The following is a 115,343-nucleotide window of genomic DNA, read 5'->3' on the forward strand; positions in this document are numbered from 1 at the left end:
ACAAAAACTGTCTGGTTCATCACTTTCAGTTAATCTATGAAATAGGAACTCCCAGATAATTTAAATAGGAATCCAACATTTTTTTATCAAAAACAGGCTCTTTAATATCAGAATTTTTAAGAAAATTAACAATATTAGAATTGTCCCACACGTACGTATTCTGGTAAAGCTCCACCGTGGATAAACCCTCATGCATATTATCTTTAAAAAGGCTGGTTAATGGATAAAGTCTGTTTTTACTGTCGTTTTCCCAATATTTTCGCCAATCTTTATAAGATTGAGGATTGAGAGTATGTGGATAGTATTTTTTGAGCAGACCAAAGAAATCTTCCAAAGTAAGATTTGTTTCAGGACTTGCGATGAGGTTAAATTTCTTCCCAACAGCTTGTTTGTTTTTTGTGATATGTCCCATAGCCTGAGTCATATAGTCAACGGTTATGAGCCCTTCTCTTAATTCCTTCAATGCGGGATAAGCTTTAAATTCAATACAGTTTTTAACTAATCCTGACCACCACTGATATGGTGCACTGGCTCCTGTTTTACTGTGACACATGGCATACCCCAAACGGTAAGTAATTAATGGCAATCCTTCTTTTGCTGCAAGGTCCGCAATGGCTTCCATTACGTATTTACTTCTTACATAGCCTATATCCTTGCTTACAGACATCACATTTTGTTCAATATCATCAGATTCCATCATAACAGTTTTTCCGGTGAACACATGCCCCCAGCTATATACAGAAATAGTAGATAATAACGCCAGGCATTTTGTTCTTTCTGCCCCCGCCAACCGTATGATTTCTCTTAAACCTTCTACATTAGGAGCTTTCATATAAGAATAAGGCTCGATAAAGTTAACAGAACTTCCTGAATGATAAATAAGATCAATACTATGGGCCAGCTGAGTAAAAACTTCATCAGACAACCCCAATGAAGGCACGGCCAAATCACCAATTACAGGAATAATTCTTGATATCTGCTGTTGATTTTTAGGGATATTAAATTGTTTAAAAGATGTATCTATTTTTTCCAGCGCATGAAAATTATCCTGAGCCCTTACCAGACAATAAATATCTGCATCCGTTGTATCCAGAAGCTCCTGAAGCAAGTGAATTCCAACAAATCCTGTTACTCCCGTTAAAAATATTTGTTTCGGATTTTCAATTTGTTTCGGATCAAAACCTCCGGCAAATACAGTCCCCGGATTAAGATAAACATCATTCTGCAGTTCTACATAAGGCTCCATATCTTCCACAGGAATCGCTTCTCTTTCATCTTTTGCTCTCGAAATCAGAACATTTGAAAGATCTTTCAGAACCGGAAACTGATAAATATCCCTCATATAAACCTTTACACTGAGTTTTTCCTGTAATGCAGTGGTTACAATAGCTACAAAAAGGGAATTTCCTCCAATATCAAAGAAATTGTCTGTCATGTTAATCACTGGGCGTTCCAGTTCTTCTGCCCAGATATCCGCAATTATTTTTTCTGTTTCGTTGGCGGGTGGTTCATGAGACACCAGATCTCTGGCTTCTTTATCAGCAAGCTCTTTTAATACTGTAACATCGGTTTTCCCATTTGACGTCAAGGGAATTTTGTCAATGAAAATAATCTGAGCCGGAATCATATATCCTGGCAATTCTTCTTTTAACTGATTCCTGATTGATGAAATATTTTTATCGACTCCATCTTCAAGAATAAGATAGGCAACAAGGTATTTATTTTTTCCGGCATGGTCATTTGTGATAACTACAGCCTCACAAACACTATCCAATTGTATAAGGGTTCGCTCGATTTCTCCAAGCTCAACACGGAATCCGCGGATCTTGACCTGGTTGTCTATTCTTCCTAAAAATTCAATCTCACCATCTGAAGACCATTTTGCAAGATCTCCGGTACGGTATATTTTTTCACTTTCTTTAAATGGATTGGCTACAAATTTTGCGGAAGAAAGCTCTTGATTATTTAAGTATCCTTCCGCCAAGAGAATACCTCCGATGTATAATTCTCCTGTAGCTCCTATTGGCAATAATTCCATATGATCTCCCAGAATATAAGCCTGAGCATTAGCAATCGGTTTTCCAATAGAAGAAACATATTGCCCTGCCACATCTTTTACTTTTTTAAATGTAGCATATACCGTACATTCTGTAGGTCCGTAATAATCCACCAATTCATAACTTAAACCTTCTGTAGAAACAGGCTTAAGTTTTTCACCAGCAGTAAAAAGATATTTAAGTTCCAGGTCATTCCTGTTTTTTGTATCTGCAATAAACGCAGGAACCAACACTGTAGGAACAAAACCATGGGTAATTTTATGTTTTCTATAAAAATTAACTAAAGCTGAAGCATCAGTTCGTTCTTCATTATCCGCAATAAAAAGAGTGGCACCGGAAATAAGCGCCGACCAGATTTCCCATACCGATATATCAAAGGCCAAGCCTGCCACCAATGTTAATTTTGACTTTTGATTAACCTCAAAATATTGATTATGCCAACTTACCAGATGCTGAATGCTTTGATGTTTTACCATAACTCCTTTTGGCTTCCCGGTAGATCCTGAGGTATAAATAGTATATGCCACTGAATCTTTGTGAGGAGGTATAACTTCAGGTCCCAGCAACGAAAAATCTTTCGTATGAGCAATATAAAGTACATCTGTTTTTTCATTTTTGCTCAGAGCGTTCCCAAGTGCACGATTTGTAATAATTACAGAAGCGGAAATATCGGACAGGATATATTCAACACGTTTTGAAGGATATGAAGAATCTATTGGGACATAAGTAGCCCCAGTTTTCAGGACTCCAATCATGGCTATAACAAAATCTAGAGAACGGTCGAGCCATATTGGAACATACGTCCCTCCTCTCGTCCCTTTTGAAAGTAAAGCATGAGCAATCTGATTGCTTTTTTGGTCTAATTCTCTGTATGTAAGCTGTTGGTTTCCAAATACAGCAGCCGGATGGTCTGCATGTAATACAACTTGTTTTTTGAACAGGGAAATCAGAGTTTCCTCTTTATCATAATCCCAATTTGTTTTATTGAACTCAATCAGAATTTTCTCTCTATCTTCTGCTGATAAAGATACTGACGCAATTGTTGGCTGCAAATTTGGCGTTGTGTTTGGCATTTTAAATGATATTTGGATTTGGTTAAATATAAAACAGCAACGTTTATACTGTAAAGCAGTAAAACATTGACGTTGTGATGTTAAGGTTTGTGATATTTTATGTTTGATGAATTAACTCAAAACATAAAGTGACAGCTTAGCAAAGAAAAGCCAGGCAGGTTTGTTACATGTGTTTTCATATCAGTTTTTAGTTTTTTTGAGATAATTATATACTTGAAAAATTGAATCCTTAACTAGATTGATCTAGTAAAAAACGTTCAAACAATCGGCTCAATTACTTTATTTTTTTTAATTTGTAGAGTAAGAACCATAGGATATCGGGTCTTTTTTCTTCCATGAGTTAATGTTTTAATGATTGTGGTAATCAAATTTAACATAATAAAATCAAGGATTCAAAACATTTCCTTTAATTTTTCGAAATTAAAGCATAACAAATTGTATATCAAATAATAAAATACATTAATATATCCCATAAAAGAGATTAAATAGATTTAAAATTCGAAATTTTAAAAATAATAAGCTTAAACATTCCAGAATTCCCTGTCTAAACTTCTGTATTGTATTGCCTCAGAGACATGCTGTGATAAGATATTTTCAGACTGTTCTAGATCAGCAATGGTACGGGAAACTTTTAATATTCTGTCGTAGGCTCTTGCGGAAAGATTGAGTTTTTCCATCGCTAATTTGATAAGATTAAATGAAGCACTATCCAGTTCACAGAATTTTTCTAATTCTCTCGACCCTATTTGAGCATTATAACTGATTTTCAAATCTTTATATCGTTCATTCTGTATTTCACGGGCTATTAAAACACGCTTTCTGATATCTTCACTCTTTTCACCTTTTCTTTTTTCAGCAAGCTGTTCAAACTCAACTTTCTGAACTTCTATATGAATATCAATCCGATCCAAAAGAGGTCCTGAAAGTTTATTCATATAGCGCTGCATCTCAAAAACCGATGACGTGTTATTAGGATCATCCGGAAAATATCCGCTTGGACTAGGGTTCATGGATGCGACCAACATGAAGCTTGAAGGATAGTTTACCGTAAATTTGGCTCTGGAAATCGTTACTTCGCGATCTTCAAGAGGCTGTCTCATCACTTCGAGAACGGTTCTTTTAAATTCCGGCATTTCATCTAAAAATAAAACACCGTTATGAGCTAATGAAATTTCTCCCGGTTGAGGGTAACTTCCGCCTCCAACCAATGCCACATCTGATATGGTATGATGTGGAGCCCTGTAGGGACGAGTTGTCATGAGTGATGTCTCCAGACCCATTTTTCCGGCTACAGAATGTATCTTCGTTGTTTCCAATGCTTCCTTCAAGGTCAATGGAGGCAGAATACTGGGAACTCTTTTAGCAAGCATTGTTTTTCCACTACCTGGCGGGCCTATTAAAATAATATTATGACCACCTGCAGCAGCGACTTCCATTGCTCTTTTAGCAGCCTCCTGTCCTTTCACTTCTGAAAAATCAAACGGAAAATCATTTATTCTCTCCTGAAATTCTTTCCGTGTATCAATTATAAATTTCTCAAGAGGCTTCCCTTCATTAAAAAAATCTATAACTTCTTTGATGTTCTCAACTCCATATACATCAATATTATTGACAATAGCCGCTTCCCGTGTATTTTGTTTTGGTAAGATAATTCCTTTAAATCCTTCTTCCCGGGCCTGAATAGCAATGGGCAAAACACCTTTTATAGGCTGCAGCGTTCCGTCCAAAGAAAGCTCACCCATAATAATATAATCGTGAATGTTTTCAGCTGAGATCTGATCTGAAGCAGCCAAAATTCCGATAGCAATACTCAGATCATAGGCTGCACCTTCTTTCCGCAGGTCAGCAGGAGCCATATTAATGGTAATCTTTTTTCCAGGAATTTTATATCCCACATTTTTAAGAGCTGCAGAAATTCTGTAGCTGCTTTCTTTAATAGCATTATCTGCAAGACCTACAAGATGATAGCCTACTCCTCCGGTATCTATATTAACTTCAATAGTAATCGTCTGGGCCGACACTCCGAATATGGCACTTCCGTAAATTTTAATCAGCATGATTGATTGTGTTTTGCCGTAAAAATAATTAATATTTCTTTCTACAAAATTCAACTTCAGGATGGATAAAATTCAATAAAAAACTATTTTAAAAACATGAATTATAAGTATTTTTGAAAATATAAATCTGCGCAAACAAGGTCTGCGCAGATCAGATAAACATTGAAAAAACCAAAATAACTTAGGATCGACTTAATTGTTATTTTTTAATGAATTTATTTTTATAAATTTTACCTTCAGAGCTTTTAGAAACGATCATATAATTTCCGGGAACCAGTTCACTTACATCAATCGCTTCATTATATCTATGATTTGATTTCTGCTTGATCAGTTTTCCGGACATATCGATAATTGAAATATGATAGTTTTTGTCAGATTCTTTGCCTACATACAAAAGCTGAGTGGTTGGATTTGGATAAACTTTCAAATTATTTTCTTTAGTTTTTGTTTCACCGGTCCCTAAAGTACAGAACGAAAAGTTTCCAAAATTAAGCTGAACAAAACCTGCCATTCCTAAGAACTCGCACTGATCAGGACAATATTCGGTACAGGCATAAAAACCATAATACCCTGAGGTTGTTGCATCGTAAGAATCTCCCGTGGCACCTCCTATGATACACGGATCTCCCGGAACCGGAGGAATATTGCTGGGAGTGCATTTATACCAGGTATGAACTCCATACACTGCAGGATAAATATTTTCAAACCTTACTGTAGCTCCTTCACACACATTGTATGTATCAGCATCGGTCTGTTCATAAGTACCGGGAGTAAGCGTGGTCATCATAGCCGGAAGACCGTATGCATAACCGTCTGCAAGAATTTCCGGACTTTCAGCATTACAGTCATTCTGAGTGACCGCTACTTTAAAATAATACAGCATATCATTAGTTCCGTCAATCGTCAAAGTCTGAGATGTTGCTCCGGAAATCGCCACCCACGGATTGTTATTCGGAGTCTGCCAGTCCCATTCCTGTTTATACCACTGATAAGAATCATATATTTGAGTCGTCGATAATGTCTCAGACTCACTGTTACAAAAAACAACTTTATCAGGAAACATTGCGCCCAACCGTGGGCTTGTAATCGTTGGATTACACTGTGCTTTCAAAATAAAAAAGCTAAACAGCAGAGCTGTCAAAAAAATTAGTTTTGTTTTCATATTCTAATATTTAAATAGTTGATTTCGTGGTTGTTTTTTTCATGATATCGTCTAAAAATAAAAAACACTTTCCTAAGACCTATACAATATAAGTCTTAACATATTTGCTATTTCTGCTGATAATTTTTATTAATCGATCAGGATTCTGATCCCGAATTTTACATTAAAGTTTAAAGGTTTTTCTTTATAAATCGTATTTAGCGAACTGTTATCTTTAAAATGATATCCAGCTCCCGGTTCTGCATACAGCCCTACTTTACTGATGATCTTATACTGGACACCCACCGCAGAGTTTACAGAAAACTGAAAAGGTTTTTCCTCTATTTTTTCGGTAGTATTCTCTTTTACCACATCATTTACAACATATTTTGTCCTAAGGTCAGCAGCAACTGCTTTTTCAATCATTGCCCCGCCTGTAACATACCCTGTAAACTTTCCTTTTTGGATAACATTATAATTTACCTGTACCGGAATTCCGATATAATGGATTGTCTGTTCGCTTTTAATAAAATTGGACTGACTTCCCGAGCGAACTTCCGAAGACAGTTTTGTATAATTAACACCGGTTCCGATTCCCCATTTTCCTTTTTTTCCTAAGCTGTGGTATACAGAAGCACCTAAAGTAAAGGGCATTTTATGCACAAATTTAGCATCCACGTTTTTATCCTGATTGGCAACCAAAACTGCCACCAGAGGATTTTCTTCAGTTCCGGAACTTTGATAAATCTCATCCACTTTCATCGGAGCACCACTTATTGTAGCATATCCCGGGATTTGTTGGGCAGAAGAAGCTGCATTACCGGCAAGCATACTCACCATCCAAAATTTTCTTGATGTCCGCTTTTTTACTTTCTTAGTTTCAGCCGTTTTATTCTTTATTTCATTATTGGAAAGAAGTTCTGTAAAACCTTTTTTATCATTAAGATTTTCGTTGTCAATAACGGTATTCTGTTTTTGCTCAGTATCTTCATTTTTATGAGGTAAACTCGCAATACCCTCACTACTATCATCTCTAACAATATGACTATCAAAATTTTTTAAATCTTCAGAACCTTTTTTACTTACTTTTTTTGAAAAAACATCTGTGTACCCAGTTTCTTGTGATCCAATATGTTGCACTGTCTTTTTTTGATATAAATCCCTTGTCCCTTGCGCATCATCTGACTTCAAATCAATCTGCTTTTCAAAAGATTGAACCGTATTTTTCTCACCAGTTCTTACAATATGTTCTGAAGATTTATTTCCTGTAAAATGATCAAAAATCTGATTTCCCACCACAAAAAATAAAGCAATGGCTGCTGCCACTCCTGCAGTACGGTACAAAGATTTAAGTTTAAAAGCAGAAGCTTCTTTCTTTACATTTGCTTTCGCCGCATCACTTCCTACAGCTAAACCAACCGCTCTATTTTCCTCCTCTTTATGGAATAGCTCATCATTGATATCATCCCACAGTCCGTCCGGAACATCCTCTGTGTGATCTTCCATTTTTATGCGCAGATCATCTAACCAGTCATTATTCATAGTGCGCTGTTTTTGACATTTTATATTCTTTAATTTTCTGAGCTAACATTGCTTTTGCTCTGTGAAATTGTGATGCCGAAGAATTCTCTGCAATTCCCAAAAGCACCGCGATCTCTTTATGACTTTTATTTTCAAATACATACAGGTTAAAAACCGTCCTGTAACCATCCGGAAGAGATCTGATCATTTTCATAATTGTTGCCTGAGAAACTTCATTCAGGTCTGGTTCTTCTTCATGAGGAACATCAGGAATTTCAACATCGGCAACCATTTTAAAATCAGGATTCTGTTTAATATGTTTCAATGATTCATTGACAACAATACGGGTTATCCAGGCTTTCAAAGAACCATTTCCTCTATACTCAAATGAATCTATCGAACGGAACATCTTAATAAAGCTGTTTTGTAAGACATCATGCACATCGTCCTTACTGATGATATATCGTGAGCAGACATAGGTAAGCATTCCGGAATAAGCACCAAAAAGCTCTTTCCAGGCAGACTCTTCTTTTGACAGAAGGCGTTTCACTAAAATCTGTTCTTTAGTTTCTTCCATACATTCTACAATACCATCCCGATGATCAATCCTTAAAAATTTATGCAAAAATAGATTGCATCTTATAAAAGCACAACCTATTTTGCATAATAAAACTAACTATTCTACTTCTTCAGACAATATGGAAAATCATATTTAATCACTTCATACGGCGTCAACTGAACGCCATCTACTTCTATTTTTTCTGCAATCAAACCAAATCTCAATGACCAATCCTGCCCTACATAAAATCCTCTCTGATTATCCTTAAATGTTACTTTCGTATTTTTATTTGTTCCGTCTACAGGGATGTTTAGTTCCAGCACCTTTGGAGCAAAGGTTAATTCCACAACATTATTTTGGGTATCAATTTTTGAAGTATAATTAAGGTTATATTTCACTTTTCCTATTGCAACAATTGCTGCTTCTGCTTTTACAGGATCCGCAATTACTGTTTTTACAATCCTTTCAACTTGAAAATCATCAAACTTAATCGTATCCTTTTTTGCTTCAAAATCCGTAATTTTCTCTGTTTTTTTATTTCCCTGAGTCGTAATCAGCTTGGCTTTATAATTTCCGGGAACATCTTCCAGTTTAACCGGAATAGGTTCATAATCATCATTACAAGACACCAAAGAAAGTCCTACCAATGCTACCAAAACAGCCATACAGGCTTTAAGTATTAATTTTCTCTTCATTACTTTAAAATTTTCATTAAACATTAACTATTTTGAGCACTCATTTATATAAACCCTGTTTTTTCAGAATCTTGCACCATTTTTAATAAAAAGTTTAAAAAAAATTCATAACTAATTGATTTTAAAAAGGAAAAAAATCTGTTAATTAAATCCTTTTTCTATTTTTCATTATTTTAATACATTTGTTAAAACCTATTTCGGGATGAATTTCGAGAATATCAACTTCCATCTTAACGCTTACAAAGAGCACGATCAAATTATTGATGCTGCCAGATACCTAATCAGTTCATTTAATCTTGAACATGAGAATTTTGCCGGATTTGGCTTCCGGGAAGAGCTTTCTCCCACTTCTATGTTGCTTACTGCAGAAGGAGAACTGGGAAAGCCTCAGAAAGTAATGATTCCTAGGAACTTATTTGATTTTGATCTGAATCTTGTTTTAAATATGATCGCCCATGAAATGCTTCATGTAAGACAAAAAGCTCCCGAAAATGTAGTTGAAGATAAAAATGAGCGCGAATTTCAGGCTTATTACGAAATGCTTTTTCATAAAGTTTTTCCACAGATTCCTGACGTTTCAGATTTTCATAAAAAGTTTTTTGGAAATAAAGCCCTGGAATATTATAAAAGAATGGATGAAAACTCCGATCTTCAACAAAAGTATGCAGACCAGAAAAAAGAAGTAGAACAATTAATTAATACATTATCATGACCATAAAACCCGAGATCACCTGGGCAGATTTTGAAAAACTGGATATAAGAACCGGAACAATAATTTCAGTAAACGATTTTGAAAAAGCCAGAAACCCATCTTATCAACTGGAAATAGATTTCGGAGATCTTGGTATAAAAAAATCTTCGGCACAAATCACGTCTTTATACACAAAAGAAGAATTAACAGGTAAACAAATCTTAGCAGTCGTTAATTTTCCTAAGAAACAGATTGCTAATTTCTTTAGTGAATGTCTGGTTTTGGGAGTATATGGTGAAAATTCCAAAGATGTTACGCTTTTATCAACTTCCCTTCCTACAAAAAACGGAATGCAGGTGGGGTAAACTTTACAACCAATTTAATTTTATGAGCATTAAATCTTATAGACATTGAAAACCTATGAGGCCAAATCCCATTACATAAAGAAGTAAAAAACAAATGATACAACACATTCCACTAGAAAGAGTCTTATTCATTGATATTGAAACAGTTCCCGGCACAGGAAACTGGGATAATCTTCCCGAAACAGAGCAAAAACTTTGGGATAAAAAAACAAGATTTCAGCGAAAAGAAGAAGTTTCTGCTGAAGAATTTTATCCGGAAAGAGCTGGAATTATGGCCGAATTCGGAAAAATAATCTGCATCACCATAGGTATGATCGAGAAAAATGATACCCTGAAGATCAAAAGTTTTGCAGATGATGACGAGAAAAAAATGTTGATTGAATTTGGTGAAATTTTTAACAGTCCAAGACTTAGGGACGTTATTCTCTGTGCTCATAACGGGAAAGAATTTGACTTCCCGTGGATTGCCAGAAGATTCTTAATCAACGGCATGCAACCTCCTGTTCCGTTTCAGATGTTTGGGAAAAAACCTTGGGAAATCCCTCATATCGATACGATGGAACTCTGGAAATTCGGAGACTATAAAAGCTTTGTGTCTCTGGAATTATTAGCTCATGTTTTCGGAATTCCTACGCCAAAAGATGATATCGACGGCTCAATGGTTTCATCAATCTACTACATAGAAAAAGACTTGCAAAGAATAGTTGACTATTGTGAAAAAGATGTCTTAACTTTGGCGAATATTTTCCGACGAATGCGTCAGGAAGATTTGTTGAAAAGGTACATCAATTTAGATTAAAAAATGAAATTTACAGACGATCAGATTGCTGACATTGGTGAAGAAATCATCAGTGTCTTAAAAACCGTTTATGACCCTGAAATTCCGGTAGATATCTACGAATTGGGGTTGGTTTATGATGTTCAGATTTCCGACGATGCGGATGTTAAAATCATAATGACACTTACAACTCCCAACTGCCCTGTTGCTGAAACTCTTCCTCAAGAAGTGAAAGATAAGGTGGCAGAAGTGGAAAGTGTAAAAAGCGTTGATTTGGAGCTTACTTTCGAGCCGAGCTGGAACAAGGATATGATGAGTGAAGAAGCGAAATTTGAGCTGGGAATGCTTTAAATTCGGATTAAATAAAATAGGCTGTCAGTTTTGGCAGCCTTTTATTTTTTATTTTATGGATTTTCTAACCTTCTCTCGCAATCTCTTTCCCTTCTCTTCTACTCCATTCGCTCCAAGATCCTACATATAAATTCGGAATTGGAAAACCTGCATAATCCAAAGCCAAAATCGTGTGACAAGCCGTCACTCCGGAACCACAATGAATGATTAAATTCTGAGATTTATCCTTTAAAAGCTCTGCATATTTTTCTTTTAAAATTTCCGGCTTCAGAAAATTTCCATTTTCATCCAGATTTTCAGAAAAAGGGATATTGATAGCTCCGGGAATATGTCCTGCCACCAAATCAATGGGTTCTGATTCTCCACGATAACGGTAAGCATCTCTTACGTCGATTACTGTTGCAGAATTGTTTAACAATTCATTTTCAATATCTTCCAGCCTAGAAATTGGAAGAAGCCAATCATTTTTTTTGATAATTTCTGCTTTCTCAAAGGTTTCTTCACCTGATGAAAATTCCAGATTTTCTTTTTCAGCATTTTGGAATCCGCCATCCAGAATCTGAACATTATTTAATCCAAAAGATTTTAACATCCACCAGGCTCTTGCTCCCGCATTTGCTCCGTTTTTATCATCGTAAATTACAACTTGAGAGTTTTCTGAAATTCCAAGATTGGCAAGTGTCACTGCAAATTTTTCAACGCTTGGTAAGGGATGTCTTCCTCCAAAAGCAGCATCTTCTCCTATTTCTGCCAAATCTTTATCTAAATCGACAAATCTTGCCCCATTAATATGCTTATTCAGATAATTTTGATGAACTTCTTTACCTACTCTGGCATCGAGAATGATAAGATTTTCGGTTGATATTTTTTTTAATTCGGATGGACTGATTATTGGTGACATTTTTTTGATTTTTTGGATTGGTTTAAATCTATTTTGGCTAATGCTGAATTGAGTTCTGAATAGTAAAGCGGGCTAAAGCCCGCTCTCCTGATATTTTTTGAAGCCTTTTTGTAGATAACCCTTCGACAAGCTCAGGGTGACAATGCTAATACTAACCATTAATTAATATTATGCTTAATGATTAAAAATGAAAAATATCTTTCGCTTTATTATAAGAACTTTCGAAATTTAAAAGATTCAATTTGTGATCGGCTTTTTCGACACTCATAAAGTTGATGACCTGCTCCGTCGGCATATTTCCTACCAGATCATCTTTTGCCATTGGGCAACCTCCTATTCCTTTAATGGCGCTGTCAAATCTTCGGCACCCCTGATCGTAAGCCGCCTTTAATTTAACATAAGAATCTTCATATCGGTTATGAAAATGACCTCCGAAATTAATTCCGGGATATTTTGACGGTATTTTATCAAATAAAAGAGCAATCGTTTCCGGTGTCGCAACTCCCGTCGTATCAGAAAGTAAGATATCTGTAACTCCAATTTCCGAAAATCTTTGTGCCCAGAAATCTACATCTTCCCATTTCCACATCTCACCGTAAGGATTTCCAAAAGCCATTGAGAAATAAATATTCAATTGCTTACCTTCGGTTTTCACCAGCTCAAGCATTTTAACAACTTCCTGAAAGGCTTCATCCTGACTTTTGTTGGTATTTCTGTGCTGGAACGTTTCGGAGATAGAAAATGGAAATCCAAGAATATCCACAGACTGATGTTTTAATGCCTTTTCGGCACCTCTATAGTTTCCGATAATCGCAGAAACTTTCGTATTGGATCTGGATTTATCTATATTTTCGGCTACCTCATCAGAGTCTGCCATTTGGGGGATTGCTTTTGGGGACACAAAACTCAGACAGTCTAATACATCAAACCCAACATCCATCAAGGAGTTGATATAATCTATTTTTTGATCTGTGGGAATAAATTCTCCCCAACCCTGCATTGCATCACGCGGACATTCAGTAAGAAACATTTTACTTTTAGATTTTCTCAAATATAATAAAACTAAACAAGTTTATATAAGATTTACACAAAGCTAACATTATTTTGATTTTCAATCTTTTATATCTGATTAATAATTTCAATAACTTATATTCAAGTACAAATAACGTATTCTGAGCATCAAATTTGTTAACTTTGTTAAAATTTAATACTAATAATGAGTGCTATAGAATTCAACCAATTGTGGAAAGAAAAGTTACTGAACCGTTTTCTTAATTATGTAAAAATATATTCAACAAGTGATGCTGAAAGCGAAACAACACCATCTACCGAAAGACAGTGGGACATTGCGAATTATATTGTTGAGGAACTGAAAACGATAGGTCTTGAAAATGTATCGATAGATGACAACGGTTATATCATGGGGTATGTGCCTTCTAACCTTGAAAATGATGACAAACCTACCATTGGATTTATTTCCCATTATGATACTTCACCCGACTTCAGTGGTGAAAACGTGAAACCTCAGGTTTGGGAAAATTATGACGGAAGTGATCTGGTACTGAATCAGACGACGGGCTTCACTCTATCACCTTCAAAATTTGAAAGTTTAAAAAAATACATCGGGCAGACTTTAATTACGACTGATGGAAATACCCTTCTTGGGGCTGATGACAAAGCGGGTTGTGCGGAAATCGTAACAGCCGCGGAATATTTAGTTGCTCATCCTGAAATCAAGCACGGAAGAATTGCCATTGGCTTTACCCCTGATGAAGAAATCGGAAGAGGCGCACATAAATTTGATGTTGCTAAATTCGGAGCTGAATTTGCCTACACAATGGACGGTGGAGAGGTTGGAGAATTGGAATATGAAAACTTCAATGCGGCCGGAGCTGTCGTGAAAATTCACGGACTGAGCGTTCACCCTGGTTATGCATACGGAAAAATGGTTAATGCCGCTTTACTGGCCTCTGAATTTGCCCAGATGCTTCCTGCCAATGAAACTCCGGCTACGACAAAAGGATTTGATGGATTTTATCATTTAATGGATTTAAATGCTGATATTTCTGAGGCTAAATTACAATATATCATCCGTGATCATGATGCTGATAAATTTGAAATCAGAAAAAAGTTTATGGAGGAAAAAGTAGCCGAATTTAATCAAAAACACGGTGAAAGAACCGCTGAAATTGAGATTAAGGAGCAATACAGAAACATGAAGCAGCAGTTTGAAGGAAAAATGCACATCATTGATATTGCTGCGGCGGCAATGAAAGAAGCAGGAATTGAGCCTAAAATCAAAGCGATCAGAGGCGGAACAGACGGTGCACAACTATCTTATATGGGATTACCATGTCCGAATATTTTTGCCGGAGGAATCAATTTTCATGGACCTTACGAATATGTTGCATTGGAAAGTATGGAGAAAGCAACTGAAGTGATTATTAATATTGTAAAAGCTTAAGCTCATGAAAAAAATTTCGGTTTTATTTTTTCTGTTATGTTTTTTATTCAGTTATTCTCAAACGGATGAATTTCAGAAAGCGGATGAACAGTATAATAAAAGAATGAGTTCTTTTCTGAAAAAGAATCCAGAAAAAACAACCGCAAGACTCCAGCAAGAAAGAATAATTCTTGAAGAAAAACTCGTTTCCTATAGAAGCACACTGGAAAAAATTCGTGTAGAAGAACAGAAACTTGTGACTGAGGTTCCTGCTCCTTCGGTACCTCCTGTTTCAAAAAAACCGGAATTTGAACTGGGTGAAAGCAAATTTAAAGAACTTTTAACCTCAGCTTATAAGGATAATATAGCATCTTTACATTATACCCAAAATGTTGTATACTCGGCAAAACTGAGCTGTGCTGTAGACTCAAAAGGGTATGTATATGATGTGAAAGTAAAGGGTAAAAATGCAGATATTAATACATTTATACTAGCAGCCTTTTATCAAATAAAGGATAAAGGAAAATGGAAACCTGCAGAAGTGAATGGTCATCCTATATTATATGTATTTTCTTATCCCGTTACAATAATATTTGATCAAAAAGAATCAGATTCCAACGAATAATTTTAAACCCATTGCAACTGCGATGGGTTTTTATTTTTCCTGAAGATTAATTTTAATTTTTTATCTTTAAGTGATGTAAATATTTACATTTAAACCCAATACAAAACTTTTAATTATGAAAAACATTAAAAAACTAATGAGACAGGATTTATCAATAATTCTTGGTGGTGCCGGATCAGGCTGCCATATGAACGGAGATTCGGCTTATTGCTGGACCGATTGCGAATGCACATTTGGAAAAGCATGCGAAATGAATGATGACGGAAATCCGGGACAATGCATCGCTGTTGGAGGTGGCGGCGGAGGTGGCGGAACACCTTGCTTCCCTGGGGATGACCGCTGTACTGAACAACCCTTTTAAAAACTATAGAATCTCTGCAAAACTGCAGAGATTTTTTTTCGATTATAAAGTAATTATGCTTATCCAAATTTTTTATAGAAAATTAATTTCCAACCAGCAGAGTCTTTACTTAAGCATCAAACGCTCCTCTTCGAAACTTATTTTCAGGATTTTTTTCAACATCTATTGTAAATCTTTCTTCACAAGCTCCAAATTTTGCAAAGTTTTTTCTTCCCTCTTCTAAAGTCATATAATTTGGTCCGCTTTCTTCATCTAAGATATTACTTCCATCATCTTCCCAAAAACAAACATCACAGATTTCATAATGTCCTCTTTCTTCGATTGTGAAATATCCACAACAATAACACTGAAATTCATATTTTTCTATCACTTTTTTCATTTGTCTAAATTAAAAAACCACCGCAAAAGCGATGGCTACAATATTTCAAAATTAATAAATAATTTATCCTTGCTGATTTCCTAAAAAAGCATCCCAGCCCTGTGCCGTTAAAGCGACTAGTTGATTGGAACCTCTTGCTACCATGAAATTTCCGTCTTCTTTCTCCACGGCATGTCCAATAATTGTAAAATCCGGATGATTTTTAATCTTATCAAAATCATTCGGAGAAATGGTGAACAACAATTCATAATCTTCACCACCGCTCAAGGCCGTCATTACAGGATTCAAATTGAACTCATCTGCCGTAGTGATCGTTAAATTATCCATTGGTACCTTCTCTTCATATAATCTGAAACCAACTTTCGACTGATCTGAAAGATGCAGAATTTCAGAAGCTAAACCGTCTGAAATATCAATCATTGAAGTAGGTTTGATATCCAACTGTTCCAGGATCCCTTTCACATCCGTTCTTGCTTCAGGCTTCAACTGTCTTTCCAAAATATAGTCGTATCCTTCCATTTCAGGTTGCATATTAGGATCAGCCAGGAAAACAGCATGCTCTCTTTCCAAAATCTGAAGTCCCATATATGCGCCTCCTAAATCTCCGGTTACCACAAGAAGATCATTAGCCTTTGCTGTACTTCTCTTAACGATATTCTCATCATTTTCAAGACCGATTGCTGTAATACTCATAACAAGCCCGGCGTTCGAGCTCGTAGTATCTCCACCCACCAAATCTACTTTATAACGACTGCAAGCCGCCTGAATTCCGGAATAAATTTCTTCTAAAGCCTCTACCGGAAAACGGTTTGAAACAGCCAAAGAAACCAAAATCTGTGTAGGTGTCGCATTCATCGCGGCAATATCACTTAGGTTAACAACCACAGCTTTATATCCTAAATGCTTCAATGGAACATAGCCCAAATTGAAATGCACTCCTTCAGCCAGAACATCAGTTGTAAGAACAACTTTTTTATTTTCAGGGTTAATAACTGCGGCATCATCTCCTACTCCAAGCTCCGAAGATTCATTGGCTAGAGGAAAAAATTCCGTAAGGTGTTTAATTAACCCAAATTCTCCTAATTTGGAAATCGGGGTCAATTCAGGTTCTTTATCTTCAAACATATCTTTTAATTATAAATAATGAGTAATTGATCATAGCCATCTTTGAACTTTAAATTCAAATCATTAAACATAGACCTATTTTAAGCAAATACCGATGGATCAATGTTTTCCGGACGGAAAGGAAGCTTTTTAAAGTCTTCTCTCGTCAAAACAATCGTATCCGGAGTTTTATATTTATTAATTGCCTCTACCACGTCATCCGGCGGCGTTGTCATTTTTCTCAGCATAGTATCAATCCATACACCTGTAGCTTCTGAAGTGGCACAATGTTCTCCTTGCGGAGTATAAAACTTATGTACAAAACGGTAAATAGAACAGTCTTCTGCACAAGCATCAACTTCCAGACTTACAATCACGGTCTGATCCGCAAATATTTCCTTAAAAAAAGAAAATCTTTCATGCATAATGACAGGACCGATTCCCCATCGGCTCATCTGTGTAACACCCATCTTTTCCTGCTTCATAAAAGCCATCCTGGTCTGAGCGCAATATTGAACGTAAGATGAATTGGCTAAATGTTTGTTGGCATCAAGATCACTCCAACGTACTTCGAATTTATGGTAAAAAATCATTTAAGTATCGGTTTTAGAATAATTAAATTATATTCTTCAAAATTACTCAAATAAGATGGTTTATAAAAATTGTACTTTTGGAAAAATAATCTTGAGCATAAGATTAAAATAGTTATGAAGCGAATTATCATTATCGGAGGAGGTGCGGCAGGATTTTTCTGCGCATCCAATCTTGACGAAACAAAATATAAAATTACCATTCTCGAGCAGAATTCGGATGTCCTTCAGAAAGTTAAAATTTCGGGAGGCGGACGATGCAATGTAACCCATGCCTGTTTTGACCCAAGAGAGCTGGTTCAGTTCTACCCTCGTGGAAACAAGGAATTATTGAGTGTCTTTACAAAATTTCAGCCTGGTGATACGATGGATTGGTTTGATCAGCGAAAAGTGCCGTTGAAAATAGAAAATGACAACAGAGTTTTCCCGGAAAGCAATTCATCACAAACGATTATCAATACTTTCCTGAACGAAATTCAACAGAAAAAAGTCGAAGTAAAAACTAAATGCTCCGTCAAAGAAATTCAAAAACAGGATGAAAAGTACCTTGTAAAAACAAGTTTAGGAGATTTTGAAGCTGATTTTGTGATTTATACGACCGGAAGTTCTCCGAAATCATTAAAAATGATTGAAAGCCTAGGTCATAAAATCATTGACCTTGTACCATCCCTTTTTACATTTAATATCAAAGATGATTTATTGAAAGACATTGCCGGAACCAGTTTTGAAATGGCTGAAACATCCATTCCGAAGCTGAAAACCGAGGAAAGCGGACCAATGATCATTACGCACTGGGGGCTTTCGGGGCCTGCTATTTTGAAAATTTCGGCTTGGGAAGCTATTAATTTGGCTAAAGTGAAATATAACTTTGATATTCAGGTTAATTTCATTTCAAAAGATATTGATGATGCTGAAGAATTATTTCAAAACTTCAAACAGTCGAATCCGAAGAAAACCATCGGACAATCGAAAATTTTTGACATAACGAATCGTTTTTGGCAGAGAATTCTTGAAGTTTCAAAAGTTGATCTCAATAAACAGGTCGCCCAGATTTCAGGAAAGGAAATGCAGACGATTCTTGAGAATTTATGCAAAAAGAAATTTCAGGTTACCGGAAAGTCTACTTTTAAAGACGAATTTGTAACTGCCGGAGGTGTTGATTTAAAGGAAATTAACTTTAAAAATATGTCTTCAAAAATTTTGTCTAACTTTTATATAGCCGGAGAAGTTTTGAATATCGATGCAGTAACAGGCGGATTTAATTTTCAGGCATGCTGGAGTGAAGCATGGCTGATAGCACAGGATTTAAATCAATTATAAAATAACTAACCATGAAAAAAATTATTCTTTTTATTTTCCTTTTAGGATCTACTTTAGCTTTTTCTCAAATACAGGAAGGCGTAAAAGCCTCTCCAACAGATCAGTCTTCCAGAGATCAGTATGTCCCTGGGGCAGACATAGCTCCTGTTTTTCCAGGTGGAATCACAGAATTTAGAAATATTGTTGCCAAAAAAATAAATGCAAGCAAAATAAAAGGAGTAAAAGGTAAGTTAACTTCTTCCGCTAAATTTGCTGTTAGCGCAAAAGGAGAAATAGAGCAAGTTTCCGTTACAGGAGACAATTCAGTTTTGAATCACGAAGTAGAAAAAGCAATAAAATCAACAAAAACAAAATGGGCCCCTGCCACTTATAAAAATAACCCCGTAAAATACTGGTTTACAATTCCTTTTTCCATCGTTTTTGAATAAAACTAAGATGCTTTCAGTCAAAAAAAATAGCTCTATCTTATTTAAAACCCTTTTAATCATAGGGTTTGGATATTTTTTTTGGCTGATGCTTAAAATTACTTTGGAATACATTCCATTAAAGCCAAATGTAAGCTTTTTAATGATCAAGCAGTCTGAGGTTACTGCCAGAAAAGAATATCTATGGTTTTTCTATACCCACGTTTACACAAGTATTTTCGTTTTACTTTCGGGCTTTTTGGCCATTCTCAGAAAAGATTTCGGATTAAAAAATTTCCATAGAAATATGGGGAAAGTTTATATCTTTTTAATTCTGATTTTTGCCGCCTCTTCAGGAATTTACATGGGATTTTTTGCCAATGGCGATTTTTATTCTAAAATTTCATTTATCATTTTAGGAGGGCTCTGGTGGATTTCCACTTTTAAAGCTTATCAGTTTGCCCGGCAGAAGAAATTTAAAGAACATAAGCAATGGATGTGGCGCAGTTTTGCTCTTACGGTTTCTGCCATTACATTGAGAATGTGGAAAGTAATTATTGTATATTTATTTCACCCGAATCCGATGGATGTATATCAGATCATTGCCTGGATGGGATGGATTCCCAATATTATTTTAATTGAATATTTAATCACCAAAAAAGCAATATAAATTACAGGAAGTCAGACATTAAGTAAGTTTATCATCCTTCGATAATCATTAAAATCAACAAAAACTACATATGAAAATTTTAAAATTAACACTTATCTCCTTATTTACCATCGGTTTAGTTGCCTGTAAAAAAGATGCAAAAACCACTGATTCTTCAAAAGACAGTCTTACCGCCAAGAAGGATTCGGTAGTGGTTCCTGAAATTTATAAGGAATATTACGGAATTTATACCGGTGAATTTGCAGGTAAAGGTAAGATTTACGACAACGAAACAGATGAGTATTACGACGGAACGGATTATAAAAAAATATCGTTAAAAATCAATAAAATCACGAAAGACAGTGTTTACGGACAAAGTATTGTGAACGGAAACCAAAGACCCTTCCGGGGTATTTTCAATGAAAGCACAAAATCTTTTGTTCTGGATGAGCCCGGAAATGATAAAACCGACGGAAGATTTGAGGTGAAATTAACTCAGGACAGCTTAACGGGAAACTGGAATGCATTCAATAAATCTGCAGTAAAGGCACCGTCTAAAAGCCTGAAACTGATCAAAAAAACTTTTGCTTACAATCCCAACTTTATGTTGGATGAGAATTCTGATCTGATCGATTGGGAAAACCCGAAGAAATTTGTCGAAAAATATATTGATGAAGAAACCGGGAAATCTGAAAGCTATACCGCTTCGAAAAACAGAATTGCCTCTGATGCCGTTTTTAAACTCAATGCTTCAAAACAGAAACTTACAGAAAAAGATCTGAAAAACCTCAGAAAACTGGATATGGAAATCATTAAGAATTCAGTTTTTGCAAGACACGGATATTCCTTTAAAAAAGCAACTTACAGAAACTTCTTTGAACAGACAGACTGGTATATTCCTGTTTCCAACAATGTAGATAATGATCTCTCGCCAATGGAAAAGGAAAATGTAGCACTGCTGAACCGTTTTATAAAATACGCGGAAGATAAATATGACAGTTTTGGAAGGTAATTAGTTAGCACCAGCTTCTCCTTTTGAATGATTCAATTTCACAAAAAAAGAAAGCAGTAAACATCCTACCAAATAGCACAAAATATCGATCCAGGAAAAAGAATTCCCCACAATTATATACATCAGGCTTCCTTCCGGGAAGCCTAATTGGTCTGCAATTTTAAAATACTGGGCAAGCTCTACAAGACAGGAGAACATAAAAATCCCGAAAATGACTTTCTGATCATTTTTGGTCTTAACAAAACTTTTAATAAAGGTGTAGATCAGCATTACAACAATTACATCACCCAAATAAGCCCGCACAAAGAAAATATCTTTTAAGCTGGTTGCAATCAAGACCTCAACCAAGAAAATAAACAGGGTTAGCAGGAAATATTTCAGATTAAATTTTAAGTTTATCATTTGAATTTATATTTTAGCCGGAATTCTAAAAAACAATAATCAATTCCGATTTTTATGGCAGATTTTATATTTCTTATTTTCATTCCTCCGGTTTTATTATTCGTTTACTACGTAGGTTTTGTGACGATGACAAAAGTAAAGATAAAACAGGTAGACAATGATATGAAAACTCATGTATTGAGAATTCTTTTTGGGCTGATTACCTTTTCCGTTATTGCCCTTTTTATTCTGCTGATTAAATGGATTATAACTTCTTCAGCGGCATTAAACCCATAATATATAAAGGCTCCGGCGTCCTTCGGACGCCGGAGCCCAATATTCTTCTTATCTTTATTTTTTAACTTTAACCGTACATCCGATGGCAACGGTCTTAGTCATTTTTATCGGTTCATTTTTAATCAACGCATTTACAGCATCCTGAACATAATATTCTGAAACATCGTTTGGGTTTTCGTAATTATTGTCTATAGCTCCGATGTATTTGACGATATTTTTCCCGTTTTCTTTTTGCAGCAGGAAAACATGCGGTGTTTTGGTAGCACCGTAGAGAGGGAAAATTTTTTGGCCTTCATCTACCATATAAGGAAATGAAAAGCTTTTCTGTTTTGCCCGGTCAATCATCTGCTTATAGCCATCTTCAGGCTGCACAGCCGGATCATTTGGATTGATTGCGATCACAGGATATCCTTGAGATTTGTACTTTTTATCAAGCTCAATAATTCTGTCTTCATATTTTTTGGCATAGGGACAGTGATTACAGGTAAAAACAACAATAAAGCCTTTCGCTGATTTAAAGTCGCTCAATGAAACCATCTTTCCGTCGACATTTTTTAATTTAAAATCTGTAGCTTCATCACCGATCTCATAGCCTTTTGCAGATGAGGTTCTGTGTTTGGAATCCCCATTCTCATCTTTACTTACCGATGTAAAACTTAAAAGTCCCAGACCGACCAGTAAGCTCATCATTAAAATTTTCAGATTTTTCATACTATTTTGTTTAATTAAAATTCTTTGTAATTGTATTTTCCAGTTCTTCTTTACTCATTTCGCCGTCATTGAAATGTATTTTCTCGCCGTTTTTATAGAAAATCGTTACCGGAATATTTCCATCCCAATCTTTTTCGAAGCGAGGAATCCAGGTATTCATTCGCTTGATATCGTCTAATAAAATTACTTCGGCAGTCAGATTTTTATTTTTGATAAATTTAATGACTCTTTCCTTATCTACCAGCCTGTCCAGCGAAACCAAAATCATTTTAAAATTCGGATTATCAGCATATTTTTTATTGATTTCCATAAAATGCGGAAGCTCTTTCACACAAGGGGCACAGGTAGTTGCCCAAAAATTGACAACAAGAAATTTATCTTTTTCTTCCTGAATTCTTTTTTCAAGTTCTTCATATTTTATAGCAGACACGTTTGTTTGCTGAGCATTGAAAAGAGTCATACCCAGGAACATAAATAAAATATTAATCAGATTCTTCATGCTCAAAATTAACAATAAATGTAATTCAAATTGCTGTTAATGGAATTTTATATTTTATACTTAAAACAGTAAACTTATCATTAAAATTAAATATTTGCCTTATTTTTGACTCTTAAAACCTTTTTTAAGAAAAAATACATGAAAAAACTTTACTTACTATTACCTTTTTTTGCGCTGATGTCTTGTGAAAAAACAATAGATCAGGATACTTCAGAATTCGACAACCCTATTTTGGTGACAAAAATGGTTCAGAATGGAGACGATTTTACGTTCAGCTATAGTGGAGCAAAAATTACTGAGATGAAAAACACCACAGATGGATGGAAAAGAGCTTTTTCTTATACAGGAGATCTGATTACAAAGTATATAGATACTCACGCGGATAATTCTACTGAAATAACGACGATTACTTATAACAGCAATCACAAAATCACTAAAAAAACAACTATTTTCAGTGCTTTTCCCGGCTCTACAAATACAACTACGTATTCTTATATCGGAGGTGATAAAATCAAAATCACCGCAACGCTGGCTTCCCCGGGCTCTACAAAAACATACACTAAAGATGCTTTTATCAATACTAACGGATCTCTGAAAAACTGGACAGAGACCGTATCTGAAGTTGTAGGAGCAGGAACCACAAACGGGACAGGGATATTAAAAGACGTAAAGTATGATGGCGGAAGCTTTCCTTTCAAAAATATCACAGGATATACCAAAATGCTTGAAAGTGAAGACATGAACGGCTCTGAAAGAAATGTCGTAGACTATTATAACCTTATCACCTATCCTGGCGGAGAAGAATCTACAATTTTCAAATCGACCTATGAATATCATACAAACGGATACCCGAAAAAAGATGTCCGCGATTATTATCATGGAAACGGACTTGGTTATAAAACTGAAATGACGACTTACGAATACAATCACTTATAATGGAAAGAGAGCTTCGGCTCTCTTTTTGCTGTTCTGAAAAATAAAGGTTTTTAATATTAATGATTAAAAATCACTTTGTGTATAAACATATTTACGTAATAACACTTAAAAATTAACCTAAATAAGGTTTATTAAATAAATTATGCAAAAAAGAATTACTCTGTTCATAGGCATACTTATCAATTTCATAGTTTTCGCACAGACCCCTTCAGGAGTCTGGAGATCATCAGTAATCATCCCTGAAGAAATTTTTCAAAAATTCGGCTTTACTGAAGCTCAGCTTAAAACAGATACAGAACCTCAGTTTCCGGGAGGAATTCACATTTTAAGAATGACTGTTGCAGATAAAATAGACTTAGGAAACGTCAAATCATCCAAAGACAGACTTAAAACAACCCTATATTTTGTCATAGAAAGTGACGGTAAAATCTCAGACGTTATCTCTATTGGCGATAATGACGATTTTAATAAAGAAGGGGAAAGAATTATTAAGAGCATTAAAAATATATGGACTCCCGCAAAATTAAATGGTGAACCTGTACGTTTTATATATGCACTTCCTCTGACAATGGCATTTGAATAATTTTAAAATATTAACTAAAACCCGTTGGTAATGAAAAGGATAACTCTATTTATAGGAATATTTCTGAATATTCTTCTTTTTGCACAGGAAGCATCAACCTATACAAGCGTAACCAATGTTCCTGATTATGCTGTTTTAAAAACAAAAATGAAGCTGGATGACGCAGTAACCAAAGCCGATGTTCCTCCGGAATATCCGGGTGGAAAGGAAGTTTTTAAAAGAACATTCGCCGAAAAAATGGATGTCATTGATGTCAAAACCAATAAAATCAATACGACAGTATATTTTATCGTTGAAAAAACGGGATATGTCCGGTATGTAACAGCCATAAGTGACAATAAACAACACGCTCAAGCTGCTGAAGTAGCCATCAGAAGAATGTTTATAAAATGGAAACCCGCAACGATCAACGGTGAACCTGTACGGTATTTATATAGTTTTCCTTTAACCCTGAAGAAATATTAAATATTGTTTTTGTAAAAATTTTATTCAGGTGAGAAAATTCTTTGAAGATTAAGCTTATCAAATCCGTAAGCTTTAGTGCAATTCATTTTGTAAATCCATTTTTTATTGTAATTTTCAGTAAAATAGAAATGATGACCCATCCTGTTTTAGAAACCGAAAGACTCCTTTTAAGACAATTGACTATTCTGGACACTGAAGATCTGTTTGAATACTTTTCTTTAGATGAAGTCATGGAATATTATGATCTCAATACCTTTGAAGATAAAAAAGAGGCTAAAAATATTATCCTTCATTTTAATAACGAGTTTGAATCAAGAAAAGGGTTTCGATGGGCCATAGAACTGAAATCTGAAAAAAAAGTTATTGGAACCTGTGGCTATCACAACTGGTTTCATGATCATTTTAAAGCCGAAATCGGCTATGAGCTCAATCCCAAATACTGGAGAAAAGGTTATATGAAAGAAGCCATTCTACCCATTGTAACATTCGGTTTTGAAACGATGAATCTTCATCGAGTGGAAGCTTTCATCGATCCTGCGAATATCTCCTCAGAAAAATTACTTATTTCATGCGGTTTTAAAGAAGAAGGTACAATGCACGATTTTTTCTTTGAAAAAGGGAGGTTTGTAGATGCTAAAATCTTTGGAATTATTAATGAATAAAATTTCTTTTTTTCAGCGTTTCCGAACTTTTTACATAAGCTCATTTTTGCTTATTCTTTAACTTTTTTAATATCACATTCGAATAATAAAAAAGCCTCAGAGTTTCTGAGACTTTTATTTTTTTATCCTCCAATCATTTTCTTGATCGCATTCAGCTTCATTAAAGCTTCAATCGGAGTCAATGTATTGATATCTATTTTTGTGAGCTCTTCACGGATATTCTCCAGAACAGGATCATCGAGCTGGAAGAATGAAAGCTGCATATTTTCTTCGGTTACCCTCTTAATACTTTCTGAGGAACTTCCTCCCTGCGTACGGCTTGCTTCCAGTGTTTTCAATATTTCATTGGCTCTGTTGACCACTTTTGAAGGCATTCCCGCCAGTTTTGCCACATGAATACCAAAGCTATGCTCACTTCCCCCCGGAATTAATTTTCTTAAAAAGATGATATTTCCTTTATTTTCCTGAATAGAAACGTGGAAATTTTTCACCCTTTCAAAATTCACGGTCATTTCATTCAACTCATGGTAGTGTGTAGCAAATAAGGTTTTAGCCTGAGTCGGATGCTGGTGAAGATATTCTGCAATAGCCCATGCAATGGAAACTCCATCATAGGTAGAAGTTCCACGTCCTATTTCATCTAATAAAATCAAACTTCGATCGGAAATATTATTTAGAATATTGGCGGCTTCATTCATTTCAACCATAAAAGTAGATTCACCTGCGGAAATATTATCGCTGGCGCCTACTCTTGTGAATATTTTATCCAAAACTCCGATTTCAGCATGTTTTGCGGGTACAAAACTTCCAATTTGAGCTAAAAGACAAACAATAGCCGTCTGGCGCAGAATCGCCGATTTACCCGCCATGTTCGGTCCTGTCACCATGATAATTTGTTGAGAATCTTTATCTAAAAAGATATCATTCGGAATATATTTTTCTCCTAAAGGGAGTGCATTTTCAATAATAGGATGTCTTGCTTCTTTTAAATCAATCGAAAAGGTTTCTGTTAATACAGGTTTTGTATAACTTTCTGAAACCGCCAGTTCCGATAATCCTACGGCCACATCCAGCTGGGCAATGATATTGGAATTTTCCTGAATCTGATCTATATAAATCATCGTTTCAGCACAAACTTTTCTGTATAATTCATATTCCAAAACAGAGATCTTTTCCTCCGCTCCCAGAATCTGACTTTCATATTCTTTAAGCTCTTCGGTGATATATCGTTCTGCATTTACCAAAGTTTGCTTTCTCAGCCAATCACCCGGAACTTTATCTTTATGGGTATTCCGAACTTCAATATAATACCCGAAAACATTGTTGAAATCAATTTTAAGGCTTGTAATTCCTGTCCTTTCAATTTCTCTCTGACACATTTCGTCCAGAAAACCACGTCCTTTAGACTGAAGACCTCTTAATCTGTCAAGCTCTTCAGAAATATTTTCTTTAATAACATTTCCCTTTGCAAGGCTCACCGGAAGCTCTTCGTTCAAATGATTTTGAAGGGTGTCAATCAGTCCTTTCTGGTCATATAACGGGTCAAGCCAGGCTAAAACATCAGCAAACGGATGCAATAAGGCTTTGATTTTATGAATATTAATTAAACTCTGACGTAAATATCCCAGTTCTTTTGGCGAAATTTTCTCAGCCGCCAGTTTTCCCATTAACCGGTCTAAATCTGAAATAGATTTTAGAAGTTGGGAAATCTCGTATTTTAAATGGTCATTCTCGTTTAAGAAATCAATTAATGACAGTCTTCTTCCAATTTCACTCACAGACTTTAAAGGAAGAATAATCCTTCTTCTCAGCAGTCTTCCTCCCATCGGTGTGGAAGTTTTATCAATGATATCCAGTAAAGACTTCCCTTTTGGATGGCTTGGATACACTATTTCCAGATTTCTCAATGTGAAATGATCCATCATCAGAAAGTCTTCCTGAGGAATAATCTGAATTTTGGTAATATGAGCCAGTAAATTATGGTGGGTATCTTCAACAAGATACGCGAAAATAGCACCTGCAGCCGTAATGGCCAATGGTAAGCTTTCAACACCAAAACCTTTCAGTGAATTGGTTTTAAACTGGTTTGTCAGCTTTTCGTAAGCAAAATTATACTGATAAGCCCAGTCTTCAAGTTTGAAAGCGTTTTTATTTTTAAGCTGCTCCGGCATCTGCACACTTCTCTGATAAATAATTTCGCTCGGATCAAACGTATTGACAATATGAAGAAGTTTTTCAAGATTTCCCTCACTTACCAGAAACTCACCGGTAGAGACATCTACCAGAGCAATTCCGTATTTTTCTTTTTCTTTATGCAGAGAAAGTAAAAAATTGTTCTTTTTTGAGGTTAAAACCTGATCATTGAATGTAACGCCCGGCGTAACAAGCTCTGTTACTCCACGCTTCACAATTCCTTTGACCATTTTGGGATCTTCCAGCTGATCACAAATTGCAACACGAAGCCCGGCTCTCACCAGCTTTGGCAAATACGAATCTACCGAATGGTGAGGAAATCCAGCCAGCTCAATATGGCCGTCACCATTAGCTCGCTTGGTCAAGACAATACCTAAAATCTGGGAAGTTCTAACGGCATCCTGCCCGAAAGTCTCATAAAAGTCCCCTACCCTGAATAATAAAAGCGCATCCGGATATTTTGCTTTTATCGTATTGTACTGCGTCATTAACGGGGTTTCTTTCTTCGCTTTTGCCATTAAAATATATCTTTAAAAAATTAGGGATGGTAAAAATATGAAATAAATATAAAGATTAAAAAATACACACAGTTTAAAAAAACTATTTTTAAAAAGCCGTGTAAAGCGTAAATACTATAATTATTTCAACTTCTCAGATTGAGAAAACACCTTAAGATATATTTAAATAGAAACCACTTTTTATACTTAAATTTTTAACAAAATTTAAAATTTACTATCAATCCTAATATTTATTTTTGCAGTCTTAACACAAACAAATGAAAAAAAAAATCTGGATACTGGCCTCTGCAGTATTTCTTACATCATGCTCACAGGAAAGCATCGATGAAACAAAGCTTTTGATACAAAATGGAAAAAGCTCTCCCACTTTATACCTAACTCTTGAACTAGAAGACAGAAAAACGTATGATAAAACATTGTGGCTGAATAAGGACCGTGATAATGGTATCGAACTCCTTTACAAGCCCGACATAAGAAAATACACGTATCTGGGATCACCTATAAAAAAAATACATCTTGGAAAAAAGAATTATATCCTGTTCAAAGAAGATAACATTGTATACGCCGCCGGCACCGGACAGATAGAGTCTGTTTTAATACGAAATTACAACACTTCTACATGGGGACTTTCTAACACTACAGATTTTAATGGAATTGATGGAGGTGGACCAATATTTATTGAAACCTTCAGAGATATGAACCAAAAAAAGATTATCAAAATACGTCCCTATAACTAATTTATAAAAGCAAAGAAACTTAAAATTTTCTTTGCTTTTATTTAAATATGAAATAGTTAAAGTTTATTAAGCACTTTTGAACTTCTTTTATAAGCCCATTTTTGTTTATAGTCTACCCATTTTGCCTTAAAAATTTTTCGCATCAGCTTATCTGTATAACGCATGATAAAAACATGATACAGCATATTGGCAAAAACATTCGGTTTATTCGGAAGTGCACGAAGTGACATTGAAAAACCCGGCTCTAAATAACGGTTGAAATGCCAGAAAGCTCCCGGAATAAAAAGCGCATCACCATGTTCCATAAAGATTTCAAAACCTTTGGCATGTTTCAAAGCCGGAAATTTTTCATAATCCGGATTTTCATAATCCACCTCATACATCGTATGAACAGAAAGCGGTACCTTATATAAAAAGGGAGACTGCTTTTGATCAAACAATAAAATCCTCTTTTTTCCTTCAAAATGGATGTGAAGAAAATCGCCCAGATCTACATCATAATGCATCAGAACATGAGCTTCATTTCCACCAAAGAATAAGGTAGGAAGCCTTTTAAAAAACTTCATTCCCAAATCCGGATATGTAAAATTCTTTAGCAGTTCAGGAAGCTTATCTGTGATTATATAAAAGAAAATACGAAGGTCTGAAGGCTTATTTTTGATTGTATCGATATAATCTTTCATTTTCATGTGGGTCACCGGAGCATCTGTACTCTTGGATGCATCCGCTGGTTTATTATCATACAGCGGAACGTTCTGCTCTCCTGCCTTTTCACGGATAAAATCAAAATTCCATTTGTCGAAAGCTTCCCAACGGCTCGCAAAATTTTTGATTAAAAGAGGTTTATGTTTCTTGAAATAATTTTTCTGAAAATCTTCTTTACTAATATCTGTTACAACATCTACGTTTTCGAGGATCATTTTGGTGTGGTATTTAATGCGAAATAAAAATAGTGTTTTTTTGAAATTCAGGAAAATATTGGGATTAATTTTAAAGATTCTATCCCGTCAGGGTAAAACGAAAATTTTATCTTTGTAAGACTAACTTCATTTATGAGAGCCTACAATACCAAACATTTCCTTAAAATCCTTTTCAGTTTACATAAAAGTGATACCCTGAAGATCCTCTTTCCGAGCATGGTTCTCATCGGACTGTATTCCTGGGGAATTCAATATCTGGAAGTGGAATATCTGCATCTTACTTCAAAATCCGGAATCAGTAATGTGGGAATGATTCATTCTTTACTTGGGTTTGTTTTATCTTTATTACTGGTTTTCAGAACTAATACTGCGTACGACAGATGGTGGGAAGGTCGAAAGCTATGGGGAAAATTGGTCAATGACACCCGAAATTTTGCCATAAAAATCAATAATATTCTGATTGATGACCGACAGGATGCCGAACAGATTGCACGATATTTAAAGTTTTTTCCTCACTTTCTGGCCAAGCATCTTTCAAAAGAATCCACACGTCTGGCTTTGGATGAAGACTATTCTGAAATTGAAAAATCTTTGAAAAATCACGGTCCCAGTGAAATTATTATCCTGCTCACCCATAAACTGAACCAACTTAAAAAAGAAGGGAAAATTTCAGAAGTTGAAATCCTTTATCTGGACACCCAGATTTCCGGTTTTCTGGAAGTTTGCGGAGGCTGTGAACGAATTAAAAACACACCGATTCCCTATTCTTATTCTTCATTTATTAAGAAATTCATTATTCTTTATGTTTTTGCCTTACCCATCGCTTATGTCATTACGATCGGGCTTTTTATGATTCCGCTGACCGTTTTTGTATATTACGTACTCATGAGTCTGGAATTGATTGCTGAAGAAATTGAAGATCCTTTTAACAACGATGAGAATGACATCCCAATGGAGGCTTTGGCTCAGAATATTGAGAAAAATGTTCATCAGATTATGCTGAAAAAATAAAATCAACCTTTTACAGATTGATTTCTTTAAGTTCGCCGTCTTGTTTTATTTCTACAAATTTGCTTTCCCGGTTTCCCGCGGAATAGCCGTAGAAAAACGTCTGGTATATTGGAGTAGAGTATAAATACCCTCCGTAAGCGTTATAAGCATCAGACTGCCCTGTTTTCTGCTGATAACTTGCTGTTGCTGTAAAATTAACGATTGTTTCCAGATAGTATTTTCCGGGTTTCAGCTTTTCAAATTTGAATCTTCCGCGGTCATCTGTCAATGCCTCAATTCTGTATTTAAAAGCTTCTTCAGACATATAAACGGTCGTTTTTTTATTCTCATACTTCTTCCTCATACTGTAAAACTCTTCAAAATAAGGCGTTACAGGAAAAAGCATCACCACCGTTCCTTTTTTAGCATAATGCTTTTCAGCCAGTAAAGGCTTGATTCCCCAATTGTTTTTCTGTTTTGTGGAAGCAACTCCCTCAATGGTAGAATTTCCGAAACCAATCATTTGCTGGGCCTGTTTTTTATCAAAGAAAGCTTGTGGATAGTAAGTATTCTGCGCTTTTGCAAAAGTAAAAGCCGACGCCATAGTGATCAGAACGAGTGCATTTTTCATAGCTTATATTTTAACCAAATATAGGTATTTTGTAAAACAGAATAAATACCCATATTTGGGGATTAAAATGTTAAAAAATTATTTGTATAAATCGATATCAGATTACATTTTACATCATTAAATCTAATTTTAAACAAAATAACAACTATGAAATTTCCACTTTTAATCGCCGTTTTTTCTTTTTCGATAATCACGGCACAAAAGCCGTGCGGCTTTAAAGACGGCTTACAGGAAGGAAGCTGCAAACAGTTTTTTGACAACGGACAGGTAAAAGAAATTGCCGAATGGAAAAAAGGAAAACTGGAAGGTGATGCTACTTTTTATTTTGAAAACGGAAAAATACAGGCCAAAGGCGAGTACAAAAAAGATTATAAAGTAAAAGAATGGCAATATTTTGATAAAAACGGAGTTTTAACTTCAAAAGAAGTTTTCAGAAACGGAGAAAAAAACATTTACGACAATAGCCTTACAGCAACTTTTTATAATTCTTCGGGTGTAATTACTGAGATTTCAAATTTTAAATTTGGTAAATTGCATGGCGAAAGTAAACTTTTCTATGAAAACGGAAAATCTGTAAAACAAATCGGAAATTACGACAACGGATTGGCTACAGGAAAATGGAAAATGCTTTACCCGTCAGGAAAAATCCAAAGGGAAACAGAATTCGTAAATGATAAATGGAACGGAACCAGAGTTCATTACCGCGAAGACGGAAGCATTGAGAAAACAGAAGTTTACAAAGACGGAAAATTAATCTCAACAAAATAAAACATTGGTACACAAATTAAAACTGGAAGAACTCAACAGAATAGACGTAGAAACTTTTAAAGCTGTTGAAAAAATCCCTTTAATCGTAGTTTTAGACAATATAAGAAGCATGCACAACGTGGGTGCCACATTCAGGACGGCCGATGCTTTTCTGGTTCAGAAGATCATTCTTTGCGGAATTACACCCCAGCCTCCTCACCGTGAAATTCATAAAGCGGCTTTAGGAGCTACAGAAAGCGTAGACTGGAGTCATGAAAGTGATATTAATATGACCATTACTGATTTAAAGAGTCAGGGATTTGAAATTATCGGAATCGAACAGACTTCAAACAGTCAGATGATTACAGATTTTACGGTTGACAAATCTAAAAAATATGCTGTAATTTTAGGGAATGAAGTAGAAGGAATCAGCGATGAAGCATTACCAAACATTGATTCTTTTTTAGAAATTCCACAACTGGGAACAAAACATTCTTTAAATGTAAGTGTATGCGGAGGAATCGTAATGTGGGAGTTTGCAAAAGCCCTAAAATAAAAAAACTGCATATGTCTAATAGACAGTGCAGTTTGAAATAAATCTAATAAAAAGTAAAAATGAAAGGCGACAAAGATACTTTTTTTTTAAACACAAACAAATTTTGGAGCCCATTTTTTCTTTTTTAAGAAAAAAAACTTTAATATTACAAATCGGATTCGTTTAATTTTTTATAAATTAGCACAATGTTTATCAAGGACTATATCTCAAAAGATTTCCCGTGTTTTAGCTTGACTGACTCGATAGAATCAGCAAGAAACATGTTAGAGGACTTTGGATATTCCCATGTTTTCATCAAAAAATCCCATCATTTTTACGGAGCACTTGCACAGGATTTCCTTTATGAAGAAGAAGGAACCCTGAAAGATCTGGAACGCCAGATTGAGCGGTTCGCCATTGCCGAAGACAGCAATATCATGGATAGCATTCGCTTGTTTCATACATTCAATGCCAACGTGATTCCTGTTATCAATAAGGCTGAAAAATACCTGGGATACATAAGCTGTGAAGATATTTTCCAGGACCTTTCAAAATATCCCCTATTTTCGGAATCAGGAGCCATTCTCACGGTGGAAGTTCCTTCCAGAAAATACTCAATGACGGAGATTGCGAATATTGTGGAAAGCAATAATTCTAAATTTTACGGTGCATTTATCAGTTTCATGTCCGATGAGGTGATTCATGTGACGATAAAGATCAGCAACGAAAACCTGAGTTCTATTGATGAAACATTTGACCGATACGATTATAGAATTGTACAGAAGTATTACTCTGATGAGAAATCAGATCTGTTTCAGGACAGGTTCGGTTTTTTTCAAAAATTCATAGAAATATAAAAACTAATGAAGGCAGCCATATATTCTCAGAAAAAAGATCTAGACACTTTTTTATATTTAAGCAAATTTGTTTCAGAGCTTGAAAACAGAGGCGTAAAATCTGTTTTATATGATGAAATGGCTGAAGCACTTCAGTTTTCAAAAATTTTCGAAACCTTTAATAACAAACAGGATCTTCTGGATAAAGAAGTTGATCTTTTCTTCACCTTCGGAGGAGACGGAACGATTGTCAACTCTTTAACCTTTATTGAAGATCTGGAGATCCCTATCGTTGGTGTCAATACCGGAAGATTAGGATTTTTGGCAAGTTTCACCAAAGAAGAAGCCTTCAAAGAGTTGGATTCTATCTTAAAAGGAGATGTAAAAACGAGCCGCCGTTCTGTCATTCAGGTAGTATCGCCACCGCTGGAAGATTTTTTCCCATACGCTTTAAACGATGTTACCGTTTCGAGAAAAGAAACAACATCAATGGTAACGGTAGATTCTTATATCAATGACGAATTTTTAAATGTGTTCTGGGGAGACGGTGTTATCGTTTCTACCCCGACAGGTTCCACTGCTTACTCGTTAAGCTGTGGCGGACCGATCATTTCTCCGAATAACGAAAACTTTGTCATCACTCCTATCGCTCCTCACAATCTGAATGTAAGACCTCTGGTTGTGAATGACCGCGTTGAAATTAAATTTAAAGTGGAGAGCAGGGTTTCACAATACTCTCTTTCTCTGGACTCACGATTGATACACATAGAAACAGATAAAGAAATTATCATCAGAAAAGCCAGTTTCCAGATTCTTCTGGTACAGCCCAATAATCTGAGCTTCTATGAGACCATCCGCCAGAAGCTACTTTGGGGAAGGGACAAAAGAAATTAACAATATCCTAAAAATTATTACCTTTACAGGAATTTTAAAAACACCCTAATAATTTATATTAAAAAGTAAAACATGAGCAGAATTTTCCCGGCAGGAGTTGCCACAGGTCAATTAGTTACTGATATTTTTCAGCACGCTAAAGAAAATAAGTTTGCATTACCAGCAGTAAACGTAATTGGTTCAAGCAACATCAATGCGGTTATGGAAACTGCAGCAAAACTAAACTCACCTGTTATTATTCAGTTCTCTAATGGTGGAGCTGCTTACAACGCAGGAAAAGGATTAAGCAATGACGGACAAAAAGCTGCTATCTTAGGAGCAATTGCCGGAGCAAAACATATTCACACCCTTGCAGAAGCTTACGGAGCTACTGTAATTCTTCACACAGATCACGCTGCAAAAAAATTATTGCCTTGGATCGACGGATTACTGGATGCCAGCGAAGAGCACTTCAAGCAGACAGGAAAAACTCTTTATTCTTCTCACATGCTGGATCTTTCTGAAGAATCTTTAGAAGAAAACTTAGAGATTTCAGCTCAATACTTCGAGAGAATGGCTAAAATGCAGATGACATTAGAGGTTGAGATCGGAGTTACAGGAGGTGAAGAAGATGGTGTTGACAATTCAGATGTTGATAATTCTAAATTATATACTCAACCGGAAGACATCGCTTATACTTACGAAAAACTGAAAGCTATTTCTGACAACTTTACCGTTGCTGCAGCTTTTGGAAACGTACACGGTGTATACAAGCCAGGAAACGTAGTTCTTACTCCAAAAATTCTTGACAATTCTCAGAAATATGTTCAGGAGAAATTCGGAACTGGTGAAAAACCTGTTAACTTCGTATTCCACGGAGGTTCTGGATCTACTGTAGAAGAAATCAGAGAAGCGATCGACTATGGTGTGATTAAAATGAACATTGATACTGACCTTCAGTTTGCTTACACAGAAGGAATCAGAGATTATATGGTTAACAATATCGATTATTTAAGAACTCAAATCGGAAACCCTGAAGGAGAAGAGAAACCAAACAAGAAATTCTACGACCCAAGAGGTTGGATGAGAAAAGGTGAGGAAACTTTCTCTGCAAGACTGGTAAAAGCGTTTGAAGATTTAAATAACGTAAATACACTTAAATAAATTATAAATTTTAGATTATAGATTTTTAAATCACTACAAACTAATGATTTAAATAAAAACAGGCTTGCTTGCTTTTGAAATTTATAATCTAAAATTCAAAATCTAAAATTTTATACATGGCATTCGAGTGGTTTAAAAGACAGGCAAAAAACATAACAACCTCTACTGATGAAAAAAAGGATGTTCCCAAAGGTCTTTGGCATCAGACTCCGTCAGGAAAAGTAGTTGAGCATGAAGAACTTAAAAGAAACAACTATGTTTCTCCTGAAGACGGATTTCATGTGAGAATAGGAAGTGCAGAATTTTTTGATATCCTTTTTGATGAAGGTAAATTTACTGAACTGGATGCTAATGTTGAAAGTATAGATATCCTTACTTTCAAAGACACAAAGGCTTACGCTGACCGTTTGAAAGAAGTAAAGGCAAAAACAAAATTAACTGATTCTATCAGAAACGCTGTAGGAACTGTAAACGGAACTAAAATGGTTGTTTCTTGTATGGATTTCGCTTTTATCGGAGGATCTTTAGGTTCTGTAATGGGTGAAAAAATCAGAAGAGCAATTGATTACTGTATCGAAAACAAGCTTCCTTATATGATTATTTGTCAGTCCGGAGGTGCAAGAATGCAGGAAGCTACTTATTCTTTGATGCAGCTGGCAAAAGTACAGGCAAAATTGGCTCAGCTTTCAGAAGCGGGACTTTTATACATCGCTTATCTTTGTGATCCTACATTTGGAGGAATTACAGCTTCTTTTGCAATGACAGCAGATATCATCATGGCTGAACCAAAAGCATTGATCGGTTTTGCGGGACCAAGAGTTATCCGCGAGACAATCGGTAGAGATTTACCGGAAGGTTTCCAGACCTCAGAATTCTTACAGGAAAAAGGATTCGTAGATTTCATCGTGAAAAGAACTGAAATTAAGGAAACTGTATCTAAAACAGTAAATTTATTGGCAGTACATGCTTAATATTTGTAACAAATACAATACAATCTCTCTCTAATTGGGGAGAGATTTTTATTTATGAGGACTTTCAAAATATTTTTCAATACCATCAGAAGTATGAACTTTAAAAAGATAATGCGTCTTTTATCTCTTGTACTTCCCCATCCTATATTTTCTTTATTAAGTTTTCATGCGACAGTTCAGGCTTTCACCATCGCACAGAAAAAATTTCCGAAAACAGCGTCCAACAACGGTATCGGGAATGCTTTCAGACATGCATTATGGTGCTGTTTCATTTCGATGTATTGTTCTAAGGTTTCCTCCCCTGAAAAAGCGCTGGATTTCTGTAAAAAAATCACCGATATGCACGAGGAACTGTTTCCCAACAAGCCTTTAGAGACTAAAATGGATCTTCATAACAATAAATTCGGAATGGATTATTTTAAAGAATTATTACCTGGAATCCACCGCCAGTTTTTTGAAAAAAGTTTCTTCATTGATGGTTTAGAGAAAAAAATGAAAGACGCCAAAGTGCTGAAAAACCTGGACGATGATTTTGACGGATTTTTAGTTTACCTAAATGAATAAAATTATGAGTGCTTCGACTATGCTCAGCATGACACCGCTTAAAAATTACCGCTTAAAAGCGTTTGGTATTAGACATGTCATGCTAAGCTCGTCGAAGCATCTCCATATATATTTCTAAAAAATCAATTGGCCTTACAAAGAATATTTCTCACTTTTCCTTTTAATTTATTATCTTTTCTAAAATTTTTAATTTAATCAGATGGTTCTCAGCAGAATTTGGTCGGCTTTTATTATCATAGCTATTGCCATTGCAAGTATAAAATACGTTTCATCAAGCCATTACAAAACCATTTTCAATGATATGGTAGTAGGAAAAGGCGGTGATACTGTGCAGATTGCAACCCAGAATATCAACATGCTCTCCCCTGTTGTCCGAGACAGCTTGATGAAAAAACCTGATTTTGCAGACAGCAGAATTCACTATAAAACCGATTCTTTACGACAGGATGTAAAAGTTTACCGTGTTCAGGAAGCTGACGGCGTCATCGGAACTTCGGAAACAGCCGTAAAAATATGCCTTGGCCTAATAGGAATCATGACCTTGTTCATGGGGTTCATGAGTATTGCTGAAAAAGCAGGTGGAATCAACCTTTTAAGTCGATTAATTCAACCTTTTTTCTCAAAATTATTTCCCGATATTCCTAAAAACCATCCCGCTTTTGGACATATGCTGATGAATTTCAGTGCCAATCTTTTAGGCTTGGACAATGCTGCAACACCTTTTGGACTAAAAGCTATGGAAAGCCTTCAGACTTTAAATCCGAATAAAGACACCGCCAGTAATTCGCAGATTATGTTTCTGTGCCTTCATGCCGGAGGGATGACATTAATTCCGGTTTCAATTATTGCAATTCGGGCTTCAATGGGATCAAAAACACCGACAGATATTTTTCTCCCGTGTATGATCGCCACTTTTGCAGCGACTTTAGCAGCGATGATTATCGTCTCTTTATATCAGAAAATCAATTTATTAAGACCTGTTGTCATTGCTTATGTGGGAGGGATTTCTGCCGTGATCGCTTTACTGGTTTTATATTTAACTAAATTAAGCAAAGATGAGCTCGATGATTTCAGCAAAGTTTTAAGCAATGGGTTGATTCTTTTTATATTCTTAGCGATCGTTCTTGGCGCCGTTTACAAAAAGATCAATGTTTTTGACGCTTTTATTGAAGGAGCCAAAGAAGGTTTTACGACTTGTGTGAAGATTATTCCTTATTTAGTAGGAATGTTGATTGCAATCTCTTTGTTGAGAACTTCAGGCGTTTTTGATGTTATTATTGACGGAATGAAATGGGTAGCAAACGTTGCTCAATTTGATCCAAGATTCGTTGATGGACTTCCAACGGCTTTAATTAAGCCATTATCCGGTTCCGGAGCTCGTGGAATGATGGTTGATACAATGTCAACTTTTGGAGCAGATAGTTTTCAGGGGAAATTGGCAGCTGTTCTTCAGGGAAGCTCAGACACTACGTTTTATGTGATTGCAGTATATTTTGGAGCTGTAGCTGTGAAGAATACAAGATATACGGTAATCGCCATGCTTTTGGCAGATTTGGTAGGTGTTATTACTTCGATTGCGCTGGCTTATTTGTTTTTTGCATAAAAGTTACTAGTTGTTGGTTGCTTGTTAATTGTTCTAACAGCAAAACACATATGAGCTATACAAAACTTGACATTTACAACACTTCGTTTTCTAATTTATTCACAAGGAAGTTGTGATGAAACCGTCTGTCATTTATCAAAATTATCAAGACTTTATCCTGAACTAAATTCAGATTTTGAAAATAAAGCACAACAATACAAACTTTTAGGAGGAAAAATAAATAACTTTATAAAATATGTTCAACTCAACTGGCGCACATAAACAAGCAACCAGAAACGAACAACAAGCAAAAAATTATGATCACAGATAAAGAATTCACATTAAGATTAATACGTCAGTTAACTCAAGCATTAGAAAAACTGATTTTAGACAAACCCGAAGAAAGTTTAATGCAGAAAGAATTGGATTTCGATACATTGATGAAGGATATTTTTAAATTTGATTTTACCACACTTTCATCGAAATCAAAAGAAGAGATCATCGAAATCGTTAACGAAAGACAGGAAAGAGATCACAAAGATTATTACGAAATGCTGGGAAATCTTTTCTATTTCAACGGAAAAGTAACTCAAAATAATGACTTTTTAGACAAAGCAAAAACGTTCTATGAATTGTACCTTCAAACCAGCGGAATATTTGCACTACCTGTCATCAACAGAATTTCAGAAATAAAAAAAGCACTTGAATAAAGTGCTTTTGTATTTTTAGAATGTAATTTTATAAGTTCCTGTGGAAGATGTATTGGCTTTTTCAGCTTTTACATACTTCTTAACCCATGCCACTGCATTTGAACTGATACAGGGGTCTGAAGTTCCCCCCGAACGCCTGGCAGACACCACATTTCCGGCTTTGTCTACCGTGTAGGCTACGGTAATCGTTCCGCTTGCAGTACAGCTATTGTTGGGCTGTGCTCCGCCTCTTCCCATCGTTCCCGGGATATATGCGATTAATTTTCGGTCGATTCCCACTTTACTGTCTCCATTTCCGTCACCACCTAAAGGATCGCCTGCATTTCCTGTTCCTTTTCCATCCCCTTGATTTCCGGGATTTTTCCCCCTTCCGGCAAGTAGATTTCCAATAGCAGCATTCCCTTTTCCGTCGCCGTTGCCGGCTTTAGAATTTCCTGTTGCAGCACCGGATTTCTTAGTATTTTTAGTTGCTGAAGTACTCGTAGCAGCCTTTTTATCTGTTTTCTTAGCTTCCTCTTTCTTAGGAGCTGTTACCTTAGAGTTATTTCCCGTGATAATCTTCTCTTTCGCTTCCGTTTTTTTCGGTTCAGGAATGGGTTCAGGTTTTATGACGGTTTTTGTTTCCGGAACAGCTGCTTCTACAGGTTCAGGAGCAACTTCCTCTGTTGCGGCAGCTAAACTTCCCGGCTGTTCGGCCGGTTCTTCAATACCTTCCCCATTTCTGTTGTCCCCGAAATTAACAAGCATTGTCGTTACCACTTCAGGTTCCTGTTCGATTTCCGGCTTCAGTTTATAGATAAAAACAAAAAGCAGGATGGCAGACCAAATCAGGATGGAAAGCAATGCACTTTTGATCCTGTCTCTGTTTTCCTCTTCTTTGTTTACAATATGGCTTCTCATCTTAAAATGATCTTTACCGGAAGTTCCGGAGCTGCTATTTATCTTTAATCGTTGCAATGGCGATATTAAATTTATGTTTTTCTGCTATTTCCATCACAAAAACAACATCTTTATGCATTGTATTTTCATCCGCACGTATTGTGAAAGACTTATTGGTCTGATTGGTCAGTTTATCGACAATAATTTGCTCCAGCTGTACTCTGTCAACAGGATTATCATCCACAAAATATGTTCCGTCCGGCTTAATACTTACCGTTAACGGATTCGGAATATTATCGTCAACAGCTCCTGCTTTTGGCAATTTCACATCAATTGCACTTTGATTGGCAGCTGATGATGTGATCATGAAAAAGATCAGCATCAGCAAGATAACGTCTGTCATCGCCGCCAAACTGAACTCAGGATTTGCTTTATTTCTTCTTTGAATTTTCATATCGAAGATTTATAAAGGTTTGTTGATAAGGTCTAAAAATTCACCAGACATATTCTGAGCTTTCAGGACAAACTTATCTATTCTCGTCAAAAGAATATTATAGAAAAAATTAGCCGGAATTGCTACTGCAAGACCTACAGCCGTTTGACCTAGAGCCGTATAAATACCTTCTGACAATGTTTTAGGAGAGAAAGAACCACTCGCATGAGACAAATTAAAGAATGCAATAATCATCCCGATAACCGTTCCTAAAAGTCCTAACATCGGAGCGATACTTGGCACTACAGCCAAAAGGTTCAGGTTTTTCTCCATATTGGCAACTTCTACCTGAGCCTGAGATTCCATAGCGCTTACGATATCAGATACCGGACGTCCCAGTCTTGAAATTCCCTTTTCAAGGATTCTGCCCTCGGGAGAGTTTTGTCTTTTACAATAATCGGCTGCGGATTCTATTTTCCCTTCTTTAATAAAGTCTTCAATATTATCCATAAAATTGGAGTCTGTTTTTGAGGTTAATCTTTTAATAAAGAAAAACCGTTCAAAAAACAGGTATACAGAAAATACACCCAGCGCCAACACGGTTACCATCACTATTTTAGCGAAAGCTCCTCCGTGGAACATGATCTTCCAAAATGAAAATTCTAAATCTTCTGCAGCCACTGCAGGGGTAGCAACCTGTGCAAATAAAATCTGAGTAAGTTCCGTTAACAGCATTAATGTGTATTTTTATAAAAGTTTTAACGACAAATGTAGTGGAATATTATCAATTGATATCTTAAAAATTGCTTAAAAACAACTTAAAAATTTGTTATTATGCATAAACAGCAAATTTCTTTCCAAAAAGAATTCTGAAAAGAAATTTGATATAAAAAGTGATGGTGAAGATTAATCCTAATCTTCGTCTACCACAATATCATCTTGTTTAAATTCGCATTTTAACCTGAATGGAATCGGTGTATCCGATCCCGTGTAGAAATCATCAATGGTTCCCTTCCAGATTACCTGAAGCTCTCCTTCTTCATTTTTTTCGAAGAGAAGCTCATTATCATAAATAAAAGCTTCCTCATCATCAAAAAGATCCACCTCTGTATAAGTCTCCTCATCGGAATCATTAATGGTAATTGATTTTCCTTCAATCTCACCCGAATCTATAGGGAAATCGAAAACTTCAAAAGAAAGTTGCGGAAAATTGTATTGTAGTGAATCATCATCTACATGATCCAAACCGTCATCCGTTATGATTTCAACCTCAAGAAGGTGTTGCTGGTTGCTGTAAACTGCCTTACAATAAGTATTTCTAATATTGTACTTTAGCGTTTCGTCCGGATGGTAAATTTTTAAAATCCCTTTCATTATTTCTTAAAAAAGAACTGTAATAATATGATTGTTAAACGTTTTCAGCAAAGATAAAAAATAGATTGAAAGTGAAAAATATTTTGAATGTTATTTTTTCAATCAATTTCATAAGACAATTCAGCTTATTCTAAATATTACTTACTTTTGTTACTCTAAAGATTCTGATAATGAAAAACATTTTATCGAAAAGTTTTATCGCTGCAAGCTTAGCAATAAGCTTAATTTCCTGCAAAAAATCTGATTCACCTTTAACGAAAGTAACACCCAGTAATTTGGACTCTATCGCGTCTAACTATTACGAACAGTATCTTAAAATGTATCCTCTGGAAGCTACTTCTCAAGGTGATACAAGATATAATGACCAATTACCTATCAATATTGATAAAGATTTTATTTCAGGGGAGATCGCTTTTTACAACTCGGTTCAGAAACAGCTTGGAAATGTAGATTATAAAAGTCTGTCAGACGATGATAAAGTCGTGTATGATGTTTTGGATTACACCTTAAAAGACAGAATCGAAGTGTATGCCTATCATCCTGAATATATTCCGTTTACTCAGTTTGGAGGACTGCCCTTAACTTTTCCGCTGTATGGAAGTGGTGAAGGAAGCCAGCCCTTTAAAACAGAAAAAGACTACAGCGACTGGTTCAAAAGAATGGAAAAATTTCCTGACTGGATGAATGCTGCCACTGAAAATTTTCGCGATGGAATCAATAATAAAATTGTTTTGCCCAAAAAGCTGGTCGTGAAAATAATTCCTCAGATGAGAGCTGAAGAAATCACATCATCCGATATGGATAAAAATATCTTCTACGGTCCTATCAGAAAATTTCCTAAAAATTTCACACAGGCTCAAAAAGATAAATTCTCAAGGCTTTACAAAGATGTTATTACTCAAAAAGTAATTCCTGCTTATTCCAAAATGGGAGATTTTTTAGAAAAAGAATACTTACCAAAAGCAAGAGATACAGACGGATACAACAGTCTGCCTAATGGAAAAGAGATTTATCAGTATTATACTAAAAGCTGGACAACCACTAATCTTTCTCCGGATGAAATTAATAAAACTGGTATTCAGCAGGTGGCCATGCTGCGTGCTGAAATGGAAAAAGTAAAACAACAGGTTGGCTTTACCGGAACACTTGAAGAGTTCATCAATTTTATAAAAACCGATCCGAAAGCAATGCCTTATAAAACGTCAAAAGAAGTTTTAGCAGGATTTAACGGAATTTTAGCGAAGATCAGTCCGAAGCTTAAAACCATGTTCAGCGTAACTCCAAAAACAAAGTTTGAAATCAGACAAACTGAAAAATTCAGAGAAGCAAGTGCCAGTGCAGAATATATTCAGGGAACTCCTGATGGGAAAAGGCCAGGAATTTTCTACGTTCCCCTTCCTGACCCCTCAAAGTTTAATGTAACCTCCGGCATGGAATCTTTATTCCTACATGAAGCAATTCCCGGGCATCATTATCAGGTTTCGCTTCAACAGGAAAACACAAAGCTTCCGAAGTTTATGAGATTTGGCTGGTTCGGAGCTTATGGTGAAGGCTGGGCTCATTACTGTGAGACATTAGGTCCGGAATTCGGATTGTATACCGATCCTTATCAGAAAATGGGTTATCTAAGTGACCAGATGCTGAGAGCTGTGAGACTGGTAGTAGACACCGGTCTGCATACCGGAAAAATGAGCAGAGAAGAAGCCATCAAATATTTTTTAAGCAATATTTCTTATGATGAAGCAGGAGCAACTGCCGAGGTGGAAAGATATATGGCAATGCCCGGACAGGCTTTAGGATATAAAATCGGTTCTTTGAGAATCCGTGAGCTGAGAGAAAAGTACCAAAAAGAACTTGGAAGCAAGTTTAATCTGGCGAGCTTCCATGACGAAGTTTTAAGTCAGGGATGCCTTCCGTTGAATGTATTAAACAGAAAAATGGAGCTTTGGGCGAAGAAGCAGAAATAATTTTAAACAGTAAAACTTTATGAGATCCTTCGACTTGGCTCAGGATGACAATGCTAATACTAAGTGCAGAATAAATTCCTTAATGAAGTCGGATGATCTTTACTTTAAATAAAAAATACAACGAAAAAATGTTTACAGTAGAACAAATCGAAACTGCCCACGATAAAGTAAAAACGGGTGCAGATTTTCCAAATTATATTCAGGAAATTAAGCAAATGGGTGTAAAATCTTTTGAAACCTGGGTAAAAGACAGTCATACTGAATATTTTGGTGAAAATGATTTTAAAACAACCTCAGAGTCTCAATATGAAGATTTGATCATTGCTGATAATTCTGATAAAGAAAAGTTTGCCCAGCAACTTAAAAGTCATCAAAAAGGAGAAACAGATTACATGAAATTTTGCAAGGATTGCGCAGAAACAGGCATTGAAAAATGGTTTGTTGATTTGAATAAATTCACCTGTACTTATTATGACAAATTAGGAAACGAAATTTTAGAGGAAGAAATTCCACATTAAATATTGAAGTCACAAATTAATTTTTGTGGCTTTTTTATTAGTTTTATACTTTAAATTAAACCATGATAAAAACGCTTCATTTCATTATAATTTTCGTTTTGGGATTGAGTTTTTTAAGCTGTAAATCAGAAAGCAAGAAAATCGAACAGTTTGAAAAAATCACGGTTGATGAAAATTTAAGCAAAAGTGATTCGTTTAAAATTTTTTCAAAATATCCAGAACTCAAATTATTTAATAGTGAAAAAGTTGAAAGCCCAACAAAGACTGCTTATATCGTGCAGGAAGATAGATTTTATACAAATTTTTATTCTCAGGAAAAAACATATAGGTTTTATCAATTCTATGATTATAAATGTAAAGCGGAATACAAAGGAGATACCATCAATATTTGGCTTAACAATTACAACGGATATTTTGGAAACGGTATTTTAGTAAAGATTTTTAATGGTCAATTTTTAATTAAAGATATTAACCCGAAAACATTAAAGAATGAAGTTAAATTTATTGAAACTCACTCTAATTCTCAAAAATTGGTTCTCAATAAAGCTAATTTTCAAAAAAATGACAGCATTTATGGGTTTATAGATTATAGCACAAATCTGGATTCATTAGTCACAAAAAACTTTAGAGGATATTTTAAAACAAAAATTAAATAGAAAAAATGATAACAGAAAGTCTAAAATTGCTTTTTACGAGAGATTTAAATAAGTTAAAATTAGAAATTGAGTCTTATCAGAATGAAGAAAATTTGTGGAAAATTGATAAAAATATTTTAAATTCTGCAGGAAACCTGGCTCTTCATTTGGTTGGAAATATTAGTCATTTTGTAGGTGCAATTCTTGGAAATTCAGGGTATGTCAGAAATCGTGAACTTGAATTTTCATTAAAAAATATCCCCAGAACAGAGTTGATTCAGCAGATTGAAGTAACATTGGAAAGTGTAATTTTAACTTTTGATAAATTATCTGCAGAAGATATGGAAAAGGAATATCCTCTTGAGCCTTTGGGATATACAATGACCACAGAATATTTTCTGATTCATCTGATTGGACACTTAAATTATCATTTGGGGCAGATCAATTACCACAGGAGGTTGTTGGATGTTAAATAGTCTCTAACTTCATTTCTTTATTGACCACCCCGTCAAAAATTCTTTGAATTTTCGCCACCCCTCCATTGGAGGGGAATTTTGCGACTGTTTATTGAGATAGTTTATTTTTCAAACAACATTTTTGTAATAAAATCTTTCTCTCCCTTTCCTCTCGCCGGAGAATATTCTCTCCCATAAAATATAATCTGCAAATGAAGCTTATTCCACACATCTTCTTTCCAAAGGTTCTTTGCGTCTTTTTCAGTTTCCACAACATTTTTTCCTGAAGTAAGCTTCCACTGTATCATCAGTCTGTGAATGTGTGTATCAACAGGGAAAGCAGGAAATCCGAACCCCTGGCTCATTACGACAGAAGCTGTTTTATGACCGACTCCGGGTAAGGCTTCTAATTCCTCATAAGTTTGGGGAACTATTCCATTGTGCCTTTCAAGTAAAAGCTCAGCCATTCTTTTCAGATTTTTGGCCTTGGTATTGGATAATCCTATTTCTTTAATCAGTTCTTTTATCTGAAATTCCTCCAACTTTGCCATCCTTTGAGGTGTTCCTGCCACAGCAAAAAGCTCAGGGGTAACCTGATTTACTTTTTTATCTGTTGTTTGTGCAGACAATGCTACAGCTACCATTAATGTATAGGCATCGGTGTGATCCAAAGGAATAGGTACTTCCGGATATAATTTTTCTAATTCTATTTGAACGAGCTCAGCTCTTTGCTTTTTTGTCATGTAACCACTAAATTTGAACAAAATTAATTTATTATGCTGAAAGTCGGTGACAAATTACCAGAATTTGAAGGAATCAATCAAGATGGAGAGCCCATAGATTCGTCAAAATTATTAGGAAAAAAACTTATTATTTTCTTTTATCCTCAGGCGAGCACCCCTACATGTACGGTAGAAGCCTGTAATTTGAGCGACAACTATTCTCAACTGGAAAAAGCAGGATTCCAGTTATTGGGAGTAAGCGGAGACAGTATGAAAAAGCAGAAAAACTTTCACAGTAAGTTTGCATTTCCATATGATCTGATTGCAGATGAAAACCGTGATATCATTGAAAAATTCGGGGTCTGGAAGGAGAAAAAAACCTTTGGAAAAACTTATATGGGAATTGTAAGAACAACGTTTATTTTCAATGAAAAAGGAATCTGTGAAAGAGTTATTGAAAAGGTGACTTCAAAAACGGCTGCTGCACAGATTTTGGAAGGTTAATCCAGTTTCATTCCCTATTTTTCATTCAGTATTTAATGAAAAATAGGTTTTTAATATCCATTTGTTATGCTGAAAACATCTTTCATATAAGTATAGATCCTTTCAGCATGGCAAACTCGGTTATTTTATTTCAGACTTTCCTTTCAGAATACTGAAAAACGTAAAACTATTCAGTTTCGTAATACATCAATTCTTCATCTTCATTAGGAAGAGTGACATATTTCTGAAATTTAAGCCCTAATTTTTCAATGAGCTTTTGAGAAGAAAAATTATTTTTTGAGGTGATCGCAGAAATCTTTGATAATCCAAAATCATCCATACCGATTGATTTTACTTTTGAAGCAGCTTCATAAGCATATCCCTTACCTTCAAACTCATCGAGAAAAGAAAAACCTATGTCTACAATATCCAAACCTTCCCGTTCGAATATTCCTACTCCTCCAATCTTTTCGTTCTGATCTTTTGTCAGGATCAGATAGTTCCCAAATCCCAGTCTTTCAAATTGAGGCAGAAACTTATTCCTGATATAGTTTTCAGCATCAGCAACGGTATTAATACCCCGATTACCAATAAATTCTATAAATTTGGGTCTGTTGTAAAGGTCAAAAATAAATTCTCTGTCCTCCAATGACATTGGACGAATGATCAATCTTTCAGTTTCGTAAAACTTATCTGCGTTTAGTGGATTTTTTAGGCTCATCTTTGGGTTCTTCTTTTTTTTCAAGTTTTAAAAGCCTTGGATTGTTGGTGCATTTTTTATTGTAAAGCTCAATATAGGTCCCATTATCCTTTACATCTGTTACATTTCCTGAAGATTTGCTTACCGTTAATGTATAATGTGTTTTTTGATAAGGGCACTCCGTGGAAGTCAGTTTTCCAAGTTCCAAATAATAATTGGATTTATCTTCGTAATAATTTCCGGCCATGTCTTTAAACTCTTCATCTACAAAATATCCTTCTATCGTTGCATCAATAGCAGCCTCTTCTACATTATCAATCTTTCCCATAAATGTTTTAAGGCTTGGCAGATCCAGCACATAATTTATCTTTCCTGCCTGAGAATAAGCGATATAATAAAAGCTGTCTTCACTTGGGAACAGGTCAAATCCTGAAAATTGAGGGGTATAACTCTTTTTACCTCCTGAAGTTCTTATTTCTTTATCTTTTCCGTAAGAATTATACACCAAAACCCAAAAATCTACCTTACTGTTGGGTTCTATTCTTTGCAGAATATTCGGAATACTCGAAAATTTCATTTTCTCCTGGGAGAATAAAAACATACTTAAAAGCATGAAAAAAAGCACCGAAAATTTAAATTTTGAATTTTTCATAGTTCAGAATTAGCAGAAAGTGTACCGTTTATTACATGAACTTTTCTCCTTTTTTGAAATTTTTAAGATCTAATACATAATCTTTTATCAGCTGATCATGCTCTCTCGGGCAAATAAGAAGGACCTTATCCGTATCTACCACAATATAATCTTTAAGTCCATCGATCACTACCATTTTATTATTGGTTTTAATATGAACGATATTTCCTTCTGAATTGTATGTTAAAAGATATTTTTGATTGATCGCATTTTGATTTTCATCCTTTTCTGTATTTTCATAAACAGAAGTCCAGGTTCCAAGATCGCTCCACCCCAGATCTGCCGGAATTACATACACATTTTTGGCTTTTTCAAGAATGCCGTTGTCAATTGATATCTTCTGAACTTTAGGATAAATAATTTCTATACAGCTGTTTTCGCTTTCAGAATTGTATTCACAGGACATAAACTGCTGTGTCATCTCCGGAAGATGCATTTCAAAAGCATGCTTTATCGATTTCACATTCCAGATAAAAATCCCTGCGTTCCAGATAAAATCCCCACTTTCAAGAAAATTCTGAGCAAGTTCCAGAATAGGTTTTTCCGTAAATGTTTTTACTTTAAAATAATCGGATCCTTTCTTTTCTACAAACTGAATATATCCGTAACCGGTATCCGGTCTTGTAGGCGTAATTCCTAATGTAACTAAATAATCGTGCTTTGATGCCAGATCAAAAGCGATCTCTGCCTTTTGCAGAAAAATATCCTCTTTCAGAATAAGATGATCTGCAGGAAGAACAATCATGGTAGCATCTGGGTCTATTTCCGCAATTTTATTGGCCATATAGAGATTACAGGCAGCTGTATTCTTTACCATCGGTTCTCCCACTACATTTTCCTCAGGAATTTCAGGAAGCTGTTGATGAGAAAGCGTAACATACTCTTTATTAGTAATTACAAATATATTCTCATTAGGAATTATTTTACTAATTCTATCATAGGTCTGTTGTATCATTGTACGTCCTGTCCCTAAAATATCCTGAAATTGTTTTGGAAATTTTTGCGTACTCATGGGCCAGAATCTGCTACCGATTCCTCCAGCCATAATCACACAGTATTTATCTGATTTTGACATGTTTAACTACATTTTTCTACCCTCGCCAATGGTTTGAAAGAATACTTCCTTCCTGTAGCCAGGTTCTTACAAAGATAGTTTTTTTTAATCAGACCCTCTAATAAATACTTTTCATTTCGATAGATAAAGAAATCTCCTTTCTGAAGAGTTTCAATAAACTGAAGGGTATCATCTTGTTTTTCAATATGAAAATATTTAACCAAATCCGGGCTGGCCATAAAATTAGCCTTTGGTGATTTCGAAAATCTTACGATGATGGGTCTAAGCTTTTCATCATAAACACTGAGACTTTCCAGCAGCATTTCTCTGAATGTCAGTTTCCATTCGTTTCCATGGGGAGAAATTCTTCTGCCATACTTTTCAAAAGCAATCAAATGAGCAAGCTCATGGGTAAGCACGAAGAAAAAAAGCTCCGGTACAAGCGTCGAATTTATGGTAATTTCGTGAGACTTATCCTGAAGTTTCCGATAATCTCCTAATTTGGAATTCCTGTTTCTCGTAATCTTTATATGAATATAATGATCAGCAAACCAGAGTTTTAAATATTGTAATGTATTGGGTGGTAAATATTTTTCTAACGATTGAATTGACATTTTATAAACTTAACGGAATTCCCGCATAGAAATTCAACAATTTAAGACTGAAAATATAGTTAAACCTTGCCTGTGCTACAGAACCCTGAGCATTAGCATAATTATTTCTTGCTACATTGACATCATAGATGGTAGATCTTCCTGCAGCATAACTTTTATCTGCAAAATCCAACGCCAGTTTGGTGCTTTTTTCGGTTTCCACAGACGACAGATAAATTTCATAGTTGGCATCTACATCAAACTGAGCTTTCTGCACATTCTGTCTTACCGTTTGTCTCTGTTGTTCTAAAGTTGTTTTGGCGATACTTTCATTAATTTTAGACTGCTCTACCTGCAGTTTGGTAATTCCTTTATTGAAAATCGGAATATTCAAAGATAAAGCCGCCTGCTGACCAAAGTTATCTTTATACTGACCGAATAAATTTCTTTCCTTGACGATATTTCCAAAGGCATCTATCCCTGTTGTATTGGTTGTCAAAAGGTTATTGTAGAAAGATCCTATTCCTACACTTGCTGTAAGAGTCGGCCAAAAAGAAGTTTTAGTAACCTCTGTCTGCGCTTCTGCAGATTTGATTCTGCTTTCTGCCGCTTTTATCTGAGGTTGAGTATCGTAAGCCGTCGTTAAAACCTCTTCCACAGATTTCAACTGAGGAGCCAGCTGATCCGGAACATTTACATCTTCTACATCAAAATCTTTATATTCTTCCAATTGTAAAAGCTGAACAAGCGCAAATAAGCTGCGTCCAACATTAATTTCAGCAGTTTTACGGTTTTGCTTCTCTCTTGCCAAGGCTGCTTCTGCTTCTGCCAAAACAGTCTGTGCCGTAGTTCCCACCTGCGTTGTTATTTTAGCTCTGTCATATTGTTTTTGAGCATTTTCAACAGCTGCTTCTGATATTTTTACAATTTCTTTATTCAGTAAAGTTGTTAAATACTGCTGAGCAATCTGTAGAGAAATATCATTTTTAATGGTTTCAATATCGTATTGGCTGGCTTCTACATCAAACTCTGTCTTTCTGACTGTTTTATCCAGTCTTCCATTGTTATACACCAATACATCAGCTCCAAGATTGGCACTGTTACTGAACCTGTCATTTCTCAAACTTCCTGTACCAAATGATGTCTGACCAAAACTCACCGTATTTCCAACACTGGCAGATACAGACGGAAGATAGTTTTTCTTCGCCATTTTGAGATTAGAGTCCTGGACTTGTTTTGAGTATTCATTTTGGATTACCTGAAGATTGTGCTTCACAGCATAGTCTACACATTCTCTCAGAGACCATTTTTTTTGGGCGCTGATTCCCAAGCAAGATAATCCCAAAATAATAGTCAAAACTTTTTTCATATTAGATTTTTCCATGATTAGACGTGCCAAATATAAAAAAGTTACAGTTTCAAAAAATTAATATTTTATTTTAAAAACTTTTAAGAATTTTGCATCATGACAAACGAACAATATCAGGAAGCTGTTGAATGGCTTTTCGTACAGGCTCCGAATTATCAGATTGATGGTGAAAAGGCTTATAAGCCTGGTTTAGATAATATTAAAAAACTGTGTGATTTCTTTGACAATCCTCAGGAAAAAATTAAATGCATCCACATAGGCGGAACAAACGGCAAAGGCTCTTCTAGCAATATGCTGTCTTCTATTCTGCAGGAAGAAGGTTATACAGTAGGTTTATATAACTCACCCCATCTTATTGATTTTACGGAACGTATAAAAAAAAATGGCGAAAACTGTGATAAAGAATTCGTGTATGAATTTATTCAGAAGCTTAAAAATCTTCCAAATGATATCCTTCCCTCTTTTTTCGAATTTACAACCATCATGGCTTTTGAATATTTCTACCAAAAACAGGTAGATTTTGCAATCATTGAAGTAGGCTTGGGAGGCCGGCTGGATTCCACCAATATTATTACACCTCTGGTAGCTGCCATTACCAATGTACAGCTCGATCATCAAAATATTCTGGGCAATACTATTGAAGAAATTGCGGGAGAGAAAGCAGGAATTATAAAAAGTAATATTCCAATCGTATCAGGAGATGAGAATGAAATTGTAAAAAATATCATCAAAAACAAAGCAATTAAAGAAAATGCTCTCTTTATCGATGCTACTCTACTGACGACAAATTTAACATCAGATTTAAAAGGAAATTATCAGAAGAAAAACATTAGAGTCGTCTTAGGCTTAGTTGAAGAATTAAGAAAATTAAATATTTCTATTTCCGATAAAAATATTGAAGAAGGCCTCTTGCATGTTCATCAAAACACAAAATTTATCGGTCGTTGGTTTCAGTTTTCAAAAAGTCCTCTGATCATTTGTGATACCGGACACAATCAGGCAGGTCTGGAGTATGTTTTTGATCAATTAAACTCTATTGACAAACATAAACATGTTGTTTTAGGCTTTGTCAATGACAAAAAAATAGATGAAGTGATGAATTTATTACCTGAAAATTCTGAATTTTATTTTGCAAAACCAGCCATTCATAGGGGCAGACACCCTAAAGACTATGAGAATTTACTGATGGAAGCAAAAATTTTTTATAAAATTTTCGATTCTGTACAGGAAGCGTATCTTTCTGCAAAAGAGGAATCTACAAACGATGAAATGATTTTTATCGGCGGAAGTAACTTTGTAGTGGGAGAATTTTTAGAAAAAAATTTGGAGATTTCTAAATAAGTCGTATATTTGCACCACTCTAATCGAGGAAACAACGATAAAGAGGGTTCTTAGCTCAGTTGGTTCAGAGCATCTGGTTTACACCCAGAGGGTCGGGGGTTCGAATCCCTCAGGACCCACAGAAAAGGAAACGAAACCTTTTTAAAAAAAATTCGGGCTCTTAGCTCAGTTGGTTCAGAGCATCTGGTTTACACCCAGAGGGTCGGGGGTTCGAATCCCTCAGGGCCCACAAAATCTCTCAGAAATCTGAGAGATTTTTTTATTTCTAATAACCTAATTAAAAACTCATGAAAAATTTATTTTTACTTTCTTTATTTACATCTGTTTTTCTCAACAGCCAAACTCCGGGAACTCAGGATATGTCTTTTGGAACCAATGGCTCTACAGAATTTGTGTTAAGCCAAAGCCCATTTAAGGGATTTCAAGGATATGGTATTAATGTTCTTCCAAACGGTTCTTTTTTTGTTGGCGGAGTTTCAAACTGGGGATGCAGTGCTGACCAATACTACACCGGAGTGCTAACAAAATTTTCGCAAAACGGAATTCTTGACACATCTTTTAATCAGACAGGATATATCGATAACATAGGAATCGTACAAAAAATAAATCCTTCAAACGATGGAAATTATTTCAGCGTAAGCCAATATTCAACACTTGTAAAAATAGATATTAACGGCAACCGTATCAACTCATGGGGAAACAACGGTGCTATTTTAATGCCCGATTCTTATGACATTCGCGATTGGAAACAAGCCGCCAACGGAGATATTATTGTAGCCGCTGTCAAAAGGGATTATGCCAACAAATATTATTCTGCCATACTAAAATACGATCAAAATGGTATTTTACAAACCTCTTTTGGTACAAACGGAATGATTGATCTGTCCGCTAATGTAAATTGGCTTTTCACTAATGTAAATATTGACAACAACGGAAATTTTTTATTTACAGGGAAGAAAAGAACAAGCCCTGTATATGACGACGCACAAATCGTTGTATTAAAAACAGATACCAACGGAGTACCTTTTGCTAATTTTGGGACCAATGGAATTTACACCATTACAAATTTCTCTTCCTACTATAATAATAATTCTTTTACGTTTATCACCCCGGACAATGGTTTAGTAATAAGCACAGCGGGATCATCAAACAGATATTTAATTGTAAAGGTTTCACCAGATGCAACATTGCCGGCATCTTTCAACAGTGGGTTCAAATATACATCAAGCGTAATTGACCCGATAAATACATTTTATATCAATGACAGCTTCTATGTTTTTGGACAGTTTAATGGCTCAAGCTTTGTCATTGGAAAAATAAACAGCAACGGAAATGTTGATACCACTTATAATACGAATGGCTATATCAATATTACCAGACTACCGGGCAACCATAATGCTACAAGAGCCATACTTCAGGACAATAAAATCATTATTGCAGAAACAATGGATAATTTTTATTGCGCTCAGGCTAACTGGAAGCTTGTAATGAGAAGGTTTAGCTTTGATGCTTCGTCTACCCTTTCAACAAATGAAAACCCAGTCATTAAAGACATCAAAATTTATCCAAATCCTGCCGATAAAGAAATTTTCGCAGAAGGTTTTACTAAAGAAATCCAGATTGCAACAATCGATGGCAGAAAAATCGACACAGAAATCAGCTCCAACGAAGATAAATTATCAATAGATATCCGACACCTTACTAAAGGAACTTATCTTATAAAAGGAAAAACCCCGGATGGAAAATTTATCTCCAGAAAGTTTATAAAAAAATAAATTTAAAATTTTTATCAATTAAAATAGAACCTTTTTTAAATCGGTTCTATTTTTGTTTTTAATCTTTTGTGAACAAATTATTAAATTTGACAACCAAATTTTAATGTTGAATGGAAAAAATGAACCGACCATGGACATACTAATGTCAAAAAAGGAAATACTAAGGAGACTCAATACGTTAAGAATAAAACCTTCAGGCTTAAAAGAAAGGAAATACGGTATTTCTGTAAAGTATTTTTCGGGAAATGAACAAATCCCATCAAAAAGGATAGATTATGATGTGAATGTAAATTTAAGTCTTGAATACAACAAAGGCACTTTAACCATTCATAAAGAAAACATTTATTATAATCAGCATCAGCCTGACAGTATCAACGAAATATTGGGAGATTCAATCTCAAAAGCGTTATACCCTCTTCAAATTTCTATCAACGAAAAAGGATTGACCACCAATGAAATTCTTAATCACAAAGAAATTATTTCCCGCTGGGAGCTTGAAAAACAAAAAATTCTTCAAAACCATCAAAGTGACTCATTATATGATTTTTTTGTCACCGCTGATCAAAGATTTTCTGACAAAACAGGTTTACAAAGATCACTGAAGAACGACTGGTTCTGGAATTTGTTCTTCCATTCCAAGTTTATCAACTATGGTGATACCCGAAACACCGAAACTTCGTTCCATTTATCTGTTGTTCCTTACAGGCCACCTTTAAAATTCACAGGAACCCAGTTAATTCATAAAATACCTACGAAATATCATTCTTTTATTATTGAATTTAACAGTGTTGAAATGGCTGCTCATCATTATTTTACTCAAAAAAAACATACTGGTCAGGAATATTTCATGTCTTTAAAAGTCATTTATGATATGGATATATACCATCACTTCCCAATGCATATCCAGGCCTACTTTGAGGTGTATTCAAAAGACTGGGTCGGAAACAAGATTTTTATCAAAAGAATAAATTACACTCAATTTCAGGAAAACACAGAAGAATATAAAGACCAAGAACTCGACAAAACAAGCCCCTTCATCACTGGCGGAGTTGTCGTTTCTGAGCCTAACAAATGGGGGTTTTATAAAAATACTTATGAAAACGACTGGTAAAATCCCGTTTGAATAAAAAACACTAAATTTACCCACCACACAAAATTATATTAATATGTCTTTAAAACAAAAAGTAGTACAGGGAGCCTTGTGCCAATGTCAGTTTGGTACTACTCCGGACAAATTAAAGGTGCTTACCCAGCAAAAATACTTCATTAATGACTTTAATGGCAGTTCAAAATTAGCTGCTACTCATAAAGATATAGGTCCCACCTTCGAAAAAAATACGTTTGGCTCCTGCAAGAAAATGAACAACAGCCCCTGTGCAGCCACGGTTACAGAATGGAGCGGTTATTATGAAAAAGAGAAATATTCTCCCCCTGACGGCTATATTTTACTGGAAAACAGTAAAGCCACCTGCCCCATTGGCGGAAAAGACTGCATAAGCATTACGAAAACCGGTCAGATTGGTGAGCCCTCAGAAAGCAGTATTCAAAATGGAGATGAAGAATTACAATCCCACATCAGCCCTGTCCTGAATTTAAAAAATCATGCCCTTACCTATCCTTATGATCTCCTAAATGCAAGATAAAATGGAAGATATTTTAAAAGGAATAAAAGCCTGCTATCATGAGATAGACGGAAGAAAAGAATTTACCGTGGTTCCTGATGTCGTTGTTTATCTTCTCAGCGGAAAAACCCATCGATTTGTATTGGAAAACAATACTAATATTCTTGGCGCAAAAACAACCAACCCACAGACCACAGTAGATGGTGCAAAATGGGCTTTCATTTTATCGTATCTATATGGTGAAGCTTTAAAAACTCCTGAAAACGAAAAACTTCCTCTCTGGGCAGACTTAGGCGGCGGAGATATTTCTGTGAAATATCTGGGAATTGACGACCAGTATAAGCAAGGCTCTGCGATAGAGATTACTCCGAATGCCCATGACGTATGGCTTGGGAATTACCACAGAATGGAGGTTTTTAGCCATATTCCGGGAAAAGGCTTAAATTTTCACTTTCTGACGATTGATAAACCGAAAGTTTATTTAGCTTATTTCGACAAACAGAACGTAGATCCTGAAATCAAAGAATTTAAAATCAATGATGGTTATTATTCTTACGGGGAGGTCATAAAATTTCATGTAGCGACCCATATGCTGCCTTTGAAAATCAGCGATCAATACAAAAAAAAATATGGAAAAATAGAAGAAGAACCATCTTTTGAACATCTGGAAGTTGAAATCCAGCTTACGGATGAAAATCATAAAATCTTACTGGAAGAGCCTATTATAAAAGGCAAACTTGTAGATTACTCCCCTACTGTAAAAGACGCAGACAGCATTCATATCAGTCTGGGAACAGCCAATATTGCTTATGAATTTCCTATTTTCATCAATCCCGAATGGAAAGACAGCATCCATACCAAAGACAAAAAAATAAAAGCATACTCTGTAGATATAAAAATCACCAATACCAAAACAAAAAAAGAATACACCTATCAGCCGGACAGCAGCCAGATCAGGAGAGTTTCCGAATCCAAAAGAGATTTTGATGATCTCGATGTTTCCCCTGTTTTTTGGGTGAAATATGAGGAAATGGAAACCGTGATGGCCAGACTGGAACAGAAAAAAGCCAATATGATACAGTATATCGGCGATATTGATTATAATTTTAAAGAGAAAAATCCTTGTGCCTATTCCAAAATTATTATTAATGACGGTGAAACCGATCATGAGATTTTCAACGAATACAGCACAGGAGACCAGGTAAAAGACAGCACCAAAAGATGGGTGGATATTGTAGCGGGAGATAAAGAAGCTAAAGACGTAAAAATTACAGCAAAATATCTTCAGTCTAAAGATGCTTCTCCTGAAAATGTACGAACTGCAAAAAATGGCTATATGTGCCAGATGATCCTGAATGATGACAAACCTCATGACGGAATAAAGGACGTTTTTAAAATGGATTGGATTGTCGGGCAATACCGCCCTTCTCAGGATCCCACATTATTCATACAAAGAGTTTTAGACCTTGCAAAGTCCCCTTCTCCAAGCGGCCCTCTGGTTTATCACCCCTCCAACAGCCAGAAAGCCCCGAAACTAAACAGTCAGAAAGTACCTACCGATCAGGAAATGAAAGGTACTCCACAACCCAAAGAAGTTCAGGAAGCCTTTAAGGGAATTTCCGTTTCAGGAATTCAGGGACTTCAGGAAGGAACTGATTTTATTATTGACGAAGGCAATGATTCGATTACCTTAAAACTTAAATATAAATACAATAAATCCTACGACGATAAAATCAATAATTACCTGTACGGAAAGCAGGAGTACATGTCAAAAGGTCTTTTAAATGATAATTTTAAAAATGCCTGGGTCGTAAGATACTTATTGAAATTTTACAACAAAGAACAAATTCATCAAACGTACTTCGTCCCCGTCACTACCTGCAGATACCCCAATCAAATTGCTGGCGTAAGGGTATTTCCGGATATGAAGTGGGTTATTAATTTTAATTATAATATTGATACCCCTCTTTATTATAATACCACCACTCCTTTGGATGAGTACTACAGCGGTTTCAATGAGGGAAAAATCAATACTCAAAACAACAGTACGAGAAAAGATATTCTTGATAAGAAAGTTGCCAATCATTTACAGCATTATGTAGGTAGAAAAACATCTTTCGGGCTCTATGTGGAGTGTGAAGTAAGCGGAGAGGATGATGTTATAAAATTAGGGAATGATTTTGCTGAAAAGTACAGAAACATGCTTAAGCCACTTTTCTGGATCGTCAGTAAAGTAGATGGAGATTTGGGGGTTTCCGATGCTCAGGCAGAAAACAGAAGACTTCAGACTTCTCCTGCCACTCAAAAAGGATTAATGGCAAGGCTTAATGCCCTCCCTATGAGCTTTGAACTCAGTCCTCCAAGCATTGGCGTCGGTTTGGGTATAGGATATGGTGTTTCCAAAACGGGTCATATTACAGCAGAGCTGGAAGGCAGAATTGTCGCAGATCCAATTATTGGTGCTAAAGTAAAATTGGATATCTTAGCATTAGGAAGTAAATTTAAGCCTTGGGGCGCTACTATTGATGCACTGGATTTGGTATCCTGGCTTGCCAATCTATTTAGTGGAGGCCGTGTGGAAGTTAATTATGAACTGTATTTTGAACTTTCTGCAGCAATAACACTGGTCGGAGCAGATTCTAAAGACGGAGAATCTACCCCTGCAAATATTAAATATAATTTTGCGGACGAAGCATTCAGTGGAAGTATTGCCCTACAGGGAGAACTTAAAGGAGTCCTGCATGCCAGCTTTTCACTTAAAATATATGTAAAAACAGAGAAAAACAAATCTTTTGATGCCGAAGAGAACAAAAAGAAGTCTCTGGGAGCGGGTATCGGAGCAGAAGCCAGTACAAGCGTCACTCTTACCCTAGGGAAAAACTTCGGAAAAAATAATGACTGGGATGCTGATTTTTATTTTGCCGGCGTTACTTTAAAAGTATGGGCAGAAGCAGGATATTCCGATAAAAGTGATGCTAAAACAGTAAAATTGATTCCAGATTACGAAGACAAGATTAATATTTTTAAAAATAAAGGAGAAATAAAATAATGAGACATTTTTTATTAACAATCACTTCTTGTACTTTATTGTTTGTATGCTGCAGCAATGAAAAAAAAGGCAATAACGAGCACAAAAAAAACGAACAAAATATCACAAAAAAAACATCTTCAATGAAATCATATCTTCTTAATCATGAAATAAGAAATGTAGACTACGAAATATATGTCAATGATTTTTTGGTGGGCCAATCACACGAAAACAACGGAATTCCGGGACCTTATAAACTGAATCAATATATTTTCTCCAACGGAAAACAAGAAGTAAGAATAAAGATTTCAGCCAATAGAAATCAGAAAGAAATAACTTCAGAAATCTTAGGTGAAATAGGCAGGAACACAGGCATCTACCTTCTTCAAAACAAAGACTACAGCAATATTCAGGAGTTAAAAAAACTTGAATTTCCAAAGCTTGAAAAACCTGTTTCTTCTTACGAGTTTAAATGGGAGTTTGACGCAGAAGCAACTCCTGGAATTACCAACCTCAATAATTCTCAGGATATATCCAAAATGGACAAAAGTAAACTGCACGATGAGGTATTTGCAAAATATGATGAACTGAGAAACCTTCTGCATTCAGGAAACGGAGATCAATTTATGAAAGAAATTTCTAAGGCTAAAAATGACCTTTTTATAGCAGACGGACTTTCTGAGGAAGGCCAGAAAAAATATAATGAAAATCTTAAAAATTATTTCTCATCTCATAAAGATCTACTCCCAGATTTTAAAGAGTTTACCATAAAAATATTAGGCCACGGAAGAGCAGTCGCTCTTGAGAATATTTCTCAAAACAAAGGCATGGGTGTATTATCTGCAGAAGATAAAAAAGAGGGAATGCTGAATTCTAACTATATTATTTTACACAAACCAAAAGGCTCTGATTCCTTTGAAGTATTTCGATACAGCAGCTCTTTTTCAGAGCTTAAGTAAATTTTAACCCTCAGATCATGATGAAACAATTATGCATACTGCTGATTACATGGATAACTTTTACCAATTATTATTCTCAGGAAAAAGTAGTAAAGGTTCCGGAAGTTTTGAAACCTTCAAAATTTACTGATCTTGATTTTAATGACGCAAAGGCCTATGAATACAATGCGACAAGCAAAAGTGCTATCAAACCTCAGCAAACTCATTCAAAAGTTTTAGTTTTTCTAAATAATGAAGAAGCTTTCCATCAAATGAATTTGGGAAGCGGTAAAGAGATAAAAAAAATAATTTTAAAAACTAAGATTAAAGACGACATCATTACGCTTACCAACCCTAAAAACAATGAGAAAACAATTTTAAAAATAGACCGGTCAGCAGATTATATCAAACTGACGGATACAAAAACAAAAGAAGTATATCTCGCTAAGCAGAAAAGGATAAAAAACAATATTGTTATACCCGTTCAATAAAGAAACCTCTCAAATTTGAGAGGTTTTTATTTTAAATTTTCTGAATAATCTTTTGAATATCAAGCTCTTCCAAGCAAGCCCAGTCGCCCCGATAACACTCCTTATCTCCAAAAACAGAACAAGGTCTGCAGGTAAGGTCTTTTACCTGAACCACATCATCTTCACTTTGTCCGAAGCCCAAAAATCCGGCGTAAGGATGTGTAGATCCCCAAATAGAAACACATCTTGTTCCCATTAAGCTCGCCAAATGCATATTGGCAGAATCCATAGAGATCATTAATTCCAGTTCCGAGATTTTATTAAGTTCTTCCTTAAGGCTTAACTTTCCTGACAAACTTTGGGTATTCGGAATTTCTCTCTCCCATCTTTCGAGGGTTTCAGTTTCCTGTTTTCCACCACCGAAGAAGTAAATCTTATGCTTTTGAGACAATATTCTCACCATTTCGTAAGACTTTTCCAATGGCAGCATTTTTCCTTTGTGCTGAGCAAAAGGAGCAAAGCCAATTCCCGATTTATTCTTTGAAGTAGGCCTCAACTGATGAGACAACTTCACTTTAAAACCCATTTCACGAAAAACATCTGCATACCGTTCTGTTGTTTTTTTCAACTGAACTTTATTCAGGTTCCAGATGTCGGTTAAATGTTCTTTCTCCTCTTTTCCTTTATTTATTTTAAATACCTTAAAACCTTTTCTCCGATAAATTTTATCTAAAATCTTGGTTCTGATGACATCATGAAGATTGGCAATCAGATCTGGTCTGAACTCTTTGATAAGCTCATTCGCAAGCCTGTTTAAACCAAAGAAGCCTTTATAATCATCTAAGTTAATTCCTTTGAATATGACATTAGGTATATCTGCAAATAGATTCTCAAAATTACTTCTGGAAACCATTACAATCTCCACATCAGGATTTTGTTCCAAAAATTCACGGAAAACAGGTGCCGTCATCGCAACGTCACCAAAAGCGGAAAAACGATATGCTAAAATTCTGGTCACAATTACGATTTCAGTTGGTACGCAACTGCATAAAACTTAATTTGTTTTGTCATGGCCATCAATCCGTTGGCTCTGGAAGGAGATAGAAACTCCTGCAGTCCGATTTCGGAAATAAATTCAAAATCAGAATCTAAAATTTCCTGCGTAGAATGACCGCTGTAAATACTTACGAGTAAAGAAACGATTCCTTTGGGTAAAATTCCGTCAGAATCGGCCTCGAAAAACAATTTTCCATCCTTAAACTCAGCATCAATCCAAACTTTACTCTGGCAGCCTTTGATTAGATTTCCATCAGTCTTTCTATCCTCAGCAAGCCCTTTCAGCTCCTTTCCAAGATCGATGATGTATTCATATTTCTGCTCCCAGTCTTCAAGAAACGCAAATTCGTCAATAAGTTCCTGCTGTTTTTCTTTAATGGTCATTTCTATACTTTCTTTGTGCAAAGATACTAAAATATGCTTTAGGCTTTATCCGGTAAGCGGTCAGGAAATATATAATAACGGGCATTGCCTGTCCCGCCTATTGTTGAAAGCTTATAACGAAGCTGAAGCTTTTTCAAAAACCTGAAGTAGTTTAATTTCTTCATTTTCCCAGCAAAGAAAATTCGCTGCTTTTTCAAGTTCAGGCTGGTAATTTTTTCTTCCTTTATTTAAAATTGACCGAACAGCTTCTGCAATACTTTTCGGCTGATGATCTTTAATAATCTCTCCAATGTCAAATTGTCGTTTAATATTCTGCATTTCAGGAAGATTTGACAGAATTAATGGAATCCGCGCCTGAATACCATCCAAAACTTTATTCGGTAAGGAATAAAAATAACTTTCACCCCCATTTTCTTCGATGCTCATGCCACAGTCGACCGTCGGAGTCATTTTTCTTAAATCTTCGGGTAGTAATTTTCCTAAAAACTGAACTTTATCCTGAAGGTTTTCTTTGATCACAAGCTCTTCATATTCCTTTTTCATGGGTCCGTCACCAGCAACCTTAAAGATAACACCGTCCAAATGGTGCATTGCCAAAATTGCCTTATCAATTCCACGAAACGGGTTGATTACTCCCTGATATAAAAGAATTTTTGGATTATTTTCCGGAATTTCAATCTTAAAATCTAATTTTCTCGGAGCATTTTGAATGACAGTCGCGTTAATCCCGTATTTAGTTTTAAACCAGTTGGCATATCCTGCACTGGCCGTAATCATGAATTGTATGTCAGGAACCAGCTTCTTTTCAAGATAACGCCATAGTTTTTGTGACATTTTGCCCTGAATCGCCGGCATTTCTGAAAAAATTTCATGACTGTCAAAAACTAAAGGAATATTTAATTTTTTAGCCAGTAAATAATTCGGAAGCAGCGCATCCAGATCATTGGCATGCAGAATCGTGTTTTCATCTGCCTTTTTCTTTAATTCATGGTATAATTTCCAATTGAATTCAAAATAGGCAGTTTTTAAACTTTTTGAAATTAAAGGTATTCTTGAAAACGGGTAAGGTCGTGACATTTTTTCGGCACCACCCCAGTTATTCCCTATCAGTTCAACAGTATAGCTATTCTCATACAAAGTCCTGCAAACCTTTTCTATACGCTGGTCTGTATATAAATTACTGAATGCAGAAGTAATGATTTTTTTACGCATCAGCCTTTCTTTCCGTTCATCAAATGGTAAATCTGAATAAAGCAGATCAATCCGTTAGGAATAATTACCGGCCAGAGCATTCCGCTGAAGATACCATAAATGACAAAACAGATACAGCCTATCATGTTTACAATTCTGATTTTTCTTACATCTTTCAGTATAAAGCTCAACACGATAAAAAGTGAAGCGGAATATCCGATATAAGTAGCAATTTCGGGATTCATGAGAGAAATTTTGAAGACAACAAACTTAATCATTTTCAATAAGATAATAAAATTTTTTCTGCCATATCGTCATTTATTGATTTTTGGTAAAATATTTGTAATTTAGATAATGAATAAATGGCAATGTTGCTTTTATTCTAATGAGATATATTATGGATTATAAGTTTTCACAAGGTTTGAGCCAAGTGTTCAAACAAAGCAAAAGCGAAGCTAAACGGCTGAAAAGTGAATTTCTTAATACAGAACATCTACTTTTAGGTATTATAAAAACGGAAAACTCTGCAAAAGAAATCCTTCAAAACCTTAATGCGGATTTAACACAAATCAGAAGAAAAATTGAAACTCTAAATACAGCAAGTCTTAATCCTATTTCTGAGGAGGTTACTAATATTTCTTTCACCAAGATGGCAGATCACGCGATCAAACGTGCGGAGTTAGAATGCAGACAATATAAAAGTAATGAGATTAATACCGTTCATTTACTTTTAGGCATTCTTTATAAATATGAAGACCCGACCTCAAGTATATTAGGAGCTTACGATATCGACTATGAAGGTGTTTCAAAAGAGTACCAGACGATGCTTAAAAACTCAGGACAGGCACCACAGATGAGTGCTTATGATGACGATGACGAGAGAGAGGAATTTGAGCAAATGAGAAAGCCTACAGGAAATTTAGGTTCTGCCAAAAGTAAAACTCCAACTTTGGACAACTTTGGTAGAGATTTAACTTCGTTGGCTAGAGACGGGAAATTGGACCCTGTAATTGGTCGTGAAAAAGAAATTGAGAGAGTTTCTCAAATTTTATCGCGAAGAAAAAAGAACAATCCTCTGCTTATTGGTGAACCGGGAGTTGGTAAATCTGCCATCGCAGAAGGTTTGGCTTTAAGAATTCAGCAGAAGAAAGTGTCAAGAGTTCTTTACGGTAAAAGAGTGATCACCTTGGATCTGGCGAGTTTAGTTGCCGGAACAAAATACCGTGGTCAGTTTGAGGAAAGAATGAAGGCGATCATGACGGAGCTGGAGAAAAACAGAGATGTCATCTTATTTATTGATGAGCTTCACACCATTGTTGGCGCAGGAAGTTCAACAGGAAGTTTAGATGCTTCAAATATGTTTAAACCTGCTTTGGCAAGAGGCGAAATCCAATGTATTGGTGCTACTACTCTTGATGAATACCGTCAGTACATCGAAAAAGACGGTGCCTTAGAGAGAAGATTCCAGAAAGTAATGGTGGAACCGACTTCAATCGAAGAAACCGTTCAGATTTTGAATCAGATTAAAGATAAATACGAAGAACACCACAATGTAGTATATACTCCGGAAGCAATTTTGGCTTGTGTCAACCTGACATCAAGATATATTACAGACCGTTTCTTACCGGACAAAGCAATTGATGCGATGGATGAAGCGGGATCTCGTGTTTATATTAAAAATATGAAAGTTCCTACTGAGATCATTGATTTCGAAAAGAAAATCGAAGATATCAAAGAAATGAAACAGAAGGCTGTAAAAGCTCAGGATTATCTTGAAGCCAGAAAGCTTAAAGATGAAGAAGAAAGACTTCAGATGGAACTGAATGCTGCTCAGGATAAATGGGACAAAGATGTGAAGGAGAAAAAAGAAACCGTAACAGACGAAAATGTGGCAGAAGTGGTTTCTATGATGAGCGGAGTTCCCGTAACAAAGGTTGGCAAGAATGAGCTTGATAAATTGGCTCAGATGGATGAAAAGCTAAACGGAAAAGTAATTGGTCAGGAAGACGCTGTGAAAAAAGTTGTGAAAGCAATTCAAAGAAACAGAGCTGGTCTTAAAGATCCGAATCGCCCGATTGGTACATTCATTTTCTTAGGAACAACTGGAGTTGGTAAAACAGAGCTTGCCAAAGTGATGGCAAGAGAACTTTTCGAATCTGATGAATCTTTGATCAGAATCGATATGAGTGAATACATGGAAAAATTTGCCGTTTCAAGATTGGTTGGAGCGCCTCCGGGATACGTTGGATACGAAGAAGGCGGACAGCTAACAGAAGCTGTAAGAAGAAAACCTTATGCTGTGGTTCTTTTGGATGAGATTGAAAAAGCTCACCCGGATGTATTCAATATCTTGCTGCAGATCTTAGATGAAGGTCACGTTACAGACAGTTTAGGCAGAAAAATTGACTTTAGAAATACAATTATCATCCTTACTTCAAACATCGGAACCAGAGATCTTAAAGATTTCGGAGATGGTGTAGGATTCGGAACTTCGGCTAAGAAAACAAATACAGATTCCAGAGCCAGAAGTACTATTGAAAATGCGCTTAAAAAAGCATTTGCTCCTGAATTCTTAAACAGAATTGATGATATTGTTATTTTCAACTCTCTTGAACAAAGTGATATCAAGAAAATTATTGATCTTGAATTAAACAAACTGTACAGCAGACTTGAAAAATTAGGATATAAAGTTGAATTAACTGAAGAAGCGAAAGACTTTATCTCTGAAAAAGGCTGGGACAAAGACTTCGGAGCAAGACCATTGAAACGTGCTATCCAGAAATATATTGAAGATTTATTGGCAGAAATGCTCGTAAACAAACAATTGAATGAAGGAGAAACTGTAATTCTTGATCTGAACGAAGCAAAAGACGCTTTAGCAGGAAAGGCTTCAAAAACCAAAAAATCGGCTGAAAAGTCTTCTCAATCATAAGTAAATAATTTAATCATCATAAAAAGCATCGGGAATTATCTCGATGCTTTTTTGTTTTTTATTGATTTAACTATATTTTGTATATAATCTTTTCCCACAGATTTCACTGATATACACAGAGGATTTCGCATAAAATCTGTGTGAAATAAAAAATTACAATCCCACCACAAAACCAATATTAGGAACCAGACCACTCGAAAAAATACTGGAGTTTTCTTTCCAGAGAATATTATACATCACCCCTATCTGCATAAAGGAATTGTTTCCGATTCTCTGCATATATCCTCCACCGAGATATAAAGCATCTTCTTCCGTATTCATTTTATAGTCATAATATTTGTCTTTATAATTGATGAAATAATGCTGATAATTAGCACTTAAGTAAAAAGTCCTTGCAATATAATAATTCAGAAACGGGCCCACTCCAAACATCGTTGAACGATAATAATCCGATGTCTGCCAGGAAACACTTCCGAGTACTCCACCTTCCAGATCTTCCGTAAGTCTGTAACCCACTCTTGGGGAAGCCTGCAGATAAAATGAGCTCTGACTTCCAAAGCCAACCCCAATTCCTCCTCCAAAAGTCCAACGGTTGGTATTTTCCGGTGCTGCTCCTACAGAAATCTGGGAAAATATTGACGCTGAAATCAAGAGCATCAAAGAAATAAAAAGCTTTTTCATATTAATATTGTTTTTGTCAATGTTTAAAATTATGGTTTTTTTGCGAATTTATTTAGTTGTATTTTTGCCGGGTCAAACTAAGAACTCCCGTTAAGAGTTTCGTAAAATTGAAATAAAATGAAAGTAGTTGTAGGCCTCTCAGGAGGTGTAGATTCCAGTGTGACCGCTTATTTGCTTCAGCAGCAAGGTCATGAAGTTGTAGCTTTATTTATGAGAAACTGGAATGATGCGTCGGTGACGCTGGAAGATGAATGTCCATGGATTGAGGACAGTAATGATGCTCTGATGGTTGCTCAAAAGCTTGGAATTCCTTTTCAGGTGATCGATATGAGCGAATTATACAAAGAAAGAATCGTTGATTATATGTTCGATGAATATCAGAAAGGAAGAACTCCGAATCCTGATGTTTTGTGCAACAGAGAGGTAAAATTTGATGTTTTCATGAAGACCGCAATGTCTTTGGGTGCTGACAAAGTAGCCACAGGACATTATGCAAGAGTGAATTCAACAATTGATGAAAACGGAAAGGAAATTTTTCATTTGCTGGCAGGAAAAGATAATAATAAAGATCAGTCTTATTTCTTGTGTCAGCTAAGTCAGGATCAGTTATCAAAAGCATTGTTTCCGATTGGAGAGCTGACAAAACCCCAGGTAAGAGAAATTGCAAAGGAAATCGGATTGGTAACAGCTGATAAAAAAGATTCTCAGGGACTGTGTTTTATCGGTAAAGTGAGCCTTCCACAATTTTTACAACAACAGTTGGTTCCGAAAGAAGGTGAAATTGTTGAAATTTTCAAAGATTCTCCTCTTTTTGCTCAGGAAAAGCCCGAATTCTCATCAAAAAAGGAGGAATTAGAATATTTAAGTCAGAAAATCAATTATAAAAGAGCTGACGGAAAAGTTATCGGGAAGCATCAGGGGGCTCAATTTTTCACGATTGGTCAAAGCAAAGGATTAGGAATCGGCGGACACAAAGAAAGTTGTTTTATCGTCTCCAGAGACATGGAAAATAATATTATTTTCGTTGGCGAAGGGCACAGTTTCCCTGGTTTGCATAAAAAAGCCTTGAAAGTTGATAATACTGAACTTCATTGGGTTCGTGAAGACTTAAGGCTTAAAAATGGTGAATCTATGGATGTGATGGCGAGGTTCCGTTACAGACAGGCATTACAATCCGCAAAAATTTTCCAGTTCGAGGATGCTTTTTATATGGAATTTGAAGAGCCTCAGTCCGCTATTGCTGAAGGACAGTTTGCATCTTGGTATATTGATGACGAACTTATTGGAAGCGGTGTGATTGCTTAGTTTTTCAACTTAAATTTTTTGTCATTTTGATGGCAATCCTTATAAAATTTAAACGTCATAGGTTTTGAAACCTATGACGTTTTTTATGCGGTTGCAACTTCCTAGCCCCGATTGAGCGGCATGTTTGAGCTCTTTTCTGGATTCGGCCCGGCGGCTTCGCCGCCGAGCCGAATCCAGAAAAAGCGAGTAGCGAAAGCGGGAAATTGCTCCAAAAAAATAAAAAATGACAATCGTCGATTAAATTTCAACGTTTATCTATAAAAATGGCTCATACTTCCATAACCCTCTGTTTATGGCTTTTTCAGGCATATCTATTGTTTAATCTTAAGTAAGAATAACAAAATAGAATATCAATTTAAAATTTAATTATTATGAAAAAGTTAGTTTTAGTAGCAAGTATATTTATCACATTCGCTGCCAATGCACAACATAGAAACGATGACAGAAGAAATGATAAAGTAGAATTTCATCAAGGTAAAAGAGGTTTTGAAGGCCTGAGGCTGACTCCTTCTCAGGAAAGACAAATCAGTGCCCTTTCAAAGCAGAGATTTAGCCCTAGAGAATATGACATTCGTGTCAGAAAAATTCTGAGCAGAGCACAATATGCGCAATATCAGAAACACGATTTCAAAAAAGACAAAAGAGTGGCTGTAAACCGAGGTTTCAGAAATTAAAGCGACTCAATAATTTAAGTCTGAAAATTAATTTTCAGACTTTTTTATTTTTTGTAATCCAAAGGAAATAGAGTTTTCATGTAACATATTTTGAATGGGTATACTTACTTCATAAATAACAATTTAACATATTAATTATGAAAACTACTTTAAAAAATCAGTATGCCCAAACCAACCAGGTTTTAATCTTTCTGGTCTCTATTGTTTTAGGATATAATGTATACCAGGTTATTGTAAATCCTGAAAAATCACATCTGGTATTGAGTATTATTTTGTTGGCTATTACTTATTATACCTGTAAAAAGTATGGCTATAAAACGACAAAAAATAATTCGGATTCAAAATAAAAAACCTGTCTAAAGCTTATAAACAACAAATGATCTAAAGTTTTAGATCATTTGTTGTTTATTGAAAGTTTACTAATTCTCTTTACTGAATAATAATCCCGTCAAAAGATGAAGTATGAGCAGAAAAATACCCCAATGCACCATTGCTGAAATTACTTGGAGGGTTGGTAGGTGTTACACTTTCTCCTAACGTATCCAACGTTACATTCGGCAAAGCTTTTAAATAATTATATACCGGAGCATCTATACACATCATTTTTACAACGACTGTATCACTTTTCATTAAATATCCTGTTTTAATTGGTTTTTTATTAACCTCTCCATTATCTGAATAGTCTGAAAAAACAGTATAGCCTATCTTATTTGAAGAATTAATGTGGCTTTTAAAAAGATAATAATTACCTGCCATCTGAGGATCCTTAAAAACAGGAACAATTCCGGTGTCGTCCTCATAACCGTTGTATACTGTCGTTTGTTTTAAACCACTCAAAGGAACACTCTCAGGCATCTGACTTACAGCTTTATATTCAACACCATCTACAGTAACGGATAAAGTATAAATGTCTCCACTCTTTGTTTCAAACGAATTGGTTTCATATACTCCGTCTTTGTATATAAGCATCTCAGACTACCCATGATTGTCACTAATGACAACCTTTGCGTTTGAAATAGGTTTATATTCCGATTTTACATCCGAAATTTTTACAGATCGGGTAACTTTCACGATACCATGATCTCCATCATCGGTAATATTCCCTTCGATAACAATCTTTCCGCTCCCGTCATTCATTGGAAGATCAATCACACTATCCTCACCACAGCTTACCAGGAATGCCAGAAATGAACAGGCAATCAGTTTTTTTATTTTTATCATCATCTTTATTTTAAAATTTGAAATTGTAACTTATGTTGGGTACAAGAGAAAGTATCGATGTTTGTACAGTATTAATCTTATCCGGATTATTAGAATCCTGCTCAAAGGTAACAGCATAAGGATTTTTTCTTCCATAAACATTGTAAACACCCATTGACCAAGAGCTTTTGAAACGTTTGGTCGTATTGGGTTCATAAGTAAGATTAACATCCAACCTGTTGTACGCCGGCATTCGGTTGCTGTTTCTGGCACCATACTGAAGAATTGTTTCGCCTCCTATCTCATATTTTCCAATCGGAAAAGTAGCCGCACTTCCAGTACTGTACACAAAGGCTCCCGATAACGTCCAGGATGGGGCCAGCTGATAATTGGCAACTATAGAAAAATTATGGGTTTTATCCTGGCTGGCATTATACCAATTGCTATTGTTTATTCCATCAATTCTCCTTTCTGTTTTAGATAAAGTATAGGAAAACCAACCGGTAAATCTCCCTTTTGTTTTTTTAGCTAATAACTCAAGGCCATACGCTCTCCCTTTTCCATTGTACAAAAGATTACTTTCCACATTATCCAGCACATTCATTTCAACCCCGTCTTTATAATCGACAAGATTTGACATTTTTTTATAAAATACTTCTCCTGTAAATTCGTATCCGTTATTTAATTTTCTGGTATAAGCTAAATTTAACTGATCTCCTACCTGTGGTTTTTTTAGGTTTATCCAAACATCATTATTTGCTATACCTCCTCCTGCACTGCTGTTCAAAGTTTGAATACTCTGAGTGTTTCTGGAATACCCGAACCTTATATTGTTATTTTTATTAAATGCATAATTAACCATTACCCTGGGCTCAAGATTGACATAACTTTTAGATTCAGCTGCTTTATTTTTACCTTGGGAAAGCATTGATAGCCGCAATCCGAAATTCATAAAGAGTTTATCTGAAATTTTGAAATCATCATCCGCATACACAGCATTTTCCCACATAGATCTAGGAGTTCTCAAAAAATCTGAATGAATAGATTCGGATAAATTTGGCGTAAAAAAATCATAGTAAGAAGTCTGTAGCCCATAATGCAGTGTATGATTCAAACCTGCATAATGAGAAAAATCCTGTTTAAACTGCCAGTTTCTGATGGTAGGATTCACATCAGAAACGTCACCTTTGTCATTTAAGACTGTTGCTTTATAATCATATCCGCTATAGATGAGTGAGGTATTTGAGAATAACTTGCTGCTGATAATACTGTTCCATCTTAATGAAGCAGCCGTATTGCCCCAGTTATTTTTAAATTTGTCCACAGACATAATATCTCTACCAAAATAGCTTGTAAGATAAATTGAGTTATTTTTATTGATCTGGTAATTGAGTTTCGCATTCAAATCATAGAAATACAATTTATTTTTTGATTCTTCATCTTTCGGCAAAAAAATATCTGCATAAGTTCTCCTCGCAGATACTATAAAAGAAGATTTACCTTTTTGTAGAGGTCCTTCAACGCTCACCCTGCTGCTGATCAAACCTATTCCTCCTGCTACTCCAAAGTTTTGGTTATTGCCATCTTTCATTTTAACATCCACGACTGATGATAAACGACCTCCATACTGAGCAGGAATATTTCCCTTGTAAAGTGTTACATTCCTTAAAGCATCACTATTAAATGTACTAAAAAATCCCAATAAATGAGAATTATTAAAAATAGGCGCTTCATCCAGCAGAATAAGATTTTGATCTAAATTTCGCCTCTTACACTAAATCCTGAACTTCCTTCCTGAGAAGATATACCGGGCAAAAACTGTAATGTTTTAATTACATCCCTTTCTCCAAATAAGACCGGTAGTTTTGAAATTCCCTGGATGTCAAGAACTTCTGCACCAGCCCGGGTCTGAGTAGAGAAAGCTTTATTTTTCCTGGGATCTTTAATCGTAATTTCTTCAATTTCAATCCCTTCATCTTTTTCAAGCTCCCAATCCATTTTTTTTTCTGCATCAAGATGTACATTTTGAGTTTCGGGTCTGTGTTTATTGTGGCTGATAATCAAAGTATAATCATTCTCAGGAAGAGATAAAGAATAAAAACCATAGTCATTGGTTTCAATAGATATTTCAGGATTGTCTTTGACCCGGATCGTAGCTCCGGCGATCACTTCTCCTGTATTCTGGTCTTTTACGACTCCATTAATAGAGTAACTTTTCTGGGCATAACAACCTACTGACAAACATATTGCCATAGTAGTAATTCGCATCATCTGTGTTGTGTTTTGTATATTTTTGCGCAAATATAAAAACAATTCCAACTGATTTTAAGCTACTGTTTTACAACCAGAATGATGGTAGAATGAAAAATATCTACATTACAATAAAAAAATGTTTAAATTTTATTTTCTAAATATTTTAATTAATTAAAAAACAGCCTCTATTAACTTTATTTTATAATTAATATTTTTCAACAAAATAAATAAACTTTAATATAAAATTAACTTACATAGCTATATTTTAGCATTAAAAGTTAATAATTTTAAGAATATCAAAAACGTAATAATCATCTCTAAAATGATGATCGTTAATAAATATCCAAATGGTTTATGTAGAGAAATGCCTACCATCAATTTTATAACTCCTAAGAATAAGATGGAAATCATAAGGCAAAATGTCAATTTGGAAATCTTTTCTCTGAAATATATTAATATGACCGTTGAAGTATAGAACCCGAAAAGGAGAATCAGATAAAATGTAAGAAAGTAAGGTCCTTTTAAAGAAATCGGATTCAAAGTTTGATGATTGATAAAAAGCCAGATCAGGCTTATCAAAACAGGAATGGTATATAAGATGATTTTCTTCATAACTTTTTTTTTAATCTCCACCACCACACCCACCGCAACCTCCACCACAGGAGCTTCCGCAAGAACTGCTGCAACCCGAAGAACTTCCGCCACAACCACTCGAGCTCCCTCCGCCATCATTTTGATTTTTATTTCGGTCTTTACTTTTTCCTAAAGCCCATGAAAGAAAAAAGATAAAAGCAAAGGCAGCTGATACATTTCCGAGGCCATCGGAGCAAGAACTCAAAATAAGCAGTACTGAAATAACTGTCAGCCAATTCATTTTTGATCCTTTTTTTCCTATTTTACCCATCCAGATATCAGCAGGAGGCTGTTGTCCGAAAATTTCCTGATAATTTTTCAATGTGCTATCAAACCATATTTTATGCTTCTGCTTTTCATTTGAACCTCCTTTTGAAGGATGATGGTGAAGCTTGGTCTGAAGAATATTCGGACAGAATTCTTCCCAATAATTCTGAGTATAGATCAGATGCATATGCCAGACTTTATCTACAACCTCACTCGGAGAGGCTCCGTTTGGTAAAATACAGCACAGATAAACAAATTTTTTATATTCTTCTATGGCTTTTTTTGTAAAACGCGGAGTCCATTTTTCTTCCTGGGCCAATTTTTTTGAGAAAGGGAAATCAGCCTCGTTGTCTAAAGGAAAAGATTGAAGCCTGTTCCAGAGCGGATCATTGTGTAATAAGATTTTTGCTTCCATTGTTTTAAACTTTTAGTTTCTACTCAAATATCATTCGATTTAAAAATATAAAAGTCTTACAACAGTATTTTTTAGTTTTAAAATAATCTTAAATTAGTCTTATGAAAAAAGAAGATATTCAGCATCTTGAGAAATTGATGAATTTTTTAGCTCAGCATTTTTTAAAGAAACATCATTGGGAAGACGTTTCAAAAACTGAATGGTCATATATTGTCACTGAAATTAATGATTTGATTATCAATCAAAATAATGAAAATACCAGCAAGAAAACACCGGATATTCTGGGGTCAAACTATCTATACGAGCATTTGATAATTAATAAATTAAAAAAATATTTTCATAATAATAATGCTGTTCTAAGTAAGCCTAATCTGGCAAAATTAAGTCTGATCGTCAGAGTTTTAGGATATTCTAGTTATATTGATTTTATCAATTCAAATACAGAATCGTTCAATTTTAGTGATCTAAGAATTGAAATGAACAAGGTGCAGCAGAATACAAATTTGCTGGACCGGCTCGTAGGCTGTTGGTATTCCTACAACAGAAACCTTCCGGAAAGTCCGTTACAGGCTAAAGAAGACCGGATCTGGCGTTCGGCAACGGAAATCTATAAGTCTGAAACGACAGGAGAATACTTCATTGAAAGGAGCGGTGGTGACCGTCACAAATATTTCGGAAAAGTAACTGCGTATTCAGATTATGTTTTTATCATCATGAACAGCAATACATTTATCCGTCAACGCCATTTTATTTCAAGAATAAAAGACATCAAGGAAAAGTTGAAAAATCCAGAATATAAGCTCCATGAGTTGCATTTTATAAGTACATGTATCAGTTTTAACCAAGAGCCGATTGCCCTTTTTGAAATCTTCCAGAAAGCAGACAGAAAAACCTTTATTTCCGACTCTCTCAGCTATCCCATAGACAGTGAAGAAATACCAAAATCTATTGTAAAACAGCTTGAAGATACAGAGTCTAACAGAATTGATTACAGATAATTGGAATAGGAGTAACTATTATTGATTGGCAAGCATAAACCCTTTGTCTGGATCTAAATTTTTTGATTCAGTCCCTTCTTAGAATACAACGTTTTTCGCTGTTCTGTATGATCTCAACTCTGAAATTAACTTACCAACCAGTCTTTAAAATCCTTCACGCGATCACGGCTTACCGTTATCTCTTCTTCAGGCTGAAAATCTAATTCCACTTTATAATTCGGTGAAGTGTGGATGTTTTTTATATAATCTGAACTGATTATAAACTGTCGGTTCACGCGGAAAAATTTTTTTTCATCCAATACCTCAGCCAATTCATCCAAAGTAAAATCCGAAGGGTAAGTTCTATCCTGAGTCTGTAGATAAACGATTTTATTTTCACTAAAAAAACAGCTGACTTCATTCGTCTGAACAATCTTAAGATTATAACCTATTTTCACCAAAATTCTGGAGAGAGTCGTTTTATCTTTTTTAATTAACTGCTTAATTTCCTGTGAAGTGACCGAGTTATCTGAAGGAATAAATGACTTAAACTTTTCAATCGCTCCAGACAGATCTTCATCCAAAATAGGCTTGAGAAGGTAGTCGATACTGTTTAATTTAAAAGCCTTTAAAGTATACTGATCAAATGCTGTGGTATAAATGATAAAACCTTTTGTAGGAATTTTCTCAAAAATATCGAATGACAGACCGTCGCCCAATACAATATCTGAAAATATAAGCTGAGGATGCTCATTATTTGAAAACCACTCCACTCCTTCTTCTACAGATTCTATTTTCGCAACTACTTCTATTTCTGGAAATTCATTCAACATTCTTTCTAACTTCCTTGAAGCCGGCTTTTCATCTTCGATAATAACAGTTCTGATCATTGAGTATTAGTTTTTACTTTAAATTTGAATAAAAATACTTAAAAGTTACTAGCTGTTAAAATTAATCGGTTCTTTTGATTTTTTAACTTCCCTTTCGATGATTTCATTTTCCCACTCGCTGTCAAATACAAATAATTTTACGGCCTTTACAGTCAAAATAATTCCCCAGATCAGAAATATAATTGATCCGTCGTATAGTGAAAAATCAATTCTCCCTTTTTCAAAAATATCATCGAAATACACGATTGCCGCAACGATTCCGAACCAAAGTAAGCTTTTGTAGAATCTTTTTAATTCTTTTACTCTCTTTACTGCCTGATTATAGTCCATTGTTTCTAGTTTTTTAGGTATTGTAAATTATTTTAAAGTGTTTTTGTGTTTTTTCTCTCTTCTTCCATCAATTCTCTGATCTTTTTCTCTTCCCAGTTCTTTCCGATACCGAACGTATTTACTGCATGTGCTGCAAGCCCTAATCCCCATCCTAACATTGGCCAGAAGAACCATAAGTGATTAGGAGACGTCAGTAAATTCAATACGACTAAAAAAGGAATTACCAGACAGTAAGAAGTAAGATTTCCATAAAATCCTTTTAATTCTTTTACTCTCTTAGAAGCTTTTCTGTAGGCTAAGTCTTCTTTTCTGATTATTGTTTCCATAATTTTTAAGTTTAAAAAAGTTAATTTGTTTGTTTTTGTTGAGACAAATGTAGGTCAACAATGATCCTCAAATCAATTTTATCTTACCGAACCGTAGAAAATAACAACTGAGTTGTAAAAAATATCAGGTAGCCGAAAAATAAGCCTCTTTCCCCAGTCGTTTTTCTTGATAAAAAACCTTGTAATCAGCTTTATCTATGTCAACAGCTAGTAGATAAAGGGAATCAGTTTTTTAGTTTTTCTTCTGTATTCCAGATATTCATCTCCAAACTGCTCAATCAGAGCCTGCTCTTCTATTTTAATTCTATAAATAAAAGCAGTGAATGGAGGAATAAATGCCAGAAACAATGATATCCAATTATTTAAATATAACCCAAGCCCAAGAGAAGTAAGAAGTGAAAAAGCATAAGACGGATGTCTCAGATATCTGTAAAAACCTTCTTTCTTAATCTGATGGTCTTGTTTTATCGTAACATCTACAGTAAAATATCTTCCTAATGATCTGATAATAATAAATCTAAAGATAATTCCGATCAAAATGAAACTCTCTCCTATATAAAAAATCCAAGACCGATGCACTATCGGAAACTTGGTAAAATAAGAGAGCGTAACCGAAGCAGCAATGGAAAAAAGAATCGCAATCCAAAGAATATTAAGGGTAAATTTATCTTTATTTTTTGGGTCCTTTTCTCCAGATTTCAAGAGTCTTTTGTAAAGAAATTCACTTAAAAACCATACGAACATGGAAAAAGTGAAAAACAGTTCTAATATTTTCATTTCCAATAATTTTCTTAAATAAAAATTACTTGTTAATTGCTATTTTTCTCTTTATCCATTAGTTCTTTGATTTTCTTTTCTTCCCAGTCATTTCCCAAAAGGAATTTAGGTAAAAAGACATTCATTCCATAAATAATTAATCCTACGCCCCAAAAGAAAGGTAAAGCAAAGTATTGCCATCTCCAGATCGTTTCTCCCGGTTTTAAATCCTGATAATTAAGAAATAAAATAAAAATATTTACGGCAAGATAAACGAAGGAGAAAACATAAAAATTTTTAATCTTTTTCACTCTCCTTTCGGCTTCTTTATAACGAAAGTCATTTTCATCAATATTTTCCATGATTGTATGTTTTTAAATTATTGTCTGTTGTGTTTTTCCAAAATTTCTCGGATTTTCTTTTCTTCCCAGTTTTTACCGATCGCGAAAACGTTCATTCCATGGGCAATCAAACCAATTCCCCATCCTAACATCGGAAAATAGAACCAGATATGTTTAGGATTTGTCACTAAGTTGATAATGATTAAAAAAGGGATGATAATGCAGTATGAAATCAGATTCCCGTAGAAGCTTTTTATTTCCTTTACCCTTTTTTTTGCTCTTTCGTAAGCTTTGTCCGTATCGTCAATTTTTATACTGACAACATTAGGTTTAGCCGATAATACCGGAAGCTTTACTTTAAAATAATCTTCTGATTTCTCAATAAAAACATTTCGCTTGGTAAGCAATGAATACCGCTGTACAATATTCGAAAGTCCAATTCCGGAACTTTCTTTCATCTGCTCTCTTACCTGCAGATTATTTTCAATACATAAAGTATCATTTTCCGAAAATATTCTGATCATTAAAGGTCTCGAAGAAGTTGCAAAATTGTGCTTGATACAGTTTTCCAAAAGCAGTTGTAAAGATAAAGGAACAACAAATCTTCGGTAGTCTTCTTTTTCAACATCAAAAACAAAATCCACACTGTCTTCAAATCTGGTTTTCAGCAGATCACAATAGGTTTTTGCAAATTCTATTTCATCTTCTACAGTTACCAGTTCTTTATCTTTCTGTTCCAGTACATATCTGTAAATCTTTGACATAGAAGCAGTAAACTTTTGAGCCTGTTTTGGGTTTTCATCTATTAATGAACTTAAAACATTTAAAGAATTAAAGAGAAAATGAGGATCAAGCTGGTTCTTTAAGCTCTCAAACTGTGCATTGGCAGATTTTGCAATTAATTTTTGCTCAACAACCTCTTTTTTGGAAGTTTTTTTTAGCTCTTCCATAAAGCTTTTTGCGTGCAGAAATGTAGAAATAAGCAAGGCTATATTAATCGTAAACCAGTTGATAAAATTATATCTTCCCGAAAAGTATTCCTGGGTCGTCACAGCCTTCTGAAAAACTACAAAATTCATATAATTGCAGAAGTATACCAAAATAACATTGGCGATAAGGATAGAAACAATGCTTATAACCGTTCTTTTTGTCGTCGCTTCGGACCAAGGAAACTTTTTATTAAGAAAATCATTTATCAAGCCGTTTCCTATTCCCAGAAGAAAGGAATACATTGTAGAGATCAGCAGTGTGCGCATAAAGTTTTCAATCGTCATCTCATCCGTAAAAACGAAAAAGAAAAATAACGATGTAGCCACTGTGATCCAAAGTAAGGTGATCAGATTTTTACGTTTCATGAGTAAGTTTCTTGGTTCAAAATTAGTCGATATTAAAGGTATCAAAAAAAAATTCTGTCCGAACAGTATTTTTTTGTACCCGAACCGCATAAAAAAACCTTCCGTTGAAAGGAAGGTTTGGATATAAATGTCTGGATAATTATTTTTTAGCAGTCTGGCTTGCAAAATATTCTGCTTCTGCTTTTCCCCAGTTTGGATCAAGTGCAGATTTCGGTTTGTAAGTTTTGAATTTTTCCAAAGCTTGCTTAAACATCTCGATTCCTTTTGCTTCACTTCCTCCGTATTGTTTTGGTGTAAAGTACATATCTTCAGCTTCAATTAAAGCAATTCTTGGGTTATTCGGATCTAATTTTTTAGCTTCATTAAGAGCTTCTGTAGCTTTAGCTCCATCCGTTGCATATCTCACCTGCGGATTTTCCATCATACTTAATGAATAAGCCATTTTTCTCAGCAGCTGAACCTCAGCATTATCTAATCCGCCAAGCTTTCCTACGTTATCAAGATATTTTCTTGCAGCTCCTGCATATGTCAATAACTCATCTTTTTTACCTGCCGTCATTTGTGCTCTTCCTTTTTGAATATAAGCATAAGCTGCATAGTAAAATGGTAGCCATTGGTTTCCTTCTTTCACACCGATTCTATTAAACTCCTGTCCTAAAATTTCAAATTCTTCCGGAGTCTTCGCATTTTCAATTTTAGTTATTTTTTCAGCCATTACTTTCTCATAACTGTTCTGAGCAAAAGCCGTTAAGCTCATAAAAGCTAAAGCAAAACTTAATAGATATTTCTTCATTTTATTTCTATTTTTAGGGTTAGTTATATTTTATTCAAAGATATGTATTTAATCTATATAATTAAATCATGAAAAGTTCCGATTAATTAGATTTTTATAAATTATTGTTAATCGCATCCTGTGTTTTATCAACTCCGAAACTGATGAAAGCACCGATAAAAATAAAGGTATTAACAGGCGGAACTACTGCCGATCTTCTTGCCCCATCATCTGACGCTGAAAAATTATATCCATAGACATTTTTTGATCCCAATACATTTGAAATACTTAAAACGAAAATAGTAAAAGCCTTCGCATCTTTTTTACCGAGATTAGGAAGATAATTAAAACTAAGGTTCAGTGCGTTATAATCTTTCAGCCTTCCTTCATGCCTTACGTAATAAGCTGAATTCCCGTTAATGTCCTGAGCTGCAATATCATAATAAGGACGTCCTTTTGCATAAGTATAAGAAAGGTTAACGCCCGTTTTCCATTTTGGAATAAATCTTTTGGCAACTGCAGAAAGGGTATGCTCAGAAGCAAAATTAGGTTTTAAACTCACCGGATAGTTCATAAAATCTCTTTTAGAATCGAGAAAAGAATAACTGATCCAATAGTCTATATTTTCAAACGTTTTTTTATCTCTCCAGAACAGCTCAAGTCCTTTTGCATAGCCGTAGCCACTGTTATTATCTGCTGTCTGAATATATTGGTTCTGCCCGTCTTTAAAATCCAGATTTTTTACTTTTAAAAGCTGATCATATTGCTTATAAAAAGCTTCAAATCTCAAACTTCTTCCTTCTGTAGTTCTCTGCACCTGAAAAATATAGTGTTGAGACTTTTGAAAATCTAAACTTGACGGTCCGTTAATATATCTGCTTTCAGGATTCTGATAGAAAAGACCATATGCGAATGAGGTGGTCCAGTTGGTTGCCAGTCGGTAAGCCAAGGCCAAACGGGGTGCAATATTGCTTTTTTCAAGGAATGAAGAATGCTCTCCCCTCACTCCTATTTTTGCTGAAAGCTGATTGCTGAAACCAAGATCAGTTTCCACGAATGCAGAAGAAATAAGGTCTTTATAATTTTTATTGATATCTTCTCCAAAATTCAGCTTTTCGCTGGTGCTGTTCAGTTCCAACCCTGCTCTTAAAGCACTGATTTTATTTATTTTCCGTTCCAAAACGGTTTTAAAGTTTATATAATTTCCATCCGTTAATATTCCTGTATTACCAGATTCTTCGGCATTATTTTCTGTTGAAAAATTAAGATCCGATCTGTTGAAAGAATAGGAAGCTCCGGCATTCAGAAGATATTTCCCGAATTTCTGTTTAAAGGATAAATTATGATAAGTATTCTTGCCCTTCAGCCTTATTAAACTGAACTCACTATCCGTTTCCAGACTTTCGGTTTTCACACCCATCCGATTGGAATCGTACATTCCGTAATATTTAAAAAAACCTCCTGATTTTGTTTTAAATCTGAAATTAAAATCAGCATTCAGACCTTGAGGAGCATCTATAAAATTGGTATTAAAATTTAAAGCTTCCTGCATCAATTTTAAGTTAGAATATCCCAAAGTAGCTCCGTAAGAATAATTTTTCTGATCGCTCAGCTTCTGAAAACCTGCATTCAAAAATATCGGTGACACTCCAAAGTCATACGAACTCTGATCCGGCAGATCTACACTTTCCAGCATGAGTGCTCCGGAAAGAGCCTGTCCATACAATGCAGAATATCCTCCACTTGAGAAAATATTTCCTTTAAAAAGAGAGGTATTAAAGCGGTCTCTTCCCGCAATTCCCGGAACAGAGCTGGAAAAATAATTGTTGATCAAACTTCCGTCCATGAAAATTTTAGATTCAGTTCCTGTTCCTCCACGGATAAAAAGGCCTTCTGTTTCGCCTACTTTCTGTACTCCGGGAAGATAAGTCAGTGCCGAAGAAATCTGTCCGTCAGCACCCGCTGTCGTATAAATATCAATTGGGGTCAGCAATGCTGTTGCTCTTTTTTTATCACTGGCCTCTATGGATCCCGCGGACACCACCACGGCATCGATTTCACTGATCTGTTCTTTTAATTCCGAATTAATAGTAAGATTTTGATTATCAATAATAATTGATTTTTCAACTTCTTCATATTTAGGATGCGAAAAAACCAGAATATGATTTCCTTTTTCAGAGGTCTCAAAAGAGAAATTTCCGTTGATATCCGTCGTAGCGCCATCATAAGTATCCTTTAACGTAATACTCACCTCATTTATTCCTTTATTTTTAAACGTTACTTTTCCGGAAACCTTCACCTGGGCAAAGCTGAAAGCAAAAAGCAGTAAAATGAGTAAGAATAATAATTTTTGTCCCTGTGTTTTCATGGATGTTAATTTTTCGATTCAAAAATAACACTCTAAATCATTTGCTCTAAAAAATTCTTACCGAAAGGTAAACTTTGAGCACTGAACTGCAAAAAACCATCTATTTAACATAAAAAGAACCGGAATCATAAAGAGGTTTGAAAAATGTTTTTTAATTTTAACGTAAAATCACTTTAAATCATTTAAAAATGAAGGGACAAACATTAGCATTGCTAGCGGGATGTGCGTTATTTGCAGTTTCTTGCGGAACGACAAAGACGTATTCTGTACTCGCTAAAAGCAACACACAAACAGGAGGAACTGCAAAGTTTACTCAAAAAGGAGAAGACGTCATCATGAAACTTGATGTTACGAATCTTACACCCGGAATTCACGCGGTACATATCCATGAAAAAGGAGACTGTTCTGCTGCAGACGGAACTTCAACAGGAGGACACTGGAACCCATCTAAAAACGATCATGGAAAATGGGGAGCTGAGCATTTCCACATGGGAGATATCGGGAATTTAGTCGCTGATCAAAACGGAAATGCAACCTTAACATTCAAAACTGACAAATGGTGTCTTGGATGTACAGATGAATCTAAAAACATTATCGGAAAAGGAATGATTGTGCACGCTGCTGCTGACGACTTCCATACTCAGCCTACAGGAAATGCAGGGGGACGAGTCGGATGTGTAGAAATAAAATAATCCTTTTATTTAAAATAAAAATACCGCTAATTTTCATTAGCGGTATTTTTATGTTTATGATTTTACATTCATGTCTGCAATGATATTCATTGCTTCCTGAAGATAAAGATCTTTTTTAAGGTTCTTAACCCAGATTTCAGATTTCTTTTTGAAGGCTTCATCTTTTTTCTCTCTTTCAATCTCATTAGGATACATGATAAATTGAAGACCATTTTCAAATTTCGTCAATGACTTGAATTTTTCAATCTGAGATTTTCTCTGTTTCATGAGCTCATTGAATTTATTGATATTAAGAGTAATTGTCTCTTCTTTATCCAATTTTTCTCTCCATTGAGCAGATTCCAGAAGCAATTGATATTTAGCATTTTTAGCCATTCTGTCATTGCTTGCTTTTTCAAGAGCCTGAATATTGAAATAGTTCAGTTTTTTGAAGTTTGTACTTGGAATTTTATCCCAAGCCAGAGCAAAGTCATCATATCGTTCTCCAATTTCAGCATACGTAAAGAAGTCTTTCATCTGAATATCAGAAACAATCCCTTTTCTCTGAGTAGATTCTCCCGTAATTCTGTAAAACTTCTGAATCGTAAGTTTTAAAGATCCGAAATCATCTTCTGTGTTTAAAAATCTGTTTAAATCAACAAATGTCTGAACCGTTCCTTTTCCGAATGACTGTGGCGAACCGATAATCATCGCTCTGCCATAATCCTGCATTACCCCTGCCAAAATTTCTGAAGCTGAAGCCGAAAGCTCATTTTGCATGATAACCAACGGTCCTGTCCAGATTGGGGTTTCGTTTTTATTCTTTAGTGTCTGGATTTTTCCGTTTCCGTCTTTCACCTGAACATATGGTCCTGCTTCCATGAAAAGCCCCATGATATCACCCACTTCCGTAAGTGAACCACCTCCGTTATTTCTAAGATCTAAAATAATTCCTTCGATATTCTGAGCCTTTAATTTAATGATCTCATTTTTGATATCATCAGAAGCATTTCTTCCTTTTGCATCTTCAAAATCAGCATTAAAGCTTGGGAGATTGATAAATCCATATTTTTTACCATTCGGAGAATTTACGACAATACTTCTTGCAAATGTATCTTCAATCGCAACTTCTTCACGGATCATCGTTACATCTTTAGTCGTTCCGTCTTTCTTCTGAACCGTTAAAGTTACCGGAGTTCCTTTCTCCCCTCTGATCAGACGTACTGCTTCATCAGCAAGCATTCCCACAACATTTACAGCATCTTCTTTAGGTTTAGATTTTACCTTTAAGATCTTATCGCCTTCGGAAAGCTGCTTTGATTTCCAAGCCGGAGCTCCAATCGTAAGTGCGCCCAGGTAAAGATTTCCTTTTTTCTCCTGAATAAGGGCTCCGATACCAATTACTTTTCCGACAAACTGAGTATCAAAATCTTCTTTATCCTTCGGAGAATAATAGTTGGTATGCGGATCAAAAACTTCAGTGTAAGAATTCATATACACTGTAAACCAGTCCATTTTCTTTCTCTTCTTAAATCTTGTAAAAGTTTCCTTTACCAGGTCTTTAACTTCGTCCGTAGCCTTTGCTCTTTTTTGTTCAGGAGTAAGAATTTTAAGTTTAATTGTATCTTTTAAATTAAATTTCTGAACAGAATCCTTTTTCTCTTTCTGAGCTTCTTCTTTACTGTTCATTGATTCAATTTCCTGAAGAATATTGTATTTAATGAATTTTTTCCACTCATTATACTGCTCCTGCTTATTGGCAGGAACTTTCTTAAGCTTAGGCTCAAGAGTCAATGTTTCATCTTCTTCAAGATTGATGGGCTTGCTGAAAATATCCTGAGTGATTTTATCGATTTCATCTACCCTTTGGTAAAGTCTGTCTATGGTAAGTTTATAAAACGTAAGATCACCCACATTCAGATAATCATCAAGCTTTGTTTCATGCTTTCCGAATTCATCCATATCTGACTGAAGGAAATATCTCTTAGCAGGATCTACCATCTCGAAATAATGCTTATAAACATCTTTTGAATAAGCATCATTGATCGGTTTTGGACTGTAATGCAAATATGAAAGAGTATTTTTTACGCTCACCATTATCGTCTGCATCTTTTCATCATCATTTTTAGGCGAATTGAAACAAAACATTAGACTTGTTAATGGAATTAGGAGTAAAAATTTATTTAGCTTAAAATTTTTCCACATAAATCTGTAATGTATTTTTATTAAATTTTAAAAAAGTATTTTAATTAGTAGTAAATTTTAATTTACTGTTACAAACTATCAAATTTAATACCTTATTTACAAATATCAATTAGTTTTAAGAGTTTTTATTACTAGAAATATGCTGCTTTATTTTTCGATCTTTAATTCGTATTAAAATGTACAGAGTAAAGAACGAAACAATGATTCTCGAAGCCAGTCCGAATTTATGCTCATCATATTTTCCGCCATCGATAAAGAAAAAACAGACTGAGATAAAAATCACCAAAAAACTGCATGAATAAGTAATAGGGTAATCAGAATTTTTATTGAGTCCATAAATAACATACGTAAAACCAAATCCAAGATAACTGAACATCATAAAACAAGCGGTAAGTGTATTCATTTCTCCTTTAAACCCGAGAAAATCAAGATTGCTCAAACCTATTAAAATTTATATTCTCAAAAGAAAATTTACCACAAGTCTATTCTTCTTCCAGGAGTAAATTATAGTTACAATTACTATCAATAAAACCGTCAATTGAAAAAAATTCAGCCGAAATTAGTTTTCTGCAAAAATGAATAAAAAAAGCATTTAAAAATTCAAATAATATTTAAACATAAAGGTTTTTAAAGAAATCCAATTATAGTATATTTGTTAAAATTAAAAATTTTATATGGAAAAACCACTTATTCTGGTTACTAATGATGACGGAATCACAGCACCTGGTATCAGAAATCTTATCAGTTTCATGAACGAAATCGGAGAAGTAGTTGTAGTAGCTCCAAACTCTCCCCAAAGCGGTAAAGGTCATGCCATTACCATCAATTCTACCCTAAGTTACGAGGAAGTACAGCTAGACGGTCCGCAAAGAGATTTTTCTTGCAGCGGAACTCCTGTTGACTGCGTAAAAATGGCTCTTGACAAAATTTTACCAAGAAGACCGGATATCGTGGTTTCAGGAATCAATCACGGAGCCAATTCTTCAATCAATGTTATTTATTCCGGGACGATGTCTGCAGCCGTGGAAGCTGGTGTAGAAAACCTTCCTGCTATCGGATTTTCTTTACTGGATTTCAGCTGGGAAGCAGATTTCACTCAGGCAAAAGAACATATTCAGAATATCGTAAGAAGAACGTTGGAAAACCCAATGCCAAAAGGAATTGTTCTCAATGTAAACATCCCAAAACTCGCTAAGGAAGAAATTAAAGGCATCAAAGTCTGCAAACAGGCCAAAGCCAAATGGGAAGAAAGTTTTGACGAAAGAATAAATCCACATGGAAAAAAATATTACTGGTTAACGGGATATTTCAATAATATGGATGAATCTCCGGATGCGGATGAAACAGCTTTGGCCAACGGATATATTTCAATTGTTCCTGTAAAATTCGACTTAACGGCTTATGAATATATGGCAACATTGGAAGAGGTAATGAATTTTGATTAATGTACCAGAAATTAGACAATCCTGTTTATCATTCACTTAATGAATCTCATAAAAAGTTTTGCTTAAACTTCGGCGATACAAAATTTTATAATCCTGAAGTCGCTGCTTTTGGAGGCTCAGCTCATATGTCAACAGAAAAAGACATCACAGAATATTCAAAAATCTGTGATGATTTTCTTATTTTCGGAAAACAACCTGATTTAGGAAATTTCAAGACAAATCTTTCGCAACTCATTTGTGATCAATACGTTTTAGAAAATAAAATTGAAATAGATTATACTGAAAACATTATTCAGCTTCAGGAAGAAAATCACGATGAGCTACTGGCTTTTATTCAAAAGTTTTATCCTTTTTATTTTAAAAACAGAACCCCGGAATTAGGTCGTTATTTTGGTATTTTTAAAGATGATAAACTCGTGGCAGTCACCGGCGAAAGAATGCAGATGAACGATATGACCGAAGTAAGCGCCGTAATTACGGACACAGACTACCTCGGAAAAGGTCTTGCCAAACAATTGGTTGCTTTTGTTTCAGGAAAAATTTTTGAAGACCATAAAACTCCGTTTCTGCATGTTGCGGAAAGCAATGTAGGCGCGAAAAAACTCTATGAAAAGCTTGGCTTTAATTTGAGAGGAAAAATAAATTTATGGGGTGTAAAAATTTAAATTACACCCTTTTATTTTATGATTTTTTAAAATAGAACCTTGTCCTCTTTTCTTAACTCTTCCAAATATTTGCTCTTATCATCACGATAAAAAAGATTCATTGTTTCAAAAGGAATTAGTTTTAAGTCTTTATTTACGATATGAACGCACGACTTTTTTACAGCACGCACATCAAAATCATGGGCGTCCATAAAATTCATAATAATGATTCTGAAAAGATTATCATAATCTAAATCCGGTGCAGAAACTTCAGGAAGACAGCACAATAACTGATTGACTTTAGGTTTTACTTTATCTACAGAAATTCCTGTACTGAAAATATCCAGAAGCTGCATCTGAAGACCGGTATCCTGTTCGTAAACAATTGTATTACGCGTTTCATTATTCAGTAAATCAGCAGGGTTGATGTAACGTGTTAAAGGAATAATTTCACCTTCCAATTTCAGAATATATCCCATCGCCAATGCATCCGGATTACACGGAACCGGAATAATATCATCAGAATTTAGAATCGGAAACTGGTTCAAAATTTCCTGTCTCACTTCTGTTAACGTAATTTTCTCATGTGTGGAATCTTCTCTGTTTCTTCCTGCAATCTCTACAGGCTGGAAAGTAATTCCACGCACACATTTCTGTTTTAAAGCAAAATCAATAATCTTCCCTATTTCATCAACATTTTTACCTTGCTGAAGAACAATAACAAGAGTTGTCGAAAGATTTAAAGCATTTAATTTTTCCAAAGCTTTCATTCTGATATCTGTAAGGTCTTTTCCTCTGAAATCTGTCAAAACCTCAGGCTTAAAAGAGTCAAACTGAAGATAAATTTCAAACTCAGGAGCATAAGCTGCTAATTTTTCTGCAAAACCGGGATCATTGGCAATTCGTACTCCATTGGTATTCAACATCAAATGCTTGATGGGTTTTGATTTCGCAATATCCATTATTTTGAAAAATTCCGGATGAATAGTCGGTTCACCGCCACTGATTTGTACAACATCAGGCTCTCCTTCGTTTTTCACAATGATATCAAACATTGCTTCAATTTCTTCCAGGCTTCTGTGACTTCCATAATGGGGTGAAGACATCGCATAACAGGTAGGACAAGTCAAATTACATCGATCCGTAACTTCAACAATTGACAAACAGCTATGTTGTTCATGATCCACACAAAGTCCACAGTCATAAGGGCATCCGTATTCTACATCGGTTCCAAAATGCAGAGGCATTTCAGAGGCTTTATTATAATTTCTGATATTTTTATAATAATGAACATCAGAAGCAATTTTAGTCTTAAAAAAGCCGTGATCCGGGCATCTTTTCGTCATAAAAACGGCTTCATCTTCTATAATAATCTTCGCTCCTACCCTTTTCAGGCATTCCGGACAAAGGCTGATCGTATAATCGTAATAGGTATAATTTCTTATTGGCATCTTTTTATTTTAAATTCCTCCTCCACAAATATATCCGCTGATTAGACCACAGATTAACAAGCAGATAATCATCGTCTGAATAAACTGTTTTTTTGAAAACTTTCTTCCGTCTTTCAATTCATAAACCAATTTTATAAATGATGTAACAATCGCTGAAATCAATAAGGCCCCGAATAGCATGATAAGAATGATCATTATAACCAAACCTCCAAGATCGCCGACTTCCAAAAGTGTTAAAAGTTTCATGTTTTGAATATTTTATAGTAGGATAAAGTGTTTTTAATTGTATAAATGTAATAAATAATTACACACATACATACCATCTGAATAGTTCCCAGATTTCCTATAATTTCCACTCTTGGTTTTATAAAATCCAGAAAAAACCTGAATGTGAAATAGCTCAGCATAAATAGCTGAAATACAAAACCTGAAGGATAGTTTTTCTTCTGAATCTGTTTCAGTCCGATCCAGAGCATAGTCAAAAATACAATTTCATACAATGCTACAGGATGCCTCAGATATTCATCACCCAGATGCATTCCAAAAACTGAATGGGTTGGAAGACCGTAGGTTTCTTCATAAATTCCGGTAAGGAAACAGCCTATTCGACCGATTATAATCGCCAACATCAATGGAAAAACAATTAAATCTCCTGTACTTTCTTTATGACTGACAATTTTCTTGGCCAATTCTACTCCTATTAAACCAAAAGCCAGCCCACCGACAATTGTATTATTTGACCAAATGGTTTTTAAATCAAAGTTCTCAAAAAGTTTATGCGGATTTTCCAGATTCCCGATTAATTTTGAACCGATTAAGGCTCCAGCAGTAGCCCCTATCAAAACAGCCGCAGAAGTATTGAATGAAAGTTTTTCTACAGATTTTCGTTTTAAATAAAAATAATATCGCATCCCGATAAACATCCCTAATGCTTCAAAAAGAGGATGCGCAAGAATTGTTTTACCAAAAATATGAAATGTAACAGGAAAATCCATTATTTCAAAAGTAAGATATTTAATATTATTTGCTAATTTTATTTAGTAAACAATTTAAAATAATTTACCCAAATGCGAATAGAATATGATATAAAACTGGGATTCAAGGATGTAATGTTTCGTCCGAAACGTTCAACATTGAAATCCCGTTCAGAAGTTAGTCTTGAAAGAGAATTTACTTTTAAACATACCAAAAAAAAATGGACAGGCACGCCCATTATTGCTGCTAATATGGATACGGTCGGAACTTTCGAAATGGCTGTGGAGCTGGCAAAAGATAAAATCATCACAGCCGTTCATAAGCATTATTCCGTCGAAGAATGGAGTGTTTTTTTAAACAGTCAGCCGGAAATTATTCATCAATATATTGCTTTAAGTACAGGAACCGGAAAATCAGATGAGGAAAAGATAAAAACAATCCTCGGAAAGCATCCAAAAATCGAGTTTTTATGCATTGATGTGGCCAATGGTTATTCTGAGCATTTTGTGGATTTCGTAAAGAAAGCAAGAGCTAATTTTCCTGATAAAATTATCATTGCAGGAAACGTTGTAACGGGCGAAATGGTAGAAGAGCTACTTTTGGTGGGTGCAGACATTATCAAAGTTGGAATCGGACCTGGATCCGTCTGTACTACCCGTGTGAAAACAGGTGTTGGCTATCCTCAGCTTTCCGCAATTATTGAATGTTCTGATGCGGCTCATGGTTTGGGCGGCCATATCATTGCAGACGGTGGCTGTAAAGTTCCTGGAGATGTAGCAAAAGCTTTCGGTGGCGGTGCTGATTTTGTAATGCTTGGCGGAATGTTTGCCGGTCATGACGAAAGTGGTGGTGAAATTATTGAAGAAAATGGTAAAAAATACCGTTCATTTTACGGAATGAGCTCAAAAACAGCTATGGATAAACATTCCGGAGGTGTGGCAGAATACAGAGCTTCGGAAGGGAAAACAGTAAAAGTTCCGTATAAAGGTCCGGTTTCAGAAACGGTGAAAGATATTCTGGGCGGCGTTCGCTCTACATGTACTTATGTCGGGGCTTCAAAATTAAAAGAATTGTCAAAAAGAACGACTTTCATCAGAGTTCAGGAACAGGAAAATCAGGTTTTTAAAGATTAAGATTTGGAAAAGATTTTTCACATAACCAACGGAGATTATCTGACCGAAGATTTGAAAACAACATCAATCGGAGGAGAATTTATTGTTTGTAGAGAAGCTTTAGTTACAGGTCCTCTACAAACTGATAATCTGGATGATTTCTGGAAAATAAGATCTGAATTTATTTTAAAGAATTACAGTGCCTCACAAACCAGCTATTACAAAAAAGTAGTTGCAGAGTTTGATAAAATACTGAATATTCCAGAAAATGCTGAAGTGAATCTTTGGTTTGAAGATGACTTGTTTTGTCAGGTAAATATGTGGTTTTGTATTTCTTTACTTTCCACAATTAAGGGATTAAAAATTTACAGAATCTTTCCAGCAACATCTGAAAATAATCACTGGCGAGGATTTTCTGTGTCCCATAGTTCAGATTTGGAAACGTCTTTACAGTCAAGAATTTTGTTTAATGAAAATGATATTGAATTAGCCATACAACTTTGGAAATCTTTTCAAAATCAGGATACAAATTCTTTGCAACAACTTTCTGAAAAACAATCAGATTGCTTTCATTTTTTACCGGAAGTGATTCATCTTTATTCAGATAAAAATCCGGATAATTTTGTTCAGAACTTAATTGAAAACGGAATAACCGATTTTAATATCATCTTTGAAAAATTTCAAAAGGAATTTGAAATGCTCGGTTTTGGAGATCTTCAGGTAAAGATAATTCATGATCATATTTTAAAAGAAAAACAATAAAAAAATCCGTCGCAATGACGGATTTTTATCTATATTTTAAACTTAGCGCTTAATTAAGGCATCAACATTCCACCGTCAACATTCAATGTCTGACCAGTAATGTAAGCTGACATATCGCTTCCTAAAAATACACAAGCATTGGCAATATCTTCCGGCTGTCCTCCTCTTTTCAAAGGAATACCGTCTCTCCAAGCCTGAACGGTTTTTTCATCCAAAGCAGCCGTCATTTCAGTTTCAATAAATCCTGGAGCCACTGCATTGCAACGAATCCCTCTAGAACCTAATTCCAACGCGACAGATTTTGTAAATCCTAAAACTCCCGCTTTTGTTGCTGCATAGTTTGCCTGTCCTGCATTCCCTTTTAAACCAACTACAGAGCTCATATTGATAATCGACCCCGATTTTGCCTTCATCATCGGCTTAATAACCGCTTTTGTAAGGTTGAATACAGAATCTAAATTTACTTTGATAATAGTATCCCAATCGTCTTTAGACATTCTCAAAAGTAGGTTGTCTTTTGTAATTCCTGCGTTGTTTACCAAGATATCAATCTTACCAAACTCGGCCATTACATCATCTACAAGTTTTTGAGCAGCATCGTAGTCTGATGCATCAGATTGGTAACCTTTAATTTGAGTTACAGAACTTAAAGTCGCTTCTAATTCTTTCGCTTTGTCTACAGAACCAGCATAAGTAAATGCCACCTTTGCCCCTTGTTGAGCGAAAATTTCAGCAATTCCTTTTCCGATTCCTCTTGTAGCTCCCGTTATTAGCGCTACTTTTCCTTCTAATAGTTTCATATTTATGACAATTATTTTTCTTTATAACTAATTAGCTTTTTGAAAGTTGGCTAATTTAGTATATTTAATTTTATCCAGAATTAATGGTCCGCAAAGATATTATAAAATGTTATTCAAAGCATTTTAAATCATTATTTTAGTAAAATTTTAAGACTGTTTTTTGTCATATAGAGCTTACTGTGAACCTTTCTCACCTATCGAGTCTGTAAAATACAGATAATCTTCTATCTTATCTTTGAAGAGTTTGATGCCTTGTTTATCTGTTGAATATTTATCATAAACTACCTCCTTGAGTGGTTCATTCTGATAATTGATAACTCCATACTTATCTCCTTTCTGCACAACAATTTCATTATCAGAAAGAAACGTGGTAATATCATCATAGATAAATGGAATGATCTCTTTTCCGTTTTCATCAATCATTCCGTAAAGCCCCTCATTATTTCGGCAAATCATCGCAGGAAATATGGTTTGAGGATAATAAAAAACGCCGTTTTCTTTTATGGTTGCTACCTTTTTTAATTCCTCGTATTTTTTATCCTTAATAGTATATCTGTAATAAGTATTATCTTTTCGAAGAACCAGACTATTGGGAAAAATCCTTTCAATCTGATAACCGGGCTCAAGAACATCTTTTAAATCTTTGTCCAAAAATCTTTGTTCATTTCCTTTAATCAGATAAATAAAATCTTCTCCTGAAATTTTTATGCCTTCAATATTATCATATTCTTTAGGAACCACCAATTCACCATTTACTCGGATTACTGCCATTTTAGGACTTTTAAGTGTCTTCTGAGTGGTGAATAAATTTCCGAATAATGATTTTACGTAACTGAATTCAGTTGGGAAAACCTGTTTCGCTTCTTTGGAAAAAATACTTACCTTCTCATTCTTAATCAGATAAATATATCTTGTTCCCAGAAAAACTTCATCATATATTTCTTCAGCAATACGCTTTTCTTCAGCATCGATAATTCCGTATTTTCCTTTTTTATTTTTGGTTATTAAATAAGGATAAGCACCGATGTTATCAATATTACTATCCGAAATTGTATTTAATACATTCCCGTTATTATCGATAATTTCTCCCTTTCTGGCTTCAGAACTTATATAGGCTCTGTTTTTATAAAAGTAGAGGTTTTCATCAAATTTTCTATCGGAAATCTGCTTTCCGTCGGCATCATAAATATACCATCCACCTTCTTTTTTAACAAAAAATCTATTTTGTCCGGCAAATTTTATTTTGTCAGAAAAAGGAATAATTTCTTTACCATTAAAATCATAAACACATTCCTTCCCTTCTTTGGTAGAAATTATTCTTTCATTAATACTCCAGGATGCATCTAGTTTTTGAATATCAAGGGGAATTAATTGTTTCCCTTTTTCGTCAATTAAAGCGGTTTTTATCTTTGAATCTGCGTCTTTAACCTTTAGCATGAACCTGTTTTTCAGCAAATGAATAATTTCATTTTTATCTGCAGGATCGAAAGTAACTGTCCCTAAAGAATCTACAATTCCGGATTTTTCAGTTTCGGGATCAACAATTATTCCGTATCCATTAGCGTAAGACCGAACTTCTTTTCCAAGCTTTTTGGATAAAAGTATCTGAGTGTACTGATCGGTCTGCTGTGCAATACAAACCGACGAAATCAATACAAAAACTAGTTTTTTCAATTAAAATTAAATAGCATTATTTACAATCAGAACAATCTCTCCTTTTAAAGTTTTACTTTTGGAGAATTCAATTAATTCATTGATTGTTCCTCGTTTAGTTTCTTCGAATTTCTTCGATATTTCTCTGCTTAAGCTTACTTTAGTTTCTTCACCAAAAAACTCTTTGATCTGTTCTAAAGTAGTGTTGATTTTATGTGGACTTTCGTATAAAACAATGGTCTTTTTTTCTTCAGCAAGTTGTTTTAGTTTTGTTTGTCGCCCCTTTTTTTGTGGAAGGAAACCAGCAAATAAAAACTCATTATTCGGCAACCCCGACACCACTAAAGCCGGTACAAAAGCTGTTGCTCCCGGCAAACAGATCATTTCGATATTATTATCAGAACCTGCTTTGGCCAATAAATATCCGGGATCCGAGATTCCGGGAGTTCCGGCATCAGTGATAATGGCTATGTTCTGTCCGCTTTTAAGGTCAGTAATCACTTTTTCTGTAGCCTGGTGCTCATTATGTAAATGATAAGATTTTAAAGGCTTAGAAATCTCGAAATGCTTTAAAAGAATTCCGGAAGTTCTGGTGTCTTCACATAAAATATAATCTGCTTCTTTCAGTACATTTACCGCCCTGAAAGTCATGTCATCTAAGTTCCCGATCGGTGTAGGAACAAAATAAAGAATTCCGCTCAAAATTTAATTTATAAAAATTTGTTTTCTACCAATATCCAAAGTCTTTGAGCGTACTCATCCACTCCACTCCATTGTCTTTCATAATACAGGTCACTCAGATATTCTTTGGCCTCTTCCAGTGTTCTAAAACTGTTCAGATTTCCGACAACTTCATTCAGGTCTGCCTGACTTCCGCCAAACAGCGTTTTTGTAAATGCAATCCTGTCATTCAGATCAAGCTTAAAACCAGGTTTTGGTTTTTCAGCTTCCATAAAATTTGTCGGTATATTGGTTTTCAGAATACTTCCTGTTTCCTCTTTTTCCGGAATTTCTGTTTTGTGTTCCGGAAAATCTCTTTCCAAAGGATCATCATCAAATAATGACTGAATAGATTTTAATCCTTTAATATTGGCTAATTTTATTTTTTTATCCTGGTTATATTGATCCAGATTCTCAAAACTTTCATCCGAAGGATGAATTTCTTTTTCAATCTGAGGCTTATCAATCTCTACAATTTTTCTTCGCTCGTTTGTTTCCGCACTGATCAGCTCTTCGGCAGAACTTTCATGCTTGATATCCGTCAGAATATGTTCTACATTAGAAGTTTCTGTCACCATTTCACCCTGCTCAATCGTTACATTCGAAGCAATATATTCTTCTTCAAGTTCCTCTACCAGAATTTCTTCTTCATCGATCACTTCACTGTCAAAAATGCTCGGAATTGTTTCGGAAGTAAGATATTTTTTATCTTCAGCCTTTATTTCTGACTGAAAAACATCCTGAATTTTTTCTTCTTCATCAAAATCATTCAGATTTCCCTGATCATCAGAAACCAGATTTTCAAATTCATCAATTTCATTAAGCTGGTTATTGAAAATAGCCTCTTCTTCTGTTACTTCATTAGAAAAAATTCCCTCATGGATGCCTTCATCATTATCCGGTTCAGAATCTGCTAAAATTCTTTCTTCATCAACAAAATTTAACGCCGATCCGCTGTATTCAGAAAGCTCCGTTTCATCAATTTCATTCAATTGATTGTTAAATATTGCTTCATCTTCTGTGACTTGATTTCTGGAAACTTTTTCTTCCGTATTTTCAATTCTTTCAGGTGCATTTTCTTCAGCAAAATTCACAACCGTTTCATGAAGTTCACTTTCGACAATTTCATTTAACTGATTATTGAATACGGCTTCTTCCTCATTGGACTCATTCTCAATAACATCATTCGGATGTTCGCCGATTTCATTCAATTCGTTATTAAAAATAGCTTCCTCTTCTGTGACTTCATGATTTTGGTCATGAAATTCAAATTGAGGCGCATTTGACGAAAAAAACGCTTGGTTTTCAGAATTTTCAACAGGAATTTCTGTGCTGAAATACTCTATATTTTTTTCCAGCAACCTCAAAAATGAGATCCTGTTTCCAAGTTCATCCACAAGATCCTGCTTGGAAAGTAACTCGTCTACGTTGCTTATTTTATCCAAAATACCAATGATATTCTTGGATTCAAAAAAAATCTTTTCCTTTAAATCTTGGATGTTCTGCATATAAGAATCTTGTTAAAATTGCTTACTTTTGATGATAAAAATATACGGCTAATTTAACAAATGTTTTTAGAAAATACAATTAATCATTCCAAACAAAGCGGTTGGATGGAAGTTATTTGTGGCTCAATGTTTTCCGGAAAAACCGAAGAGTTGATCAGAAGGCTTAGAAGAGCAGAAATGGCAGGACAAAATGTAGAGATTTTTAAACCCAAACTGGATACACGATATTCCGATGAAGATGTTGTGTCTCACAATCAAAATAAAATCCGAAGTACAGCAGTAGAAAACCCTAATGAGATACTACTATTGGCTTCGAATTGTGATGTGGTGGGAATTGATGAAGCGCAGTTTTTTGACGAAAGTATTGTTGAAATTGCCAATCAGCTAGCCAACAGCGGCGTTAGAGTTGTAGTAGCAGGTCTGGATATGGATTTCTTAGGGAGACCTTTCGGACCAATGCCTAATTTGATGGCCACTGCAGAATATGTAACAAAAGTACATGCCATCTGCAGAAGAACTGGAAATTTGGCTAATTATTCAATGAGAACATCTGCAGGAAAGGATCTTGTAGAACTGGGAGAGACAGAATCTTATGATGCAGTAAGCAGAAGAGTTTTTGTAGATGAAGTTTTAAATAAAAAAGAAAAGTAGTTTATGAACTACACAATAGAACATATTGCAGAAGTTACCAATTCACAGATTATTGGTGATGATAAATTGATTGTCAAAAACATAGCTTTCGACAGCAGAATTATTTATTCTACCAAAAATACGGCATTTATAGCCATTAATACTCAAAAAAATTCCGGTGAAAAATTCATTGAATCTGCGATTGACAGAGGAATAAATATTATTATTTCCGAACATCAGTATCCTCAGTTTGAGAATATAACATGGATTATTGTTGAAAACGCCATAGATTTTCTTCAAAAATTAGCCAAATATCATTTTGAAAATTCTCATTTAAAATCTATTGGCATTACGGGAAGTAATGGAAAAACTATTTTAAAAGAATGGCTTTACCAATGCCTTTGGAATGAATTTCCTACGGTTAAAAGCCCCAAAAGTTTTAATTCACAAATAGGCCTTCCTCTTTCTCTGCTTCAGATTAACGATTCTCATCAGCTTGGAATTTTTGAAGTCGGAATTTCCAAGCCTCATGAAATGGAAAAGCTCTCTGCTATTTTCCATCCCCAAATCGGTTTGCTGACTCATATCGGGACTGCCCATCTTGCCAATTTTACTTCAGAAGAAGAACTTATTGATGAAAAAATAAAGCTTTTCAAAGAATCTGAAGTTATTGTTTATAATGGAGATAACCTTTTGGTTGACAAAAAAATAAAAGAATTATATTCTGATAAAAAATTAATATCATATGGTTTTAAAGAACAGAATCATGTTTTTTTTAAAGCTAATCGTTCTAAAAACGAAGATGTAACTGTATGTTATTTTAAAGAAGAAATATCCTTCCCTGTTCATCAAAGAGATGAAGCGACATTAACAAATGCTTTGGCACTTGTAACTGTTTTAAAGGAACTGAATATTGAAAATCATAAAATAGTCGAAAAAATCAATGCTCTGAAGGCTGTTGAAATGAGACTTGAAGCGATTGAGGGAATTAAAAATAATATTGTTATCAATGATTCTTTCAATCTCGATCTGGATTCTTTGAAAACGGCTCTACAATTTCTGAATGAATATAATAAACCGAAAAAGTCTTTGGTCCTAACCGACATTGTAGGAGTCAATTCAAATTCAAAAGAATTGTATGATGAAGTTTCAGAACTGGTCAATGAGCAAAAATTTGATTCTATCTTTTTAATCGGTGAAGAAATATCAAAATTTAGTGAATTATTTAAATCTAAAATATATACTTTCATTAACACTCAGGAGTTAATTGATAGTAAATACCTTACAGAACTTGAAAACCAGATTGTTTTATTGAAGGGAGCAAGAAAATATGAGATTGACAGGCTTAAAGATATACTTGAACTCCGAAAGCATGACACTGTTTTAGAGATTAATCTGAATGCTATTCAGCATAATATTAATTATCATAAATCTTTACTCAATCCATCTACAAAAATGATGGCAATGGTAAAAGCAAATGCTTATGGACTAGGCAGTTACGAAATATCAGAATTTTTACAACATCATCATATCGATTATCTGGGTGTTGCTTTTGTAGATGAAGGAGTTGAGCTGCGTAAAAAAGGAATTACGGTCCCTATCGTTGTCATGAATCCTGAACAGCATAGCTACGAAACGGTGATTCAATATAATCTGGAGCCTGAGATTTACAGTTTCAGAGTATTAGAATTATTTTATGAAGCGGTTCAGAAATCTGGTTATGATAAAAAATATCCTATCCACATCAAGCTTGAAACGGGAATGCATCGCCTTGGTTTTAAGAATTCTGAATTAGATGAATTAATTGAAATTTTAGCTCATAAAAATTTAAAAGTTCAAAGTATTTTCAGCCATCTTTCGTCTTCAGATGTACCGGCTGAAAAAGAATTTACGATGGCTCAGCTGGAAACTTTTGAAAAAAATTCAACTTATTTGATTAAAAATTTAGGCTACACTCCTATCCGACATATTCTAAATTCGTCAGGAATTACGAGCTATACCGATCATCAATATGATATGGTACGAATTGGCATCGGAATGTTGGGTGAATCACCAAATAGTGAAATACAAAAACAATTACAATCTGTGGTAAGTTTTAAAACCGTAATTTCACAAATATCACAGGTAGAAAACGGGGAATCTGTAGGCTACAGCAGAAAATATAAAACAGATCATTTAACAAAAATAGCCACCATTCCTGTTGGCTATGCAGATGGAATTCCAAGGCTCATCGGTAACCAGATCGGAAATGTTGGCGTAAATAAAACACTGGCTCCTATTGTAGGAAATATCTGTATGGATATGATGATGATCAATGTAGATCAAATTTCAAATGTCAAAGAAGGCGACACTGTCACAATTTTTAATGCGAAACCGAGTTTAAAAGAGTTCGCAGATTATTGCAAAACTATAACTTACGAAGTATTAACGTCCATTTCACCCAGAGTGAAACGGATTTATATAAAAGATTAAACTATGAGAAAACTCCTGATTCTTTTATTTACATTTCAATTACTTTTGATTCAATCTCAGGTAAAAAAAGATCTAGTGATTCCTAAAAATCCTAAAATAGGACTTTCACTTGCAGGAGGCGGAGCTAAGGGTTTTGCTCATGTGGGCGTCCTTAAAGTTTTAGATTCTTTAGGTATCAAAGTTGACTATATTGCCGGAACCAGTATGGGTGCGATAGTCGGAGGTCTTTATTCTTCGGGATATTCAGGAAAAGAAATTGAAAAAATTGTAATGGATACAGATTTCTATTCTTTAATCATGGATCCAAAATCAAGACAGGAAAGTTCATTTTTTAATAAGTCTGTTGACAAATATCTTTTATCTATTCCTCTAAAAAATGGTAAAATAACACTACCCTCTTCCATCAGTACCGGACAGAAAAATGTATATCTTTTAAAAGAACTTTTTAAGAATGTCTCCAATATAGATGATTTTTCAAAATTGCCTATCCCTTTTATGTGTGTAGCCACGAATCTTGAGAGTGGAAATATGCAAATTTTTGAAAAGGGAGATCTTGTGCAATCCATCATGGCGAGTTCAGCTTTTCCTTCGCTGATGGATCCCGTAAAAATAGGTGACAGTATTTACATCGACGGTGCGATGACCGTAAATTATCCATCGAAACCTTTAAAAGATAAAGGAATCGATATCGTCATTGGAGTAGATCTTAATCAGGATCTTTCTAAAAGAGAAGATTTAAATAATATCATCGCTATTCTGAATCAGGTGATCGATATGAATATCCATAAAGATACCAAGCAACAGTATAAATACACCGATATAAATATTAAACCTGATCTGAAAGGAATGACTGCCACAAGCTATGATGACAAGAAAAAAATTCTTGATAATGGCTATAAAGAAGGGTTAAAATATACCGATATCTTAGAACAGCTTCCCAAGCGTTCATTCGACCGTCTTAGACAACGCACAAATCCAATATATTCTAACGTTTATAAGATTGACAGCCTTTCTTTGGAAGGAAGCAAAATATACGGTAAAAACTACGTTCTCGGGAAAATGGGACTACGCCTCCCCTCTCTTCAAACATATGGCAGCGTTAATAAAATGATAGATAAACTTGTCGCTACAAATAACTACCGTTTTATCAATTACGATATCATTCCTGAAAATGATGCAAATTATCTGAAACTGTATGTCACGGAAGACGAAGCCCGACATTTTCTAAAATTCGGACTTCATTATGATGATGTTTTTAAAACGGGGCTCCTTTTAAATTATTCAGCAAAACGTCTTCTTTTTAAAAATACAAACCTTTCATTGGATGTTATTGTTGGAGATAAACCCAGATATTACTTAAACTATTTTATCGATAACGGTTATATTCCCGGTTTTGGAATCTATTCCTCCGGAATGAGTTTCGATTTAAAAGATGTCAATAACAATACCGTTGACAGATGGGAATGGTTCCGAAACGAAATGTACATCCAATCGGTCTGGAAAGATAAATTTGCCATTGGCGGAGGGATCAGTCATGATTACTTTAAAGCAGAAATTAATGACTCCAATAAAAGATACAGCCGATTCTTGAATCCGTATGTTTTCATTAAAAGCGATACGCAGAATGACAAAGATTTTCCTACAAAAGGAATTTACATTTCGGCAGAAGGAAAAGTTGTGGATCTTTTAAAATCTGAAGTTGATAAAAGAATCGTTCAGGTGAAAGCAGACATCAGAATAAATGTTCCTTTAACCAAACAATTTACTTACCGACTAAACCTTTACGGAGGAATCACAATCGGCGAAAATCTACCTCCTTTCTATGAATACAGGCTGGGAGGTATTTTTGAACAGAATGTTGTCAATTTCAAAAGATTCGGAGGCTTCTATTTTGCTCAGCTCAACACCAATAATGTGGTTTTAATTTCCAATGATCTTCAGTTTAAGTTTAACAAGAACTACTTTGTAAGCGGAAACTTTTCTTTTGCAAATTTATCCAACGATTTAACTTTTGAAGATGCTGTAAAACTAAATTATAGTTCGTTAGGAATTACAGCAGGATACAAATCTCCTTTCGGACAGATTAAAGTTAACTTTAGTCACTCACTTAAAAATAATCAAAAAGGCATATTCAGTGTTATTTTAGGACACTGGTTTTAAAACAATGATACAATTCTTTTACGAAAACTTACCGGAATCTGTAAATACAGAATATACAAAATGGCTGAAAGATATTATTCTTTCAGAAGGAAAAAAACTTGGTGAAATCAATTATATTTTCTGCGATGACGAATATTTATTGAAAGTAAATCAAGATTATTTACAGCATGACTATTATACTGATATCATAACATTTGACTATGTAAAAGGCAAGACAATAAGCGGAGAGATTTTTGTATCTTTGCAGCGCATTTCTGACAACGCTTCTACTCTATCCAAAGAATACGAAGAAGAACTGAGAAGAGTTTTAGCTCACGGTATTCTTCATCTTTCAGGATACAAGGATAAAACCGAAGAAGAAGAGCAGTTAATGAGAAGCAAAGAAGATTTTTATTTAGCTCAATATAATTAAGATTCAAAACTTTTTAAAGAATCTATAATGCCGCACACCGCACTCAATATTCTCTTCTACTAAAAGAAAATACATGTAGACAAAATGTTGCGATCGGGCCTAAAATAAAAAGTACGGAACAAGCAGTTTAGACTTGTAAATTCAAACAATGTTTCACGTGAAACATTTGTAAAATAGACTAAAAATATAAGGCTTTAAATAAGCAGTAAAAAAATGATATCAGAAATATATGATGTAATCGTAGTTGGTGCCGGTCACGCAGGATGTGAAGCAGCAGCTGCAGCAGCCAATTTGGGTTCGAAAACTCTGCTCGTTACCATGAACATGCAGACGATCGGACAGATGAGTTGCAACCCCGCGATGGGAGGAATTGCAAAAGGACAGATCGTAAGAGAGATCGATTCAATGGGAGGTTATTCAGGAATTATAGCGGATAAATCTGCTATTCAGTTCAAAATGCTGAACCTTTCAAAAGGTCCTGCAATGTGGTCTCCAAGAACACAAAATGACAGAATGCTTTTCGCAGAAGAATGGCGCCTGGCATTAGAAAATACTCCTAATCTTGATTTCTTTCAGGATATGGTAAAACAATTAATTATCGAAAATAATAAAGTAGCAGGAGTTGTTACTTCATTAGGAATCGAAATAAGATCCAAATCCGTAGTGCTTACAAACGGAACTTTCCTGAACGGTTTAATCCATGTTGGAGATAAACAATTAGGAGGAGGAAGAATGGGTGAGCCGAGAGCTTTTGGTATAACAGAACAATTGGTTTCTTTAGGCTTTGAAGCTGGAAGAATGAAGACAGGTACTCCACCGAGAGTAGACGGGAGAAGCCTGGATTATTCTAAAATGGAAGAACAGAAAGGAGATGAAAATCCACAAAAATTCAGCTATTTAGATACCCCAAAATTAACCAAACAATTAAGCTGTCATATCGTTTATACGAATGAAACGGTACACGATATTCTACGTGAAGGTTTCGATAGGAGCCCAATGTTTAATGGTACAATCCAAAGCTTAGGACCAAGATATTGTCCAAGTATTGAAGATAAAATCAACCGCTTTGCAGAAAGAACGAGACATCAATTATTTGTAGAACCTGAAGGCTGGAGAACAGTAGAGATCTATGTAAATGGATTCAGTTCTTCTCTTCCGGAAGATGTTCAGATCAAAGCTATGAAGCATATCCCAGGATTTGAGAACGTAAAAGTATTCCGTCCAGGCTACGCCATTGAATATGACTACTTCCCTCCTACCCAATTGAAGCATACTTTAGAAACAAAATTGATCGACAATTTATACTTTGCAGGACAGATTAATGGGACAACAGGATATGAAGAAGCAGCAGGACAAGGTCTGATTGCCGGTATCAATGCACACAATAAAGTTAAAGAAAAAGAAGAATTTATCCTTAACAGAGATGAAGCTTATATTGGAGTTTTAGTAGATGATTTAATTACTAAAGGAACAGAAGAGCCTTACAGAATGTTTACTTCAAGAGCGGAATACAGACTTCTTTTAAGACAAGATAATGCTGATATCAGACTTACAGAAAAAGCTTTTGACTTAGGTTTAGCAAAAGAAGAAAGATTAAAAAGAGTTCAGGAGAAAGTATCTAAAAGTCAGGAACTTGAAGACTTTTTACGAGAAACTTCTTTAAAACCTGGAGTTATTAACCCTATCTTAGAAAGTATTGAAAGTAACCCTGTAGATCAGGCTTACAGAGCTTCACAATTTCTAACAAGACCAAATATTACACTAGATAAATTAGATAATATTGATGTTATTAAAGAATTTACGTCTCAATTTGACGATGAAGTAAGAGAACAGGCAGAAGTAAATATTAAATATAGAGGCTATATTGAAAAGGAAAAAGAAAATGTTGCCAAACTAAATCGTTTAGAAAACATTAAAATTCCTGAGGATTTTGATTATAAAGCTATATCAAGTCTATCTTCCGAAGCAAAACAAAAAATGTCTAATGTGAGACCAAAAACAATTGCTCAGGCTGGAAGAATCAGCGGGGTTTCTCCTGCTGATATTAATGTTTTACTAGTCTATTTAGGACGTTAAATTGAAAATGTTTCACGTGAAACATTTATAAAATAAAAGCAAAAATTAAGGTATCTATGAATGTATAATATGCTAGTAGATATCTTAATTTTTAATTTAAAAGAAACAATTCAATGAAAATAAAAGATCATTTTCTATCCCAGGAAATATTTGAAATTAAAGAAACAGATACAAAAGGAGTTTTCAAGACCTCCCCTATTCCATCAAATATTTCCAAATATTATGAAAGTGAAGATTATATTTCCCATCATCAGGATTCAGGAAGCTTAAAAGAAAAGTTATATAAATTTTTACAATCATTCAATTTACAGTATAAAAAAACAATTCTTCAGGACAGAATACCAAAAGGCTCAAGAGTATTAGACTACGGCTGCGGTGCAGGAGAATTTGTAAAATATATAGAAAATGATTTTGAGACTTTCGGTTTTGAGCCGGATTCAGATGCTCGAAAAGCAGCGAAAAGTAAAATTACAAAAGCAAAAATTTTAGATAATATCAATTTAATTGAAGATAAAAGTTTAAATGCAATTACCCTCTGGCATGTTTTCGAGCATGTAGAAAACCAGGATGAAATGCTTGAAATTTTTAACAGCAAATTAAAAGAAAAAGGATTGTTAATTATCGCTGTTCCCAATCCTACTTCGTTTGATGCAAAACATTATAAAGAATATTGGGCAGCTTATGATGTACCAAGACATATTTATCATTTTTCAAAAAACGGAATGGAAAATTTAATTTCTAAAAAACCAAACTGGAAAATGAGAAAAATCAAACCTTTGATGCTTGACTCTTATTACATCTCCATGTTGAGCGAAAAATATAAGAAATCTCCTCTTTTTTGGTTAAAAGCCACGATCTACGGAACGATTTCTAACGTAAAAGCCCTTTTTTCGAACGAATTTTCAAGTTTGATATACATTATCGAAAAAAAGTAGAAAATCGAAATTAAAGCCATTTCTGAAGGTCAATTTTCAGCATTTTCATCATAAAAATCTAAAAACTCTGGAATTCTTCCCGAGTTTTATTTTTTTTACTTCTCCCCTATCTTAAAAATTTATACCCTTTTTATTCAAAAAACTAAATTTCTGAAAAAATCACTTCTTTCAACTGTAATTTTGTTAGTAAAAAGTTAGTAACCTTAAAAATGAGACAGAAATTTCAAACGCATTAGAAATTTGAGATTTTTTATAAAAACGAAATTATGTTTTAGGGCAAAATAATTAGATACTACTAGACTCATAGTATTGAGTAAGAAACAAAAATTTGAACTTTTACAAAACCTATAATCAAAGATTCATATACCTATAGATTGACAAACTTTTTAAACAAATAAAATTTTAAAATTATTTTCCCGGAAAATTGAAGGCAAATAAAAATACATGGATAATCTAAATTTTAATAATCATCTCAAAAACGATTTCCATCTCTTTTTTAGAAAGACGAATTTTTTATGATTTTCAAAATGTAAAGATTTATGAAAAATAAAAAGTCCACTGAAAAATTTCAGCGGACTCAAAATTTATAAAAATTTTAATTTTCTTATTTATTAATAGCAGCAACTCCCGGGAGTTCCAAACCTTCTAAACTTTCAAGCATTGCTCCACCTCCGGTAGAAACATAACTTACTTTTTCGCCATAACCGAATTGCTTAACAAAAGCTACACTGTCTCCTCCCCCAACTAAAGAGAAAGCACCTTGTTTTGTAGCTTCAGCAATACTGTCTCCAAGAGCAATAGTTCCCGCAGCAAAGTTTGACATTTCGAAAACTCCGATCGGACCGTTCCAAAGAATTGTTCTGGAATTTAAAAGAACATCGTTAAACTGATCTCTGGATTTTGGCCCAGCATCCAATCCCATCCACCCTTCAGGAATTTCGTAAATATCTGCTTCTCTTCTGTCAGCATCATTACTGAAACTTTCAGCAATAATTGTGTCAGACGGAAGATAAACTTTTACATTATGCTCTTTAGCTTTTCCTAAAATTTCCAATGCCAACGGTAGCTTGTCTTCCTCCACCAATGAAGTTCCGATTTTGCCACCCAAAGCTTTAATAAAAGTAAATGCCATACCTCCTCCGATAATTAAATTATCAACTGCAGGAAGGATATTTTCTATAATGGTAATTTTAGTTGAAACCTTAGATCCACCAAGAATAGCAGTAACAGGGCGTTCTCCAGATTTTAATACTTTATCAATAGCTTTTAGTTCATTAGCCATTAATAAACCGAAAAACTTAGTTGACGGAAAGTATTCAGCGATTACAGCTGTTGAAGCATGAGCTCGGTGAGCAGTTCCAAAAGCATCATTCACATAAGCATCTCCCAATTTGGAAAGTTGCTCAGCAAAACCTTCATCACCCTTTTCCTCTTCATTATGAAAACGTAGATTTTCTAACAAAAGAATTTCTCCGGGCTTAAGATCATTGGCAGCCTGTACAGCCTTCTCTCCTACACATTCATCAACGAATTTTACTTCCTTGCCAAGAACATTAGATACTTCTTCAACAATGTGCTTAAGAGAAAATTTATCATTCACCTCTCCTTTTGGTCTTCCGAGGTGAGCCATCAGGATCACAGAACCACCATCATTAAGAATTTTATCCACGGTAGGCTTTACAGCTACGATTCTCGTATTATCTGTAACTTTAAGCTGATCATCTTGCGGAACATTGAAATCAACTCTTACAAGAGCTTTCTTTTCATTAAAATTGAAATCATTGATTGTTTTCATATGTACATTTATATTATTTCTTCGGGCATCAGGAGTCGACTTCGTTTAAAGCCTGGCAAGAAAATGCGGGCAAGTCGGCTTCCTGAATATTTTTGAATTTTCGTTTCACAAATGTAAGATTTTAAAATTTTTGAAAAGACGCAACCCTTCAAAAGTTTTCAAAAAGTTTCCCCCAACCCAGTCATTCAATAATCAACATATTCTCTTCTCTTTAAAAAAAGAAATAATGTATATGTTGTTGAGTCTTGTTAGTAACGGGGATAAGTTTTGTCTTAAAACTTGGTAACAAATAATTTTTATTCAATTCACATTTTATCTACATTATAATTTGCTGTGAATGTGATTCTTCAAACACTTATTAACAAATATGGATAACTTTTCCCCAATTCCCTTTATTAATAAGTGTTTTATGGAAAACCTAAAGATTACTCCCCAAAAACTTTTTGAAAATTGTGAGCAAAAAATTTGGACTTAAATTCCATTACAAATTTTTCTAATGTTACGAAACATTTAATTCAGGATACTTTTCCACAGTTACTAACAATGCATTTCACAAATTACTCCCGAAAATTTAAGACTTATCCACATTATACTTACATTTGTGTGGAAATAAATCTAAAAAGACTTAATACAAGAATTATGAAAAGAAAAATCGCTATTGCCGCTGACCATGCAGGTTACGAGTATAAGGAGATTGTTAAGAACTATTTATCAGAAAACTTTGAGGTTCAGGATTTTGGAACGTTTTCCACAGACAGTGTGGATTATCCGGACTTTGTACACCCTGCAGCAACATCTGTAGAGAATGGAGAGAATGAATTGGGAATATTGATCTGCGGAAGTGGAAACGGTGTTCAGATCACTGCCAACAAACATCAGAAAATCCGTTGTGCTCTTTGCTGGATGCCTGAGATTGCAAGCCTGGCGAGACAACATAATGATGCCAATATGATTTCGATGCCGGCAAGGTTTATATCTAAGGAATTGGCTATAGAAATAGTAGATAAATTTCTATCAACAGACTTCGAAGGTGGCAGACACCAGAACAGAGTTGATAAAATTGCATTTTGCTAAATATATAAAGGCTTGTAAATCAATTTACAAGCCTTATTTGTTTTTTATTTAGTATCTTTGCGATGTCCAATAGAAAATACAAGTCTATTATTTCCATTTACCGATTTGATATTTAAAAGATATTTATAAAAGGTTTTTCTCTCCTCTTCTCCATATTTGTAGTATTTTTATAAAACTAAACTCCCAGTTGTAAAATATTTGGAAGGAAAATTGATATTAGAATTAAGTAAAAAATTAATAAGTTCATGAAGATAAAGGCATCTCTGATCCTGCTTTTTGTATTGAGTTGTTTCCAGGCCCAGGAAATACAAGATAAAGATGCTTTTAAAAAATGTAAGAAAGAATTCGGTAAAAAGATTTGTCTTTCTGATGAAGATAAAGACAGAATTTTATTTTATTTAGATCAATGTCCAAAAGAGACAGGTACCATTGAAAATAAAGGGTGTCCGTGGCCAGATTCTGACAGTGACGGTGCTATTGATAAAGATGATTTGTGTCTCAATGTTTCCGGACCTCCAGAAAATAAAGGCTGTCCTTGGCCGGATACCGATGGTGACGGAATTTTAGATAAAGATGATGCCTGTCCTACAGTTCCCGGTGTTTCAAGCGAGAATGGTTGTCCGATTACAAGAACAGTAAATACCAAAATATTTTCTGCAGAAGAATTGGAAAAAATTAAATCTGACTTTCTTGAGAATAATAAAAATGTAAATTATCATCTGTTAGCAGATTATATATTTAGCAAACTAGAAAGAAATGATTTTAAAAATAAAGTTTTATATATCAATCTGATACACATTTTGAGGCAAGGGTGCGGAAGAGATATGAATGATTATTCAGACAAGAATGTAATCAATGTATTAAAGTTTAAATCTTTTTGGGACAACAGAAATTTCAAAAAATTTGTAAATGTCTTTCCCAATACAATCATAGTGCCCCTTCCCTATGAATTGAATAAAGAGTATTCTGAGGTATTTGCACAAACGGGAGGTACAAATTATAAAGGAATTCCAAAGTCTAAAATAAAAAGCTATGATGCTTATAACGCCAGAGGAAAATTCATGACAGATCAGGAAATAAAAAAGACTAAATTTTATGATTATGAAAGAGTTTTATACAGCGATATATTGAATATAGACTTTGAAATAAAGAAAAACAAAGTAAAATTCTCATTCGGAAGAGAAAATTTTTATACAGAATATACAGATTCTAAATATATAGAAATCTCAGAACCGGAATATATGAGAGATTAATAATAAGAAAATTAACATGCCAAAAAAAAGAAAATATATAAGCCACAAAAATGATCATAAACTTCAGGAAATCGGAAGACTGATCCTGCGTTTTATGAACGAAAATTCTACGAAGATCTATAATTATAAGCAGATCTCAGACGGAATAGATTATAAGAATCCAAGACAGAGAGAGCTTGTGATTCAGGCTTTGCATAAACTTCAGTCTTCCGAAAGAATTAAGGAAACTGAAAAAGGAAAATATATCATTAATCTTAATATCAAAGGTACACTTACAGGTATTATCGACTTTAATCAGTCAGGAAATGCTTATGTAAATGTTGAAGGATTGGAAGATGATGTCTTTATCCATTCAAAAAATGTAAAAGATGCGTTGCAGGGCGATAAAGTTTTAATTGTAACGTATACCTACAAAGGGAAAAAAATTGAAGGTTCTGTACTGGAAGTTCTGGAAAGAACCAGAACCGAATTTGTAGGAACTTTACAAGTAGTTGCCCATAAGGATTTTGGGTTTGTAGTGTGTGATAAAAAATCAATTAATACTGATATTTTTATTCCTAAAGGAAAATTCGGGGGTGCAGAAGACGGTGATAAAGTTATTGTAAAAATGACAGAATGGAAACCCGGAGATAAGAATCCTGAAGGCGAAATTATTCAGGTTTTAGGTGCTCCTGGAGAACATGAAACTGAGATCCACTCTATTCTTGCTGAATATGGTTTACCTTACAGTTTCCCTGAAGAAGTGGAAAGAGATGCTGATAAAATTGACAGAAGTATCAATGAAGCGGAGGTTGCAAAACGCTGGGATATGCGTGATGTGCTTACATTTACCATTGACCCTAAAGATGCCAAAGATTTCGATGATGCCTTATCAATGAGGAAGTTAGATAATGGAAATTGGGAAATAGGAGTTCATATTGCAGATGTTTCCCATTATGTAGTGCCGGGAACTATTCTGGATGATGAAGCTTATCAAAGAGCGACTTCTGTTTATTTGGTAGACCGCGTTGTACCGATGCTTCCGGAAGTTTTGAGTAACGATGTATGTTCGCTTCGTCCACATGAAGATAAGTTTACATTTTCAGCCGTTTTCGAACTTAATGACAATGCTGAAATTCAGAAACAGTGGTTTGGAAGAACAGTTATTCATTCCGACAGAAGATTCACATATGAAGAAGCTCAGGAAAGAATAGAAACTCAGGAAGGTGATCTGGCAGAAGAAATTTTGGTTCTGGATAAACTGGCCAAAATTATGCGTCAGAAAAGGATCAAAAACGGTGCAATTACCTTTGACCGAAGCGAAGTTCGATTCAATTTAGATGAAAATAATCAGCCGATTGGGGTTTACTTTAAAATAAGCAAAGATTCTAATCATTTGATTGAAGAATTTATGTTGTTGGCAAACAAAAAAGTATCTGAATTTGTTTCATTAAATAAAAGAGGAGAAATCACTCAGAATACTTTTATTTACAGGGTTCACGACGATCCGGATCCTGCGAAATTAGAATCTTTAAGAGATTTTGTTTCTACATTCGGATACAAAATGGATCTGGCCAATACCAAAAAAGTAGCAGAATCTTTAAACAGATTATTGCACGATGTAAAAGGTAAAGGCGAAGAAAATATGATTGAAACATTAGCAATGCGAAGTATGAGTAAGGCGGTGTATTCTACAGAACCGATTGGTCACTATGGTCTGGGGTTTGACTATTACAGCCACTTCACCTCTCCTATCCGTCGTTATCCGGATTTGCTTGCCCACAGATTATTGCAGCATTATCTGGATGGAGGAAAATCTCCTAGCAAGCAGGAATTGGAAGATAAAGCTAAACATTGCAGTTCAATGGAAAGACTCGCTGCAGATGCAGAAAGAGATTCTATCAAATATATGCAGGTGAAATTCATGGAAAAACATTTGGGCGAAACGTTCAATGGAGTAATTTCCGGAGTTGCAGAATTTGGTTTTTGGGTAGAAATTCCTGAAAACGGCGCCGAAGGTTTGATTAAACTGAGAGATCTTATAGATGATTCTTATACTTATGATGCAAAGACACATGCGGTATACGGATCCAGACATGGAAAAAGATACCAGTTGGGAGATAATGTTCAGATCAAAGTAGTAAAAGCCAACTTAATTCAAAAACAGCTGGATTTCAAGATTGTTGAATAATGACTAAAATTGATAAGTATATTGTTTTTAGTATACTTAATGCCGTCTTGGTTTTCACAGTAATATTCAAGACGGTAGTTAATTTTTATTGGTTTATTACCATTATTGGTATCCTCGCTGTGATAAGTAATATTTTAATCAATAGAAATATTCTTAAAATAGGAAGTTTAGGCAAAAATTATTTCTTTGGAATTACTTTTCCAATGATAATTAATGCCTTTTTTCTTATTAATTATATGACAGGAATGAATCCAGTCAAGGAAACTTACTGTTACAAAAATATGATTGCAGAAGTTGGGGGAAAGTATAGTCACCAAAAAGGAAAAACTACTTACATATACTTGAGTGATAATGCTTACGAGTATTCATATATGACTCGTAGTTTTTTTATTGATTATAAAAGAATGCTATTTAAAAACCAGATTACCTATACTTTCAAGAGAGGAATATTTGGATTGAAAATTAGAAAAGATTACCAATTTACATACAGCGAAAATTGTCAGGATAACTAATACTAAAATAATTGCATTTCAAGATTGTTGATTTATTAAATCATAAAGTATAAATTTGTATAAAACGGGATGAAAACTTGTTTTCATTTTAAAACACTACTGAATGTTTGAACTTATATTATCTGCTATCGTATTAGGATTCATGTTGAGTCTGGTTTTCATAGGACCTATCTTTTTCCTGCTTATTGAAACCAGCTTTTCCAGAGGTCCGAGGCATGCCTTAGCATTGGATATTGGGGTTATTTCCGCAGATCTTTTGTGTATTCTGGCTGCTTATTATGCAAGTGCAGATATTGTAACTTTAATTGATAAACATCCTGGTTTTTACAGGATCACCTCTATCCTCATCTTTGTTTATGGGATTGTCATGATGGTCACAAAAACCAAAATGCATATGCCGGGTGAAGATAAAATCATCAATCAAAACTATTTTAAAACGTTTATTAATGGTTTTTTCTTTAATCTTTTAAACGTTGGGGTTATTCTTTTCTGGCTCGTAACAGTTATTTCTGTCAGAAATCAATATCCTGATACCGGCAGTTTTATATTATACATTGGGATCGTGATTGCTACATATCTTTGTATCGATCTTGCCAAGATATTTTTAGCCAAGCAGTTCCATGATAAACTTACTCAGTCATTAGCTAATAAAATCAGAAGAATTGTAGGGGGTATTCTTATCGTCTTCAGTTTCTTTATCTTTTTACAAAGCTTTAAAAAATTCAATCAGTTTGACAAACGACTGGAAGAAGCAGAAAAAAAAGAAGTTAAATATCAAAAAACAAAATGAAAAAAATAATCTTTCCAAAGCCACTTAAAAAAGGGGCTAAAATAGCTGTAATTTCCCCTGCAGGATCTGTAGAAGCCTCTCAGTTGGAAAAGGGAATTAAACTGATTAAAAGTAAAGGTTTTGAACCTGTTCTGGGTAAAAATCTTTATTCCAAATATTCGAACGGTTACAATTATGCAGGGACAGAACAGGAAAGAATAAAAGATATCAACTGGGCTCTAAATGATAAGGAAATTTCTGCAGTATGGGCCTCCAGAGGTGGTTATGGATGCCAGCATCTGATCGAACATATAAAACTGAAAAATTTTACAGAAAATCCTAAATGGTACATCGGGTATTCTGATAACACAGTGATCCAGAGTTATTTGCTGAAAAAAGGTTTTGCTTCGATTCACGGACAAACTATTAAAACATCGAGTTTTGGAGTTACAGACGAAAGTTATGATCTGATTTTTGATACTTTGAAAGGCAAAATGCCAAAATACAGCCTTAAATCATACCAATTAAATAAAAAAGGGAATATTGAAGGAGAATTGATTGGAGGTAATCTAGCCCTTATTTATGCCCTTCTGGGAACAAAATATTCTTTTGACTTTAGAGATAAAATTTTATTTATTGAAGATATAGGTGAAAATTTTTATGCGTTAGACAGAATGATCATGAGTCTGGAACTGGCAGGAGTTTTCAATAAAATTTCAGGTTTGATTATTGGTGGGATGACCAATATGGGCGACGAAAAGGAGAATAAGCAATACGCAGAAAGCTTCGATAAATTTGCTTATAAATTAATTTCAGACAGAATTTCAAAGTATAAATTTCCTGTAGTTTTTGGTTTTCCAAACGGTCATATCAAAGACAACCGACCTTTGATTATAGGAAGTAAAATAAAAATGAAAGTTGCTGATAAGGTAAAAATAGAGTTTTAATTTTTTAACATAAAAATGTCTGGGTATACCCTATCTGAAAATGGCAACTCACAATGATTTCGGAAAAAAAGCAGAAGATTTTGCAGTAGAGTTTCTATTGAAGCATCACTATAAAATCCTTGTAAGGAATTTCCGTTTTCAAAAAGCTGAGATTGATATTATTACTGAAAAAGATAACCTGATTGTTATTGTAGAAGTAAAAGCACGCTCTACAGACGCGTTTATACTGCCTCAGGAAGCAGTTACAAAAACTAAAATCCGCTCGATTGTTTCTGCAGCCAATCATTATCTGGAGGAATTTAGTAAAAATCAGGAAGTAAGATTTGATATTATATCAGTTCTTCCTGATGAAAAAGGGAGATTAACTGTTGAACATATTATTGATGCTTTTGAAGCATTTGATGCCAATTAATCATGCAAAATATAGACTGGGAAATTATTTATTCTATCGTAGTTTATGTATTAAAAAATTATCCTTTTAAAATAATTTTGTACTCATCTATAAGTTTAGTTATAAGCTTTGTGATAAGTATCATGACTACTCTACTGCTTAGAAAATATAAATTGATTTCCCGTGAACAGAAATATTACAATTGGTTGGTTAAGCTTTACATTCCTCTTATTTTCATTGTCAATATTATTTTTTCTATTAAAATAGGATTGTTTTGGGGTGTTTATGAAGCCCTTAAAAAAGACAGTTATTCTGTTTCTGAGCAGGTTTATTATTCGGGTTCGCAATATATTTTTAAGGATGAAAAATCTAAGGCAGTATTTATTGCTGATCTTAAATCCATTGTTTCAGAATTGAGCAGAAATAATAAGAATATAAAAGTTGAGATCGTAGACATTGCAAAGATTTATGAAACGAAATATAAATTGGTAAATCGTCCTAAAAACTGGCTGGCCTCCTTATTTGCAGATCATTATGGAGACAGGATTCATACCCTGGTGCTCTATGGGATACTGAATTCTATTCCTCATGTAGATATTAGCGGAAACCTTTCTTATAATGAATTTGATCAATTATCTGGAAAACTATTAGAGTTAAATCCTGAAAATGTAGAGAAGTCTATTATAGAGAAAATTCAGAATCTGTTTTTAATGATCTTAAAGTCTCAGTTTAGATTAATTATAAAAGGAATTTTTATTATCTGGGGGCTTCTTATGTTAGTTCCCTGGCTTGAATTCGGAATTTACAAATACATGATGAGAAGAAATTTAAAAAATCAAAAAATCAACAGCGAAAAGCAATAAATTATGAAGACAATATTGATAACCGGAGCTACTTCCGGAATAGGAAAATCAACGGCAGAACTTTTTGCAAAGCAAGGTAACAGAATTATTATCTGTGGAAGAAGAATAGAAGTCTTAGAATCTCTGAAAACAGAATTATCTGATTTTACCGAAGTTTTTAGTTTGGTGTTTGATGTCAGAAATTTGAAAGAAGTTGAAGCAGCGGTAAACTCTCTTCCTGAAGAATGGAAAAATATAGATGTTCTTATCAATAATGCAGGGAATGCTCATGGTTTGGAACCTCTTTCTAACGGGAATACAGATGATTGGGATTCTATGATCGACGGGAATGTGAAAGGACTACTCTATGTATCCAAAACGATTATTCCAATGATGAAAGACAAGAATTCGGGACATATCGTAAACATTAGTTCAGTCGCAGCAAGACAGACTTATGCAAATGGTGTTGTTTACTGTTCAACTAAAAAAGCAGTTGATGTAATTTCTGAAGGAATGAGGCTTGAGCTGACAGAATTCGGAATCAGAGTAACGAATATTCAGCCGGGTGCTGTAGAGACAGATTTTTCATTAGTAAGATTTAAAGGAGATCGTGAAAGGGCAGCAACTGTTTATGCCGGCTATGAACCTTTAAAGGCTGAAGATATTGCAGATTCGATTGCGTACTGTGTAAATGCTCCCAAGCATGTGTGTGTGTCTGATATGACTATTTATCCGACTGCTCAGGCAGAACCGAGAACGATTTACAGAAAGTAGTTTTTAGAAAAGAATTAAATTTGCAGAAACAATTAAAAAGCATTTTGTCTTTTTTGTAAATTTAAAAATCTTAAAATTTAAAAATGAAAATTCTATATATTGAAACTTCTTCAAAAAACTGTTCGGTGGCTATATCAGATGATGAAAAGCTGTTGTGCCTTACAGAAGAAGTTTCAGAAAACTATAAACAGTCCGAAAGCCTTCACACTTTTGTGGAATGGGCTTTGGAAGGGGCAGGGATATCTATGAAAGATATTGAGATGGTTTCTTTGGGCAAAGGTCCGGGTTCTTATACCGGACTAAGGATTGGTGCCGCATCTGCAAAAGGATTTTGTTACGGACTAAAGGTTCCTTTGATTGCCATAAATTCTCTTGAAAGCATGATAGAGCCTTTTTTAGGCAAAAACTATGACTTTATAATCCCTTTGATAGATGCAAGAAGAATGGAGGT

Annotated in this window: 120 protein-coding genes, 2 tRNA genes and 1 pseudogene (1 of these 123 only partly in view); 68 read left to right on the forward strand and 55 right to left on the reverse strand. The window is 34.9% G+C overall.

All coding sequences use genetic code 11. The features are described 5' to 3' along the window. Positions 1-34: 34 nt before the first annotated feature. From M2373_RS07350 to M2373_RS07375, 6 genes are all read right to left on the reverse strand, one after another. Complete coding sequence (locus M2373_RS07350) at positions 35-3,130, reverse strand: amino acid adenylation domain-containing protein (RefSeq protein ID WP_259109091.1); 3,096 nt, start codon at positions 3,128-3,130, stop codon at positions 35-37. A 521-nt stretch (positions 3,131-3,651) separates the two neighbouring features. After that, positions 3,652-5,187 (reverse strand): YifB family Mg chelatase-like AAA ATPase, encoded by a 1,536-nt coding sequence (locus M2373_RS07355; protein WP_259109092.1) that lies wholly within the window; start codon positions 5,185-5,187, stop codon positions 3,652-3,654. A gap of 199 nt (positions 5,188-5,386) precedes the next feature. Continuing rightward, the gene (locus tag M2373_RS07360) at positions 5,387-6,349 is read right to left on the reverse strand and encodes a T9SS type A sorting domain-containing protein (RefSeq protein ID WP_259109093.1); all 963 of its coding nucleotides are present in this window, start codon (positions 6,347-6,349) and stop codon (positions 5,387-5,389) included. 129 nt (positions 6,350-6,478) lie between these two features. Continuing rightward, on the reverse strand, positions 6,479-7,870 hold the full coding sequence (locus M2373_RS07365) for a PorT family protein (RefSeq protein ID WP_259109094.1): 1,392 nt from the start codon (positions 7,868-7,870) through the stop codon (positions 6,479-6,481). Continuing rightward, positions 7,863-8,426 carry an RNA polymerase sigma factor gene (locus M2373_RS07370; RefSeq protein WP_259109095.1) on the reverse strand — a complete coding sequence of 188 codons (564 nt, stop codon included), beginning with the start codon at positions 8,424-8,426 and terminating at the stop codon, positions 7,863-7,865. Before M2373_RS07370 ends, M2373_RS07365 begins: the two co-directional genes overlap by 8 nt. Before the next feature lie 104 nt (positions 8,427-8,530). Next, the gene (locus M2373_RS07375) at positions 8,531-9,103 is read right to left on the reverse strand and encodes a DUF4840 domain-containing protein (protein ID WP_259109096.1); all 573 of its coding nucleotides are present in this window, start codon (positions 9,101-9,103) and stop codon (positions 8,531-8,533) included. A gap of 202 nt (positions 9,104-9,305) precedes the next feature. Between M2373_RS07375 and M2373_RS07380 the strand changes: the two genes are divergently transcribed. The 4 genes from M2373_RS07380 to M2373_RS07395 all read left to right on the forward strand — a co-directional run bounded on the left by M2373_RS07380 (position 9,306) and on the right by M2373_RS07395 (position 11,288). Then, positions 9,306-9,815 (forward strand): hypothetical protein, encoded by a 510-nt coding sequence (locus M2373_RS07380; RefSeq protein ID WP_259109097.1) that lies wholly within the window; start codon positions 9,306-9,308, stop codon positions 9,813-9,815. After that, positions 9,812-10,159, forward strand: coding sequence for a tRNA-binding protein (locus M2373_RS07385; RefSeq protein WP_259109098.1), 348 nt, complete (start codon positions 9,812-9,814; stop codon positions 10,157-10,159). The genes M2373_RS07380 and M2373_RS07385 overlap by 4 nt, the downstream gene beginning before the upstream one ends. A 94-nt stretch (positions 10,160-10,253) precedes the next feature. Next, positions 10,254-10,958, forward strand: a complete 705-nt coding sequence (locus M2373_RS07390) for a 3'-5' exonuclease (RefSeq protein ID WP_259109099.1) — start codon at positions 10,254-10,256, stop codon at positions 10,956-10,958. A 3-nt stretch (positions 10,959-10,961) separates the two neighbouring features. Further along, positions 10,962-11,288 carry an SUF system Fe-S cluster assembly protein gene (locus M2373_RS07395; RefSeq protein WP_259109100.1) on the forward strand — a complete coding sequence of 109 codons (327 nt, stop codon included), beginning with the start codon at positions 10,962-10,964 and terminating at the stop codon, positions 11,286-11,288. Positions 11,289-11,352: 64 nt separating this feature from the next. On the opposite strand, the gene M2373_RS07400 is transcribed toward M2373_RS07395, so the two are convergent. Both M2373_RS07400 and M2373_RS07405 read right to left on the reverse strand, forming a co-directional pair. Then, a complete protein-coding gene (locus tag M2373_RS07400) occupies positions 11,353-12,189 on the reverse strand; it encodes a sulfurtransferase (protein ID WP_259109101.1) in 837 nt (278 codons plus the stop codon). A gap of 181 nt (positions 12,190-12,370) precedes the next feature. Next, positions 12,371-13,219 carry a hydroxymethylglutaryl-CoA lyase gene (locus tag M2373_RS07405; protein ID WP_259109102.1) on the reverse strand — a complete coding sequence of 283 codons (849 nt, stop codon included), beginning with the start codon at positions 13,217-13,219 and terminating at the stop codon, positions 12,371-12,373. 186 nt (positions 13,220-13,405) lie between these two features. Between M2373_RS07405 and pepT the strand changes: the two genes are divergently transcribed. The 3 genes from pepT to M2373_RS07420 all read left to right on the forward strand — a co-directional run bounded on the left by pepT (position 13,406) and on the right by M2373_RS07420 (position 15,618). Beyond that, complete coding sequence (pepT, locus tag M2373_RS07410) at positions 13,406-14,653, forward strand: peptidase T (protein ID WP_259109103.1); 1,248 nt, start codon at positions 13,406-13,408, stop codon at positions 14,651-14,653. A gap of 4 nt (positions 14,654-14,657) precedes the next feature. Next, positions 14,658-15,257 (forward strand): hypothetical protein, encoded by a 600-nt coding sequence (locus M2373_RS07415; protein WP_259109104.1) that lies wholly within the window; start codon positions 14,658-14,660, stop codon positions 15,255-15,257. A 115-nt stretch (positions 15,258-15,372) separates the two neighbouring features. Further along, entirely contained in the window at positions 15,373-15,618 is a 246-nt protein-coding gene (locus tag M2373_RS07420) for a hypothetical protein (protein WP_259109105.1), read from the forward strand. A gap of 109 nt (positions 15,619-15,727) precedes the next feature. Here the strand turns inward: M2373_RS07420 and M2373_RS07425 are convergent, their stop codons facing one another. The 3 genes from M2373_RS07425 to M2373_RS07435 form a co-directional block, all read right to left on the reverse strand. Further along, positions 15,728-15,997: a CPCC family cysteine-rich protein gene (locus M2373_RS07425; protein ID WP_259109107.1), complete on the reverse strand. Its 270-nt coding sequence runs from the start codon at positions 15,995-15,997 to the stop codon at positions 15,728-15,730. Between the two features lie 63 nt (positions 15,998-16,060). Next, complete coding sequence (thiL, locus tag M2373_RS07430; RefSeq protein ID WP_259109109.1) at positions 16,061-17,122, reverse strand: thiamine-phosphate kinase; 1,062 nt, start codon at positions 17,120-17,122, stop codon at positions 16,061-16,063. A gap of 80 nt (positions 17,123-17,202) precedes the next feature. Then, positions 17,203-17,694: a thioesterase family protein gene (locus M2373_RS07435; RefSeq protein ID WP_259109111.1), complete on the reverse strand. Its 492-nt coding sequence runs from the start codon at positions 17,692-17,694 to the stop codon at positions 17,203-17,205. A 114-nt stretch (positions 17,695-17,808) separates the two neighbouring features. Between M2373_RS07435 and M2373_RS07440 the strand changes: the two genes are divergently transcribed. The 4 genes from M2373_RS07440 to M2373_RS07455 all read left to right on the forward strand — a co-directional run bounded on the left by M2373_RS07440 (position 17,809) and on the right by M2373_RS07455 (position 21,076). Next, on the forward strand, positions 17,809-19,011 hold the full coding sequence (locus M2373_RS07440; RefSeq protein ID WP_259109113.1) for an NAD(P)/FAD-dependent oxidoreductase: 1,203 nt from the start codon (positions 17,809-17,811) through the stop codon (positions 19,009-19,011). A gap of 11 nt (positions 19,012-19,022) precedes the next feature. Then, complete coding sequence (locus tag M2373_RS07445) at positions 19,023-19,439, forward strand: energy transducer TonB (protein ID WP_259109115.1); 417 nt, start codon at positions 19,023-19,025, stop codon at positions 19,437-19,439. A gap of 7 nt (positions 19,440-19,446) precedes the next feature. After that, positions 19,447-20,085: a DUF2306 domain-containing protein gene (locus tag M2373_RS07450; protein ID WP_259109118.1), complete on the forward strand. Its 639-nt coding sequence runs from the start codon at positions 19,447-19,449 to the stop codon at positions 20,083-20,085. Between the two features lie 70 nt (positions 20,086-20,155). After that, a complete protein-coding gene (locus M2373_RS07455; protein WP_259109120.1) occupies positions 20,156-21,076 on the forward strand; it encodes a YARHG domain-containing protein in 921 nt (306 codons plus the stop codon). Here the strand turns inward: M2373_RS07455 and M2373_RS07460 are convergent, their stop codons facing one another. After that, entirely contained in the window at positions 21,077-21,478 is a 402-nt protein-coding gene (locus M2373_RS07460; RefSeq protein WP_259109124.1) for a DUF2809 domain-containing protein, read from the reverse strand. 54 nt (positions 21,479-21,532) lie between these two features. On the opposite strand from M2373_RS07460, the gene M2373_RS07465 reads away from it, so the two are divergent. Continuing rightward, positions 21,533-21,754 carry a hypothetical protein gene (locus M2373_RS07465; RefSeq protein ID WP_259109126.1) on the forward strand — a complete coding sequence of 74 codons (222 nt, stop codon included), beginning with the start codon at positions 21,533-21,535 and terminating at the stop codon, positions 21,752-21,754. A 54-nt stretch (positions 21,755-21,808) separates the two neighbouring features. Here the strand turns inward: M2373_RS07465 and M2373_RS07470 are convergent, their stop codons facing one another. Both M2373_RS07470 and M2373_RS07475 read right to left on the reverse strand, forming a co-directional pair. Further along, positions 21,809-22,465, reverse strand: coding sequence for a thioredoxin family protein (locus M2373_RS07470; RefSeq protein ID WP_259109128.1), 657 nt, complete (start codon positions 22,463-22,465; stop codon positions 21,809-21,811). 10 nt (positions 22,466-22,475) lie between these two features. After that, entirely contained in the window at positions 22,476-22,964 is a 489-nt protein-coding gene (locus M2373_RS07475) for a TlpA disulfide reductase family protein (RefSeq protein WP_259109130.1), read from the reverse strand. 138 nt (positions 22,965-23,102) lie between these two features. Here M2373_RS07475 and M2373_RS07480 point away from each other — a divergent pair, with 138 nt between their 5' ends. The 4 genes from M2373_RS07480 (at position 23,103) to M2373_RS07495 (ending at position 25,610) form a co-directional block, all read left to right on the forward strand. Continuing rightward, a complete protein-coding gene (locus M2373_RS07480; RefSeq protein ID WP_259109131.1) occupies positions 23,103-23,900 on the forward strand; it encodes a hypothetical protein in 798 nt (265 codons plus the stop codon). 142 nt (positions 23,901-24,042) lie between these two features. Further along, on the forward strand, positions 24,043-24,483 hold the full coding sequence (locus M2373_RS07485) for an energy transducer TonB (RefSeq protein WP_259109132.1): 441 nt from the start codon (positions 24,043-24,045) through the stop codon (positions 24,481-24,483). 30 nt (positions 24,484-24,513) lie between these two features. Continuing rightward, positions 24,514-24,948 carry an energy transducer TonB gene (locus M2373_RS07490; protein WP_259109133.1) on the forward strand — a complete coding sequence of 145 codons (435 nt, stop codon included), beginning with the start codon at positions 24,514-24,516 and terminating at the stop codon, positions 24,946-24,948. A gap of 41 nt (positions 24,949-24,989) precedes the next feature. Further along, positions 24,990-25,610 (forward strand): GNAT family N-acetyltransferase, encoded by a 621-nt coding sequence (locus tag M2373_RS07495; protein WP_259109134.1) that lies wholly within the window; start codon positions 24,990-24,992, stop codon positions 25,608-25,610. Between the two features lie 122 nt (positions 25,611-25,732). Here the strand turns inward: M2373_RS07495 and mutS are convergent, their stop codons facing one another. After that, positions 25,733-28,321, reverse strand: a complete 2,589-nt coding sequence (mutS, locus tag M2373_RS07500) for a DNA mismatch repair protein MutS (RefSeq protein ID WP_259109135.1) — start codon at positions 28,319-28,321, stop codon at positions 25,733-25,735. 257 nt (positions 28,322-28,578) lie between these two features. Between mutS and M2373_RS07505 the strand changes: the two genes are divergently transcribed. Beyond that, entirely contained in the window at positions 28,579-29,058 is a 480-nt protein-coding gene (locus tag M2373_RS07505; RefSeq protein WP_259109136.1) for a hypothetical protein, read from the forward strand. 56 nt (positions 29,059-29,114) lie between these two features. Here the strand turns inward: M2373_RS07505 and M2373_RS07510 are convergent, their stop codons facing one another. Next, complete coding sequence (locus M2373_RS07510; RefSeq protein WP_259109138.1) at positions 29,115-29,978, reverse strand: cupin-like domain-containing protein; 864 nt, start codon at positions 29,976-29,978, stop codon at positions 29,115-29,117. A 132-nt stretch (positions 29,979-30,110) separates the two neighbouring features. Between M2373_RS07510 and M2373_RS07515 the strand changes: the two genes are divergently transcribed. Continuing rightward, the gene (locus M2373_RS07515) at positions 30,111-30,989 is read left to right on the forward strand and encodes a bestrophin family protein (protein WP_259109140.1); all 879 of its coding nucleotides are present in this window, start codon (positions 30,111-30,113) and stop codon (positions 30,987-30,989) included. 10 nt (positions 30,990-30,999) lie between these two features. Here M2373_RS07515 and M2373_RS07520 read toward each other — a convergent pair whose 3' ends face one another. Further along, positions 31,000-31,599 carry a hypothetical protein gene (locus M2373_RS07520; protein WP_259109142.1) on the reverse strand — a complete coding sequence of 200 codons (600 nt, stop codon included), beginning with the start codon at positions 31,597-31,599 and terminating at the stop codon, positions 31,000-31,002. 147 nt (positions 31,600-31,746) lie between these two features. Between M2373_RS07520 and M2373_RS07525 the strand changes: the two genes are divergently transcribed. The 10 genes from M2373_RS07525 (at position 31,747) to M2373_RS07565 (ending at position 39,581) form a co-directional block, all read left to right on the forward strand. Then, positions 31,747-32,367 (forward strand): toxin-antitoxin system YwqK family antitoxin, encoded by a 621-nt coding sequence (locus tag M2373_RS07525; RefSeq protein WP_259109143.1) that lies wholly within the window; start codon positions 31,747-31,749, stop codon positions 32,365-32,367. Between the two features lie 4 nt (positions 32,368-32,371). Beyond that, a complete protein-coding gene (locus M2373_RS07530) occupies positions 32,372-32,902 on the forward strand; it encodes an RNA methyltransferase (RefSeq protein ID WP_259109144.1) in 531 nt (176 codons plus the stop codon). A 260-nt stretch (positions 32,903-33,162) separates the two neighbouring features. Beyond that, positions 33,163-33,738 (forward strand): CBS domain-containing protein, encoded by a 576-nt coding sequence (locus M2373_RS07535; protein WP_259109145.1) that lies wholly within the window; start codon positions 33,163-33,165, stop codon positions 33,736-33,738. 6 nt (positions 33,739-33,744) lie between these two features. Next, positions 33,745-34,611 carry an NAD kinase gene (locus M2373_RS07540; protein WP_259109146.1) on the forward strand — a complete coding sequence of 289 codons (867 nt, stop codon included), beginning with the start codon at positions 33,745-33,747 and terminating at the stop codon, positions 34,609-34,611. Between the two features lie 72 nt (positions 34,612-34,683). Then, positions 34,684-35,754 (forward strand): class II fructose-bisphosphate aldolase, encoded by a 1,071-nt coding sequence (gene fbaA / locus M2373_RS07545; protein WP_259109147.1) that lies wholly within the window; start codon positions 34,684-34,686, stop codon positions 35,752-35,754. A gap of 116 nt (positions 35,755-35,870) precedes the next feature. Continuing rightward, a complete protein-coding gene (gene accD, locus M2373_RS07550; RefSeq protein WP_259109148.1) occupies positions 35,871-36,725 on the forward strand; it encodes an acetyl-CoA carboxylase, carboxyltransferase subunit beta in 855 nt (284 codons plus the stop codon). A 54-nt stretch (positions 36,726-36,779) separates the two neighbouring features. Beyond that, positions 36,780-37,289 (forward strand): DUF6973 domain-containing protein, encoded by a 510-nt coding sequence (locus M2373_RS07555; RefSeq protein ID WP_259109150.1) that lies wholly within the window; start codon positions 36,780-36,782, stop codon positions 37,287-37,289. A gap of 199 nt (positions 37,290-37,488) precedes the next feature. Continuing rightward, on the forward strand, positions 37,489-38,892 hold the full coding sequence (locus M2373_RS07560; protein ID WP_259109152.1) for a nucleoside recognition domain-containing protein: 1,404 nt from the start codon (positions 37,489-37,491) through the stop codon (positions 38,890-38,892). 66 nt (positions 38,893-38,958) lie between these two features. Further along, positions 38,959-39,153, forward strand: a complete 195-nt coding sequence (locus M2373_RS22575) for a four helix bundle protein (RefSeq protein WP_409013193.1) — start codon at positions 38,959-38,961, stop codon at positions 39,151-39,153. A gap of 35 nt (positions 39,154-39,188) precedes the next feature. Further along, positions 39,189-39,581, forward strand: coding sequence for a hypothetical protein (locus M2373_RS07565; RefSeq protein WP_259109154.1), 393 nt, complete (start codon positions 39,189-39,191; stop codon positions 39,579-39,581). A gap of 15 nt (positions 39,582-39,596) precedes the next feature. Here M2373_RS07565 and M2373_RS07570 read toward each other — a convergent pair whose 3' ends face one another. The 4 genes from M2373_RS07570 to M2373_RS07585 all read right to left on the reverse strand — a co-directional run bounded on the left by M2373_RS07570 (position 39,597) and on the right by M2373_RS07585 (position 42,267). Then, positions 39,597-40,481: a ferric siderophore ABC transporter substrate-binding protein gene (locus M2373_RS07570; RefSeq protein ID WP_259109772.1), complete on the reverse strand. Its 885-nt coding sequence runs from the start codon at positions 40,479-40,481 to the stop codon at positions 39,597-39,599. Positions 40,482-40,515: 34 nt separating this feature from the next. Continuing rightward, positions 40,516-40,914, reverse strand: a complete 399-nt coding sequence (locus tag M2373_RS07575) for a biopolymer transporter ExbD (protein ID WP_259109156.1) — start codon at positions 40,912-40,914, stop codon at positions 40,516-40,518. A 9-nt stretch (positions 40,915-40,923) separates the two neighbouring features. Beyond that, positions 40,924-41,628, reverse strand: coding sequence for a MotA/TolQ/ExbB proton channel family protein (locus tag M2373_RS07580; RefSeq protein WP_259109158.1), 705 nt, complete (start codon positions 41,626-41,628; stop codon positions 40,924-40,926). 177 nt (positions 41,629-41,805) lie between these two features. Continuing rightward, positions 41,806-42,267 carry a hypothetical protein gene (locus M2373_RS07585; RefSeq protein WP_259109160.1) on the reverse strand — a complete coding sequence of 154 codons (462 nt, stop codon included), beginning with the start codon at positions 42,265-42,267 and terminating at the stop codon, positions 41,806-41,808. A 170-nt stretch (positions 42,268-42,437) separates the two neighbouring features. On the opposite strand from M2373_RS07585, the gene M2373_RS07590 reads away from it, so the two are divergent. From M2373_RS07590 to M2373_RS07605, 4 genes are all read left to right on the forward strand, one after another. Next, positions 42,438-44,234, forward strand: a complete 1,797-nt coding sequence (locus M2373_RS07590; RefSeq protein ID WP_259109162.1) for a DUF885 family protein — start codon at positions 42,438-42,440, stop codon at positions 44,232-44,234. 128 nt (positions 44,235-44,362) lie between these two features. Then, positions 44,363-44,752 carry a DUF1398 domain-containing protein gene (locus M2373_RS07595; protein WP_259109164.1) on the forward strand — a complete coding sequence of 130 codons (390 nt, stop codon included), beginning with the start codon at positions 44,363-44,365 and terminating at the stop codon, positions 44,750-44,752. A 104-nt stretch (positions 44,753-44,856) separates the two neighbouring features. After that, positions 44,857-45,408 carry a hypothetical protein gene (locus tag M2373_RS07600; RefSeq protein ID WP_259109166.1) on the forward strand — a complete coding sequence of 184 codons (552 nt, stop codon included), beginning with the start codon at positions 44,857-44,859 and terminating at the stop codon, positions 45,406-45,408. Positions 45,409-45,413: 5 nt separating this feature from the next. After that, positions 45,414-45,863 carry a DinB family protein gene (locus tag M2373_RS07605; RefSeq protein ID WP_259109168.1) on the forward strand — a complete coding sequence of 150 codons (450 nt, stop codon included), beginning with the start codon at positions 45,414-45,416 and terminating at the stop codon, positions 45,861-45,863. A gap of 101 nt (positions 45,864-45,964) precedes the next feature. Here the strand turns inward: M2373_RS07605 and nth are convergent, their stop codons facing one another. Then, positions 45,965-46,585, reverse strand: coding sequence for an endonuclease III (gene nth / locus M2373_RS07610; RefSeq protein ID WP_259109170.1), 621 nt, complete (start codon positions 46,583-46,585; stop codon positions 45,965-45,967). A gap of 33 nt (positions 46,586-46,618) precedes the next feature. On the opposite strand from nth, the gene bcp reads away from it, so the two are divergent. Beyond that, on the forward strand, positions 46,619-47,068 hold the full coding sequence (gene bcp / locus M2373_RS07615; protein WP_259109172.1) for a thioredoxin-dependent thiol peroxidase: 450 nt from the start codon (positions 46,619-46,621) through the stop codon (positions 47,066-47,068). A gap of 166 nt (positions 47,069-47,234) precedes the next feature. On the opposite strand, the gene M2373_RS07620 is transcribed toward bcp, so the two are convergent. The 5 genes from M2373_RS07620 to M2373_RS07640 are packed head-to-tail and all read right to left on the reverse strand — an operon-like array spanning position 47,235 to position 51,454. Continuing rightward, positions 47,235-47,768, reverse strand: a complete 534-nt coding sequence (locus tag M2373_RS07620; RefSeq protein WP_259109174.1) for a GNAT family N-acetyltransferase — start codon at positions 47,766-47,768, stop codon at positions 47,235-47,237. Further along, positions 47,737-48,399, reverse strand: coding sequence for a hypothetical protein (locus M2373_RS07625; protein ID WP_259109176.1), 663 nt, complete (start codon positions 48,397-48,399; stop codon positions 47,737-47,739). The genes M2373_RS07620 and M2373_RS07625 overlap by 32 nt, the downstream gene beginning before the upstream one ends. A gap of 31 nt (positions 48,400-48,430) precedes the next feature. After that, complete coding sequence (locus M2373_RS07630) at positions 48,431-49,513, reverse strand: mannose-1-phosphate guanylyltransferase (protein WP_259109178.1); 1,083 nt, start codon at positions 49,511-49,513, stop codon at positions 48,431-48,433. Between the two features lie 2 nt (positions 49,514-49,515). Next, on the reverse strand, positions 49,516-50,106 hold the full coding sequence (locus M2373_RS07635) for a SprT-like domain-containing protein (protein ID WP_259109179.1): 591 nt from the start codon (positions 50,104-50,106) through the stop codon (positions 49,516-49,518). 1 nt (position 50,107) lies between these two features. After that, the gene (locus M2373_RS07640) at positions 50,108-51,454 is read right to left on the reverse strand and encodes a TolC family protein (RefSeq protein WP_259109774.1); all 1,347 of its coding nucleotides are present in this window, start codon (positions 51,452-51,454) and stop codon (positions 50,108-50,110) included. A gap of 96 nt (positions 51,455-51,550) precedes the next feature. Here M2373_RS07640 and M2373_RS07645 point away from each other — a divergent pair, with 96 nt between their 5' ends. The 9 genes from M2373_RS07645 (at position 51,551) to M2373_RS07685 (ending at position 60,649) form a co-directional block, all read left to right on the forward strand. Beyond that, the gene (locus M2373_RS07645) at positions 51,551-52,795 is read left to right on the forward strand and encodes a folylpolyglutamate synthase/dihydrofolate synthase family protein (RefSeq protein WP_259109182.1); all 1,245 of its coding nucleotides are present in this window, start codon (positions 51,551-51,553) and stop codon (positions 52,793-52,795) included. Between the two features lie 44 nt (positions 52,796-52,839). Continuing rightward, positions 52,840-52,914: transfer RNA gene (locus M2373_RS07650), tRNA-Val, on the forward strand. A 35-nt stretch (positions 52,915-52,949) separates the two neighbouring features. Beyond that, a tRNA-Val gene (locus M2373_RS07655) sits at positions 52,950-53,024 on the forward strand. Positions 53,025-53,082: 58 nt separating this feature from the next. Continuing rightward, complete coding sequence (locus tag M2373_RS07660; protein WP_259109184.1) at positions 53,083-54,570, forward strand: T9SS type A sorting domain-containing protein; 1,488 nt, start codon at positions 53,083-53,085, stop codon at positions 54,568-54,570. Positions 54,571-54,700: 130 nt separating this feature from the next. Further along, positions 54,701-55,681 (forward strand): hypothetical protein, encoded by a 981-nt coding sequence (locus M2373_RS07665; protein WP_259109186.1) that lies wholly within the window; start codon positions 54,701-54,703, stop codon positions 55,679-55,681. Positions 55,682-55,736: 55 nt separating this feature from the next. Continuing rightward, entirely contained in the window at positions 55,737-56,213 is a 477-nt protein-coding gene (locus M2373_RS07670) for a DUF4280 domain-containing protein (protein WP_259109189.1), read from the forward strand. Position 56,214: 1 nt separating this feature from the next. Next, positions 56,215-59,241: a hypothetical protein gene (locus M2373_RS07675; RefSeq protein ID WP_259109191.1), complete on the forward strand. Its 3,027-nt coding sequence runs from the start codon at positions 56,215-56,217 to the stop codon at positions 59,239-59,241. A 122-nt stretch (positions 59,242-59,363) separates the two neighbouring features. Beyond that, on the forward strand, positions 59,364-60,179 hold the full coding sequence (locus M2373_RS07680; protein WP_259109193.1) for a hypothetical protein: 816 nt from the start codon (positions 59,364-59,366) through the stop codon (positions 60,177-60,179). A gap of 17 nt (positions 60,180-60,196) precedes the next feature. Continuing rightward, complete coding sequence (locus M2373_RS07685; RefSeq protein WP_259109195.1) at positions 60,197-60,649, forward strand: hypothetical protein; 453 nt, start codon at positions 60,197-60,199, stop codon at positions 60,647-60,649. Positions 60,650-60,680: 31 nt separating this feature from the next. Here the strand turns inward: M2373_RS07685 and M2373_RS07690 are convergent, their stop codons facing one another. The 4 genes from M2373_RS07690 to M2373_RS07705 form a co-directional block, all read right to left on the reverse strand. Beyond that, positions 60,681-61,646, reverse strand: a complete 966-nt coding sequence (locus tag M2373_RS07690; RefSeq protein WP_259109197.1) for a glycosyltransferase family 9 protein — start codon at positions 61,644-61,646, stop codon at positions 60,681-60,683. 2 nt (positions 61,647-61,648) lie between these two features. Further along, entirely contained in the window at positions 61,649-62,068 is a 420-nt protein-coding gene (locus M2373_RS07695) for a SufE family protein (protein WP_259109199.1), read from the reverse strand. A 111-nt stretch (positions 62,069-62,179) separates the two neighbouring features. Continuing rightward, entirely contained in the window at positions 62,180-63,280 is a 1,101-nt protein-coding gene (locus tag M2373_RS07700; RefSeq protein ID WP_259109201.1) for a glycosyltransferase family 4 protein, read from the reverse strand. Continuing rightward, positions 63,280-63,504, reverse strand: a complete 225-nt coding sequence (locus M2373_RS07705) for a uroporphyrinogen decarboxylase (protein ID WP_259109203.1) — start codon at positions 63,502-63,504, stop codon at positions 63,280-63,282. Before M2373_RS07705 ends, M2373_RS07700 begins: the two co-directional genes overlap by 1 nt. 152 nt (positions 63,505-63,656) lie before the next feature. Between M2373_RS07705 and M2373_RS07710 the strand changes: the two genes are divergently transcribed. Next, on the forward strand, positions 63,657-66,191 hold the full coding sequence (locus M2373_RS07710; protein ID WP_259109205.1) for an ATP-dependent Clp protease ATP-binding subunit: 2,535 nt from the start codon (positions 63,657-63,659) through the stop codon (positions 66,189-66,191). Between the two features lie 153 nt (positions 66,192-66,344). Here M2373_RS07710 and M2373_RS07715 read toward each other — a convergent pair whose 3' ends face one another. Continuing rightward, entirely contained in the window at positions 66,345-66,872 is a 528-nt protein-coding gene (locus M2373_RS07715) for a hypothetical protein (protein ID WP_259109208.1), read from the reverse strand. A gap of 117 nt (positions 66,873-66,989) precedes the next feature. Between M2373_RS07715 and mnmA the strand changes: the two genes are divergently transcribed. From mnmA to M2373_RS07730, 3 genes are all read left to right on the forward strand, one after another. Beyond that, a complete protein-coding gene (gene mnmA, locus M2373_RS07720) occupies positions 66,990-68,177 on the forward strand; it encodes a tRNA 2-thiouridine(34) synthase MnmA (RefSeq protein WP_259109210.1) in 1,188 nt (395 codons plus the stop codon). A 371-nt stretch (positions 68,178-68,548) separates the two neighbouring features. Continuing rightward, positions 68,549-68,851, forward strand: a complete 303-nt coding sequence (locus M2373_RS07725) for a hypothetical protein (RefSeq protein ID WP_259109212.1) — start codon at positions 68,549-68,551, stop codon at positions 68,849-68,851. Between the two features lie 137 nt (positions 68,852-68,988). Beyond that, entirely contained in the window at positions 68,989-69,198 is a 210-nt protein-coding gene (locus M2373_RS07730; RefSeq protein ID WP_259109214.1) for a hypothetical protein, read from the forward strand. An 82-nt stretch (positions 69,199-69,280) separates the two neighbouring features. Here the strand turns inward: M2373_RS07730 and M2373_RS07735 are convergent. The 5 genes and pseudogenes from M2373_RS07735 to M2373_RS07755 form a co-directional block, all read right to left on the reverse strand. Further along, a pseudogene (locus M2373_RS07735) lies at positions 69,281-70,075 on the reverse strand (DUF4249 domain-containing protein). A gap of 7 nt (positions 70,076-70,082) precedes the next feature. Next, entirely contained in the window at positions 70,083-71,753 is a 1,671-nt protein-coding gene (locus M2373_RS07740) for a TonB-dependent siderophore receptor (RefSeq protein WP_259109216.1), read from the reverse strand. 53 nt (positions 71,754-71,806) lie between these two features. Next, the gene (locus M2373_RS07745; protein WP_259109218.1) at positions 71,807-72,322 is read right to left on the reverse strand and encodes a carboxypeptidase-like regulatory domain-containing protein; all 516 of its coding nucleotides are present in this window, start codon (positions 72,320-72,322) and stop codon (positions 71,807-71,809) included. 240 nt (positions 72,323-72,562) lie between these two features. Beyond that, positions 72,563-73,036 carry a hypothetical protein gene (locus M2373_RS07750; RefSeq protein ID WP_259109786.1) on the reverse strand — a complete coding sequence of 158 codons (474 nt, stop codon included), beginning with the start codon at positions 73,034-73,036 and terminating at the stop codon, positions 72,563-72,565. Then, positions 72,927-73,619 (reverse strand): hypothetical protein, encoded by a 693-nt coding sequence (locus M2373_RS07755; RefSeq protein WP_259109220.1) that lies wholly within the window; start codon positions 73,617-73,619, stop codon positions 72,927-72,929. Before M2373_RS07755 ends, M2373_RS07750 begins: the two co-directional genes overlap by 110 nt. A gap of 101 nt (positions 73,620-73,720) precedes the next feature. Between M2373_RS07755 and M2373_RS07760 the strand changes: the two genes are divergently transcribed. Then, positions 73,721-74,617, forward strand: a complete 897-nt coding sequence (locus M2373_RS07760) for a hypothetical protein (protein ID WP_259109222.1) — start codon at positions 73,721-73,723, stop codon at positions 74,615-74,617. 125 nt (positions 74,618-74,742) lie between these two features. Here the strand turns inward: M2373_RS07760 and M2373_RS07765 are convergent, their stop codons facing one another. The 8 genes from M2373_RS07765 to M2373_RS07800 all read right to left on the reverse strand — a co-directional run bounded on the left by M2373_RS07765 (position 74,743) and on the right by M2373_RS07800 (position 81,734). Continuing rightward, positions 74,743-75,486 carry a LytTR family DNA-binding domain-containing protein gene (locus tag M2373_RS07765; RefSeq protein ID WP_259109224.1) on the reverse strand — a complete coding sequence of 248 codons (744 nt, stop codon included), beginning with the start codon at positions 75,484-75,486 and terminating at the stop codon, positions 74,743-74,745. Between the two features lie 48 nt (positions 75,487-75,534). Next, positions 75,535-75,816, reverse strand: a complete 282-nt coding sequence (locus tag M2373_RS07770) for a 2TM domain-containing protein (protein ID WP_259109226.1) — start codon at positions 75,814-75,816, stop codon at positions 75,535-75,537. A gap of 32 nt (positions 75,817-75,848) precedes the next feature. Continuing rightward, positions 75,849-76,142 carry a 2TM domain-containing protein gene (locus M2373_RS07775; protein ID WP_259109227.1) on the reverse strand — a complete coding sequence of 98 codons (294 nt, stop codon included), beginning with the start codon at positions 76,140-76,142 and terminating at the stop codon, positions 75,849-75,851. 207 nt (positions 76,143-76,349) lie between these two features. Next, positions 76,350-76,919 carry an isoprenylcysteine carboxylmethyltransferase family protein gene (locus tag M2373_RS07780; RefSeq protein ID WP_259109229.1) on the reverse strand — a complete coding sequence of 190 codons (570 nt, stop codon included), beginning with the start codon at positions 76,917-76,919 and terminating at the stop codon, positions 76,350-76,352. A gap of 32 nt (positions 76,920-76,951) precedes the next feature. Beyond that, complete coding sequence (locus tag M2373_RS07785) at positions 76,952-77,260, reverse strand: 2TM domain-containing protein (RefSeq protein ID WP_259109231.1); 309 nt, start codon at positions 77,258-77,260, stop codon at positions 76,952-76,954. A gap of 17 nt (positions 77,261-77,277) precedes the next feature. Next, positions 77,278-78,594, reverse strand: a complete 1,317-nt coding sequence (locus M2373_RS07790; RefSeq protein WP_259109233.1) for a 2TM domain-containing protein — start codon at positions 78,592-78,594, stop codon at positions 77,278-77,280. 139 nt (positions 78,595-78,733) lie between these two features. Then, entirely contained in the window at positions 78,734-79,387 is a 654-nt protein-coding gene (locus M2373_RS07795) for a hypothetical protein (protein WP_259109235.1), read from the reverse strand. Positions 79,388-79,481: 94 nt separating this feature from the next. Next, positions 79,482-81,734, reverse strand: a complete 2,253-nt coding sequence (locus M2373_RS07800) for a TonB-dependent receptor (protein ID WP_259109237.1) — start codon at positions 81,732-81,734, stop codon at positions 79,482-79,484. Between the two features lie 188 nt (positions 81,735-81,922). Between M2373_RS07800 and M2373_RS07805 the strand changes: the two genes are divergently transcribed. Then, the gene (locus M2373_RS07805; protein WP_259109239.1) at positions 81,923-82,426 is read left to right on the forward strand and encodes a superoxide dismutase family protein; all 504 of its coding nucleotides are present in this window, start codon (positions 81,923-81,925) and stop codon (positions 82,424-82,426) included. 54 nt (positions 82,427-82,480) lie between these two features. Here the strand turns inward: M2373_RS07805 and M2373_RS07810 are convergent, their stop codons facing one another. Further along, a complete protein-coding gene (locus M2373_RS07810) occupies positions 82,481-84,610 on the reverse strand; it encodes a carboxy terminal-processing peptidase (RefSeq protein ID WP_259109241.1) in 2,130 nt (709 codons plus the stop codon). Positions 84,611-84,725: 115 nt separating this feature from the next. Next, the gene (locus M2373_RS07815) at positions 84,726-85,049 is read right to left on the reverse strand and encodes a hypothetical protein (protein WP_259109263.1); all 324 of its coding nucleotides are present in this window, start codon (positions 85,047-85,049) and stop codon (positions 84,726-84,728) included. 235 nt (positions 85,050-85,284) lie between these two features. On the opposite strand from M2373_RS07815, the gene surE reads away from it, so the two are divergent. Together surE and M2373_RS07825 are read left to right on the forward strand one after the other, a co-directional pair. Beyond that, positions 85,285-86,055, forward strand: coding sequence for a 5'/3'-nucleotidase SurE (surE, locus tag M2373_RS07820; protein WP_259109265.1), 771 nt, complete (start codon positions 85,285-85,287; stop codon positions 86,053-86,055). Beyond that, positions 86,055-86,720 carry a GNAT family N-acetyltransferase gene (locus M2373_RS07825; protein WP_259109268.1) on the forward strand — a complete coding sequence of 222 codons (666 nt, stop codon included), beginning with the start codon at positions 86,055-86,057 and terminating at the stop codon, positions 86,718-86,720. Before surE ends, M2373_RS07825 begins: the two co-directional genes overlap by 1 nt. A 26-nt stretch (positions 86,721-86,746) precedes the next feature. Here M2373_RS07825 and M2373_RS07830 read toward each other — a convergent pair whose 3' ends face one another. Genes M2373_RS07830 through M2373_RS07840 form a run of 3 tightly spaced genes read right to left on the reverse strand, consistent with a single transcriptional unit; the run spans position 86,747 to position 89,145 of the window. Next, positions 86,747-88,150, reverse strand: coding sequence for a radical SAM protein (locus M2373_RS07830; RefSeq protein WP_259109270.1), 1,404 nt, complete (start codon positions 88,148-88,150; stop codon positions 86,747-86,749). A 9-nt stretch (positions 88,151-88,159) separates the two neighbouring features. After that, positions 88,160-88,396, reverse strand: coding sequence for a hypothetical protein (locus M2373_RS07835; protein WP_259109273.1), 237 nt, complete (start codon positions 88,394-88,396; stop codon positions 88,160-88,162). After that, positions 88,393-89,145, reverse strand: a complete 753-nt coding sequence (locus M2373_RS07840) for a prolipoprotein diacylglyceryl transferase (RefSeq protein ID WP_259109275.1) — start codon at positions 89,143-89,145, stop codon at positions 88,393-88,395. The genes M2373_RS07835 and M2373_RS07840 overlap by 4 nt, the downstream gene beginning before the upstream one ends. Positions 89,146-89,217: 72 nt before the next feature. On the opposite strand from M2373_RS07840, the gene M2373_RS07845 reads away from it, so the two are divergent. Continuing rightward, entirely contained in the window at positions 89,218-90,258 is a 1,041-nt protein-coding gene (locus tag M2373_RS07845; protein WP_259109277.1) for a GMP reductase, read from the forward strand. A 3-nt stretch (positions 90,259-90,261) separates the two neighbouring features. Then, positions 90,262-90,999 (forward strand): DUF1835 domain-containing protein, encoded by a 738-nt coding sequence (locus tag M2373_RS07850; protein WP_259109279.1) that lies wholly within the window; start codon positions 90,262-90,264, stop codon positions 90,997-90,999. A 53-nt stretch (positions 91,000-91,052) separates the two neighbouring features. Here the strand turns inward: M2373_RS07850 and fabG are convergent, their stop codons facing one another. The 4 genes from fabG to M2373_RS07870 all read right to left on the reverse strand — a co-directional run bounded on the left by fabG (position 91,053) and on the right by M2373_RS07870 (position 95,680). Continuing rightward, entirely contained in the window at positions 91,053-91,799 is a 747-nt protein-coding gene (fabG, locus tag M2373_RS07855) for a 3-oxoacyl-[acyl-carrier-protein] reductase (protein WP_259109281.1), read from the reverse strand. Positions 91,800-91,973: 174 nt separating this feature from the next. Then, positions 91,974-93,473, reverse strand: coding sequence for a WG repeat-containing protein (locus M2373_RS07860; RefSeq protein WP_259109283.1), 1,500 nt, complete (start codon positions 93,471-93,473; stop codon positions 91,974-91,976). Between the two features lie 6 nt (positions 93,474-93,479). Further along, positions 93,480-94,154, reverse strand: coding sequence for a 16S rRNA (cytidine(1402)-2'-O)-methyltransferase (rsmI, locus tag M2373_RS07865; protein WP_259109285.1), 675 nt, complete (start codon positions 94,152-94,154; stop codon positions 93,480-93,482). An 8-nt stretch (positions 94,155-94,162) separates the two neighbouring features. After that, positions 94,163-95,680, reverse strand: coding sequence for a hypothetical protein (locus M2373_RS07870; protein WP_259109288.1), 1,518 nt, complete (start codon positions 95,678-95,680; stop codon positions 94,163-94,165). A 60-nt stretch (positions 95,681-95,740) separates the two neighbouring features. Here M2373_RS07870 and M2373_RS07875 point away from each other — a divergent pair, with 60 nt between their 5' ends. From M2373_RS07875 to M2373_RS07900, 6 genes are all read left to right on the forward strand, one after another. Continuing rightward, positions 95,741-96,331: a thymidine kinase gene (locus M2373_RS07875; RefSeq protein WP_259109290.1), complete on the forward strand. Its 591-nt coding sequence runs from the start codon at positions 95,741-95,743 to the stop codon at positions 96,329-96,331. A 3-nt stretch (positions 96,332-96,334) separates the two neighbouring features. Continuing rightward, a complete protein-coding gene (locus M2373_RS07880; protein WP_259109293.1) occupies positions 96,335-98,782 on the forward strand; it encodes a bifunctional UDP-N-acetylmuramoyl-tripeptide:D-alanyl-D-alanine ligase/alanine racemase in 2,448 nt (815 codons plus the stop codon). 3 nt (positions 98,783-98,785) lie between these two features. Beyond that, on the forward strand, positions 98,786-100,942 hold the full coding sequence (locus tag M2373_RS07885) for a patatin-like phospholipase family protein (RefSeq protein WP_259109295.1): 2,157 nt from the start codon (positions 98,786-98,788) through the stop codon (positions 100,940-100,942). Positions 100,943-100,946: 4 nt separating this feature from the next. Continuing rightward, a complete protein-coding gene (ybeY, locus tag M2373_RS07890) occupies positions 100,947-101,354 on the forward strand; it encodes an rRNA maturation RNase YbeY (RefSeq protein WP_259109297.1) in 408 nt (135 codons plus the stop codon). A 213-nt stretch (positions 101,355-101,567) separates the two neighbouring features. Next, complete coding sequence (mnmG, locus tag M2373_RS07895) at positions 101,568-103,430, forward strand: tRNA uridine-5-carboxymethylaminomethyl(34) synthesis enzyme MnmG (RefSeq protein ID WP_259109299.1); 1,863 nt, start codon at positions 101,568-101,570, stop codon at positions 103,428-103,430. A 113-nt stretch (positions 103,431-103,543) separates the two neighbouring features. Next, positions 103,544-104,365: a bifunctional 2-polyprenyl-6-hydroxyphenol methylase/3-demethylubiquinol 3-O-methyltransferase UbiG gene (locus M2373_RS07900; RefSeq protein WP_259109301.1), complete on the forward strand. Its 822-nt coding sequence runs from the start codon at positions 103,544-103,546 to the stop codon at positions 104,363-104,365. A 604-nt stretch (positions 104,366-104,969) separates the two neighbouring features. Here the strand turns inward: M2373_RS07900 and M2373_RS07905 are convergent. Continuing rightward, positions 104,970-106,160, reverse strand: a complete 1,191-nt coding sequence (locus M2373_RS07905; protein WP_259109303.1) for a phosphoglycerate kinase — start codon at positions 106,158-106,160, stop codon at positions 104,970-104,972. Between the two features lie 639 nt (positions 106,161-106,799). Here M2373_RS07905 and rpiB point away from each other — a divergent pair. From rpiB to tsaB, 10 genes are all read left to right on the forward strand, one after another. After that, entirely contained in the window at positions 106,800-107,234 is a 435-nt protein-coding gene (gene rpiB / locus M2373_RS07910; RefSeq protein ID WP_259109305.1) for a ribose 5-phosphate isomerase B, read from the forward strand. 245 nt (positions 107,235-107,479) lie between these two features. Continuing rightward, a complete protein-coding gene (locus M2373_RS22580; RefSeq protein WP_409013194.1) occupies positions 107,480-108,487 on the forward strand; it encodes a hypothetical protein in 1,008 nt (335 codons plus the stop codon). A 16-nt stretch (positions 108,488-108,503) separates the two neighbouring features. Further along, positions 108,504-110,657, forward strand: coding sequence for a ribonuclease R (rnr, locus tag M2373_RS07920; RefSeq protein WP_259109307.1), 2,154 nt, complete (start codon positions 108,504-108,506; stop codon positions 110,655-110,657). After that, positions 110,657-111,169 (forward strand): hypothetical protein, encoded by a 513-nt coding sequence (locus tag M2373_RS07925; RefSeq protein WP_259109309.1) that lies wholly within the window; start codon positions 110,657-110,659, stop codon positions 111,167-111,169. The genes rnr and M2373_RS07925 overlap by 1 nt, the downstream gene beginning before the upstream one ends. Positions 111,170-111,272: 103 nt before the next feature. Further along, positions 111,273-111,959, forward strand: coding sequence for a LysE family translocator (locus tag M2373_RS07930; RefSeq protein ID WP_259109311.1), 687 nt, complete (start codon positions 111,273-111,275; stop codon positions 111,957-111,959). After that, positions 111,956-112,885, forward strand: coding sequence for an LD-carboxypeptidase (locus M2373_RS07935; protein WP_259109314.1), 930 nt, complete (start codon positions 111,956-111,958; stop codon positions 112,883-112,885). Before M2373_RS07930 ends, M2373_RS07935 begins: the two co-directional genes overlap by 4 nt. 40 nt (positions 112,886-112,925) lie before the next feature. Next, positions 112,926-113,297, forward strand: coding sequence for a YraN family protein (locus tag M2373_RS07940; RefSeq protein ID WP_259109316.1), 372 nt, complete (start codon positions 112,926-112,928; stop codon positions 113,295-113,297). A 2-nt stretch (positions 113,298-113,299) separates the two neighbouring features. Beyond that, positions 113,300-114,139, forward strand: coding sequence for a hypothetical protein (locus M2373_RS07945; RefSeq protein WP_259109318.1), 840 nt, complete (start codon positions 113,300-113,302; stop codon positions 114,137-114,139). A 3-nt stretch (positions 114,140-114,142) separates the two neighbouring features. Next, entirely contained in the window at positions 114,143-114,892 is a 750-nt protein-coding gene (locus M2373_RS07950; RefSeq protein ID WP_259109320.1) for an SDR family NAD(P)-dependent oxidoreductase, read from the forward strand. Positions 114,893-114,975: 83 nt separating this feature from the next. Next, on the forward strand, positions 114,976-115,343 hold the 5' portion of the coding sequence (gene tsaB, locus M2373_RS07955; protein ID WP_259109322.1) for a tRNA (adenosine(37)-N6)-threonylcarbamoyltransferase complex dimerization subunit type 1 TsaB. The gene runs 319 nt beyond the window's last position; 368 of the gene's 687 nt are visible here — the first part of the coding sequence; the start codon lies at positions 114,976-114,978; its stop codon lies beyond the right edge, outside the window.

It is taken from the genome of Chryseobacterium sp. JUb7 (genome assembly GCF_024806495.1).
GTDB lineage: Bacteria > Bacteroidota > Bacteroidia > Flavobacteriales > Weeksellaceae > Chryseobacterium.

Excerpts from the sequence above, each read along its gene's own strand:
- M2373_RS07350 (WP_259109091.1), bottom strand. The coding sequence starts at position 3,130 with ATGCCAAACACAACGCCAAATTTGCAGCCAACAATTGCGTCAGTATCT.
- M2373_RS07355 (WP_259109092.1), bottom strand. The coding sequence starts at position 5,187 with ATGCTGATTAAAATTTACGGAAGTGCCATATTCGGAGTGTCGGCCCAG.
- M2373_RS07360 (WP_259109093.1), bottom strand. The coding sequence starts at position 6,349 with ATGAAAACAAAACTAATTTTTTTGACAGCTCTGCTGTTTAGCTTTTTT.
- M2373_RS07365 (WP_259109094.1), bottom strand. The coding sequence starts at position 7,870 with ATGAATAATGACTGGTTAGATGATCTGCGCATAAAAATGGAAGATCAC.
- M2373_RS07370 (WP_259109095.1), bottom strand. The coding sequence starts at position 8,426 with ATGGAAGAAACTAAAGAACAGATTTTAGTGAAACGCCTTCTGTCAAAA.
- M2373_RS07375 (WP_259109096.1), bottom strand. The coding sequence starts at position 9,103 with ATGAAGAGAAAATTAATACTTAAAGCCTGTATGGCTGTTTTGGTAGCA.
- M2373_RS07380 (WP_259109097.1), top strand. The coding sequence starts at position 9,306 with ATGAATTTCGAGAATATCAACTTCCATCTTAACGCTTACAAAGAGCAC.
- M2373_RS07385 (WP_259109098.1), top strand. The coding sequence starts at position 9,812 with ATGACCATAAAACCCGAGATCACCTGGGCAGATTTTGAAAAACTGGAT.
- M2373_RS07390 (WP_259109099.1), top strand. The coding sequence starts at position 10,254 with ATGATACAACACATTCCACTAGAAAGAGTCTTATTCATTGATATTGAA.
- M2373_RS07395 (WP_259109100.1), top strand. The coding sequence starts at position 10,962 with ATGAAATTTACAGACGATCAGATTGCTGACATTGGTGAAGAAATCATC.
- M2373_RS07400 (WP_259109101.1), bottom strand. The coding sequence starts at position 12,189 with ATGTCACCAATAATCAGTCCATCCGAATTAAAAAAAATATCAACCGAA.
- M2373_RS07405 (WP_259109102.1), bottom strand. The coding sequence starts at position 13,219 with ATGTTTCTTACTGAATGTCCGCGTGATGCAATGCAGGGTTGGGGAGAA.
- pepT (WP_259109103.1), top strand. The coding sequence starts at position 13,406 with ATGAGTGCTATAGAATTCAACCAATTGTGGAAAGAAAAGTTACTGAAC.
- M2373_RS07415 (WP_259109104.1), top strand. The coding sequence starts at position 14,658 with ATGAAAAAAATTTCGGTTTTATTTTTTCTGTTATGTTTTTTATTCAGT.
- M2373_RS07420 (WP_259109105.1), top strand. The coding sequence starts at position 15,373 with ATGAAAAACATTAAAAAACTAATGAGACAGGATTTATCAATAATTCTT.
- M2373_RS07425 (WP_259109107.1), bottom strand. The coding sequence starts at position 15,997 with ATGAAAAAAGTGATAGAAAAATATGAATTTCAGTGTTATTGTTGTGGA.
- thiL (WP_259109109.1), bottom strand. The coding sequence starts at position 17,122 with ATGTTTGAAGATAAAGAACCTGAATTGACCCCGATTTCCAAATTAGGA.
- M2373_RS07435 (WP_259109111.1), bottom strand. The coding sequence starts at position 17,694 with ATGATTTTTTACCATAAATTCGAAGTACGTTGGAGTGATCTTGATGCC.
- M2373_RS07440 (WP_259109113.1), top strand. The coding sequence starts at position 17,809 with ATGAAGCGAATTATCATTATCGGAGGAGGTGCGGCAGGATTTTTCTGC.
- M2373_RS07445 (WP_259109115.1), top strand. The coding sequence starts at position 19,023 with ATGAAAAAAATTATTCTTTTTATTTTCCTTTTAGGATCTACTTTAGCT.
- M2373_RS07450 (WP_259109118.1), top strand. The coding sequence starts at position 19,447 with ATGCTTTCAGTCAAAAAAAATAGCTCTATCTTATTTAAAACCCTTTTA.
- M2373_RS07455 (WP_259109120.1), top strand. The coding sequence starts at position 20,156 with ATGAAAATTTTAAAATTAACACTTATCTCCTTATTTACCATCGGTTTA.
- M2373_RS07460 (WP_259109124.1), bottom strand. The coding sequence starts at position 21,478 with ATGATAAACTTAAAATTTAATCTGAAATATTTCCTGCTAACCCTGTTT.
- M2373_RS07465 (WP_259109126.1), top strand. The coding sequence starts at position 21,533 with ATGGCAGATTTTATATTTCTTATTTTCATTCCTCCGGTTTTATTATTC.
- M2373_RS07470 (WP_259109128.1), bottom strand. The coding sequence starts at position 22,465 with ATGAAAAATCTGAAAATTTTAATGATGAGCTTACTGGTCGGTCTGGGA.
- M2373_RS07475 (WP_259109130.1), bottom strand. The coding sequence starts at position 22,964 with ATGAAGAATCTGATTAATATTTTATTTATGTTCCTGGGTATGACTCTT.
- M2373_RS07480 (WP_259109131.1), top strand. The coding sequence starts at position 23,103 with ATGAAAAAACTTTACTTACTATTACCTTTTTTTGCGCTGATGTCTTGT.
- M2373_RS07485 (WP_259109132.1), top strand. The coding sequence starts at position 24,043 with ATGCAAAAAAGAATTACTCTGTTCATAGGCATACTTATCAATTTCATA.
- M2373_RS07490 (WP_259109133.1), top strand. The coding sequence starts at position 24,514 with ATGAAAAGGATAACTCTATTTATAGGAATATTTCTGAATATTCTTCTT.
- mutS (WP_259109135.1), bottom strand. The coding sequence starts at position 28,321 with ATGGCAAAAGCGAAGAAAGAAACCCCGTTAATGACGCAGTACAATACG.
- M2373_RS07505 (WP_259109136.1), top strand. The coding sequence starts at position 28,579 with ATGAAAAAAAAAATCTGGATACTGGCCTCTGCAGTATTTCTTACATCA.
- M2373_RS07510 (WP_259109138.1), bottom strand. The coding sequence starts at position 29,978 with ATGATCCTCGAAAACGTAGATGTTGTAACAGATATTAGTAAAGAAGAT.
- M2373_RS07515 (WP_259109140.1), top strand. The coding sequence starts at position 30,111 with ATGAGAGCCTACAATACCAAACATTTCCTTAAAATCCTTTTCAGTTTA.
- M2373_RS07520 (WP_259109142.1), bottom strand. The coding sequence starts at position 31,599 with ATGAAAAATGCACTCGTTCTGATCACTATGGCGTCGGCTTTTACTTTT.
- M2373_RS07525 (WP_259109143.1), top strand. The coding sequence starts at position 31,747 with ATGAAATTTCCACTTTTAATCGCCGTTTTTTCTTTTTCGATAATCACG.
- M2373_RS07535 (WP_259109145.1), top strand. The coding sequence starts at position 33,163 with ATGTTAGAGGACTTTGGATATTCCCATGTTTTCATCAAAAAATCCCAT.
- M2373_RS07540 (WP_259109146.1), top strand. The coding sequence starts at position 33,745 with ATGAAGGCAGCCATATATTCTCAGAAAAAAGATCTAGACACTTTTTTA.
- fbaA (WP_259109147.1), top strand. The coding sequence starts at position 34,684 with ATGAGCAGAATTTTCCCGGCAGGAGTTGCCACAGGTCAATTAGTTACT.
- accD (WP_259109148.1), top strand. The coding sequence starts at position 35,871 with ATGGCATTCGAGTGGTTTAAAAGACAGGCAAAAAACATAACAACCTCT.
- M2373_RS07555 (WP_259109150.1), top strand. The coding sequence starts at position 36,780 with ATGAGGACTTTCAAAATATTTTTCAATACCATCAGAAGTATGAACTTT.
- M2373_RS07560 (WP_259109152.1), top strand. The coding sequence starts at position 37,489 with ATGGTTCTCAGCAGAATTTGGTCGGCTTTTATTATCATAGCTATTGCC.
- M2373_RS07565 (WP_259109154.1), top strand. The coding sequence starts at position 39,189 with ATGATCACAGATAAAGAATTCACATTAAGATTAATACGTCAGTTAACT.
- M2373_RS07570 (WP_259109772.1), bottom strand. The coding sequence starts at position 40,481 with ATGAGAAGCCATATTGTAAACAAAGAAGAGGAAAACAGAGACAGGATC.
- M2373_RS07575 (WP_259109156.1), bottom strand. The coding sequence starts at position 40,914 with ATGAAAATTCAAAGAAGAAATAAAGCAAATCCTGAGTTCAGTTTGGCG.
- M2373_RS07580 (WP_259109158.1), bottom strand. The coding sequence starts at position 41,628 with ATGCTGTTAACGGAACTTACTCAGATTTTATTTGCACAGGTTGCTACC.
- M2373_RS07585 (WP_259109160.1), bottom strand. The coding sequence starts at position 42,267 with ATGAAAGGGATTTTAAAAATTTACCATCCGGACGAAACGCTAAAGTAC.
- M2373_RS07590 (WP_259109162.1), top strand. The coding sequence starts at position 42,438 with ATGAAAAACATTTTATCGAAAAGTTTTATCGCTGCAAGCTTAGCAATA.
- M2373_RS07595 (WP_259109164.1), top strand. The coding sequence starts at position 44,363 with ATGTTTACAGTAGAACAAATCGAAACTGCCCACGATAAAGTAAAAACG.
- M2373_RS07605 (WP_259109168.1), top strand. The coding sequence starts at position 45,414 with ATGATAACAGAAAGTCTAAAATTGCTTTTTACGAGAGATTTAAATAAG.
- nth (WP_259109170.1), bottom strand. The coding sequence starts at position 46,585 with ATGACAAAAAAGCAAAGAGCTGAGCTCGTTCAAATAGAATTAGAAAAA.
- bcp (WP_259109172.1), top strand. The coding sequence starts at position 46,619 with ATGCTGAAAGTCGGTGACAAATTACCAGAATTTGAAGGAATCAATCAA.
- M2373_RS07620 (WP_259109174.1), bottom strand. The coding sequence starts at position 47,768 with ATGAGCCTAAAAAATCCACTAAACGCAGATAAGTTTTACGAAACTGAA.
- M2373_RS07625 (WP_259109176.1), bottom strand. The coding sequence starts at position 48,399 with ATGAAAAATTCAAAATTTAAATTTTCGGTGCTTTTTTTCATGCTTTTA.
- M2373_RS07630 (WP_259109178.1), bottom strand. The coding sequence starts at position 49,513 with ATGTCAAAATCAGATAAATACTGTGTGATTATGGCTGGAGGAATCGGT.
- M2373_RS07635 (WP_259109179.1), bottom strand. The coding sequence starts at position 50,106 with ATGTCAATTCAATCGTTAGAAAAATATTTACCACCCAATACATTACAA.
- M2373_RS07640 (WP_259109774.1), bottom strand. The coding sequence starts at position 51,454 with ATGAAAAAAGTTTTGACTATTATTTTGGGATTATCTTGCTTGGGAATC.
- M2373_RS07645 (WP_259109182.1), top strand. The coding sequence starts at position 51,551 with ATGACAAACGAACAATATCAGGAAGCTGTTGAATGGCTTTTCGTACAG.
- M2373_RS07660 (WP_259109184.1), top strand. The coding sequence starts at position 53,083 with ATGAAAAATTTATTTTTACTTTCTTTATTTACATCTGTTTTTCTCAAC.
- M2373_RS07665 (WP_259109186.1), top strand. The coding sequence starts at position 54,701 with ATGGACATACTAATGTCAAAAAAGGAAATACTAAGGAGACTCAATACG.
- M2373_RS07670 (WP_259109189.1), top strand. The coding sequence starts at position 55,737 with ATGTCTTTAAAACAAAAAGTAGTACAGGGAGCCTTGTGCCAATGTCAG.
- M2373_RS07675 (WP_259109191.1), top strand. The coding sequence starts at position 56,215 with ATGGAAGATATTTTAAAAGGAATAAAAGCCTGCTATCATGAGATAGAC.
- M2373_RS07680 (WP_259109193.1), top strand. The coding sequence starts at position 59,364 with ATGAAATCATATCTTCTTAATCATGAAATAAGAAATGTAGACTACGAA.
- M2373_RS07685 (WP_259109195.1), top strand. The coding sequence starts at position 60,197 with ATGATGAAACAATTATGCATACTGCTGATTACATGGATAACTTTTACC.
- M2373_RS07695 (WP_259109199.1), bottom strand. The coding sequence starts at position 62,068 with ATGACCATTAAAGAAAAACAGCAGGAACTTATTGACGAATTTGCGTTT.
- M2373_RS07700 (WP_259109201.1), bottom strand. The coding sequence starts at position 63,280 with ATGCGTAAAAAAATCATTACTTCTGCATTCAGTAATTTATATACAGAC.
- M2373_RS07705 (WP_259109203.1), bottom strand. The coding sequence starts at position 63,504 with ATGAATCCCGAAATTGCTACTTATATCGGATATTCCGCTTCACTTTTT.
- M2373_RS07710 (WP_259109205.1), top strand. The coding sequence starts at position 63,657 with ATGGATTATAAGTTTTCACAAGGTTTGAGCCAAGTGTTCAAACAAAGC.
- M2373_RS07715 (WP_259109208.1), bottom strand. The coding sequence starts at position 66,872 with ATGAAAAAGCTTTTTATTTCTTTGATGCTCTTGATTTCAGCGTCAATA.
- mnmA (WP_259109210.1), top strand. The coding sequence starts at position 66,990 with ATGAAAGTAGTTGTAGGCCTCTCAGGAGGTGTAGATTCCAGTGTGACC.
- M2373_RS07725 (WP_259109212.1), top strand. The coding sequence starts at position 68,549 with ATGAAAAAGTTAGTTTTAGTAGCAAGTATATTTATCACATTCGCTGCC.
- M2373_RS07730 (WP_259109214.1), top strand. The coding sequence starts at position 68,989 with ATGAAAACTACTTTAAAAAATCAGTATGCCCAAACCAACCAGGTTTTA.
- M2373_RS07745 (WP_259109218.1), bottom strand. The coding sequence starts at position 72,322 with ATGATGCGAATTACTACTATGGCAATATGTTTGTCAGTAGGTTGTTAT.
- M2373_RS07750 (WP_259109786.1), bottom strand. The coding sequence starts at position 73,036 with ATGATGGCGGAGGGAGCTCGAGTGGTTGTGGCGGAAGTTCTTCGGGTT.
- M2373_RS07755 (WP_259109220.1), bottom strand. The coding sequence starts at position 73,619 with ATGGAAGCAAAAATCTTATTACACAATGATCCGCTCTGGAACAGGCTT.
- M2373_RS07760 (WP_259109222.1), top strand. The coding sequence starts at position 73,721 with ATGAAAAAAGAAGATATTCAGCATCTTGAGAAATTGATGAATTTTTTA.
- M2373_RS07765 (WP_259109224.1), bottom strand. The coding sequence starts at position 75,486 with ATGATCAGAACTGTTATTATCGAAGATGAAAAGCCGGCTTCAAGGAAG.
- M2373_RS07770 (WP_259109226.1), bottom strand. The coding sequence starts at position 75,816 with ATGGACTATAATCAGGCAGTAAAGAGAGTAAAAGAATTAAAAAGATTC.
- M2373_RS07775 (WP_259109227.1), bottom strand. The coding sequence starts at position 76,142 with ATGGAAACAATAATCAGAAAAGAAGACTTAGCCTACAGAAAAGCTTCT.
- M2373_RS07780 (WP_259109229.1), bottom strand. The coding sequence starts at position 76,919 with ATGAAAATATTAGAACTGTTTTTCACTTTTTCCATGTTCGTATGGTTT.
- M2373_RS07785 (WP_259109231.1), bottom strand. The coding sequence starts at position 77,260 with ATGGAAAATATTGATGAAAATGACTTTCGTTATAAAGAAGCCGAAAGG.
- M2373_RS07790 (WP_259109233.1), bottom strand. The coding sequence starts at position 78,594 with ATGAAACGTAAAAATCTGATCACCTTACTTTGGATCACAGTGGCTACA.
- M2373_RS07795 (WP_259109235.1), bottom strand. The coding sequence starts at position 79,387 with ATGAAGAAATATCTATTAAGTTTTGCTTTAGCTTTTATGAGCTTAACG.
- M2373_RS07800 (WP_259109237.1), bottom strand. The coding sequence starts at position 81,734 with ATGAAAACACAGGGACAAAAATTATTATTCTTACTCATTTTACTGCTT.
- M2373_RS07805 (WP_259109239.1), top strand. The coding sequence starts at position 81,923 with ATGAAGGGACAAACATTAGCATTGCTAGCGGGATGTGCGTTATTTGCA.
- M2373_RS07810 (WP_259109241.1), bottom strand. The coding sequence starts at position 84,610 with ATGTGGAAAAATTTTAAGCTAAATAAATTTTTACTCCTAATTCCATTA.
- surE (WP_259109265.1), top strand. The coding sequence starts at position 85,285 with ATGGAAAAACCACTTATTCTGGTTACTAATGATGACGGAATCACAGCA.
- M2373_RS07825 (WP_259109268.1), top strand. The coding sequence starts at position 86,055 with ATGTACCAGAAATTAGACAATCCTGTTTATCATTCACTTAATGAATCT.
- M2373_RS07830 (WP_259109270.1), bottom strand. The coding sequence starts at position 88,150 with ATGCCAATAAGAAATTATACCTATTACGATTATACGATCAGCCTTTGT.
- M2373_RS07835 (WP_259109273.1), bottom strand. The coding sequence starts at position 88,396 with ATGAAACTTTTAACACTTTTGGAAGTCGGCGATCTTGGAGGTTTGGTT.
- M2373_RS07840 (WP_259109275.1), bottom strand. The coding sequence starts at position 89,145 with ATGGATTTTCCTGTTACATTTCATATTTTTGGTAAAACAATTCTTGCG.
- M2373_RS07845 (WP_259109277.1), top strand. The coding sequence starts at position 89,218 with ATGCGAATAGAATATGATATAAAACTGGGATTCAAGGATGTAATGTTT.
- fabG (WP_259109281.1), bottom strand. The coding sequence starts at position 91,799 with ATGAAACTATTAGAAGGAAAAGTAGCGCTAATAACGGGAGCTACAAGA.
- M2373_RS07870 (WP_259109288.1), bottom strand. The coding sequence starts at position 95,680 with ATGCAGAACATCCAAGATTTAAAGGAAAAGATTTTTTTTGAATCCAAG.
- M2373_RS07875 (WP_259109290.1), top strand. The coding sequence starts at position 95,741 with ATGTTTTTAGAAAATACAATTAATCATTCCAAACAAAGCGGTTGGATG.
- M2373_RS07880 (WP_259109293.1), top strand. The coding sequence starts at position 96,335 with ATGAACTACACAATAGAACATATTGCAGAAGTTACCAATTCACAGATT.
- M2373_RS07885 (WP_259109295.1), top strand. The coding sequence starts at position 98,786 with ATGAGAAAACTCCTGATTCTTTTATTTACATTTCAATTACTTTTGATT.
- ybeY (WP_259109297.1), top strand. The coding sequence starts at position 100,947 with ATGATACAATTCTTTTACGAAAACTTACCGGAATCTGTAAATACAGAA.
- mnmG (WP_259109299.1), top strand. The coding sequence starts at position 101,568 with ATGATATCAGAAATATATGATGTAATCGTAGTTGGTGCCGGTCACGCA.
- M2373_RS07900 (WP_259109301.1), top strand. The coding sequence starts at position 103,544 with ATGAAAATAAAAGATCATTTTCTATCCCAGGAAATATTTGAAATTAAA.
- M2373_RS07905 (WP_259109303.1), bottom strand. The coding sequence starts at position 106,160 with ATGAAAACAATCAATGATTTCAATTTTAATGAAAAGAAAGCTCTTGTA.
- rpiB (WP_259109305.1), top strand. The coding sequence starts at position 106,800 with ATGAAAAGAAAAATCGCTATTGCCGCTGACCATGCAGGTTACGAGTAT.
- M2373_RS22580 (WP_409013194.1), top strand. The coding sequence starts at position 107,480 with ATGAAGATAAAGGCATCTCTGATCCTGCTTTTTGTATTGAGTTGTTTC.
- rnr (WP_259109307.1), top strand. The coding sequence starts at position 108,504 with ATGCCAAAAAAAAGAAAATATATAAGCCACAAAAATGATCATAAACTT.
- M2373_RS07925 (WP_259109309.1), top strand. The coding sequence starts at position 110,657 with ATGACTAAAATTGATAAGTATATTGTTTTTAGTATACTTAATGCCGTC.
- M2373_RS07930 (WP_259109311.1), top strand. The coding sequence starts at position 111,273 with ATGTTTGAACTTATATTATCTGCTATCGTATTAGGATTCATGTTGAGT.
- M2373_RS07935 (WP_259109314.1), top strand. The coding sequence starts at position 111,956 with ATGAAAAAAATAATCTTTCCAAAGCCACTTAAAAAAGGGGCTAAAATA.
- M2373_RS07940 (WP_259109316.1), top strand. The coding sequence starts at position 112,926 with ATGGCAACTCACAATGATTTCGGAAAAAAAGCAGAAGATTTTGCAGTA.
- M2373_RS07945 (WP_259109318.1), top strand. The coding sequence starts at position 113,300 with ATGCAAAATATAGACTGGGAAATTATTTATTCTATCGTAGTTTATGTA.
- M2373_RS07950 (WP_259109320.1), top strand. The coding sequence starts at position 114,143 with ATGAAGACAATATTGATAACCGGAGCTACTTCCGGAATAGGAAAATCA.